This is a genomic window from Amycolatopsis oliviviridis (genome assembly GCF_014654365.1).
Classification (GTDB): Bacteria; Actinomycetota; Actinomycetes; order Mycobacteriales; family Pseudonocardiaceae; genus Amycolatopsis; species Amycolatopsis oliviviridis.
Genome location: NZ_BNAY01000001.1, coordinates 1,311,236 through 1,425,015 on the forward strand (window position 1 = coordinate 1,311,236; position 113,780 = coordinate 1,425,015).

Here is a 113,780-nt window from a genome sequence, read left to right on the forward strand (position 1 = left end):
CTCGTCGGTCAGGTAGTGCAGGTTCAGCCGTTCCCTGCCGGTCGTGCCCGGCGCGCCGTCGGGCAACGCGCGGACGAGTTCGCTCTCGTCCTCACGCAAGGGTTCTTCGGCGACGTAGCGACCGCTGGCGAACCCGCCGTGCAGTACTTCGAGGGTCACCCAGGCCGGGGTGTCGGCGACCGGGGTACGGGAACCGATGGTCAGCGTGCCGTCGGCCATCCCGTCGAGCACGGCACGCCAGCCCGCCGCCCGTGCCGAATCGGCGCCCGCGTGCCGCAGCGCGCGACGCAACTGGCCGTACGCGTAGCCGAACTGCCCCTCGTTCACCGGTCTCCCCCTGTCCATCGAGACCTGGAGGCGAGATTCGAACTCGCGCCTTCCCGGTCACGAGCCGGGTGTTCTACCGCTGAACCACTCCAGGATGAACATGGAGGCGGGACTCGAACCCGCGCCCTCCCGGTCCGAAGCCGGGCGATCTGCCGCTGATCCACTCCATGATCGCCCCCGATGTTAGCCAGCCCGCGCGCGCCGATCATCCCGATATCGGGCGCGAAGAGGACATCGCGCCTGCGAGCCGCCATCCAAGACCCGCCGCCGGAAACCGGCTGAACTCGGGCGGCGCGGGCCGGACCCCCAGAAACCGGCCCGCCCGCGTACCGCGGCGCTCCCCCTGCGACCGCCGCGCCACCCGACCATGGTCGGCCCGGGACCGGTCCCCGCGCATGGGTGCCGAGACCCCATATTCCGGTGACGCCCGACCCGGTCGTCACTCTCCGGGCATCTTCGTGCGTGCGCTGAATGTGGGGGTATCGCCCCCATGTGCGGGTCCCGCCGAAGTGGAACCATGGATTCCGTGACGCCCCAGACATCGGCGACGTCCCTGCTGCCGAAGTGGTGGGTGCACGGCCAGACCCCGCGCGAACAGAAGGTGGACAAGCCCGCATGGGCGGACTTCGCCGAACACGCTGTCACCACGCTCCTGCCGGAGCGCCCCCCAGTCGGTGACTGGCGTGTCGAGTTCGCCGGGGTCTTCAGGTCGTTCGTCCAGGCAGCAGCCCGGCAGGCGGTCCCCGACGACCTCGCCGACGCCGACGTCACAGCACTTCGCCGGGGTTTCGCGGCTCAACTCGACCAGCATCTGCTCAAGCTCTCGGTCCGCACGCTGGTCCTCGAACTCCACCGCGCCCGCAACGCCGGGACACTCCAGGGCGAGACCCCCGAGGAGCGCTTCTCCGACTTCGTGCGCCGGCAATCCACCCCGGCCGGACTAGTCCGGTTGTTCAGCGAATATCCGGTCCTGGCCCGGCTCCTCGCCCAAGCCTGCGTCCACGCCGCCGAAGCCCACTCCGAAATGCTGGCCCGCTTCTCCGCCGATGCCGGAGCGCTGCCCTGTTCGGTCGTGGACGGCGAACTCGGCACGCTCGTCGAGGTGGCGGGCGGGATCGGCGACTCGCACGCGCGAGGACGGTCGGTCAAGCTGCTCCGCTTCTCCAGCGGCGCCAAGGTGATCTACAAACCCCGCCCGCTGATCCTGCACGAACGGTTCACCGACGTCGTCGATCAGCTGAACAAACGGCTGCCCGGCCTCGAACTGCGGACCGCCGACGCCCTGCCGCGCGACGGCTACGGCTGGCTCCGGTTCGTCGAGCACCGGCCGTGCGCCGACCTCGCCGACGTCGACCGTTTCTACCGTCGCCAGGGCATCCTCCTGGCGCTCCTGCACGCGCTCGACGCCACCGACGTCCACTACGAGAACATCATCGCCTGCGGGGACCAGCCGGTGCTGATCGACATCGAGACACTGTTCCAGCCCTCGCCACCCGATCCGCCGGAAGGCGACCCCGCGGCGGCGATGCTCGCGCGCTCGGTCCAGCGCACCCTGCTGCTCCCCCAGCTCTTCGCCGGGGAACACGGCGCCGTCGACATCTCCGGGCTCGCCGGCCGCGGCGGCAAACTGCCCACCGACCGGGTCGACTGGGCCGATCCCGGTACCGACAAGATGCGACTGGTCCGAGTACCCGGGGAGCTCGCGGGCGGGAACAACCTCCCCCGCCTCGACGGCCGCGACGTCACCCCCGCCGAGCACAGCGCGGCGCTGCTGGCCGGGTTCCGGCTCGGCTACGACGCGATCTCCAGCGCGCGGGACGAACTCACCGAACACCTCCGGCGCTGCGCCGAGGACCCCATCCGCGTGCTCATCCGGCCGACGAACTTCTACTTCCGCCTGCTGGACGAGACCACCCATCCCGACCTCCTGCGCGACGCCGCCGACCGTGAACACGCTTTCGACCTGCTCGAAGAGGACTCCGCGGGCGAGGACAAGCTGCTGCGGCTCGTACCGCACGAGCGAGCCGACCTGTGGACGGGCGACGTGCCGATGTTCACCTCGAATCCCGGCTCGACCTCGCTGCTGGACTCGCGCGGTGACAGCGTCGAAGGCGTCGTCGACCGGCCGTCGCTGGACACCGTGCTGGCGAAGGTCGCCGACATGGACCCGCTCGACCAGCGCGACCAGGAATGGCTGATCTCGGCCACCCTCGCCATCAGCACGGCGACCGCCGGGCATCACGGCGGCAGCGAAACCGCGGAGACCGCGGTGCCGAACCAGGCGCCCGACGCGGAACGGCTGCTGGTCACCGCGTGCGGGATCGCCGATCACATCGTCGCCAACGCCTTCTCCGACGAGCACCGCTCCAACTGGCTCGGGATCGAGCTCGTCGACGACCGCTACTGGACCGTGCTGCCGATGGGCGCGGGACTCGGCGAGGGCTACTGCGGCGTCGCCCTGTTCCTCGCCCAGCTCGCCGAGCTGACCGGGATCGCGCGCTACCGCGATCTGGCCGCGTACGCGATCAGCCCGCTCCCGAGCCTCTTCGCCACCCTCCGCGCCGACCCCGAGCTGGCCGCCACCGCCGGCTGCGGCGGACTGCTCGGACTCGGCGGCGTCGCGTACACGATCGCCCGGCTCAGCACGCTGGTCAGCCTTCCCGCGGGCGACCTGATCGAACAGGCCGTCGACCTGATGCCCGACGCCACCTCCGCGACGCCGTCCGGATTCACCACCGGACTGGCGGGCGGCGTCGCCTCGATGCGCTCGGTGTACGTCCAAACAGGACTAGAGACGGCACTGGCGAAGGCGGACCGCTACACCTGGCAGCTGCTCGACCGCGAACGTCCACAGGGGAAGGGATTCGCGCGCGGTTCGGCCGGGATCGACTGGGTCCTGCGGGCGCACGGCCGGACCGGCGAAGATCCGCCCGGAAAGGCGGACGATCGGGCGGAAAGCACCGGCGGCTGGTGCGACGGCCTCTCGGGGGCCGCTCTCGGCCAAGCCGCCCACCTGCACGACCCCGGTCACGCCCGCCGGCTGGACCGGACGATCAAACAGCTGACCGACGGGGCACCGCTGAAGGATCTCAGTCTCTGCCACGGCGAGTCCGGAGTGCTGGAAGTGTTGTGCGTGCTGGCGGAGAACGGGCACACTGGCGCCGCCGCCGCGGTGCGTCGCCGGACCGGGCACCTGCTCGCCGCCATCGACCAGCGCGGCGCCCGCTGCGGAACTCCCGGCGCGATCCCCGCGCCGGGCCTGCTGAGCGGTCTGGCGGGCATCGGCTACGGCCTGCTGCGGCTGGGCTTCGGCGACCGGGTCCCGTCCGCGCTCCTGCTCCGCCCCGACCGGCCGCATCCCGCGGCCACCGTCATCCCGCCGGTAAACCGAGTATGAGGAGAAGAAACCGAATGTACGAAAGAGATCTGCCCGCCACCGAAGACGCCCTCGGCGCCGTGAACCTGCCGCGCGCCCTCGAGGTCGGCTCGCGCAACCACGCGCTGGCGGGCAGCAAGCCGCGGCTGAGCGCCAACCCGCTCGCCACTCTCTCCGGCGACCCCGGATCGCCGTCCGTCGTCAGCGTCTTCACCGGCGGCTGGATCTGAGAAACGATCACGAGGGCGGGCTCGCGCCGCCCGCCTTCGTGATCAGCTTTTCGCCGTGACACGCCGATTCCGCTCGCTATAGTCACGGCGGTGGGAATCCGTTCGTCGCGGGTGATCGGCCGCGACGCCGAACTGGCCGAGCTCTCGGGAGCTCTCGATCGCGCCACCGCGGGTCGCGGCGGCGCGATCTTCCTCGTGGGCGAAGGCGGCATCGGCAAGTCCCGGCTCGCCGTCGAGGCCGCCTCACGAGCGGTCACCGCGGACATCCCGGTCCTGCAGGGCCGCGCGAGCTCGATCGGCCCGCTCGTCCCGTTCCGGCCGCTGACCCAGGCCCTGCTGTCCCACTTCCGCGGCGGCGGCCCGCCCGAAGCGGCCGAACTCGACCCGTTCATCCCCGTGCTCGCCCAGCTCGTCCCCGACTGGAGCCACGGCGACCGGCCGCGGGAATCCGGCTCCCTGATGGTGCTGGCCGAAGCGGTGTTCCGGCTGCTTGCCGTCACCAGCCGCGACCGCGGCGCGCTCCTGGTCCTCGACGACCTCCAGGACGCCGACGCCGAGACGCTGTTCATCCTCGAATACCTCGTCGACAACCTGGCCGCGGCACAAGCCCTGTTCGTCGGCACCCTCCGCAACGAACCCTCGGACGCTCTCCGGCTGGCGACCTCCGGCGCCCAGCGGATGAGCTGCGCCGTCCTCGAACTCGGCAGGCTCGGCCTCGCCGACACCCGCGCCCTCGCCGCGGCCTGCCTGGAGACCGAGCCGGAGCATCTGCCTGCCCCCGCGGCGGAACTGTTGTGGCGCAACAGCGCCGGCCTCCCGTTCATCGTCGAGGAACTGCTCCACGGCATGGTGAACGACGGGCTGCTGGTCGAGAGCCGGGACGGCTGGCGCGTCATCGGCGAACTCCGCGCCCGGGTACCCGCCGCGCTGGTCACCAGTATCGGCGTCCGGATGGAGCAGCTCGGCGAACAGGCCGGCGAACTGCTGTCGGTCGCCGCGATCATCGGCCGCCGCTTCCCGCTGTCGGTGGTGCAGACGGTCACCGGAACCAACGACCGGACCCTCCACAACCACCTGAGCGCCGCGGTCGCGGCGAACCTGGTGACCACCGACGAGACGACACCCGGCTGGTACGCCTTCCGGCATCCGCTGACCGCGGAAGCGCTGCTGGCCCGGCAGTCACCCGCGCGGAAAGCGGCACTCGCCCGGCAAGCCGCCGACGCCGTCGAGAAGCTGTATCCGGGGCTGCCGGGTGATCTGTGCGCGCTCGTCGCGTCCCTCCGTCTGACCGCGCTGGACGAGCGGGCGGCCGGCCACCTGTTCGCGGAGACCGGTCGCCGCGCGCTCGACGCCGGTGCCGCGGACTCCGCGGTCACGATGCTCACCAAGGCCGTCGACCTGCTCTCCGGGGCCGACGCGGGTGATCGGGCCGAGGTGCTGGAGACACTGCTGTACGCCCTCGGGCAGACCGGGCAATTCGACCGCGCCGTCGAGCTTTCCGCCGGATTCGGCGAGATCGGCACGCTCGAACGGGCCGCCAAACTGCACACGCAGCTGGCCTGGGCCGCCTACATCGCCGGACGGCACGACGAATGCCTCGGCCAGATCGAACGCGCCCGCGCTCCTCTCGGCTCCGCGATCTCACCCGCCCAGCAGGCCGCGCTGGACGCCGTCGAAGCGAACCTCTGGCTCGACGTCCCCGGCCGGACCGGCACGGCGGAACGGCTCGCGCGCCAGGCATGGAAAGTGGCCGAGGAGACCGAGCAGCCGTTCGTCGTCTGCCAGGCGCTGCAGGTACTCGGCATGCTCGCGCTGTCGCGGGACCTCACCGAGTCGGAGCGCTACATGCAACTGGCGCGGCGGACCGCCGAGGACAACCACCTGCATCACCTCCGCACCCAGGCACTGGTGCGGCTCGGCGGGCATCGCGTGCTGATGAACGGCGACGAGCAGACCCTGCTGCTCGCCCGCGCCGACGCCCAGCGGACCGGGTCCATCACGCTGCACTGCGCGGTCGATTCCGTGCGCACCATGCACGCGATCCTGCGCTGCGAGTTCGGGACCGCGCACGCGCTGCTGGAGGAGAACCTCGCCGTCCTCGGCAGGCTCCGGTTGACCGCGCTGCTGCAGTACGCGCATATGACCAGGGCGATGTCGGCCGGGCACCGGGCGGACCGCCCGGCGATGGAACGGGCGCTCGAGGACTTCCGGGAGAGCGGCGGCGAGAACGCGCAGGAGATGGTGCTGAGCATCGGGCTCGCGCGGGTCTTCTGTTCCCTGCTGGAGGAGGACCTCGACCGGGCGCGCCGCGAGCTCGGCCAGGTGATCGAACTGGAGGACCGGAGGCCGAGCCGCTTCCACCTCGCCGGCCAGCACGGGCTCCGGACGCTCCTCGACACGCTCGGCGGGGCAGGCTGTCCCGAGGACGGGTCCGCCGTGAGCGGGATGCGGTGGAACCGGCAGTTCGTCGAGTTCGCGCACGCCGTCGAGCACGGCAGGCGAGGCGACACGGCGGAAGCCGAGCGGGCGGTCGGCGCCGCGCTGGAGACGTCGGCGCCCTATCCCCTGGCCCGTCACCTCGGGCTGCGGCTGATCGCCGAACCGGCCGCCGCCGACGGCTGGGGCGATCCGGCAGGCTGGCTCAAAGAGGCCGAAGAGTACTTCCACGGCAGGGACATCCAAGCGGTCGCGGGTGCCTGCCGGAGCCTGTTGCGGAAGCTCGGCGCACCCGTCCGCCAGCGCCGCGCCGGGGTCGACCGGGTCCCCGGCGACCTGCGCGCGGCCGGCGTCACCGTGCGCGAGTACGAGGTCCTGGTGCTGCTCGCCGAGCGCATGGGCAACAAGGACATCGGCGCCCGCCTGCACATCTCGCCCAGGACCGTCGAGAAGCACGTCGCGAGCCTGCTCGCCAAGACCGGGCTCGCCGACCGTTCGGCCCTCGCCGAACGCGCCGCCGGACCGCGACCTGGCATGCTGTGATCCATGAGCGACCTCACCGTGTACGGCGCCGGCTGGTGCCCCGACGTCAAACGCAGCCGTGCCTTGCTGGACGCGAAGGGCGTCGAATACGCCTATGTCGACGTCGAAGCGGACAACGGCGCCGAAGAGATCGTGCGAGCGCTGCAGAACGGTGAACGGCGGATCCCGACCATCGTCTGGCCGGACGGCACCCACCTGGTCGAACCGAGCGACGACGAACTCACCGCGCACCTGAACCGGTGACCCTGCCGGACGTCCCGGTCGGCACGAGGGTCGTTGTGCGGTACCGGATCGAGGGCGGGTTCACCGACGCGCTCGGCTACCTGCGCTCCCGTGACGACGCGGAATGCACGGTGGAGACCAAACGCGGTCTCGCGACGATCCGGCTGGCGGACATCGTCCTGGCGAAGACGGTGCCACCTCCTCCTGCTCCGCGTGGCTCTCGCGGGTCGTGAGTGGCGATTCGGGTTAGAACCCACCAGCATTCACCGACCTATGCCTGACCTGCGCGAGGGTTGCGGTTCAGCGCCCGGTCTCGGACCTTGATCAACGGAGGATCGGGGACACTCAACGTCCCCGATCCTCCGTTGATCAAGGTCGTGCCGGTTTTGGGCCCGTTCATGCCTGTACCGACTCGGTCCCGGCGCCCTCGCTCGCCTGCTGTACATGAAGGCCCCCTTGCTTGCGCCTATCGCAAGGAAGGGGGCCTTCATGTACTTGGGAAGGCGTGAAGGTCGAGTTTCCTCGGCTGAGCCGCGTGAAGGGGGCCTTCACGCGCGCCCGCTGTGACTGCTGGTGCCTGTGGGGCGAACGTGGCGATCGACGGTCCGTGAAGGCTTCCTTGAGGGACCCAGAGTCCCTCAAGGAGGCCTTTACGGACCGGGCCACCCCGACCGACGCGGTGCCCGCGCCGTTCGTTGATCAGGCGAGCGGCTTGTCCAGGACCGCCTTCACGTGGCTGAAGTTGTCGATCGAATAGCGCCCGTGATACCGGCCCATGCCGCTCTCCCCCACCCCGCCGAACGGCAGGTCAGGGGCAGCGAGGTGGATGATCGCCGCCCCGAACACGAGTCCACCGGACGACGTCTCCGTCTCGATCCTGCGCTTCGTCTCGTCCGACTCGGTGAAGGCGTACAACGCCAGCGGCTTGTCGCGCTCGTTGACGAACGCCAGCGCCGCGTCGAGGTCGGACACCTCGATGATCGGCAGGATCGGGCCGAAGATCTCGTCCTGCATCACCGGGGCGTCCGGCGACACGCCGGTGAGCACGGTGGGCGCGATGTACCTCTCGTCGCGGTCGGCCTCGCCGCCGACGACCGCGGTTCCGTTGTCCAGCAGGGCGGCGAGCCGGTCGTGGTGGCGGGTCGAGATGATCCGGCCGTAGGAGTCGCTGGTCGCCGGATCCGCGCCGAACATCGCTCCGACGGTCTCGGCCAGGTGTTCCGCCAGCTTCGGGCCGGTGTCACCGATCGCGAGGACGTAGTCGGGCGCGACGCAGGTCTGGCCCGCGTTGGCGAACTTGCCGTAGGCGAGCCGCTGCGCGGTCACCGCGAGATCCGCGCCCGGCTCGACGATCGCCGGGCTCTTCCCACCCAGTTCGAGCGTGACCGGCGTGAGGTGCTTCGCCGCCGCGGTCATGACGATCCGGCCGACGGTCCCGTTCCCGGTGTAGAAGATCGTGTCGAACTTCTGCTCCAGCAATGCCGTCGTCTCCGGGATCGCCCCCTCGACGACGCGGACGCCTTCGACGTAGTTCGGCAGATGCTCGGCGATCGCGGCCGACGTGTTCGGGGACAGCTCGCTCGGCTTCACGACCGCGCAGTTCCCCGCCGCCAGGGCCCCGACCAGCGGCGCGAGCACGAGCTGCAGCGGGTAGTTCCACGGTCCGATGATCAACGCGACGCCGAGCGGCTCGCGCACCACGCGACCGTCACCCGGCCGCAGGGGTCGCGGGATGTCGGCGGACTCCGGAGTCAGCCAGGAGTCGAGGTTCTCCAGCGTGTGGTCGATCTCGTTGCGCACGAGCGCGATCTCCGCGCGCTTGGCCTCGACGGCGTTTTTGCGCAGGTCGGCGTAGAGCGCCTTGAGGAAGACGTCCTCCTGTTCGGCGAGAAGCGTGCGCAAGCCGGTGAGCTGCGTCCGCCGCCAGGCCACCGGTTTCGTGACGCCGGAGCGGAAGAGTTCGCGCAGTTCGTCGACGACCGCGGCGGCATCTGTGCTGATCATGAACCCGAGCCTAATCGCGCCACTCTTGAACTGCTCGACGCCGTGCAGTATAGGGCGTTATACACAAGTAGCCGAAGGGCGCTTTCCCCGCATGCCATGCGGAGAAAGCGCCCTTCACTGCATCAGATGCGGGGAAAGTCCCCTTCAGCCCCGAGCGTCACGGGTAGCTCACCAGGTTGCTCGGCCGCGTGTCCGGCGGCGTCACCGCCCCCGCGTCGTTGATCACGTGGGTGATGGTCCCCTTGTAGTTCAGCGAGACCGTCACCATGTTGTGGAACCGGACGCCGGAGCGGTTCGGCACCTCGAACGCGTGATACAGGTTCACCGCCGGGTTGTCGTTGAAGAAGCAGTAACTGCCCAGGCCCCACGCTTCGTGCGTGTTCACGTTGTCCCCCACCTTGTAGGCGGCGTATCCGTTGAGGCCGTTGGGACTCTTCCAGCCCGCCTGATCCGGGACGTCGTACGGGATCTCGTTCTGGAAGAAGATCGTCCTGCCGTTCTGCCCGTTCCAGATCACCTGGTATTTCTGGTAATGCTCGACGAACAGACCGGTCGCCAGCACGTTGTCGCCGTTGACGACCACTCCGGTGTCGCCGGTGTTGACCGTCCAGCCGTAGGTGCCCGCGTTGCCGTGGTCGGCCCGCCAGGCCCAGATGTGGTCGATGATCGTGTCACGGCTGTTGACGATGAGACTGTTCGTCGCCTTCCCGGCGATCTGGCCGCCGATCCGGAAGAACACGTCCTGCACCGTCGTCGGGTTGGCCGAGTGGTTCGCCGCCGAACCCGCCTGGCCGACGGTGAGCAGCGACTGCGAGTTGGTCGTCCCGGCGTCGAACAGCAGGCCCTTGAGCCGGACCCCGTCGACGTCGGCGACCTTCATCGCGTCGACACCGTTGTCCGGCACCAACGTCGGGTATCCGACACCGAGGACGACCGTGTTCGCCTTGGTCACGTTCAGCGTCTGGTTGAGGTGATAGACACCCGGCGTGAAGAACAGGTTGCAGCCCTGGGAAAGGGCGTTATTGATCGACGACGCCGTGTCCCCCGCCTTGACGACGTAGAACTGGCTCATCGGCAGCGAGCTGCCCTGAGTGCCGCCGTTGGCCCAGCTCGGCCCGGAAGCGTTGGTACGCAACGAAGGCAGGAACACGCGATACTTGCCACCCCCGTCCACGTAGAGATACGGGACGTCTCGGGAGACCGGCGTGGTGCCGAGCGTGGTCTCCGGCGGGTTCGGGAAGGTGTTCGCCGGGGCCCCGCTCGTCCCGGAGAACACCATGTTCCAGACGCCGCCCTCCCAGCTGCCGTAGCTGCTGTCGCGGGTGTACCACTGCTGCTGCGAGATCGACGCGGTCTTGCCCGAGACCTTGCTGTCGGCGGTGTACCCGCCGCTGGCGAAGCCGTAGCTGGCCGGGAAGAGGTCCAGCCCGCCGCGGATGTCCATCCGCCGGAACGGCGCGGCCTGCGCGACGGCCCAGCGGGTCGCGCCGCTGCTCGGGACCACGGCCAGGTTCTCGGCCGAGCGCCAGAAGTTCTGCAGCGCCACGCCCTTGTCCGACTCGTTGAAGGCGTCGACCGTCACGTCTCCGTTGATCACGACGTCACCCGGGTTCTGCCCCAGGCCCGCGACAGAGGTGTAGTAGCCGACGTTGTCGTGGATCCCGTTGTACACACCGGGCTTGAACAGGTGCGCATACCGGCGCTCGGTGAACTGCGCGGTCAGGGTGTCCTTCTGCGCGTTGAAGTCGGCGTCGAGCTTGGCCTGGATCGACGACGCCGACATACCCGGGTCGAAGATCCGAACGTTGGGGCCGAAGTCCGGGACCTCGGCCTGGGCCGGACAGGTGGCCTGCGTCGATCCGATCGTGTAGCTCGCCGACGCCACCGGGGAGTTCGCGGAGCCCGATTTCAGCGCGATCGCGGAAACCGTCGAGGACGCGGAGACCGTGATCGGCCCGGTGTACACAGTGGACGACGCGGTCGGCGTCGAACCGTCCACCGTGTACCGGATGGTCGCACCGGCGGTAGCGGACGACAGTGTCACCGAACGGGCGCTCGGATAACTGCCGCCCGGCGGGTCGAACGTCGGCGAGGCGACGGTCGTCCCGCTGCCGCCGTGGGTGTAGCCGAAGTGCGGGGTGTCGTACTGCGGCCCGTTCTTCTCGTAGGTGAACCAGTAGTCGAGCACCGTGCCGGCGGCGAGCGAACCGACGGTGTGCCGCCACGTGCCCCCGTTGTCGGTCATGCGGACGTTCTGCTGCCCCACTCCCGGGACGCCGGTGTAGTGGATGTCGACGTACCGCGCGGGCGTCGCGGGCGTGAAGGAGAACTGCGCCTGGGTCGCGTTCAGGGACGTCGCGTTCTGGCTGTAGTCCACCGCGGCGGCGGCGGTGGCGCCGCCGAGACCCGCGGCGATCAGGAGCGCGGAAAGGCCGAGGGCGAGCGCGCCCCGGACCCCTTTCCGCCGTTTGGGCTGCACAAAGATCCGGTCCACGTCGTGACACCTCCGGCGTTGGAAATCCACGGGCGAAGCAATTCGTTGCGCGCCACAACAAAGTAGCGGTCCGCGAGATATGTCCAGATCACGCTTCGGTAACAGTGGTGGTCCAAACCACTGACTGCGCCTATCAGCCCACAGCGACACCGCCGTTCGGCGGTCATCGAACGGCGCGAACGGGGGCGGTCAGCAGTCCGGGACGACGTACAGCGTCGAAGCTTCCCCGCCGTGCATGGCTCTCAGACTGGTCCGGCAGGCCAGGAGCACCTCGCGGTTCGCGGTCGTGTCCGGTGGGACACCGCAGCCGTCGCAGGAGAGCTCGACCGATCCCGGGAAGGTCTCGTCGACCTCGACGTCGACCGTGCGATCGCAGCGGCGGCACCACCGGTGCCCGGTGACGATCAGGACGTGCATCGGATCGGAGACGCACTGGTGCACCCAGCAGCGGTGGACGTAACAGGTCGTCCGGACGTGCGCGCTCAGCCCGTGTTCCTCGGCCACGTCTTCGGCGGCGAGGATCGCGGCCAGCCGCCGGTCGGCGATTCCGGCGTACAAATCCCGGCGCCGGGCAGGCGGGGCCGAGTCGGCCTCCGCGAGCAGTCTGAGATGAGCCCTCGAGGGTGGCGAAGTACGAAGCACCATGGGATCCAGACCTTTCGGCGTCCACGGGAAGTCTTATCAGGTCACCCCCGGTTTCGCCGGAGCGACACCCGACCGGGCGAATCCGCGTATCCGGGAAAAGTTCGTTTGTATGGCCCTTGTATTCGTCCTGCCCATGCTGGCCGCACTACGGGTCGAGTTCGTTCAGGAGGCAGGAATTGTTGACCAAGGTTGCCGTGGTCGCGACAGCGACCGCGCTCTCCTTCGGCGTGGCCGCACCGGCCGGTGCCGAAGTGACCGCGGCCGCGTTGCCCGCGGCCAGCATGGAAGCGGTGCTCAAGGCCGCGCAGATCGACCCGCGCCGGGCCGACAGCGCCTTGACTCCGGGCGCCAAGGACAGTGTGCTGCTCGTGGAGCAGGCGCTGGCCGCCAAGGGACTGCTCGACCAGCAGTACGTCGACGGCCATTTCGGCACGTCGACGATCACCGCGTATTCGAGCTACCAGAAATCGCTGGGCTACACCGGGATCGACGCCTCCGGCCTGCCGGGCAAGACGTCGCTCGAGAAGCTGGGTGACGGCCGGTACACGGTGACCGCGACGGTCGCGGCGGGCAGCCGGCTGACCTACCACGGCAAGACGATGAACACCCGCACCAAGGCGATGCTGGTGAAGGCGGAGGGCCTGCTCGGCAGGCAGCTCACCATCACGCAGGGCTCGTACAACCCCGGCGGCGTCGGCGCTTCGGCCGGTACGCACGACGGTGGCGGCGCACTGGACATCGGCGTCGAGGGCATGTCCTCGGCCACGCGGACCGACGTCGCGAAGAAGCTCCGTCAGGTGGGCTTCGCGGCTTGGGTCCGGACTCCGGCCCAGGGCTTCGCCTACCACATCCACGCCATCGCGCTGTCCGATCCGGACCTCTCGTCCGGCGCGCAGCACCAGGCCGGTGACTACTACCTCGGCTACAACGGCCTCGCCGGCCGCGGTTCCGACGACGGCCCCTCCGTCTCGCCGAAGCTCACCTGGGAGGAGTACCAGCGGTCCTGACCCCGCTGCCTCAGGGCCACCTTCACCGGCGTTGATCGTCGTGAAGGTGGCCTTCGGGCTGTCCGGGAACCCCCGGGTAGGCTTCGGCGCGACGGCGAAACCAGTGGGAAGGGAACAACGCGTGGAGGCTCAACCGGTCGGTCAGTGGCTCGACGAGCTGGCTTCGAAGGCCTCGACGCCCGGCGGTGGCGCGGGTGCCGCGATGAACGCCGCGGTCGGTGCCGCCCTGGTCTCCATGGTGTGCAACCTGACCATCGGCAAGCCGAAGTACGCCGAGCACGAAGCCACCATGACCGAGGCTCTCGGCAAGGCCGAGGACCTCCGCGGCCGCGCGCTCGGCCTCGCCGCCGACGACGCCGCCGCGTTCGACGCGGTGGTCGCCGCGTACAAGCTCCCGAAGGCCACCGACGAGGAGAAGAAGGCCCGTACGGCCGCGATCCAGGCCGCCCTCGTCGGCGCCGCCGAGGTCCCGCTGCGCACGGCCGCCCTCGCCGCCGAGGTCATCGACGTCGCCGCCTCGATCCTCGAAGGCGCCAACACCAACGTCATCTCCGACATCGCGGTCGCGGCCTCTTCCGCCAAGTCGGCGCTCGAGTCGGGCGTCGTCAACGTCGAGGTCAACCTCGCGTCGATGGCGGACGAGCAGCTCCGCAAGGAGACCGAGGCCCGCCTCGCCGAGTACCTCCCCGCCGCCGGACGCGCCGACGTCCTCATCACCCAGGTCCGCGAAAGGCTCGCCCGATGACCCTGATCGACGGGCGCGCGATCGCCGCCGCCATCACCGCCGAGGTCACCGAGACCGCCGCCAAGCTGCGTGAGTCGGGCACCGCTCCGACGCTGGCCGTGCTCGTGCCGACCGACGACGACGCCACCGCCTGGTACGTGCGCTCGATCGAGCGCGCCGCGAAGAAGGTCGGCGTCGACTGCCGGGTGGTCCAGCTCGAGAAGCCGACCGGCGAGGACGTCACCCGCGAACTCGACAAGCTGTCGGCGGACCCGTCGGTCCACGGCATCATCTGCCAGACCCCGTTGCCCGAAGGCGTGACGCTCGACGACGTCGGCGCGCACATCGACCCGCGCAAGGACGTCGACGGCGCGAACCCGGTCAGCCTCGGCCGGCTCACCGCGGGTCTCCCGACCTACGCGCCGGCCACCGCCGCCGCGGTCCTGGAGATCCTGAAGCGCGAGCAGGTCGCCCTGTCCGGTGCCCAGGTCGCCGTCGTCGGCCGCTCGACCGTCGTCGGCAAGCCCGCCGCGCTGCTGCTGCTCGGCGAGAACGCGACCGTCACCGTCTGCCACTCCCGCACCAAGGACCTCTCGTCGGTCACCAAGACGGCGGACGTCCTGGTCGTGGCCGTCGGGCGCGCCCACTTCGTCGGCGCGGACCACGTCAAGCCCGGCGCCGTGGTGATCGACGTCGGCACCAACCCGACACCCGAAGGCGGGCTCGTCGGCGACGTCGACCAGGCCGCGGTCGAGGGCATCGCTGGTTCGATCACGCCGGTCCCCGGCGGCGTCGGCCCGGTCACGACGTCGCTGCTGCTGCGGCACACGGTCACCGCCGCGCAGTCCTGACCGTCCGAAAGAGGCGGCGAGTCCACTGAGGACTCGCCGCCTTTTTCATGCCCCGACCACCGTTTCCACCACCTTCCGCACCTGCGCGACCTCGGGCGCGGGTGCGGTGCGGTCGGCGAAGAGCAGATGCGTGGCGCCGATGAGCGTGGCCGCGAGCGTCTCGACGTCGGCGTCCTCGGCGATCCTGCCCTGGTCGCGTTCCTCCTTGAGGTAGGCGCCGATCATCTCCGCGGCCTGGGTCAGCACCGGGATCCCGGCGGGCCACTCGCGGCGCAACCGGGCGCGAAGCTCGTCGCGGAAGATCACGAGCGGGACGATCGCGACCGCGACCGACGCGAACACCGCCGTGAGCGCCGACGTGAGGTTGTCCACGACCGTTCCGGTGCCGACGGCCTCGCGGAGGCCTGTTCCCTCCAGTTTCTCGATCCGGTCGAGGACGAACTCGGCGAGGAAGCCGTCGAAATCGTCGAAATGCCGGTGCAGCACGCCTTTCGCGCAGTCCGCCTCCGTGGTCACGGCTCGGCTGGTGAGGCCGCTCGGCCCGTCGCGGAGCAGGACCCGCTCGGCGGCGTCGAACAACTGCGCGCGGACGGCGCGCAAGGCTACCCCGGTCGGCATACGGCTCCCTTGCGTTGACGAGTGGGCACGTGCCCACTTAAGGTGGGCGCATGCCCACTCTACCTTCGGGGCAAGAGCCTCACCGCTATCGACAGGCCGCGGAATCCTTCGGCGTGGACGCCGAACGCTACGACCGGACCCGGCCCGCCTATCCCCCGGAACTCATCCAACACCTCGTCACCACCGCACCCGGTGCCGACACCCTCGACGTCGGCGTCGGCACCGGGATCGAAGCACGCCAGTTCCGAGCGGCGGGCTGTCACGTCCTCGGCGTCGAACCGGACCAGCGGATGGCCGAGTTCGCCCGCCGGAGCGGGATCGACGTCGAGGACGCGAAGTTCGAGACCTGGGAACCCGCCGGACGCCGGTTCGACCTGCTCGTCTCAGGACAGGCCTGGCATTGGGTCGACCCGCTGGCGGGCGCCGCCAAGGCCGCCGAAGTGCTGCGGCCGCGCGGAGTCTGGTCAGCGTTCTGGCACGTGCCCGAACCACCGGAAGAGGTCAGCGACGCCTTGGCGGACGCGTACCGGCGGCACGTGCCGGACGCCCCGATCGACCTCAGGAACGTGCCGAAACAGTCCGCCGATCCGTACGGACCACTGCTGGAGAAGGCCGCCGACGGCCTGCGTGAAGCGGGCGGATTCGGCGAGCCGGAGCGAAGCCGTCACGACTGGGAGCGGATCCACACCCGCGGTGAATGGCTGGACCAGCTCCCCACGTTCGGCTCGCTCACCTGGGTCGAACCCGTTGTCCAGCAGAGGATCCTCGCCGAGGTCGGCGCGGTGATCGATGGGATGGGCGGCCGGTTCACCACCCGCTACGCGACCGTCGCGATCACCGCGATCCGGGACTGACTCGCCGGTGGCGGGAGCCGCGCCGCTCCCGCCACCGGCGTCCGTCAAAGCGTCACGGGGACGTTCGTCAGCCCGTTCACCGCCCTCGACACGGTGTTGGACGCGTAGACGACGTTGGGCCGTTCCGAACATTTCGACGTCGACGTGATCTTGATGGCGTACTGGCCGACGCCGCCGAGATCGGACTTGTTGTCCCGCCAGACGTTCCCGCAGCCGTTCTGGAACGACGGGGTGGTCCCGGGGTTGTGCGTCTCGTAGCCGTTCGCGAACGTCCCCGGCGAGGCGAAGGTGCCGGTGTTGCCCTCGATGAGATACCCGAATCCCTTCACGTCGACCCAGGAATCGGCCGAGTTCTGCCCGGACACCCCTTGCCCGTCGAAGGTGTTGCCCCGGATGACGCCGTCCGCGGTGCCTTCCTTGACGTCGATGCCCTCCGCCGCGACGTACGGTCCGATGTGGTTGTTCAGGACCTGGATCCGGTCGCTCCGGTCGACTCCGCCGGAGTTGCCGTGGCACGCCCAATTCGAGTTCGCCGAGCCGAGGTAGACGCCTTCGCCGTAACCCGCCTGCACGAGACCGGTGTGGCTGATCGTCGAGTCGCGGATGACGCTGTCGGCCGAGGAACGGCGGAAGTGGACGGCCTCCTCGTCGATCCGATGGACCCGCACGCCTTCGATCACGGTGTGGTGCGAGTTGTCGGCGACGATGCCCTTCTTGGATTCCTGCACGGTGAAGCCTTGCAGGTGCCAGTACGGTGCGCCGTAGAGCCAGAATCCATACCCGGAGTCCCAGCCTGCCGTCGGCGCCGGGCAGGACGGTGCCTCACCCGACGGGCCGTCGTTGATCAGGACCGCCGTGGACGGTCCCGTCACCGTGATCGGCGCGCCGGCCGTCCCGGGTTTCGTGGCGACGAACGAACCTCGATAGGTCCCGGCGGCCAGGCGGATCGTCTGCCCCGGGCTCGCGGCGGCCAGCGCGGCCTGCAGCTGCGTCGCGGTGCTCACGTCGACGACGTCCCCCGCGGGCACGCTGGTGGTCGTCGGCGGATTGCTCGTGGTCGTGGTCGTGGTGGTGGTCGGTGACGTCGGGGTGGTGGTCGGTGCCCCTCCCCCGCACGGACTGCCGTTGACCGTGCACCCGGTCGGCAGGCCCAGCCCGGTGGTGTTGAAGCCGAACGTCGCCGACCCGCCGGGTTTGATCGTGCCGTTGAAGCCGGCGTTGGTGACCTTGTAGTGCTGTCCGGTCCTGGTCAGGACCGAGCTCCACGAGGTGGTGATCGCGGTACCGGCGGGAAGATCGAACTCGATCGTCCACTGTGTACTGGTCGCATCCCCGGCGTTGGACAGCGTGTACTTCCCGCCGTATCCGCTGTCCCAGACCGATCCCTGGGCGAATGTGGCGGACAGGCTGGGCGCGGCGGCCTCGGCGGTGACGACGGCGCCGAACAGGCCCGCCGCCGACGCCATGGCCGCGAACGCGGCGAGCAGTCGTTTCCTCGTCATTCCGTGCCTCCGCATTTCGTTCCGGTGATGGTGCACGCGACCGGGAGTGCCTGACCGGCGGCGTTGAAGCCGAACGTCGCCGTCCCGCCGGGTTTGACGCTTCCGTTGTGGGTCGCGTTCCCGAAGCGGTAGTGCTGGCCGGTCTTGGTCAGCACCGAACTCCACGAACTGGTGACCGCCGTCCCGGCGGGCAGGTCGAACTCGACCGTCCACGAACCCACCGCGGCCGAACAGGTGTTGGTGACGGTGAACCCGCCGCCGTAACCGTTGTCCCACACCGACTTACGGGCGAACGCCGCCGTCAGGCAGGCGCCGGGATTCGAGGAGGTCGTAGTGGTCGGTGTCGTCGAAGTGGGTGTCGTCGGGGTGGAGGTCCGGCCCGTCGACGAGGACGGCGGAGTCCCGTCGACGGACTTCAGGAACAGCGAAGCCGCGGCGTCGGTCTTGGACGCGTCGACCCCGTGTCCGCCGGTGTAGTCCCGCTGCTCGTTCTTCGCCCAGTCGGCGATCGGTGTGCCGCCGACGTCGAGGTGCTTGTACGCGCTGCCGTCCCACCCGAAGGAGTAGACGCGGTGCCGGTCGGCGTAGAAGTCGTCATACGGTCCGTTGTCCGCGAGCTGTTTGGTCATCGCGTTGTTGAAGAACACGTTGCGGTAGCCGGAAGCGCCTGACCACTTGACGGCCTTCTTCCCCGCGCCCCACCAGATCGGGAACCAGTTCGAGTCGTCGGGACCGCCGCCACCCTCCTCGCCGCAATTGGCCCGGCAGTTTCCGGAGCGATGCGCGTACGGAACCTTGACCGTGTTGAGTTCGAACAGGTTGTTGCGCTCCCAGCCGCCGTGCAGGTTCAGATCGGAGTCGAACGAGTTGCCGATCACCACGTTGCCCGAGGCGGACCACTGGAAGGTGAAGTGCCGCAACAGGGTCGAGGTGTTGCCGGCGTAGACCGAATCCCAGACCCGGGAGCCGCGGAAGTAGCCGTTGCCGCCCTTGCCTTTGTTCCAGGAGCCGTTGAGTTCGTTGTCGACGATCTGGAGGTTCTTGGCCTCCTCGGTGACGATCGGATGCGAACCGGTCATGTCCGCGCGGATGCCGCGCACCCAGGAGTTCGCCGCCCATTTGAACACGATGCCGTGCATCTCCGCGGCGGGCGCCATGTTTCCGTAGTTGTTGTTCGCCTCCGCCGGGTTCAGGCCCGGCATGTCCTGGGTGAAGCCGAGGTTCTCGAAGCCGACGCCGAGCACCGGGTCGACCAGCGGCGCCGCTTTCGAGTCGTAGGTGGCGCCCTCGATCGGAGCCGAGCCGTCCGACGTGGAGTTCACCGGGACGTCGTATTCGAGCGGCTTGTCGAGGGTGATGGTGCGTGCGGAGGTGTCGAGTGCCGCGATCGTGAAGATCTGCTGGCGCATGTGCATGTTCAGCAACGGGAACGTGGTCGGCGTCGCCTGCTGCTGTTCGTAGAACTTCTGCGAGTTGGCCGCGCGGATGTTGACCAGATTCCCGGCGGCGAGCGAGGTCAGCGCGCCGCTGCTCGCCAGGTGGACCACCTTGTCCCCCATCCTGGCGGAGAACGCGGTGTCACCCGGCTTGCCGCGCAGCTTCACCCCGGCCTTCCAGTGGACGTTGACCGTGCCTTCGAAGATGTCCTTGCGGTTGGCGGGCGCCGAGGCGTAGTCGCTCGCGTAGGACGAATTCACTCCCCTGGACTGGACGCGGAAGAGCCCTCGGCCGGGCCAGAGCCAGCCGCCCTTGCCCGCGCCCGAGGTCATCCCGTCCTCGTCCCAGTCGGAACCATCCGGGGTGAGAGCGTCGTAGAGGGTGTTCGCGTCGGGCTTGTAGACGAACTTGGTGGCGTCCTTGCCCGCGCCGCGCAGGATCAGGTAGTCGGCGTCGACGTGGATCTCGTGTGTGACGTCGAACCGGCCGGACGGGAAGGTGATCGTGCTCAGTTTGGTGTAGCTCCCGGACGGCGAGCACGCGCTCTTGACGCCGTCGATCGCCGCCTGGATCCCGTTCGTGTCGTCGGCGCCGTCGTCGGGTTTGACGTTGTACTGGCTCGCCAGCTCCGCGGCGGTGACCTGGCAGGTCGCGTTCGGATTAACCTCACCGGAGCCGGGCAGCGCGGCGCCGCCCCGGTATCCGGCCTTGGACCAGTCGTAGAGCCCCGCGACCGGTGCGCGGCGATTGGCCGCGCCGAGGTCGAGACCAGGCAGCGCGCCAGGTCCCGGCGCTGCCTCCGCCACATCGGGCGGTACCTGCAGGAGTGCGGCGGTGGCGACCACGGCGGCGACCGCCGGTAGGACGGCACGACGAAGAGGACCTTTTCGGGACACCCGAAACCTCCGTGACGGACTGACGGAAGGTGTTGCGGCGTGTACACCCGGACTCAGCCTTTATAGTTCACGTGCCTGTCACCCGTCAACGAATGTGAATACCGTCCATGTATGTGAACGGTTCAGTGTTCTCCAGAACGGAAACGGTCGAGTACCCGGCGTTCCCGCTTGGTCGGGCGGCCCGCGCCCCGCTCCCGCCGCGCGACCGGCACGGCGGACTCGGGCGGCGGCGCGGGCGTCCGGTCGATGAAACAGGTCGCGGCGTCGGCGGCGCCGACCCGTTTCTGGATCACCCGCGTCACTTCCAGGATCCGCGTGGTGTCGTGGACCCGGGCACGCACCTCGTCGCCCGCCACGACCGTGGTCGCGGGTTTGGCGGGTTTGCCGTTCACGCGGACATGGCCGCCGCGGCAAGCGGCTGCGGCATCCGGACGCGTCTTGGTGAGCCGGACGGCCCACAGCCAGCGATCAACTCGAGTGGACTCCACAGCAGTACATAGTGGCCCATTCCTCGACACGGTGCCCGACTACCTGGTCCAAGCGCCCGGAAAGAACCGTCACCTTTATTGCCACCCGGCAAAGCCGCAGGTATAACTTGTTCTAAATCCCTCAACGGTGAGGAAGATCACGTGAGCGACGAAACCGTGTGGAGAAGCGCTTCCGGACAGTTATCCCGCCGCCTTTTCATTGCAGGAACTGGTTCTATCTTGGGCGCGGCGGCCCTGGGCGGAACCGTCTCCGCGAAAAGTTCGATCGCCGACGCGGCGCGGATCCCGGCGCTCGTCATCGGTTCCGGGTACGGCGGCTGCGTCGCGGCGCTCCGGCTCGCCGAGGCCGGTGTCGACGTCCATCTCGTCGAACTCGGGAAGGCGTGGGACACCCCCGGCACGGACGGCAAGATCTTCGCCAACACCACCACCCCCGACTACCGGTCCTTCTGGCTGCGCACGAGGACCAAGCAGCCGTTGAGCAACTTCCTCGGCTTCCCGCTGGACAAGGACGTCCCGCGTCACACCGGGATCCTCGACGCCGAGGAGTTCAGCGGCATCACCGTGTACCAGGGCCGCGGCCTCGGTGGCGGCTCACTGGTCAACGGCGGCATGGCCGTCACGCCGAAACGCGAGAACTTCGGCGCCGTCCTGCCCACGGTCAACGCCGACGAGATGTACGGCGTCTACTACCCGCGCGCCAACGCGGGCCTCGGCGTCGCCACCATCGACCCGAACTGGTTCGAGACCGCCGAGTGCTACCAGTACGCGCGAGTCGGCCGGAAACACGCGCAGCGGTCGGGTTTCCCGTTCCTGTTCGTCCCGGACGTGTACGACTGGGACTACATGAAGAAGGAGCAGGCGGGCACGGTCCCGCGGTCCGCGCTGGCCGGGGAGATCCTCTACGGCAACAACGCGGGCAAGAAGTCGTTGCAGCAGACCTACCTCCCGCGGATCAAGGCGACCGGGCGGGTGACGATCTCCGCGCTGCACCGCGTCACGTCGGTCACGCCGGCGTCCGGCGGCGGGTACACCGTGGTGATGGAACAGCTCGACACCGCCGGCACGGTGACCGGGACGAAATCCGTCACCGCGGACAAGGTGTTCTTCGCCGCCGGCAGTGTCGGCACGAGCAAGCTCCTGGTCAAGCTCAAGGCCACCGGAGCCCTGCCCAACCTCAACAACGAGGTCGGGAAAGGCTGGGGTGACAACGGGAACGTCATGTGCGGCCGGGCCAACCACATGTGGGACGCCACCGGGGCGCTGCAGTCGTCCATCCCCACCGCCGGCATCGACAACTGGGCCGCGGGCGGTGCGTTCGCCGAGGTCGCGCCGTTGCCGACCGGTATCGAGACCTACGCCTCGTTCTACCTGTCGATCACCAACAACCCCAACCGCGGGACGTTCTCGTGGAACGCGGGCGCGAACAAGGTCGACCTCGACTGGCAAACCGCGTGGAAACAGCCGTCGATCACCATGGCGAAGACGATCTTCGACAAGATCAATAGCAAGGAAGGCACGATCTACCGGACCGATCTCTTCGGTGTGTACAAGATCTGGGGCGACCATCTCACCTATCACCCGCTCGGCGGCGCGGTGCTCGGCAAGGCGACCGACAATTACGGCAGGCTCCACGGTTATCCGGGCCTTTACGTGATCGACGGCGCGCTGATTCCGGGTAATACGTCGGTCAACCCGTTCGTCACCATCACCGCGCTCGCGGAAAGGAACATCGACAAGATCGTCGCCACCGACCTGTGACGCCACCTGGGGCGGCGGGTGATTCTCGTCCGCCGCCCGGGTCTTCCTTTGGCCTCAGAACTTCGGCAGGACGCAGACCTTGTCGATTCCCAGAACGTGATTCAGCCGCCCGAAGGCGAGCCAGGAACCGATACTCATGCTCAGTTCCACGATTTCCTTCTGGCTGTAGTGCTCGGCCATTCGCTTCCAGAACTCGTCGTCGATGCCGTGGTGGTCGATCGCGTAGCGCTCGGCGTACTCGGCGGCCAGGCGGGTCCGCTCGTCGAACGCGTCGGTGGTGCGCCATTCGGTCACCGCGTCGGCGAACTCCTCTTCGACCTTCACGCCATCGCGTTCGGTCCGCCAGTCCAAGCAGAAGACACAACCGTTGATCTGCGCGATCCGCAGCCGCGCCGCCTCGAACTCACGTAGTCCCAGCGTGGTGTGCGAGTAGACCGCGAGCGAGAGATTCGACGCCGCGACACCGATCCCGGGCACCATCTCACCCCACACGTAGCCGATCGGGTCCTTGCCCTCGGGAATGTCGATGTTCATCGCGCGCTCCTTCCGAGCTTTCCGGTGGCGGGTCGCAAGGGGACGTCGAGTCCGTCGTAGAGGCCGGGTTTGGCGTCCACGAGCCAGTCGATGGCGCCGACCAGCCTGCCGACCGCGGTCGCGTTGCCGCCGGCGGACCGGTTCTCGCCCTCGTCGGTGGCCTCGACCGAGACCTCGATCCTGGGACGGCCTTCGATGATCACCTTGTGCGCGCCGTCGCCGCTGGGCGGTGACGGCCAGTCCGGGGCGCACGACGCGTGGATGCGGGTGACGTGCTCGATGACGATGCGGGGTTCGCCGTCCACGATCCCCTGCACTTCGAACCGGACCGCCCCCTGCGTACCCGCTTCGAAGTCTCCCATCGCCCGCGTGGTCACGGTTTCCTCGAGCGGGCGGCGGTCGAGCGTCTCGCGGATCTCGTCCAGTTCGACGCCGAGGCCGCGGGCGATCAGCCGAACCTGACCGCCCCACACCATGGTCGGGACCGAGGGGGCCAGCATCGGCGGCTGATAGTCCATCGGCTGGCCCATGCCGACCAGGTAGCGAACGGAGTCCGGCTGATTGTAGGTGGTGTAGTCGAAGATCTCCTGACAGCGGACCACGTCCACGGTGGTACCGAGCCCGCTGATCAGCAACGGCAGAATGTCGTTGCCCCAGCCCGGATCGACACCGGAGACGAACAGCGAGCCGCCGCCCTCGGCGATCGCCGCGAGTACCGGCTCCCGCAACTCCTCGGGTGCGTTTCGCTGGTCGTACAAGGCGTAGAGCGCGGGTGTCACCACCACCGCCCCCGCCCTGATCGCGCGGACGATGTCGGCCAGCGCTTCGGCGGGCCGGATGTCACCGGACGCCGCGTACACCACCGCCCGCGGACCCGCCGCCAGAACCGCTTCGACGTCATCGGTCGCCGCCACACCCAGTTCGCCGTCGACTCCCGCGAGCGCGGCCGCGTCGCGACCGACCTTCGCGGAGTCGTGCACGAGCACACCGGTGAGTTCCAGCGCCGGATGCGCGTCGACGGCCCGGATGGAGGCACGGCCGATGTTGCCTGTACCCCAGACAACTGTGGGAATCATGAAGTCGAGGTTAACCGAATCACCGATCGGTTCCCAGTCCCGAAACAATCACGAAAACCGCAGGTCAGAGCGCATTACTCGGGTTCATTCACGGCGGCAACGAAAGCGTTCCGGCACGCGGAACGAGCGCCGTTTTCCTCGGTGAGCGGTAATCGCGTTGAGGCTCGCCGACGGCACTGTGTACTGTTCGCTCTCGTGACGAGCCCCGAGTCGGACAGAACCACGCCGCCGGTCATCCGGCGGCGTGTCGTCGTGTCCTGCCGTTAGGCAGCGGCCCTCTCACTTCCTGACGACCCGCTTTCCGATGCCCGAGCGCTGTTCCGTGCGCCCGGCCGGGTTCCCCTTGTCCCGCGCACGGCTTCCTCCTGCTCGTCTTCTGCTTGGGAGTCGTCCGTTGCCCCTGTTCGTCTATGTCCTCGGCCTTGCCGTCTTCGCGCAAGGCACCTCCGAATTCATGGCCTCCGGTCTCGTGCCGGGAATCGCCGGTGACCTGTCCGTCCCCGTGGGCGCGGCCGCCGCGCTGACGTCGGCGTACGCCGTCGGAATGATCGTCGGCGCACCCGCCATGGCCGTGCTCAGCGCGCGCTGGCCTCGCCGCCGGGCCCTGGCCGGGTTCCTGACCGCCTTCGTCGTGGTGCACGTCATCGGCGCCGTGACCAAGAGTTTCCCGGTGTTGTTCGGCACGCGGATCATCGCCGCGATCGTCAACGCCGGGTTCCTCGCGGTCGCCATGCCCGTCGCGATCGCCCTGGCGTCAAAGGGAAAACAGGCGCGCGCGACCGCGGTGCTCTTGGCGGGCATCACGCTGTCGTGCGTCGCAGGCGTACCCGCCGGAGCCATCCTGGGTGATCTCGCGGGCTGGCGTTCCGCGTTCTGGGCGGTCGCCGCGTTGTGCCTTCCCGCACTGGTGCTGGTGTTCCGTTCGGCTCCCGCCGCCGCGGCGGACCCGCAGGAAATCTCCATCAGGCGCGAAGCACGCGAAGTGAAGACACCTCCCGTGCGGCACGCGATGATCCTCGGTGCCTTGGTCAACGGCGCGACCTTCGCGACGTTCGCGTTCCTCGCGGTCATCGCGACAGACGTCGCTCGCCTCCCTTCCGGCGCGGTCTCCGGCCTGCTCGCGGCATTCGGCGTCGGAGCGTTCCTCGGGGTCACCGTGGCAGGCCGCACCGGCGACGGCGAACTCAACCGTGGCCTGGTCCTCGCGTTGTGCGCCTTGCCGGTCGGCTGGGCGGTGCTCGCGGCGACCGGGGCACAACCGATCGCGCTGTTCGTCGTGGCGACCGTCCAAGGCGGACTGTCCTTCTTCTGCGGTTCCACACTCGTGGCGCGGGTCATGCACGTGGCTCCGGGCGCGCCCACGCTCGCCGGCTCGTTCGCGACGGTCGCGCTCAACGCGGGCGCGTTCCTGGGTCCGGTGCTCGCCGGTCTCGTCACCGGAGCGACGGGCGATTATCGCCACGCCGCCTGGGTCAGCGCGGCACTCACCGTCGTCCCGCTTCTGCTCGTCCGGCGGAGGGAGATGCCGCGGTCTGGGTAACATCGGCGGACCATGGAGATGATCACCGTGCCGGCGGGCGAGGTAACGCTTTCGGACCGCCGGACCCAGCGGAGCTGGACCGTCGGTGTCGAGTCCTTTCTGCTCGCACCCGGTCCGGTCACCCGCGAGACCGGCAAGCTCCCGCTCGTCGAGGTCTCCTGGGAGGACGCGCTCCAGTTCTGCAACACGGTGTCCGAACGCGAAGGGCTGACCCCGGCGTACCGGCTGGAGTCCGAAGTGGCGTGGGACCGGAGCGCGAACGGCTACCGCCTGCCCACCGAGGCGGAATGGGAGCACGCCTGCCGTGCCGGCACGACCGGTCCTCGCTACGGTCCGCTCGACGAGATCGCCTGGTACCGCGAGAACTCGGCGGAGTCCGTGCACGAGGTCGGCGGGAAGGCGCCCAACGCGTGGGGCTTCCACGACATGCTGGGCAACGTCTGGGAATGGTGCTGGGACGTGTACGACGCCGAGGTGTACGGCGAGTACCGGGTCCTGCGGGGCGGTGGCTGGTTCGACGAGCACTGGAGCTGCCGGGCTTCGGTTCGGCGCCGCAGTCACCCGACCTTCCGCGTCGACGACGTCGGCTTCCGTCTCGCCAGGTCACGGTGACCCCGGCGGGAGTCCGTGATGATCACACGATTGAATGACGTCACGGACGCCCCGCCGGGGGTGCCGGACCTGGAGGAAACCGTGACCGGAACCGCTCCCCGAGACGTCGAACGCGTCTACTCCACCGCCGACGTCGTCGCGAAACTGCGCCGGCTCGCCGACGCTCTCGAGTCCGAGACCTCGTTCCGCATCCAGATCGCCGGGGAACGGTTCCGCGTCCCCGCCCGCGCGCAGTTCTCGATCGAGCACGAGCGCGGTGACGGCGAGGAGGAGGTCGAGTTCCAGCTGAAGTGGAAGATCGAGGAGACCGACTCGGACGACGACTCCGAAGGCACCGTCGTCTGATCTTCGATCCACGAGGACTTGCCGGGCGGGCCCGTATCTCTTCGCGGGCCCGCCTTTTCTGAGGCTAGGTCTGCCTCGCGACCAGTTCCATCCAGAAGTCCGGCGCGTACTTGGCGATCTTCGAGAACTCCATCTTGCCCGCCGGGCAGGCCCGGTTCGACGAGTCGACGACGCCGTTGCTCCAGTGCACGATCGCCCAGACGCAGCGGCCGTCCTTCATATGGTCGGTCACCCAGATCTCCAGGTAGTCCTTGCACTCGCGATACCAGATCGACCCGACGGTGTCGTCGCGGTGATCGCGGACGTCCGTGCTCCGCTGCGGGCAGGTGCCCTGCGCGTCGGAGCCGTTCGGGCGTCCGACGTTCGCCTGGAGGTCGGCCTCGTAGGTGATGAGCGTCCACGGCCATACCCCGGCGACACCGGTCGCGATCAGCACACCCGCCATCGCGCCGGACAGCAGCAGCAAGAGCCGGTGACCGAAACCGATCCGGCGAGGTGCCGGGGGCGGCTGCCGCACGGGGTCGCCGAAAGCGAGTTCGACGACACTGTCTTCCGATGACTGAGCGGCCGTCCTGGCGAGGACGCCCTGCAACCTCTTCACCGTTTCTTCGGTTTGCCCCAGGCCGAGAAGAATGGCGCGCAACTCACTTTGACTCGGCGGTTCACGCCTGCCGTTCTCGATTTCCGAAATTCGTTCACGCCTGATCCGGAGTCCGTGTTGCGCCGCGCGGCCCGCGACGTTGTCCTGAGTGAGGCCCCGCTTGTCCCGGAGACGTTTGATCAGTGCTCCGAGCTCTTCGACGTCGGTGATGTCACCGGAATCGCCGCCCCGGGCTTCCATGGCGCTCCCCTGTCCCTCAGCGCTTGCGCGACCGCGCAGAGGTAGGTTAGCGACACCGCGGACGCTGGGCACTCGCGGCCGGGTTTCCGCTGGTGAACACGTTGTGCGGATGTCGCGACGAAATTCCCCGACGTCGCGACGACGTGCCATTCCACGATCTTTCCTCATCCGGCGAAACAAATGAGGAAGGAACTCCTGTGACGCACGATCTCACCGGCGCGGCATGGTTCAAGAGCAGTCGTTGCGGAGGCGGCCCGACCTGTGTGGAAGTCGCCTTCCTGGAAACGGGGGTCGGCGTCCGGGACGCGAAGGACCCCGGCCCCGCTTTCGTGGTCTCCCCGGGCAGCTGGTCGTCTTTCGTCCGCCATTGTTCCGCGACGGCGGACGGTCAGGGATGCGACTCCGCCACCTCGTGAAGCAGGTCGACCGAATCCGCGGGCGCCAGCGCCAGCTCCTGGACCCGCTCGAACGCGGCGAGGTACTGCTTCACGCGCTCGGGCTCTTGGGTGAGCCGTCCCTCGGTCAGGTCGTCGGTGTAGACGACGTCCGGATCCTCGGGGCGCGGGAAGCCCAGGATGATGAACCCGCCCGCCTGGGCGGGATGCATGCCGGCGGACGACGGCAGGACCCGCACGGTGACGTGCGGGTCCCCCGCCGCGTCGGCCAGGTGCCGCAGTTGCGCGGCCATCAGGCCCGGCTCGGGCACCGGTCGGCGAAGCGCCGCTTCGTCGACGACGACCGACAGGTGCGGCGGCTTCTCCCGGAGCAGAAGTGCCTGCCGATCCATCCGCAGCGCGACCCGGCGTTCGGCGACCTCGGGCGTCGAGCCGGCGGCGAGCGACAGCGCGTGCGCGTACTCGCGCGTCTGGAGCAGGCCGGGCACCCACTGCGGCTGATACTCGCGGATGTCACCGGCCTCTTCTTCGTACCCGAGATAGAGGTTGTAGCCGTCGTAGATGACACCTTCGAGGTCCGGCCGCTTGCCCCGCTGCCGCGACACCGCGAGCATCGCCGCTCGGCGGGCACCGGCCACCGCGTAGAAGTCCAAGAGTTCACGCAGGTCCAGCGGGCGGACCGCGACCTGTCCGGTCTCGATCCGGCTGATCTTGGCGGCCGAGCACTCCAGGCGCGCGGCGGCCTCGTCCAGCGTCCGGCCCGCTTGCTCCCGCAGACGCCTGAGTTCGCCACCGAACCGGCGACGGTCTTCCACCGCGTCAGACGCCTCTGCCACCCGAACTCCCATCGAAGCAAAAACTACACAATGCAAATCTTGCACTACTGGCCGCCGCTCGCTAGCGTCCATGCAGAATGCAATATTTGCACGAGGGGACAGATCATGGCCGATGGGCTGCACAAACTGGTCGAGGAAGGCGTTCCGGAGGTGGTCGAACGCCTCGGCAGATGGCTCTTGTACGCCGTCTTCTGGCTGACGACGGCGATCCTCGCCCTCTGGTTCCTCAGGACGGGTCTCGTCTACGGCACCTTGGTCATCGTTCCCCCCTTGGTCCTGCTCTTCAGCGCCAAGTTCCGCGGCCTGGGCAGGGTCTCGACCACGTTGCTGGTGATCGCCGGACTGGCGGCGATGGTGCCCACGTTCTTCCTCGGGAAGTACAAGGCGGTCGAGGACGGCCACACCGGCTTGATCTTCGTCGGCTTCCTCGTCTTCCTGATCTGGGGCGCCGCCTATCCGGCGATGCTCGACAAGTTCGACGAGCGGTTCCAGCTTTCCCGACATGACGACCCGCGGCGCAAGCTTCCGAAGGAGGAGCGAAACCAGCTCGCCCTGCTCCGCGTACTCCTGGTCAAGATCGTCATGGCCACCGTGGCGATGCTGGTCGTCGACGCCACCGTCGTCGTGATCCTCAGTCTCGTCGCGCTCCTCCTCCGTAATCACTGGTCCGCGGCCGTCGTCGGCGTGGCCTGCCTGATCGAATCCGTCGCCGAGCTCGACGGCCTGAACCTCGTCTTCCGCTTCGACCCGATGGAGATCGCGGCCGGACTGCTCGCCGCGATGATGTGGTGGGACGCGGTCAAGAACCCGTTGTGGGACAGGCGAGTCCGGCCGGGGGTGGGACGATGATCCAGCCGCCGGGGACACCGCTCCCGCCACATCCGACGTCGGCCCGCCGGTGGGGAGCCCGCTGGATCGACTGGCTCGTACCGTGGCTGGTCACCTCGCCACTCTGGTTCCTGACCGCCGAGAAGATCCAAAGCGAGGCGGCGAAACACGGCTTTACGTTGGCGGGTAAGGGGATCTTCAAGTCCGTGTTCGGTGAATGGGGCGCGCTCGGTGACGCCGCCGGCGACGAAGCGGGCGAGTTGTGGAGCGACATCGTCTTCTACATCGCCCTGACCCTGGCGGTGCAGGTCCTGCTGATCATGGCGTACGAAGTGCTCCTCGTCCGCCTTTGGGGACGCACCCTGGGCAAGGCGGCCTTCGCGCTGACAGTGCGCCGCGACGACGGCGGGCGGCTGAGCTTCGGCCAGGTCTGCGCGCGGACAGCCATCACGGTCCTCGTCCCCGGCCTCGGCTGGGTGCTGCTCATCGCGGCGGTCCTCCAGTTGAGCGCGCTGCTCATGCTGGCGGGCGTCGCGCTCCTGATCTTCTCGGCCGTCGAATGTTCCCTCCTGCGGATGTCACCGGCGGGCAAGACGTCCTGGCACGATCGGCGGACCGGTTCGGTCGTGGTGCCCAAGACCTGGACGGAACAGCTGCGGCAAGCGCGCGAGTTCCAGCAGCGTGCCTTGGACACTGGCGTGGCGCGCGCTCGCCAAGCCTGGCAGGCTCCTCAGGTCCAGCAGCTCTCCCAGCAGGCTCAGGCGACCTTCCAGCAGGTACGGGAGCGCGGACGTCAGGCGATACGGCGCGACGACGGACCGTCATGAACCGGCGGGCCGCACCAGGTCCTCAAGCCCGATCCGCTTCAGGAACCGCTCGCGGATCCGGTCCGCCACGGCACTGACTTCTTCGGAACCGTCGTTCGACGGATCGATGTGCACCCGGAACGGGCGTTCGCTCTCGGACGCCTGGACGACGTCGACGATCGCGTCCGCCACGGCCGCGACGTCGGCGTCCGGCGGCGTGAGGGAGGCGAGCCGGGAGCCGACCTGGTCCATCAGGCCCGCGTACCGCTCTTCGTAGGCGGCGACGGTGGCAGCATCGGCCGGGTGCCCACCGTTGGCGAAGTGGTTGGTACCGGAGGTGAACGCTCCCGGGACGACGATCGTCGTGCCGATGCCGAATCGGGCCAGTTCGGCCGCGTAGCTGACGGCGAGCGCGTCCATGGCGGCCTTCGCGGCGAAGTACGGCGCCAGGTACGGCGGGGTACCGCCTCGGGTGCTCGAACTGCCGACCCAGACCACCAAACCTCGCCCTCGCGCCCGTAGCACGGGCAGCGCGGCCCGGTTGACCCGTTGCGCGCCAAGGACATTCGTATCGTAGACCGCAGCGAGCTCGTCCGGCGTGAACGCCTCGGCCGGCCCGATGACCATGTGCCCGGCGTTGTGCACGACGACGTCCACCCTGCCCTGCTCGTCCACGATTCCGGCGATCGCGGCGTCCGCCGACTCCTGGGACGCGACGTCCAGTTCGATCGTACGGAGGCCGACACCATACTCTTTCGCGTAGTCCTCGGCCGCCGAGACGGCCTGCGCGTTGCGACCGGAGGTCTGACGCATCCCCGCGTAGACGGTGTGCCCGGCGCGGGCCAGCGCCCGCGCGGCGAGCGCGCCGAAGCCACTGGACGCGCCGGTGATGACGATGATCTTTTCGTTCATGGCGAGAACCCTTCTCAGACGATGCCACCGTTGGCGCGGAGAACCTGGCCGTTGACCCAGCGGGCCGGGCCGGCGAGGAACGAGACGACCTCGGCGATGTCGGCCGGGGTGCCGAGGCGTTCGAGCGGGGGCTGCGCCGCCATCCGCGCGACGGTCTCCTCGTCCTTGCCGTCAAGGAACAGCGTCGTGGCCGTCGGGCCAGGGGCGACCGCGTTCACCGTGATGTCACGGCCGCGCAATTCGCGGGCGAGGACCAGGGTGATCGCCTCGACCGCGCCCTTCGTGGCCGCGTAGGCGGCGTACCCGGGCAGGGCGAGTCCGAGCACAGAGGTGGAGAAGTTGATGATCGCGCCGCCGTCGCGCACGCGGCGGGCGGCCTGCTGATCGACCACGAAGGTGCCGCGGATGTTGGTGCGGTGCATCCGGTCCATCCGGTCGAGATCCACTTCGGCCACCGGCGCGAGGTACATGGTCCCGGCGGCGTGGACGACGACGTCGATCCCGCCGAAGGTCTTCTCGGCGGTGTCGAACAAGGCCGAGACGGCGTTCTCGTCGGCGACGTCGGCCTGGGCCGCGATCGCCCGGCCGCCCGCGGCGGTGATCGACTCGACCGCCGCCTGTGCCTCGTCCTTGTTGCCGCCGTATACGACGACGACCGCGAATCCGTCGGCGGCCAGCCGATCGGCGGCCTCCCTGCCGATGCCCCGCGACCCGCCGGTGACGATCGCCACGCGTGTCATGATGCGCTCCCATCAGGTGTTTCCGTTGATAACACCATCACCGTAGCACCGATATCGAACCAGTGCTACCCGGATCGTGTTATCGTCGATACATGACGTTGACGACGAAAGACCGGATGGTCCGCGCCGCGGCGGAACTCCTGCTGGACGGCGGGCGCGACGCGTTGTCGACGCGGGCGGTCAGCGCCGCCGCGGGCGTGCAGGCACCGACCCTCTATCGCACCTTCGGCGACAAGGACGGACTCCTCGACGCGGTCGCCACTTATGGCTTCCAGAGCTACCTGTGCGAGAAGCACCACCTCGGCGAGACCGAGGACCCGGTGGGCGATCTCCGGCGCGGCTGGGATCTGCATGTCGAGTTCGGCCTGTCCCAGCCCGCCTTCTACATGCTCATGTACGGCGAGCCCCGCGTCCGTGAAGCGCGCAGGGAAGCGGACGCGATGCTCCGCGGGATCGTGGAGCGCATCGCCGAGGCGGGCAGGCTGCGCGTACCGGTCGAACGTGCCGCGCAACTGGTGCACGCGACCGGGATGGGCGTGATCCTCTCGCTCATCGCGAGCCCGCCCGAAGACCGCGATCTCGACCTGATCACCGCCGCGCGCGAACACGTCATCGCGACGATCACCACCGACAGCAAGGACGACACCTCGGACATCCCCAGCCGTGCGATCGCGCTCAAAGCCGCTCTGGAGAAGGATCCCGGGGACGCATTGACCCCGGCCGAGCACACGATGCTCGCCGAATGGCTCGACCGCCTCGCGCGGTGAACTACCGGCCGACCGCCCTCGCCGCCGCGACCGCCTGCCCGGCGTAGGACCGTCCGAAAAGGACGGTGTGCACCAGAAGCGGGAACAGCTGATGCGCGCCGATCCGGTCGGTCCAGCCCTCGGCGAGCGGGGCGACCTCCTGGTAGGCGGCCAGTACCCGGTCGAGCAGCGGGCAGCCGAACAACTGCAGCATCGCCAGATCCGTCTCGCGATGACCGCCGTGCGCGGCCGGATCGATCAGAGCGGCCTCGACGGCTCCCCACAGGACGTTGCCGTTCCACAGATCGCCGTGCAGACGGGCGGGAGGTTCGGCGGGCCCGGTCATCTCCGGAAGTCGCTTGCACGCTTGCTCGATCACCGCGGCTTCGTCGGCGTCCAGCGTGCCCTCGTCGACGGCACGGCGGACATAAGGCAGGACCCGGTGCTCGGCATACCACCGCGGCCAGTCCTCACCGGGCGCGTTCGCCATCGGAGCGAGACCGATCCACGCGTCGGCAGGCCCTTCCGGTGGAGCCGCGCCGAACGCGGGCGCTCCGGCCGCGTGCAACGCCGCGAGTCCCCGTCCCAGCCGTTCCGCCGCGTGATGCGTCGGCCGCCCGCCGCCCACCAATTCGGTGACCAGCCATTCCTCGTCGTGGCCACGGACCTCGGGCACCCGGACGGCATCGGCGTCACTCAGCCACCGCAGTCCCGCCGCCTCCGCCGGCGTCGCGTTCCGGGCGTGACCTCGTTTGACGACCACCGTGTCGCCGCTGTCGAGCACCACTTCGGTCACCGCGCCCGAGAGCCCCCTCTGCTCGGCGACCGCTCGTCCGGTGATCCTCGTGGCCGCCTCGGCAGGTGTCGAAACCTGGGTCATGCCCAGCAACCTACCTCCGCCGATCGGGTGAACGCTCGTTGTCTAGAGTGCTCTCCGGGGGAAATCCACGCACTTTCACTTTCGAGGGAGATCGGTCGTGCCCAAACGTCCGAGAGTTCGTCACGCCGTCATCGCCGCGATGGCCGGTATCGCGCTGGTCGGCTGCACTCCGCCGGCCAACACCGGCCAGGCCAGGAGCGCCGCCGCCACCCCGTCCGGGGAGACGTCCGCCAGCCCGTCCCCGACGACGACGGAGATGCCGTACCTGACCACCACGCCCACGCTGGAGGTCAGCGGGGACGCGGTCAAACCGGGGACGAAACTGAAGTTCGGCGAACAGGCGATCATCCCCTTCTACAGCCGGTACGCGAAAGGCGTCGTCGGGCTCACGGTCACCGTCGAATCGGTCAAAGCGCCCGACGCCGACATCGACGGCCTGCCGCTCAAGGACGAAGACAAGGCCAAGCTGCGGGGCAAAAACTTCTTCTTCGTCCACGAAAAGCTGACGAACGTCGACGGCACCAACCTCGCCGAAGTGACCGCGCCGCTCCTGACCGCCAAAACCAAGAGCGGCGGCTGGCCGGGCTCGCTCCTGGGCATGGGGAAGATCGACGTCACCGGGTGCGAGGACCAGAACTTCGCGCCGAAGGACTTCTCGGTCAAGGGAGCCGTTTTCGAATCCTGCCGTCTGCACTTCGGCGTCGCGTCGGACCCGATCGCTTCGCTTGCGTACACGACCCAGCCTTACGAGAGCGCCGATTCACGCTCCGTGACCTGGCGGAACAAATAGTCCGGCCGGCTTCCCGACCTCGGTCGGGCTGCATCCGGTCAAGGCCCGGAACTCGCGGACGAGGTGCGCCTGGTCGCTGTAACCGCCCAGGTGCGCCACCTCCGCCCAAGACAGGGACGCCGCCCGGTTCAGCAGCGCCAGCACGCGGTTGAGCCGGGCGATCCGTCCGATCGTGCGGGGATTCAGCCCGATCTGTTCGCGGAAACGGGCGTTGAGATGCTGTCTGCTCCAGCCGATCTCCTCCGCGAGGGCGTCGACGCGGACCCGGCCCGCCGAAAGCCTGTCCCACGCGTACCGGACCGCCGGCGCGAGTTCGGGACCGCGAGCGAGCCTCGACATCAGGTATTCGTCCAGCAGCCGGAATCTCTCCGGCCAGTCCGCCGCCTCCGCGAGCCGTTCGGTCAGCGGCCCGGACGGCATCAGGTCGACCGCCGCGATCGCCGAATTCGTCAACTCCCGCAACGGAATTCCGAACAACGCGTAGGAGCCGAGCGGAGTCAGGGTGACGACGATCCCCCGCCAAGCCCCGGCCTGCTCGACACGCAGCGGCCGGTCCCGCAACCCCAGCACCGGCGATTCCGGGATCTCGCCGTCCCGCTTCGGGACTTCGAAGTCGATCACCCAGGTGAGCACGGACAAGGGGGTGACCTGCCACGAAGTGGGCCCGGCGTCGGGCAGGTCGTGCGCGACGTAGCTCGCGACATGGGCCGCGAGGCCGGGATGCGGCGACCGGAGAACCCGCTCGCCGGGTGCGCGGACGATGTCCCGTCGCGGTACCACGAGTCCCCACCCACCCATTCCGCCATCTTACTTTCGTTCAAGACCGGGAACGTGGCTCTGCCTAGCGTCCTTCCCATGAAGAAAATCGGGGGTTTCAGAGACGCGGCGGCCGAGAATCGCTACTTCGCCGCTTATGACCGCGCCATGGCCGAGTGCCCGGAGCCGGGCGCGGTGTTCGACATCAGGACACACCACGGCATCACTCGCGTCTACCGCTACGGCAGCGAAGGCGCGCCGCTCGTCCTGCTTCCGGGGCTCATGGCGACCTCCGCCTGTTACGCGGCACTGATCCCCGCTCTGGCCGACAGGTGCGCGGTCTATGCGATCGACACTCTCGGCGAGGCGGGCGGAAGTGTTCACAAGGTGCCGTTCAAAGACATCCGCGACCGCGCGAGCGCTCTCGAAGACGTCCTGGACCACCTGGGTCTGACCGCGGTGCACCTCGTAGGCGGGTCGACCGGCGGCTGGCACGCGATCAACCAGGCGATCCACTTCCCCGGCAGGCTCGCGTCCATCGGGCTGCTGGATCCGACGACGGTCTCCGCGCCGTTCGCGCGGAAAGTGTTCTGGTACGGCCTGCCCGCTACGGTCTTCGACAGCGAACGCCTGTGGCGGCGGTTTGTGACATGGTCCGCGGGGGAAGACATCCTCGACCAGCCCGCCGCCCGGCTGGTACTCGCCGGAATCCGCTGCTATCGAGCGCGGATGCCGTTCCAGGTGTGCCCGAGCGACGAGGCGCTGCGGTCCATCGAAGTCCCCACACTCGCCCTGTTCGGCGGGCGGAGCGCCGTGCACGATTCGGCCGACGCCGCGGCACGACTGGAAAGCCTGCTCCCCCAGGCCGACATCGAGATCCTGCCCGACGCGGGCCACTACCTCTACCTGCGCCCGGAGGATCGAGAGCTGATCATCGACCGGCTCCTCAAGTGGGTTGCCTAGGCGACCTGTGCGGCAGCCTGGGCGCGAGCGGCGGCCAGGCTGGCCTGGCAGGCGACGATCAGCCGGGCCGAAGCGGCGCTTTCGCCGTGGCCGCACCGAGGACAGGACATCGTGACGGCGCCGGACAGTTCGTCGACCGAAACAGTCAGCGCGGTCGCGCACGAGCGGCACCAGCGATGTCGCGTGATCGGGTTGACGTGCACCGGGGACGCGACGCACTGGTGGATCCAGCGCCCGTGCACGTGGCAGGTCAGGCGGTCGTCCGGGGCCAGGCGGCCCACGTCTTCCGCGTCGTCTTCCATCGCCAGCAGAACCGGCAGGGTGCGGCTCACCGGGTTCAGCCGCGTGATCGAGGCCAGTGTCGTGGTGTTCATCGCTTTCTCCTTCCGGCTCTTATCAGGACGTCGAACGGCGACCGCCAGATACGACACGGCCGGGCAGCCTTTCACGAAAAACCTCCCCCCGCCGGGTGAGTCGATCTTGGTCGATTCCAAACCGTTACCCCATTCGGGTTAACCGCGCGTATCTTTCGGATCATGACGGCCACCCTCACCACACTGTCCACATCGGACGGTCACGGCCGCGGCTACCTGCTGCTTCCGCCCGCCGGCGGGACACTCCGGGCGTTCGGACCGCTCGCCGACGCGGCCGGCGCGGACGTCTGGGGCGTCGAATATCCCGCACACGGGGAACGACTCGCCGAGGCACCGGCGGCGTCGATCGAAGAACTCGCCACGCTCGTGGCCGAGGCGATGCCGAAGGAGTGGTTTTCCCGCACGGTGACGATCGGTTTCGGGATGGGCGCCTTCGTCGCACTGGAAACGGCACAGCGGCTGGGCGTCGCCCCGGGCGCGCTGATCGTCGTGGACGCGTGCGCCCCACAACGACGCACGCCCGACAAGAACGCCAAAGCGGGCGCGTCGGCCATGGGGCGGGTGTTCGGCCGCACCGGGCTCACTCCGGTCGCGGGCTATCGCGACTCGCCCGAGCGCTGGGAATACGCTCTCGACCTGCTGCTCGGCGACCTCCAATTGCTGAACGCCTACCGCGGGCCCGTCAGGACACGGCTCTCGTGCCCGCTGGCGGCGATGCGCGGGACCGATGATCCCGCGTCCGCTTCGGGGGACGACGCCACGGGAGGCTGGCGGGTGTGGACCTCCGGTCCGTTCGTAGGCCGGGTCGTCCCGGGCGGGTACCTCGGCGTGCTCGAGTCCGGCCGGGAGGCCGGGTTCTGGAGCCGGATCCACCGGCTCGAAGCGGCCTTCCTCGACGTCGAACCGGACGTCGCTTAGCCGGGTGACGTACACCGGTGACGTCGTCCGACGGTCGCCGCACCCCGCGCCGCACCCTTAATTTCGTCCCGTACCAGGCGTTTCGCGGGAGGAATCAGGATGCTCAGCAGGAGAAGGTTCGCACAGGCCGTCGCCGCCGCGGCGGCGGGAGCCACCGTGGCGGGTTGCTCGGCCCAGCCCGCGGCCGCACCGGCGGCGGCACCGGCCACCACCGGCGGGAACACCTCGTTCGGCCCGCTCAAGCAGATCGACGCCGGGGAACTGAGCATCGGGTACGCCGAGGCCGGCCCCGCCGACGGTCCGGTGGTGGTCCTCCTGCACGGCTGGCCCTACGACATCCACAGCTACGTCGACGTCACCCCGCGCCTGGTCGCGGCCGGGTACCGGGTGATCGTGCCGTTCCTGCGGGGCTACGGGTCGACCCGGTTCCTGTCGAAGGACACCTTCCGCAACGGCCAGCAGTCCGCGATAGCCGCCGACATCGTCGCGCTGCTGGACGCCCTCAAGATCGAGAAGGCCGTCTTCGGTGGCTACGACTGGGGCGCCCGCACGGCCGTGATCATCGCCGCGCTGTGGCCCGAGCGGTGCAAGGCGCTCGTGTCGGTGAGCGGCTACCTGGTCACCAACCGGGAGACCAACAAGCAGCCGCTCTCCCCTGCCGCCGAGCTCGGGTGGTGGTACCAGTACTACTTCGCCACCGAGCGCGGCATCCTCGGCTACACGAAGAACCGCCACGACTTCAACAAGCTGATCTGGAAGATCGCGTCGCCGAAGTGGACCTTCGACGACGCGACCTACGACCGTTCGGCTGCCTGTTTCGACAATCCGGACCACGTCGCCATCGTGATCCACAACTACCGCTGGCGGCTCAGCCTCGCCGAGGGCGACCCGAAACTCGACGCCCTCGAACAGAAACTCGCGCAGGGCCCGGCGGTTTCGGTGCCCACCATCACGATCGGCAGCGACTTCGACGGCCCGAACACCGACGGCAAGGCCTACCGGTCGAAGTTCTCCGGCAAGTACGAGCACCGGATCCTGAACGGGATCGGCCACAACGTGCCGCAGGAGGCGCCCGAGGAGTTCGCCAAAGCGGTCATCGACGTCGACCGGTTCTAGGCGCTGTCCGGCAAGTCTGTTCGATGGGCTTCGTGATCCAGGTGGTTCCTGGCGGTGCGGGCGGATCGGCCTCGTACCGGGTTGTACTCGGGCGCATCCGCCCGTGCCGTCAGGGACCGCCTGGGCGCGGAGACCGCGAACACGACTTGCCGGACAGTGCCTAGCGGCCGCCGGTGAGGTGTTCGAGGGCGAGCTGGGACAGGCGGATGAAGCCGTAACCGCGTTCCGCCGCCTTGTCCGGATCGAAGTCCTCGAACGCCGACCGGTCCGCCAGCAGATCCGCGGCCGTCTCGCCCTCGCCGAGCGTCGGCGTCGCCAGTTCCGGGACGAGGGCGGCGTCCAGCGCGGCCCGCACGTCGGGATCGGCGCGGAAGGCCCGCGAGCGTTCGGCGAACAGCAGGTAACTGGCCATGTTGGCCTCGGCGCTGGCCCAGACGCCGTCCATGTTCTCCGTGCGCAGCGGCTTGTAGTCGAAGTGGCGTGGTCCGTCGTAGCCGCCGTGCTCCAGCAGGTCGACCAGGAAGAAGGACGAGAGCACGTCGCCGTGCCCGAACACCAGGTCCTGGTCGAACCGCGGGCCACGCTGGCCGTTGAGGTCGATGTGGAACAGCTTGCCCTGCCACAGGGCCTGCCCGATGCCGTGGACGATGTTGAGTCCGGCCATCTGCTCGTGCCCGACCTCCGGGTTCACCCCGACGATCTCGTGGTTGTCCAGTGTGGAGATGAACGCGAGCGCGTGCCCGACGGTCGGCAGCAGGATGTCGCCGCGCGGTTCGTTCGGCTTCGGTTCGAGCGCGAGCCGAAGGCCGTAGCCCTGGTCGATGACGTACTGGGCGAGGAAGTCGATGCCCTCGCGGTAGCGGTCCATCGCCGCGCGGACGTCCTTCGCGGCGTCGGTCTCGCTGCCTTCGCGACCACCCCAGAGCACGAACGTCGACGCGCCGAGCTCGGCGGCGAGATCGAGGTTCCGCAGCACCTTCCGCAGCGCGTAGCGGCGGACGTCGCGGTCGTTGCTGGTCAGGCCGCCGTCCTTGAAAACGGGGTGGCTGAACAGGTTCGTGGTCACCATCGGCACGACGAGACCGGTCTCGTCGAGCGCGCCCTGGAAGCGCTTCAGGTGCCGGGCGCGTTCGGCGTCGGCCGAGCCGAACGGGACGAGGTCGTCGTCGTGGAAGGTGATGCCCCAGGCGCCGAGGTCCGAGAGGCGGTGCACGGCTTCGACCGGGTCGAGCGGACCCCGGCTCGCCGGACCGAACATGTCGTTCGCCTGCCAGCCCACGGTCCACAGCCCGAAGCTGAACTTGTCCTCACGCGTCGGTGCCTGAGCCATCTCGCCTCCACCAATTAGTTTGATGCCTGAACTTATCGACGCGTCCCGCAGCGGGTCAAGCCTTTCGTTCAGGCATCGAACGAATACAATCGCGCGATGATCGGCACGCGTCCGGCGGGACAGCACACCGTGCGACAGCACAACGCCGCCCTCGTCCTCCGCGCGATCACGGACGGCCCGGGCACTTCGCGGGCAGGCCTCGCCGCCGCCACCGGGCTCACGAAGGCCACCGTGTCGAGCGTGGTCGACCGCTTGATCGCGGCCGACCTCGTGGCCGAAGGCGAACCCGAACAGCGCGTCGGACCCGGACGGCGCGGCACCGTCGTCTCCCTCTCCCCCACCGGTCCGCACGGGCTCGGCATCGAGATCGGCGTCGACTATCTGGCGTCCTGCCTGGTCGATTTGACCGGCACCGTCCGGGCCGAAGAGGTCCGATACGCGGACAACCGGACCCCTCGCGTCTTCCAGCGCGTGTCGGCGTTCTTGCGCCGCGCACGGAAGCAGGCGGAGGCGATGGGCGTGCCCATCGGCGGTGTCGGGATCGCGGTTCCGGGCCTGGTCGAATCCGGCCTCGTGCGGCTCGCCCCGAACCTGGGCTGGCGCGACGTCGATCTCGCGGACCGGCTCGGCGAGACGTTCACCGTCGCCAACGAGGCCAACTTCGCCGCGCTCGCCGAACTCTGGCACGGCTCGGCGCTGCCCGATTTCGTCCACGTGTCCGGGGAGATCGGGATCGGGGCGGGAATCGTGCTGGGCCGCACGCTGTTCGAGGGCGTCCGGGGCGCGGGCGGCGAGATCGGTCACCTGCCGGTGGCGCCCGACGGTCCGCCGTGTTCCTGTGGCGCGAACGGCTGCCTGGAACGGATGGCAGGCCAGGAGGAGATCCTGCGGCTGGCGGGCGCCGAGACCGTGGACGCCCTGATCTCCGCGCTCGAATCGGGCGACGAGGCGGCACTTTCGGCGGTCACCACCGTCGCCGGGCACCTCGGCGTCGGACTGTCCACTGTGGTCAATCTGATGGACGTGCCCGCCGTGGTGCTAGGCGGGACCTACGCGCGGCTCGAGCCGTGGCTGCGGGAGCCGCTCCTCGCCGAACTCGGGCGCCGTGTGCCCAGCACCGCGTGGTCGCCGGTGCGGATCATCCGATCGGCCCTCGGTACGGGAGCCGCCGTGCGCGGCGCGGCGGGCTCGGTGATCCGCGGCGTCCTCGCGGATCCCGAGCACTATCTCACGACTCACTGGCCATCCGATCCGGACTCTCGGGATCGCTGACGTCCGGCAGCAACGGCGCGATCGCCCGCGCCCGCTGTTCGATGTCGGGACGCTGGACCCGCCGCGCGTAATCGATGAGGGCTTCCCGGTCATCCCGCGGAAGCCACCCCTGTTCGCTCCCGGTCTCCAGCCGCACGAGGTGCTGCACTAGTTCCACCGACTCGGCGCCGAAGTCCCGCATGCGGCGGGTCAGCACCTCCGCCGCGGCGAGGTAGCCGTTGTTCCACGCGTGGACGGCCAGCAGATGCGCCGTCGCGGCGAGGATGTCGCCGAGGTGGAACCCGCCCTCCGCGGCGAGATGCCCGGCGAGCCGGAAACTGCGTCTGCCCTCCCCGACCGGCCCCTCCTCGCGAATCGCTGCGAGCAGTGCCCCGATCTGCCGCGTCAGGTAGTCCTGACCCGCGCCCTCCACCGTCACCGCATTCCTCCACCCAGTCGCCGCGATCGTAGGAAGGTGTCAATGGGGAGCAGCTCAGATACAGCGAATGCCGAACCGTTATCACCCGAATGGGGTGTCCGGCGATAGCTCTCGGTCAACGCTGCCACCCGTCTGGCATTCGGTGTCCGTCGGCTACGGCCGTGACAGGTCCGGCGGTGAAGACAGCGGCCGCTATCAGGAGCAGGACACGCGCCACGATTCCTCCGCCTCCGCCGTGGGACCCGCCTGTATTCGGCGAGCGGACGGAAAGTGTTACAGGAGTCCCGGACGACGTCTCACCGGCGTCGCCCGGGACTCCCTGGCGCGGCCAGGGGTCAGCTGGTGGTGGCGGTGTTGATCGCCCGCGCGTAGTCGGCGGCCGTGCCTTGCGCCGAGCACTTCTTGATGTCGTCGAACAGCCACATGAAGCCACCGGGGATCCCCGCGGAGGACTTCCAGGACGGCATCTTGCTCTCCACCTGCGCGGGCGAGTCTCCCGAGGAACAGCCGGAGCCGTTCTTGCTCCACAGTCCCGGGTCGACCGGCATGCCGAGCGACTGCGACCACGTCGCCGGGTTGTTGCCGCTCCCGCCCGCGTAGGCCTGCAGGTAGACACGATCGATCAGGGCGCCGAGACCGTTCTTCACGCCCTGCCAGTACGAAACCGCGGTGTAGGGCGCGAGAGTGAAGTTCCGGTAGCCCATGGCGTTCGCCATCCGCGCGAAGGTGACGGTGGAGTCGACGTCGTAGTGCGCCTCGTCGTCGTTGTTGATCGCGTCCGCGCCGGTGGCGTTCTTCAGCGCCAGGAAGTTGCGGTACAGGATCGTCCCGCTGCCGGTGCCGTCGCGGGTGATCAGCTTGTCGATGGCTTCCCAGTCCGGCGTACCCCAGGCACCGACCGAGACCTCGATGCGGTCGACCGACGTCGGCGCCTGCTTCAGGGACCGCAGCCGCGCGGGCCAGCCGGCGTCGCCGACGTACTGGCCGCCGCTGACCACGAGGTGGTCGTTGTAGTACAGATCGCCGTTGTCGTGGACGTGGATGCTCCACAGGATGACCGTGGTGAAGCCGGACGATCGGAGGGTGTCCATGACGCCCTGCCCGTCCTGATAGAACGGTCCCCCGCCGTAGATCGCGGACCGGCCGGCCGCGGCGGGTGACACCGAGGCTTCGGCGGTGCTCGGCTGACTCGTCGGGACGATCGCGAGACTTGCCGCGGCGACCACCATGGCCACCGCCGCACGCACCCAGGTCCACCTCATCAGGTCAGCTCCCTTCGGCCTGACACGGAGGGTATGAGATTTTCCAACGGCAGAGCCAGGTTTGTTCAGTGACCTGTCCGGTGGAATAGACCATTCAGCTCACGCCATCAGGACGACCGTGGTGTAACGACCGCATTCAGAGGACTAAAGGAGGGCGCCGCCGCCCTGCTGTTCCTCGAAGATCAGCCAGGTCCGGGTCGACCGCACGCCGTCCAACTCCTGAAGTCGCACCAGGACGACGTCCCGCAGTGAAGCGTTGTCCGGCGTCCGCACCAGCAGCAGGATGTCGAAATCGCCGCCGACCAGCGACACGTGCTCGACGAACGGGATCTCCCGCAGTTCGGCCGACATCGTGCGCCAGGACGTCTGCTCGACGGTGATCAGGATGTACGCGCTCGTCCCGAGTCCGGCGCGCCTCGGGTCGATCCGGGCGTGGAAGCCGGTTATGACGCCTTCGGACATCAGCCGGTCGAGCCTCGCGTACGCGTTGGTGCGCGAGATGTGCAGTCGTTCCGCCAGCGCGCGGATCGCGAGCCTGCCGTCGGCGGACAGCTCGGCGAGGATCGCGCGGTCGATGTCGTCGAGGGCAAGGACCGTTCGTCCCGGATCCGTCCCGTGAACCACGCCACTATTGGACGTTTGGTGCGACTGAACCGATCCGCCGGACAGTTTGTCGCTCATTTCACCTGCCTCTTGAACACCAGGACTCCGGAAACCACCATCTCAGCATCATATGTCTGTGAAAGGTGGTGCTGCGCATGTCGCGGGAGACCCCTGCCGCCGCGTTGCTGCCGTCCGAGGTCCCGGTGCGGTTCCTCGCCGAGGACGGCACGCGTGTCGACGAGCACGGCGGCTACGCCGAGCCGCCGTCCGATCGGCTCGTCGAGGCCTACCGGCTGATGGTGCTCGGCCGCCGGTTCGACGCGCAAGCGACCGCGCTGACCAAACAGGGTCGTCTCGCGGTCTACCCGTCGAGCGCCGGCCAGGAGGCCTGCCAGGTCGCGAGCGCGCTGGCGCTCACCGAAGCCGACTGGCTCTTCCCCACCTACCGTGACTCGGTCGCGCTGGTCGCCCGCGGGCTCGAACCGGGCGAGATCCTGACGCTGCTCCGCGGCGACGCGCACTGCGGCTACGACCCCGCCGAGACCCGTGTCGCGCCGCAGTGCACTCCGCTGGCCACCCAGACCCTCCACGCCGCCGGGCTCGCGCACGCGATGCGGCGCCGTGGCGAAGACGCCGTCGCGTTCGCGCTCATCGGGGACGGCGCGACCAGCGAGGGTGACTTCCACGAGGCACTCAACTTCGCGGCCGTGTTCAAGGCACCTGTGGTGTTCTTCGTGCAGAACAACGGGTTCGCGATCTCGGTGCCGTTCGAGAAGCAGAGCGCCGCGCCCGCGCTGGCCTACAAGGGCGTCGGCTACGGCGTCCGCTCGGAGCAGGTCGACGGCAACGACGCCCTCGCGGTCCTCTCCGTGCTCGACGACGCCGTCGCGCACGCGCGTTCCGGTCGCGGACCGGTCCTGGTCGAGGCGCACACCTACCGCATCGACGCGCACACCAACGCCGACGACGCCACCCGGTACCGCGACCAGGCCGAGGTCGACAAGTGGCGCGCGGCGGACCCGGTCCGGCGCCTCGAAACGTACTTGACCAGCAAGAACCTGTTGTCCGACAACGACATCGAGCGGTTCCGGGCCGAGGCGGAGACGTTCGCGGCCGGGGTGCGCGACACCCTGAACGCCGATGTGGAACCGGATCCGCTGTCGCTGTTCGAGCACGTATACGCCGTTCCGACCCGTCAGCTGGCCGCTCAGCGCGCGCTGGTCGCGGCCGAACTGGAAGCCGTGGAGGGCTGATGACCGAGATCTCGATGGCACAAGCGCTCAACGCGGCCCTGCGTGACGCGGTCAAGGACGACGACCGCGTGCTGATCTTCGGCGAGGACGTCGGTCCGCTCGGCGGCGTGTTCCGGGTGACCGACGGCATCACCGCCGACTTCGGCGAGGAACGCTGTTTCGACACGCCGCTGGCGGAGTCCGGCATCGTGGGCTTCGCGGTCGGGATGGCGATGGGCGGGTTCCGCCCGGTGGTCGAAATGCAGTTCGACGCCTTCGCCTACCCCGCCTTCGAGCAGATCACCTCGCATGTCGCGAAACTGCGGAACCGCACCCGCGGCGCGCTGTCACTGCCGATGGTCATCCGGATCCCGTACGCGGGCGGGATCGGCGGCGTCGAGCACCACTGCGATTCGAGCGAGGCCTACTACACCCACACGCCCGGGCTGCAGGTCGTCACGCCCGGCACTCCCCAGGACGCCTACGACCTCCTGCGTGATTCGATCGACTCACCGGATCCGGTGATCTTCCTCGAACCCAAATGCCGCTACTGGTCGAAGGAGACCGTGTCCTTCACCCGGGACGGCGCGGCGATGGATCGCGCGGTCGTGCGCCGCGAGGGCAAGGACGTCACGCTGATCGCGTACGGCCCGATGGTCGCCACCGCGTTGGAGAGCGCGGAGGCCGCGAAGGCCGAGGGCTGGGACGTCGAGGTGGTCGATCTCCGGTCCCTGAACCCGTTCGACGACGAGACCGTCACCGCTTCGGTGCGCCGCACCGGACGCGCGGTCGTCGTCCACGAGGCCGCCGGTTTCGGCGGCTACGGCGCCGAGGTGGTCGCGCGGGTCACCGAGCAGTGCTTCCACCAGCTGCACGCGCCCGTCCTGCGCGTCACCGGGCTCGACATCCCTTATCCGCCGCCGAAACTGGAGCGCCACCAGCTGCCGGACGTCGACCGGATCCTGGACACCGTCGCCCGGCTGCAGTGGAACGACGAACCGGTGGTGGCCGGTGCCTGACTTCCTGCTCCCGGACCTCGGCGAGGGCTTGACCGAGGGCACCATCGTCACCTGGCTCGTCGCGGAAGGCGACACCGTGGGTGTCGACCAGCCCGTCGTCGAGGTGGAGACGGCGAAAGCGGCCGTCGAGGTGCCGGTGCCGTTCGCCGGCGTCGTCACCCGCCTCCACGGCGAACCCGGTCAAGCGCTGCGGGTCGGCGCTCCCCTGCTCACCATCGGCCCCGGCTTCGCCGAACCCGGCGTGACCACGGCGAGTGAAGGCAGCGGCAACGTCCTCATCGGCTACGGGACGACCACCACGACGAGACGCCGCCGGACGCGCACCGTCGTCACCACCGCTCCGGAGAAGCCGTCGAAAGCGCCGGGCGTGATCTCGCCGTTCGTCCGGAAGATGGCCTCGGACAACAAGATCGATCTGACGAAACTGACCGGCAGCGGGCCTGGTGGCATCATCCGCCGCGCCGACGTCGAAGCGGCGCTCACCGTTCCCGAGCAGAAGGACGGCGAGACGCGGATCCCGCTGACGGGAGTCCGGAAGGCGGTCGCCGACAAGCTGACGGCCTCGCGACGCCAGATCCCGGAGGCGACGGTCTGGGTCGACGTCGACGCGACCGAACTCGTCGCCGCGCGCAAGGCACTGAACGCGTCGGCGCCGGATCGCCCGGTGAGCTTCCTCGGTCTCGTCGCCCGGTTCGCCGTCGCGGGCCTGCGGAAATACCCAGAGCTGAACTCACGCGTCGAAGGCGACGAAATCGTCCAGCTGCGAGACATCAACCTCGGCTTCGCCGCGCAGACCGAGCGCGGACTGGTCGTCCCTGTCGTCCGCGACGCGGGTTCACTGTCCACAAGGGAGCTTTCGGCCGCGATCGGCGAGCGCACCGCGCAAGCCAGGGAGGGAAAACTCGGCCCGGCGGGCCTCACCGGCGGGACGTTCACGGTGAACAACTACGGAGTGTTCGGGGTGGACGGCTCCGCCGCGATCATCAATCACCCGGAGGCGGCGATCCTCGGCATCGGCCGGATCATCGACCGGGCCTGGGTGGTCGACGGCGCGCTGGTGGCGCGGAAGATCTGTGAGCTGACGCTGGCGTTCGACCATCGGGTGTGCGACGGCGGGACCGCCGGCGGGTTCCTGCGGTTCGTCGCGGACTGCGTCGAATCGCCGGTCACCGCGCTCGGGGATCTCTGAGCGGGTCGCACAACTCCCGGTTGTGACCCGCCAACGACCCGTTGTTCGACAGGCGCGTCCCGGCTTGCTTTGATCTCGCGGGTGCGTGGGAGATCACTGGGACGACGGTTCGGCTGGCTCTGGGCGGCATACGCGGCGAGCGCGTTCGGTACGCGGTTCGCGTTCGACGCGTTCAGCCTGATCGCCATCGTGGCGCTGGGCGCGGGCACCACCGAGGTCTCGCTGCTGGCGTCCGCCGGTCTCGTGGTGGGCGCGGTGGTCGCGCTGCCGCTCGGCCCCTGGGTCGAGTTCCGCCGCAAGCGGCCGGTGATGATCGCGATGGACCTCGTCCGCTGCCTGGCGCTGCTGACCGTTCCGGTGGCGTACACGCTCGGATTGCTCGGTTTCTGGCAGCTTCTCGCGGTGTCGGTCGTCGTCGCGGCGGCCGACATCACGTTCCTGGCCGCCAGCGGGGCGTTCCTGAAAACGCTGCTGCCGCGGGAGGATCTGCTCGTCGCGAACGCCCGGTTCGAGTCGACGACCTGGACCGCGACGGTGCTCGGCCCGCCGCTCGGCGGGTTCGCCGTCGGTCTCTTCGGGCCGGTGATCACGATCGCGGCCGACGCGGTCAGCTATCTGCTGTCGGCGGCCGGGATCCGCGCCGTCGGCGGTGCGGAGCCGCCACCCGCGAAGCCCGACGGCCCTCGGCTGACCAGCCGCGACCTGCGGGAAGGCTGGCGATTCATCCTCACCCATCCGGTGTTGCGCCCGCTGTTCGTCAACACGATCGTGGTCAACGGCCTGATCATGGCGACCGCGCCGCTGATGGCCGTCCTGATGCTCGGGCAGCTCGGTTTCGCCCCGTGGGAGTACGCGGTGACCTTCGCCGTGCCTTGTCTCGGCGGGCTGATCGGATCGAGGATCTCCCAGAACGTGGTCGCCCGGTACGGCCGGGATCGGGTCCTCTTCGTCGCCGGATGGCTGCGCGTCTGCTGGCCCGTCGGGCTGGTCTTCATCCAGCCGGGTGTTCCCGGTCTGGTCCTGGTCATCGTCGTCGAATTCGCGCTGATCACCTGTATCGGCGTGTTCAACCCGGTGCTCGCCACCAGCAGGCTCGAACTGGTGCCCCTCGACCGCGCGGCGCGCACGCTGTCGGCCTGGTCGATCGCCGGCAAGCTCACCACCGCGGCCCTGACCGCACTGTGGGGTCTGCTCGCCGCGTTCACCGGCCCGCGCGCCGCCGTCGGCATCGCCGGGGCGCTCATGCTCGCGACGCCGCTCCTGCTCCCCCGAAAGCGTCGGACCCCTGTGCCAGTATCGGCGCATGTCGATCAAGAGAGTGTTCACCGACCTCGAAACCCGGACGCTGGAGCAGACGAAGGCCTTCTACGTACAGGTTCTCGGCTTCCAGGTGGTGATGGACCACGGCTGGATCGTGACGCTGGCGGATCCGGACCGGCCGGAGGTCCAGCTGAGCCTCATGACCCATGACGAGACGGCGCCCGTCGTGCCGGTCGCCTCGATCGAAGTCGACGATGTCGACAAGGCGTACGCGGCGGCCAAGGCGTCGGGAGCGGAGATCGTGCACGAACTGACCGACGAGCAGTGGGGTGTCCGGCGGTTCTTCGTCCGCGATCCCAGTGGTCACGTGGTCAACGTGCTTTCCCATTGACGCCATCTGGTCGCACCCGTTGGGCCTGACGGCGGGTTTCATCAAAATTTCATGACGCATCCCTAACGTTCGGACACGCACCGTAGTCGAACGGAAGGGACGATGAATGTGAAGAAATTCAGGGGGGTCCTGGCGGCGGCCGCACTGGCCACCGGGCTGATCGGCGCCATCGCGCCGTCGGCCCAGGCCGAGACGGCCGACCAGGCGCACTACTACATCCTCATCGGCGGCACCTGCGACGGAGCCGCGACCGTCTACAACGACGCCTGGTTGCGAGGCGGCATCAAGAAGGTCGTCCACTACCCGGCAGGGGCTGCCGGGTTGCCCAACTGCGACCAGACACCGATGGACCAGAGCGTCGCGCGCGGGCACGAGGAAGCCCGTCGTGTCGTCCAGAGCTCCTTCGACGAGAACCCCGGCGCGGACTTCACCGTCGTCGGGTACTCGCAGGGCGCGCTGGTCGCGAACAAGGTGCTGAACGACATCGCCGACGGGAACCTTGCCGTCGACAAGTCGCGGTTCAGCGCGAAGATCTTCGCCGACCCGATGCAACCCGTCGGTCCGCCCGGACGCGGGATCAGCGCGGTGCTCCCGGCGGGCACCGGGGCGCCGTCGCCGTTCGGCGGCTACGTCTCGTTCGGGCCCGGCCGTACCGATTTCGGCGGTATCCCGTTCATCCGCTATTGCATCGAGACCGACGGCGTCTGCCACTTCGACACCCTCGAAGCGCCTGGCGGGTACTTCGCCCAGCACCTTTGCTACCAGTGGGCCCGCCCCACCGATCACCGCTCGATCATGGAGGACACGATCGCGGACGGCGTGTACACCAACGGTTCGCACGCGTTGCCGCGGCAGAACTGCCGTCCGCCACACCCCGTGCCGTGACCGGGTGAAGACTGCTGTCACCCGGCGCCCGATCGCCGGGTGACAGCGGATCGAGCGCCTGTTCGCCCACGGTGTTCCGTGGGCGAACAGGCGTCGATCACTGGGCAGCCACGGCCTGTGACGCCTCTCTTCCCGATCGGACCAGCGATCGCGGACCGCGCCGATCGATTCGGCCCGATATGCCGCTCTCGCTCACACCTCGTGGCCCCGGCATACCGCAGTTGACGGGATGTTGGTCTGTCAGCAGGACTATGGTTGCGCGGCCCATCCGCCCGTGACACCGTTTTTCCATCGCCCCGCGAGGCATGCGACCCCGGAATCGTCACCCTGATCGTTCGGGTGGATTGTCGGAGGTGGCGATGACGGACCTCGTTCCGTGGCTGGTCGGGACCGGTGCCCTCACCGCGTCCATCGCACTCCTTCGCGTCTTGCTCGTCGCGATCATTTCCCTGTGGTCCCTCAAAGCCGATCGCGCGGGACGCGCTCACGCACTCGCGCTCATCAAGGCGTTGCGCCTCTCCATCCCGCCCCGGAAAGGGTCCGGGGATCGGCTGCTTTCCCAGGACGACAAGCAGGCCTGGCCGGTTCCGTCACTTGCAGAAGGCAGTGTCCACAGTGGCCATGACGGCCTTCGAGCCCTTCTCCGCGTCGCCGAAGGTCCCCGGCATCGCGGTCACCGCGAGCCCGACGGTGCGACCGTCTTCCGTTGCCCCGCCACGGGTTTCGAAGCCGTGGATGTCGCCGCCGTGTCCCCAGTACACCCCGCCGCAGCTGAGCGGATTGCTCATCAGGCCCAGGCCGTACTTCGCCCCGGGGAACACGGACACGTCGACCGTCTTCCTCATCTCGGCCAGCTGCGCGGCAGGCAGCAGTCTGCCTTCGAGCAGCACCTTGAAGAACTCGCCGAGGTCACCCGGCGTCGAGATCAGCTGGCCGGCGGCACCACCCCAGGACGGGTCCAGCTCGGTCGCGTCGACCACCTTGCCGGTGGCCGAGTCGCCGATGGCGTAACCGTGCGGGTGCGGTCCCTGGATGGTCTGGTCGCCGATCAGCGGCCAGTAGGTGTGCTTCAGGCCAGCCTTCTTGATCACGCGTTCGGTGATCTGCTCGTGGATCGGGCGTCCGGTCACCTTCTCGACCACCATGCCCGCCAGCAGGTAGCCGGTGTTGCTGTACTCCCATTTGGTGCCCGGCGCGAACTTCGCCGGATGACTCAGGGCCGCGGCGAGCAGTTCGTGGTTCGGGACGTACCGGTGCTGCACCTTCTCGAAGTCCTGCAGCCCGAGGTACTCGGTGTAGTTCGGCAGCCCGCTGGTGTGCTGAAGGAGGTGCCGGATGGTGATCTTCCCGGCGTCGATGCCTTCACCACGCACGATTCCGGGAAGGTATTTCTCGATCGGCGCGTCCAGTTCCACCTTGCCCTCGGCCACCAGTTGCAGGACCACGACCGCGGTGAAGGTCTTGGTGTTGCTGCCGGCCCGGACCGAGCCGACCCGCGGAACGGGAACCTGGCGCTCGATCCGCGAGGAACCCGCGACCAGCGACGTCCTGCGCCCCCGTTCGGTCACGGTGGCCAGCGCGGCCGGGAACTTCTCCTGACGCACCAACGAGTCGAGACTCTTCCGCAGGTCCTGCCCCTTCGCCGGGGCGGCATCCGCCGTGGTGGCCCCCACGGTGCCCAGCAGCCCCGCCACCGTCAGGACCACGACCCCCTTGCGTACTGTCATGCGCACTCCTCACTCGATCGGATCGACACCGACAACACTGGCCGAACCGGCCTCGCGGATCAGGAGTGCAGGCTGCCGAATCCCGGGTAGCGCTGGCGCTACCCCCGCCGTCGCCACAAAACATTTTCGGACCAGAATTCGTCCCACCATTGTCCGCACGGGACACGGCTGACTAAGGTCAGTTCGGTAAGTGGACTAGACCACCCGAGGCCGGGAGGCGACGATGCCCCTCGACGAACAGCAGACCTGGGCGATGCTGCGCGAGCTGGACGAACCCGGCCAGTGGGAAGTGCCGCACGACTTCGACGGACCGGCGGCGCGGGCACGCTTCGAACGGCTGGCCGAGCGGCTGGAGCGGCGATTCGACTGCTCGTGCGAAGTCGATCGCCACGTGCAGGACGCCAGCCACCTCGGCAGGATCGTGATCCCGGCGAGCGCCACCTCCGCACAGGACCAGGTGACCGTCACGGTCAGCAATTTCGGCGGCCTCGTCGCGGTGACACTGGGGAATCCGGGCAGCTACGACGAGGACGAGGAACGGGAGCTCTTCCCGGCACGGGACCGAAGACGGGTCGAAGACGAGCTGGAAGCACTCGGCTACCTGCCCGTCTCCGAACACCCGCTGTGGACCAAGTACACCGGGATCAGCGGCTTCGACTCCCTCTATCCGCCGGACCGGCCACCGTCGTGGTGGGACCGGTTCTTCGACTACCTCTGAACGGTCGCCGGCGCGAGCGCGCCGGCGAGTTCCGCCGCGTTCCGCACGCTGACGAGCACCTCGTCGAAGGGCAGCCCGGCGGCCTCACGATCGATCGCGATCCGCAGCGCCGGGACTCCCCTGCGGACCGAAACCAGCTGCCGGACCCCGGTCCCCAACCCCCAGTAACCCACCTTCAGCACTCCGCTGACCAGCACTCCGGCCCGCCCCCCGCGCGCCCGCCCCACCGGCGCGCCGACGAGTTCGACGACCCTGATCGCCGCCCGCGGCACGACCACTTCCCCGCGCCACACGGCCGGCCTCTCCCAGGCCGAGAACCTCACCCGCACGCCGCCATCGGCGATGTCGATCGTCGCCATCCTGACCACCTTCCCCTGAGCGATAGCTGATGTAGTTGTTATAGCAAGTGTATAGCAGATATCCTTGACGGGTGTTGCTGACTCTCGACCTCGACAGCGAGGTTCCGATCTACCAGCAGATCCGCGACCGGATCGTCGAAGCCGTGGCCGACGGCGCGCTGGCCGAGGGCACCGCCCTGCCCTCCACCCGGCAACTCGGCGCCGATCTCGGGATCAACTTCCACACCGTCAACAAGGCCTACGACCTTCTGCGGACACAGGGGTTCATCCGGATCAACCGCAAGACCGGGGCCGTCGTCCGGCGGGACGCGTCGTCCGGACCGGCGGAGGACGGCTACGCGGACGAGTGGCAGGAACGCCTCCGCACCCTGCTCGCGGAAGCCGTCGCGCTCGGTCTGGGCCCGCGCGAGGTGACGAGCCGGTGCGAGACCGTGCTGGACTCCTTCGCGGTGAGCACCCGGCCATGACCGGACCGGTTTGGCTGAACCTGGCCCTGATCGCGTTCGTCGCGGCCGCCTTCGGCTCGGGGCCCGCGCTGGCCCGGCCCACGCTGCCCTTCGGCGTCCGGATCCCCGCCAGGCGCACCGGCGACCCCGCCATCGCCTTCGCGCGCCGTCGCTACAACCGGGGCATCGCGGTGGGCGCGGTCGTCGCGAGCGCCGTGGTTCTCTCCGGCTGGACGACGCGAATCGACCTCGTCATCGTCGGCCTCGTCGCGCTTTACGCGGTGCTGGGCAGCCTGGCGCATCGTTCGATCATCGCCGCGAAACGCGACGGCGGCTGGTACGCCGGGACACGGCAGGCGGTCGCCGCCGATACCTCGCTGCGATCGGACCCCGTTCGTCCACAGTGGATTCTTTTGACGCCGTCGGTGTTGCTCGCCGTCGTAACGGCCGTCGTCGGCCTTGCCGAGGACGCGAAGAGCTTTTCCACGGTCTTCGCGCAGGTTCTGGTCGTCGTCCTGATCTCGCTTCTGACCGTCGCGATCTCACGGGCCCGCCCCGAGATCGACGCCGCACAACCGTCGGCATCGGCTTCGAGATACCGGGAGTACCTGCACGGCGTGCTCAGCCTGCTGCTGGTCTCCGCCGGCTGCGCCAACGCGACGCTGCTCGTCGTTTCGCTCCAGCTGTGGGGCGTCGCCGACACGACCGTGCCGGTCACGATCGTGGCGTACCTGCCGCTTCTGGCCGCCTTCATCGCGTGGATCGGTTTTTCCCTCCGTTCCGGCGACGCCGGACACCGACTGTCCCCCACCGCGGGCGAATCCGAAACCCGCTACGAACAACGCGACGACGACCGCTACTGGTTCGCGGCCGGGATGGTCTACCTGAATCGGAACGACCCGGCGCTGCTGGTGCATCGGCGGGTCGGCACCTACTGGACGCTCAACCTCGGGCATCCGGTCGCGTGGCTGCTTCTCGTCATCGTCGCCGTCGCCGGGGTGCTCGCCGGTCTGGGGGTGTTTCCTCTCCCGATCAAGGGCGCCTGACGGTATTTTGGTCGTGGGTGAGGAAGCATGATCCTGGTGCCGGACTTCGTGGGGAGGCAGGCGCTCGACACCTGGCTGTCGGGTACGAGAGCCCGATCACCGGGTGTGATCAGGGGTGCCCGGGCCGCTCGTTACCCTGATGCAATGACGTCGCAGAAAACCCCTCAAACGATGAAGCCCGCGACAGCGGCGAAGAAGCTGGGTGTGTACCTCGAAGCCACCCCGGCGGAGTTCCAGGAGGGTGTCGTCTCCCGCGACGAGCTGAACGCGCTGCAGGCCGAACCGCCCGAGTGGTTGCGCGAGCTGCGCCGGAACGGGCCGCACCCGCGGCCGGTCATCGCGGCGAAGCTGGGCATCTCGATCAGCGGCCTGGCGCGGGGCGGGATCACCGACGCCCTCACCACCGAGCAGATCGACGCGGTCAAGACCGAAGACCCCGACTGGCTGAAGCGGGAGCGCGAAACCCAGGCCGAGGTCCGCAAGGAAGAAGCGCGGCTGAAGGCCGCCCGTACCGAGAGCTAGCCGCGGCGGCGGCGCTTCCCGCCCTTGGGAGCGCCGCGCTGCCCGGACTGCGGTTTCCGGCCGCCGGCCTGGGGCCGCTTGTTCTTCGGCGGCGGTTTCTTCTCCGATGTCTTCTTTTCGGGCTTTTCCTGGACCTGTGGCCGGCCCCGCGTGCTGTTGACGGTCCGGCCACGGACGATCCCGATGAACTGCTCCATCAGGTCGCTGGTCTCCTCGTCCGGCCAGGACAACGCGACGCCGGACTCCGGCGTGCCGGAGATCGGGCGGTAGGTCAGGTCACGCCGGTGGTGCAGCCGCGCGAGTGACTGCGGGACGACCAGGAGCCCGACACCGGCGGCGACCAGTTCGATGGCGTCCGCCGTGGTGGCGGGGCGCTCCAGCGCGGGCTTCCCGGGCGGCCGGTCCCAGTCCAGCGTGTCGTCGAGCGGGTGCAGCACGACGTCGTCGGCGATGTCGTCGACGGAGACCTCGTCCGCGGCGGCGACCAGGTGCTCCTTGGGGACGACCACCACGGTCGTCTCGGTGTAGAGCGGGATCGCGTGCAGGCCCTCGCGGTCGATCGGCAGGCGCAGCAGGACGGCGTCCACCTCACGGTCCCGGACGAGCGCGGCGGCGTCGGCGGCGGTCGTCTGGACGAGGTCGAGCGGGACGTCGGGCGAGCGCTCGGCCCAGATCCGGACCCACTTCGAGGGCGTCACGCCGGGGACGTACGCGAGCTTGAAGGAGGCGGGTGTGTCCGGGCCGGTCATGAGGGCAAGGTTACCGGGCGTGATCTAGATGCCCGCGGGGGTCGATCTGGCGAGTACATGATGGCCCCCTTCCTTGCGCCTGGCGCAAGGAAGGGGGCCATCATGTACTTCGGCCACTCACGAACTCGTTACGGAGTCCAGGCCGCGGAGACCGCCCAGGTGACGTCCTGCTCATACGAAGCCGGGTTGTCGAACGGGTGACCGCCGCCGCTGGTGGCGACGAAGACCTCCTCGGCGTAGTGCCGCATGTTCGTGCCCAGTTCGTTCACCGACGCGAGCCGCACGCCACCGGCACCCGGCTGGGCGCAGAACGTCGCGTCCCGCCGGAACAGGTCGGTGTTGTCGTTCGCCCCCAGCCGTACCCGGAAGTCCGCGTGCCGCAGGAATTGCCCCGGATAGTTACGCGCCTCCAGCGAGTAGCACGACGGATCGGCGAGACCGCGCCGGACGACGAACGTCGCGTCAGCCTTGAGCAACGCCGCGCTCGACGCGTTCACCACGTCCGTCCGGGCGAGGCCGTCACGGTGCCGCAGGAATCGGTCGGTGAAGCCGGGTGTGGTCACCTTGAACGACCGCGCCTGGTCCAGCGGCAGGTCCGCGCCGCTGCGCCAGAGCGGGACCGAAGCCGCCCACGTCGTGTCCTCGGCGAAGCTCGACGGCGTGTCCCAGGGGTTCGACCCGCCGCTGCGCGCGAGATAGACGGTCTCGGCGTAGTGGCGGATGTAGGCGCCACGCTGGTTGAACGACTCCAGTGCCGTTCCGCCGGCGCCTTCTCTCGCGCAGAAGGTCGCGTCACCGGCGAACAGGGCCGAGCCGTCGTTCGCGTCCTTGCGGATCCTCGACGACGCGTGCCGCAGAAACTGCCCGGGGTAGTTCCGCGACTCGAACGACAGGCACGACGCGTCGGCCAGCCCTTGCCGGGCCCAGAACGTCGCGTCCTTCTTCGCGAGGTCCGTGCTGCCTTCGCCCAGGACGTCGGTCCTGACGAAGTCGTCCTGGTGCCGCAGATAGCGATCCGTGTACCCGGAGGTGGTGACCCGCAGCGAGATCGGCTCACCCCGGCCCACCTCGGTGCCCTTGGCGATGGCGAGCACCTTCTGGTTGATCTCGCGCACCCGCGCCTCGGTCATCTTCAGCACGCGCCGGTCGTAGGTGTAGAAGCCGTTGACCTCGTTCTCGACGTCGTACGGCTCGGTGTAAACCGACGCGGAAAGCCCCCGGCCGTGCACCATCCGCCCGACCTGCTTGGTGATCTCCACGTACCGGTTCGTCAGCGACGTCTCGTCCGGGTACAGCGCGCCGTAGGCGAAACCCTTGCCGGGTTCCCATTCGTGCCCGGTGACGCGTCGGCCGAGGCCGCCGTACTCCCCCAGCACCGCGACCCGTTTCGCGTCGGGTTGCCTGGTGCCGGTGGAGATCTGGTAGGCGTGGTCGTCGATCACGTCGCCGTTGCCCGGGTCCGGGTCGGACACGCAGCAGTTGGACCCCGAGTTGTGGTTGATCAGCCGGGTGTCGTCGATCGAGCGGACCAGATCGACGATCCGTCCGGCGTCGTACTCGCCCCAGCCCTCGTTGAACGGCACCCACTGCACGATCGACGTGATGCCCTTGTGCTGATCGATCATCCGCCGCAGTTCGGATTCGTAGTTCGCGTGCCCGTTCGGGACCTCGTCGATCGCGTCGAGCGCGGGCATGTCCTGCCAGACCATCAGCCCGAGCTTGTCGGCGTGGTAGAACCACCGCGCCGGTTCGACCTTGATGTGCTTGCGGACCATGTTGAAGCCCAGCGCCTTCTGGCGTTCGAGGTCGAACCGCAGGGCCTCGTCGGTCGGCGCGGTGTAGATGCCGTCCGGCCAGTATCCCTGGTCCAGCGTGCCGAGCTGGAAGACGAACTTGCCGTTGAGCAGCGGCCGCATCACGCCGCCGACCATCGCCTTGCCCAGGGAGCGCATCCCGAAGTACCCGGTGACGACGTCGCCGCCCGGCAGGCGCACCCGCAGGTCGTAGAGGAAGGGGTCGTCCGGTGACCACAGCCGCGCGTTCGGCACTGGGACCCGCAGGTGAGACCCGACGGCGCCGGTGGCGGTGCCGACGACTTGACCGCCGGAAAGCACCTCGGCGGTCGCCTGCTGCCCGGCCGTGCCCTGGACGACGAGGTCGAGCGCGCCGCCCGGGACATCGGGTGTGGTGTCGAGCCGGGTGATGTGCTCGGCCCGGACCGGTTCCAGCCACACGGTCTGCCAGATCCCGGACGCCGCGGTGTAGAAGATGCCGCTGGGTGTCTTGCGCTGTTTCCCGACCGGGTACCGGCTGCCGTCGACAGGCGACGCGACGCCGACGACGATCTCGTTCTCCCCCGCCTTGAGCGCCGGGGTGATGTCGAACGAGAAGGCGTCGAAACCGCCGGTGTGGCTCCCGATCGACGTCCCGTTGACCCAGACCCTGGTCTCCCAGGTGACGGCGCCGAAGTTGAGCTTCACCCGGCGGCCGTCCCAAGCGGACGGAACGGTGAACGTCCGGCGGTAGAACATGTTGTCCTCATGCCGTTTGATCCCCGAAAGCATCGACTCGATCGGGTAAGGCACGAGAACGTTCTCGCTCAGCGGCCTGCCGATCGGCGGCGAGTTCAGGTTGGGCGCGCCGGTGAACCCCCAGGTCCCGTTCAGGTTGAGCCATTCCGAGCGCACCAGCTGGGGGCGCGGATACTCGGGCAGGGCGTTCGACGGCGAGACCTGGTCCGTCCACGGGGTCGGCAGCGGGACCGGGGCGGCTTGGGCGACGGGGACGAGTGTCGTCGCGGCGGCCAGCAGACCGGCGACGACGCTCAGGGCGCGCGCGGTTCTTCGGTGCATGCGATCTCCCTATCTCCGGGCGGTCGTGCGGGCCAATGACCGTTGCAGCACAACGACCACCAAGAGGAACGCGCCGCTGACCACCGACTGGTAGTTGCTGTCGAGAGTTCCTATCTGGTTGATGACGTTCTGGATGACCGTTCGGATGCCCACGCCGATGACCGTTCCGAGAATCGTGCCCATCCCGCCGGTCAGCAGGGTGCCGCCGATGACGACGACGGAGATGGCGTCCAGTTCGAGGCCGACCCCGATCACCGTGACGCCAGACTGGAGATAGGCCGCGGTGAGCGCGCCCGCGAGTCCGGAAAGGACGCCGCTCATCACGTAGACGGTGACCTTGGTGCGCGCCACCGGCAGTCCCATCAGCTTCGCGGACTGCTCCGAGCCGCCGGTGGCGAACACCGACTGCCCGAACCGGGTCCGCCGCAGCAGGAGCCCGCCGATCAGGCAGAGCGCCGCCGCGATGAACACCGGGTAGCCGAACCCGAACAGCGTGCCGCGACCGAGTTCGACGAACGCCTCGCCCTCGGGGATCTTGTACGTCGTCGCGCCTTCGCTGGTGATCGCGAGCAGCAGCCCGCGAGCGAACAGCAGCGACGCCAGCGTGACGATGAACGGCGCCATCCCGGTCTTCGCGACCAGCAGCCCGTTGATCAGGCCGATCAGCCCGCACACCGCCAACGGCAGCAGCAGCGCGACGAGGAAACCCCATTGCGACCCGTAGGCGGCGAGGACCCCGCCGAGCGCGTAGACCGAACCCACCGAGAGGTCGATCCCACCGGTGATGATCACGAACGTCATCCCGAGCGCGATGATCGCGAGGAACGAGCTCTGCAGGGCGATGTCGCGCAGGTTGTCCAGGCTGCCGAAGCGCGGGAACAGCAGCCACGCGACGGCGACCATGAGCACCAGCGCGATCGCCGCGCCTTGTTTCTGCAGGACCCCGGTCATCAGCTCGCGCCGGGTGGAGTCCTGGGCGGCCATCGTGGGCGCCGCGGTCATCGGCTGCTCCGTTCCCGTGCGACGTACACCGCGCCGACGATGATCGCGGCCTGGATCATCTGCGCGGTCGAATCCGGCAGGTTGTGCTTGATGAGCGTGGCGCGGACGAGCTGCATGAGCAGGACGCCCATCACCGTGCCGAGGATGCGGACGCGCCCACCGGTCAACGGGGTACCGCCGACCACGACCGCGGTGATCGCGGACAGTTCCATCAGCAGCCCGGCGTCCGCGGGGTCGCCGGCGCCGAGCCGGGCGGTGGAGAGCACCCCGGCCAGGGCCGCGAGCAGACCGCAGATGGCGTAGACGCCGATGAGGACGCGGTTGACCGGCAGTCCGGCGAGCACGCTGGCCCGGCGGTTGCCGCCGATCGCGACCAGCCGCCTGCCGAACGCCGTCTTCCCGACCAGCGCGGCCATGAGCACGGCCAGCACGCCCGCGATGAGCACACTCACCGGGATCCCGAGCACCTCGCCGGTGCCCAGTGCCAGGAAAGCCGGATCGTGCAGCTGGACGAGCTGGCCGTCGGCGAGCACCAGCGCGAGCCCTCGCCCGCCGACGAGCAAGGCCAGTGTCGCCACGATCGGCTGGATCCCGATCCTGGCCACGAGGACACCGTTCAATGTCCCGGCGGCCAGCCCGGCGACGAGCGCGATGGCGACCGCGGGCAGCGTCCCGGCACCGAGGTACAGCGGGATGATCGCCGCCGACAGCGCCATCACCGCGCCCACCGACAGGTCGACGCCCTCGGTGCCGATGACGAGCGCCATCCCGAGCGCGACCACCAGTACCGGCGCGGCCTGGATGAGCTGGGTCCGGAAGTTGCCGACGGTCAGGAAGTTCGCGGTGAACGCGATGTTGAACAGGACGAGCGCGACGACGGCGACGTACACGCCGTACTCCTGCAGCCACCGCGCCACTCTGGTCCGGTCCACCGTTTTCGCCGTGTCCGTCATGGTGGTTCCCGAGTCCTCAGTTCTCTGCTGGGTGCTAGTCATCCGTTTCCCCGCCCGAGGCGATCGCCGCCAGCACGTGGTCCTGGGTCAGCTGGTCCCCCGCCAGTTCGCCGACCACCGAACCGTCCTTGAGCACGACCAGCCGGTCGGCGCCGTCGAGGAGCTCCTCCATCTCGGACGAGATGAGCAGGACCGCGAGTCCGTCCTTGGCGAGTTCGTCGATCAGCGCCTGCACCTCCGCCTTGGCGCCGACGTCGATGCCCCGGGTCGGCTCGTCGAGCAGCAGCACCTTCGGTTCCGTGCACAGCCAGCGGGCCAGCAGCACCTTCTGCTGATTGCCGCCGGAGAGTTCGGCGACCTTCTGATCCGGACCGGACACCTTGATCCGCAGGCGTTTCACGAACGTGTCGACGATCCTGTCCTGCCGGGCCCGGCTGACCAGCCCGAACCGGGACAGCTTCGGCAACGCGGCGAGCACGATGTTCTCGCGGACCGAAAGATGCGGGATGATCCCCTCGGTTTTGCGGTCCTCGGCGAGCATGCTGACGCCCACGCGCATCGCGGCGGCCACATTCCCTTGCGGGACTTGCTTTCCGCCGACGAGGACGGTGCCACCGGACAAGGGCAGGTCGCCGACGATCGCCCGTGCGGTCTCGGTCCGGCCGGAGCCGAGCAGCCCGGCCAGCCCGACGATCTCGCCGGGCCTGATGTCGACCGAGACACCACCCAACCGGTTGCCGCTGGTGAGATTCTCCGCGCGCAGCACCGGTTCCCGGCCCGCTTCGTGGTCGCCCTCGAACGCCGTCGCGCCGTGCGACCGGATGTCGCCGACACTGCGGCCGAGCATCATCGACACCAGCTCCAGGCGCGGCAGGTCGGCGAGCGGTCCGGTGTGGACTCGCTTGCCGTCCCGCAGCACCGTCACCCGTTCGCAGATCCGGTACAGCTCGTCCATCCGGTGGCTGACGTACACGATCGCGATCCCGCGTTCGTGCAGCCTGCCGATGACCTCGAACAGCGTCTCGACCTCACGTGGCTCCAGCGAGGACGTCGGCTCGTCCATGATCACGACATCGGCGTCGACCGAAACGGCGCGGGCCAGCGCGACCATCTGCTGCGCGCCGACGCCGAGTGTCCCGAGTGGACGGCGGACGTCGGCTTCGATGCCGTAGTCCGCCAGCAGGGCCGCCGCGTCGGAGTTCATCCGCGCCCAGTCGACCAGCCCGAACCTCTTCCTCGGCTCGCGGCCGAGGTACACGTTGCTCGCCACGCTCATCAGCGGGATGAGGTTGACCTCCTGGTAGATCGTGGAGATCGCGCCCCGCGCGTGGATCGTGCCGGAGTCCGGCTTGTGCACGCCGGTGAGCACCTTGATCAGCGTCGACTTGCCGGCGCCGTTCTCGCCCACCAGCGCGTGCACCTCGCCCGGCCGCAGCGCGAACGACACGTCGTCGAGCGCGCGCACCCCGGCGAACGTCTTCGTCACGCCTTCGACCTCGAGAACCGGTTCCATCGTCAGTACGCGTTCCCGAGTTTCTGCGCGGCGTTCGCCGAGTCGTACTGGTCGTCGGAGATCACCACGGTCGGCGGGATCTCCTTGCCGGCGGCGAAGTCCTGCAGGGTGGAGAAGGCGAGCGGGCCGAAGCGCGGGTTCGATTCGATGACCGCGTTGTAGCTGCCGTCGGCGATGAGCTGGACGGCGTTGCGGGTGCCGTCGATCGAGACGATCTTGACGTCCTTGCCCGGCGTCTTGCCCGCGGCCTTGAGCGCGGTGACCGCGCCGATGCCCATCTCGTCGTTCTCGGCGTAGACGGCGGTGATCTCCGGGTTGCTCTGGATGAGCTGCTCCATGACCGCCTGGCCCTTGGACCGGTCGAACTCACCGGTCTGCTCGGCGACGATCTGGATACCCGGCGTGGCGGCGATCTCGTCCTTGAAACCCTTGGTGCGGTCGGTGGTCACGTTGTTGCCGGACGCGCCGAGCAGGATCGCGACCTTGCCGGTGCCGCCGGTCGCCTTCACCATCTCCTGCGCCGCGCGCTTGCCCTGCTCGACGAAGTTGGAGCCGATGAAGGTCAGGTAGTCGGCGCACGGCTGCGAGGTCACCTTGCGGTCGATCGTGATGACCGGGACCTTCTTGGCCTTCGCCGCGTCGAGGGCGGGCTGGAGACCGTCGGAGTTCAGCGGCGCCACGATGAGCAGCTGCGCGCCCCGGTCCAGCAACGACTTGATGTCGCTGACCTGCTTGTTGAGATCGCTCTGCGCGTTGGTGACCAGGAGCTTGTCCGCCGGGACACCGAGTTTCGCCGCTTCGTCCTTGATGGACTGCGTCTCGGCGATCCGGAACGGGTTCGCCTCCTTCTCCGACTGGGAGAAGCCGATGACCGCGTTCTTCACGTCCACCTGCGGATAGCCGGTCTTCTCGCGGGCACAGCCCGGCCCGGTCGCGGCCTGGCTCGGCGCCGCCGAAGCGGCCGGTCCCGCACCCGACGGGGCGGATTGCTGGGTCTCACGGCTGGTGCAGGCCGTCAGCGCGAGCGCGAGGCCGGTCACCAGGAGCAGGGTGCGGCGGATGGGCAGGGACATCGATCGCTCCTCGGGGAAGTCGAGCACACGGGTCGGCGGTGACCCATGTCACTCATAGGGACGATGCCAGATTTACATCGTTGGTACAACGTTGTAAATCCGCCGTTCGCGCGGCTAGGCTGTGCCGGATCTGTGCCGGACCATGCAGAGGGGAGCGAGGGTGGCCACGCTCAAGGATGTCGCCAAGCTTGCGGGCGTCTCCGTCAAGACCGTGTCGAACGTGGTCAACGGCTACGACTTCGTCAAGCCGGAGAACCGCAAGCGTGTCGAGGAGGCGTTGGCGTCGACCGGTTACCGGCCCAATCTCGGCGCCCGCAATCTCCGCCGCGGCCGCACGGGGTTCCTCGGGCTGATGCTGCCCGAACTGAGCATCCCGTACTTCGGCGAGCTGGCGGGCCTGGTGCTGCAGGCGGCGCAGGAGCACGAGTGGAACGTCCTCATCGAGCAGACCCTCGGCACCAGGGAGCGCGAGCGCAACACGCTGTCCGCGCTCGGCCCGCATCTGATCGACGGCGCGATCATCAGCCCGGAAGCGTTGCACACCAACGACTTCGAAGACCTCGCACCGGGTGTGCCGCTGGTGATGCTCGGCGAGCACGTCGTCGACGTCCCGATAGACCACGTCGGCATCGACAACGTCCAGGCCGCCCGGATCGCGGTGCGGCACCTGCTCTCGCTCGGCAGGCGCCGGATCGCCGCGATCGGCGCGCATCCGCAGCGTCACACCGCCGCGCAACGACTCGACGGCTACCACTCGGCGCTCGACGAGGCGGGGCTCGCGCCCATCCCGGAACTGGTCCTGCCCGCGCTGCGCTACCACCGCGCCAACGGCGCCGAGGCGATGGCGCATCTTCTCGCGCTGCCGGAGCCGCCCGACGCGGTCTTCTGCTTCAACGACCTCCTCGCCATCGGCGCCCTTCGCGCCGCGGCCGAACGCGGCGTCCAGGTGCCGTCGGACATGGCGATCGTCGGCTTCGACAACAACGAGGAGAGCGCGTACAGCCTTCCTTCGCTGACGACGATCGCGCCGGACAAGGCGGCGATCGCGCGGACCGCGGTCGACCTGCTGCGGCGGCGCATCGCGGGCGGGAGCGACCTCGAACCCGAGGACGTCCAGACGCCGTTCTCCCTCGAAATCCGGAACAGCACCGTCGCCTGACTCCCGCGTTTAGTCCTCTGGATGCGGTGGTTGCCCGCGCAAGTACCGCATTCAGAGGACGAAATGCGTTTATTGTGTGTCCGTGAACCGGGCCCTGGCCGCGCTGACCGTCGTCGCGTACGTGACGCTGCCCCTCGGCTCGGCCAAATACGAGACGCTGGTGCTGCCGACGCTCCTCGCCGGGCTGGTCTACGCCGTGATCGCGATCGCCGGCTTCCCCTGGGTCCAGAAACAGGGACGCGCGTGGGCGATCGCCTACATCTGCGTTCAGTTACCGCTCGGCTTCACCCTGTTCTCCCTTTCGGGCGCCGCTGTCGGAGCCGTCCTGCTGCTCGTCGTCCTCGTCTGCCACACCGTGTTGCTGCTGCCGCCGCGCGTGGCGTTCGGCGTCGCGGTGCTGATCCCGCTGATCCATCTGCCGATGGCGCCGATGGACGGGCTTCGCGAGGGGCTCGGGACGCTCGCGGTCATGGTGTTCGCCGCCGTGGTGACCGAACTGGTCCTGCGGGAGAAGCGGGCGCGGGAGGAACTGGCCGAGGCGCACGAACGACTTCGCGATCACGCGGCGCAGGCCGAACAGCTCGCGACGATCCAGGAGCGCAACCGGCTCGCGCGCGACATCCACGACGGGCTCGGCCATCACCTCACGGTCGTGCAGATGATGCTGCAGGCCGCCCGCGCGGTGATCGGCACCGGCGACACGGAACGCGCCGACGGGATGCTCGCCAAGGCACAGGACCAGTCGCGCGAGGCCCTCAACGAGGTCCGCCGGTCGGTGTCGGCACTGCGGGAGCCACGCTCCGAACCGCTCGCGGACGCGTTGCGCGCCTTGACGGAGGAGGCGTCCGCGGCGGGGGTGCCGACCGGGCTGGAGGTCAAGGGCACGGCGCGAGACACGCGCGCCGAGGTGGAGGAGTCGCTTTTCCGGGCGGCCCAGGAGGGATTGACCAACGTGCGCAAGCACGCGCGCGCCCAGGCCGCGACCGTGGTGCTCGACTACGCCGGAGCCGATCGCGTCCGGCTCGAAGTCCGCGACGACGGCCTCGGACTCACCGGGCAACCTTTACCGGACAGGGGTTTCGGGCTCCTCGGGCTCCGTGAGCGGGTCGCCGGGCTCGGCGGGCAGGTCTCGGTCGACTCGGTCGAAGGGCACGGTCTGACGCTCACCGTGGAGGTGCCGGGGTGAGCGTCCGTGTCCTGATCGTCGACGACCAGGCCCTGTTCCGCGAGGCGTTGGCGACCCTGCTGGAGGTCCAGCCGGAGATCGAGGTCGTCGGTGAGGCGGCCGACGGCGAGCAGGCCGTCCGGCTCTGCGCCGAGCTCACTCCCGACGTCGCCCTGATGGACCTGCGGATGCCGGTGCTGGACGGGATCGCGGCCACCACCCGGCTCCGGGCCGAGCAGCCCGGCGTACGGGTTCTCGCGCTGACCACGTTCGACGACGACGAGGACGTCTTCGCGGCGCTGCGGGCCGGCGCCGTCGGGTATCTGCTCAAGGACGTCTCGTCGACACGGCTGGTGGAAGCGCTGGTCGCGGCCAAGCGGGGCGAGTCGGTACTGCAGCCGTCGGTGGCCGCGAAGCTCGTCGCGAGGGTGGCGCGGCTGCCCGCCGAGACACCCCGGGCCCAGCCGTTGGCGACCCCGCTTTCGGAGCGGGAACTGGAGGTCGTCCGGCTCCTCGCGGACGGCCGCAGCAACCGGGAGATCGCCAAGACCCTGTTCCTCGCCGAAGGCACGGTGAAGAACCTCGTGACCAGTGTCCTGTCCAAGCTCCAGGTGCGGGACCGGACGCAGGCCGCCTTGCGCGCGAAGGAACTCGGCCTGTTCTGACCGTGGGCGTCGTGAGTGTTTCGGGTCGTTCCAACGACACTTGCCACTCACGACCAGTTCAAGATAGTCGTGAGTGGCGCTTCGGGTCATTGAGAGGTGCGGCAAGGTGGCGCCGTGGCCGAGCCCAAGGTGAGCGAAGGCGTAACTCGTGTGATCAGGAACGGATCTCGCGTGATCGGACGCCGAACTCGGTGAACGTCGTCTGATCACGCGAGATCCGTCTCTGATCACGCGTGATCGCCACCTGATCACGCGAGATCGCCTGTCTCCCCGGACACGACGCCAAGCCCCGGGGTGAAGGGGACTCTCCGCGCGTGCGATGAGGGGAAAGTCCCCTTCACCGCGCGGACCGCCGCCGAGCACCGGTCCCCCGCCCCGAAACGTGACGGCCTGACCGCGGTCACATGACCCCGCGCATGACTTCCGGCACCTGCCCGCGTGCCCCTCCCCGGCCGAACATTGCTCCCGTCGCACCGAACGAGGGAGCCGGGAATGAACCACACGACAGAACCGAAGACCCGCAACCGGGCCGTCCTGCACTTCATCCGCCACGCGGTGGAAATGCTCATCGCGATGGTGGCCGGGATGATCGTGCTCGAACCGGTCTGGTCGTTCCTGTGGCCCGGCCTGGCCGGGAACGTGACCGCGAGCGCGCTGGTGATGGCGACGAACATGTCGCTCGGCATGGCGCTGTGGATGCGGATCCGGCGCCACGGCTGGGCTTCGATCGCGGAGATGTCGGCCGCGATGTACCTGCCCTACGTCCTCTTCCTTCCGTTCTTCTGGACCGGCCTGGTCTCCGGGACGACCTTGATGACCGCCGGGCACGTGCTGATGGTGCCCGCGATGCTCGCCGCCATGGTCCGCCGTCGCGCCGAGTACGGAGCCTGACATGCGCACCTTCGTCCGCGTCACGCTGACCGTGCTGGCGTTCACCGTCGCCGCGCTGGCCCTGCCGCTCACCTTGGGCGGCCTCACGCTCAGTGCCAGCTTCGAAAACCGTTACACGGCGAGAACCGACGGGATGTCGCCGCAACCGGCACGGAGAGCGCACGATCCCGCCAAGCCCACCGCCGTGATCGTCGTCGGCAACCAGGGCGCCGTCGTCTCCGACGCGCTCGCCCCGTACGAGATCCTGGCGGCGAGCGGCGCGTTCAACGTCTACACCGTCGCGCCGGAGGCCCGCCCGGTCACCCTGACCGGCGGCCTCGACCTGATCCCCGACCTGGGTTTCGCCGATCTCGACAGGCTGCTTTCCTCCGCCGCCCCCGACGTCGTGGTGGTGCCCGCGCTGCCGGACCTCGGTGAGCCGACCACGCGTCCGGTGACCGACTGGCTGAAGCGGCAGTCCTCGAAAGGCGCGCTGCTCATGAGCGTCTGCAACGGTTCGGGCGTCCTCGCCTCGGCCGGGCTGCTCGACGGGCGGAAGGCCACCGCGCACTGGATCCGCATCGGCGGCTTCGACGACGAATTCCCCGCTGTGGACTGGGTTCGCGGCACGCGCTACGTCGATGACGGGAACATCGTGACCACGGCCGGGATCCTGTCCGGGATCGACGGTGCGCTGCGGGTGACCGAGCGGATCGCCGGCACCGAAACCGCGCGGAAGACCGCCGAGGCGATCGGCTGGACCCGCTATTCCGCGAACTCCAGCCCGCCGATGACGCAGAACACCTTCGGGGCGGCCGACACCGTCGTCGGCTTCAACACCGCCTTCAGATGGGACAAGCCGAGGCTCGGTGTCCTGCTGACCAGCGGGATCCGGGAGCTGGAACTCGCCGCCGTGTTCGACACCTACGGTCAGTCGCTGGCGGTCGAAACGACCGCGCTCGGTCTCGACGGCACGCCGATCCAGTCCCGGCACGGACTAACCTTCGCCCCACGCGGCACGCCGGTCGCCGGAGACCTCGACAGGCTGATCGTGCCCGGCGCCGACGCGGCCGCGAAGCACGCGGCCGATCGGTACTCCGCGCTCTCGCCGGTGTACCTGCACGCCACGCCGGGGTTCCCGTTCGACGCCGTACTCGAAGACCTCGTGCGCACCACGGACACCGCGACCACCCGGTGGACGGCCAGGACACTCGAGTACCAGACGGGGCACCTCGCGCTCGACGGCCCGGCCTGGCCGTGGACGGTGACGCTCCGGCCGTTCGGTCTCGCCGTCCTCGGGCTGCTCGCGGCTTTCGGGATCCGCGCGCTCTATCGCCGTCGCGCGTGATGGACGCCGACCGCCAGTTGCGGAATACCCGGCAGTCCGGTGAGCCCGAACAGCGAGACCCGGACCTTCGGTGGATCGAACGGCTCGGTGACGGTCGAACACCGCAGGCCGGACTCGGTGGCGAGCAGCCGGAGCCGCTGCGCCACCTGGCCCGCCCGCAGCAGGTGGTGGCGTGCCTCGGAGACGCTGGTGACCAGGAAGGCCGACCACGTGTCCTCCGGGTCGTCGCCGGGTGGCGCGATCGTCCGGGCGACGGCGCCGCCGATCCTCGGCAACGACCGGATCTGCCGCGGCGAAAGCGACTTCACGCGGACGCCGTCGGCGGGTTCCTCATCGAGGCTCAGGATCGGCGCACCGTGGCTCGGACAGGACGCGCGCCCGGACATCGCCCCGAACAGGGCGAGATCGCCGGCGCCGGGACGTTTCCTCCCGGCGGCGGTGATCCGCGCGATCCGCCGTGGATCGGCGTCGCCGGGCGAGAACTCGATCTCCGGGAGCCAGCCCAGCGCCCGCATCGCGACGTCGAGATGGACGAGCAGGGCGCCGCACGCGAGGTGTCTTCCCCGGTGGTCGTCCCCGGGCCGTTCGACCAGGTCGACGCCGTCGCCGCGGATCTCCAGCGGCCATTCCCCGGCTAGCCAGCGCCTGGGTGCCCAGTGCGCCGCCCGAACCAGGATCCGGGTCTCCTCGGCCGTCCACCGGTGCGCGCCGAGTACGGCGGCCGCGCTCACCGGCGGTCCTCCCCCGGCATGATCCGGATGACCGCGCCGAGCGGACGGCGCGGCGTCGTGGAGCCCGGGAAGCCATAGCCCAGACGGAAAACGGCCTGGGGATGGTCGTGTTCACCGAGCAGGGACCGCAGGACTGCGCGCGCGGACGGGATTTCCATGGGCTGTGAATAGAACGACGCGCTGAGGCCGAGCGAAGTCGCCGTCAGCAACGCCCGCTGCATCGCCCGCCCGGCGCGAAGCTGCGTGAGCGGCCCGTCGGTCGGCGTCGTCAGCACGGCGACGACCGGGTCACGTTCGAACTCCCTGGTCTGGTCGCCGTTCCCGTAGTGCCGGACCGGCAACAGCCCGCCTGAGGGGCGTGGTCCGCCCGCGTAGGCCGGGACACCGTCGCGACTCCCGTTCTCCTTGGTCCACGCGCGGAGTTCCGCCTGGAAGCGTTCGTCGAGCATCTGCACGTGATCCGCCCGCCGGATGAGCCCCGCGACGGCCTCCAGCAGGCCCACCTCGTCGAGCAGGATCAGTTTCGCGCCCTCGTCGCGGGCCGCCTGGCGCACCGCGTGCCGGAACCCCGCCGGGACCGGGGTCGAGGCGAACGGCCGCCGGTTGCTGTAGCGCGCCCGGATCGACGCCGCCAGGCGCTGCACCGCGGCGGCCGCCCGGTGCCGGGACCCGATGGTGACCCTGGCCAGCAGTTCCGGCCGGTCTTTCCGAGGCAGGAACTCCACGTCGCAGCATCGCCCGGCGACGGCGATGGCGAGTTCGAGGTTCAGCAACGCCGCGCCGCAGGACAACCTCGCCTCGCGGCCGTCCGGGTCGCACACCGCGAGCACGCGGTTCTCGTCGAGGACGAGGTCGATGGTGTCCGGCCCGAGCTCGAAGAGCCAGGGCTGGCTGTTGTGGGGCGAGGGCGCCCGGACAGCGGCCTCCAGCGCCGCGGTGACGACCGGTGCTTCAGTGAGGATCATCGCGGCTCCTAGCCGGAAGGGTCCTCACAGCCTGTCGCGCGGGAGCCGGGACCGGGAGTGGCCGTAGTCCTTTTCGGACGAGGACTTTCGGCCTCTCCCACCGGTGATTCTCCGACGTCCGGCGCCCGCGATCAGTCACCGGCTCGCGGGCCGGGGCCGGTCTCCCGCACCACGCGGTAACACGGGTTGGGGCTCACCAGCGACTCCACCTTGCCCGGCAGGCCGTCGAGCGCCGCCTGGATGGCCGCGACCCGGCCCGCCGTGTCCGACGTCTCCTCGAAACGCCGGTAGTCCGCCTCGCTCGCCCAGCTGACGACGTTGACGACCCGCGTCCCGTCCACGCTCGCGTGGAAACGTGCCGAGACATAGCCCGGGTGGAACCGGACCCAGCGGTCCTGGATGCCGGCGAAGGCGTCCACCAACGCCGCCTGCGTCTCCGGGCCGTCGACCGCGTACTCGATGATCGAGTAGAAACCCTTGTCCTCACTCATGCGCACTCCTCGAAGCAGATCGGTGAGCCCAGGATCGACCCTCGACCTCGGTGGAGATCAAGAGTGATCTGGCCGACAAAGCGGACACATTGCTCCGGGCGGGTCTGGCGGAACGCCGCTCACCCGGCGAGGATCGCCCGATGCGCGAGAGCAGGACGTTCGGCCTGATCGCCCGGGGCGGGCTCATCTGCTACGCGCTCGTGCACCTGCTGGTCGCGTGGCTCGCGGCTCAGGTCGCCCTCGGTGACCAGGCGAAGGCGGACAAGGCCGGCGCGCTCCAGATGGTGGTCGCCGAAGGGGGCGCGTGGCTGCTGTGGCTCATCGCCGCCGGTCTCGCCGTACTGGCGTTGTGGCAGCTCGGCGAGGCGATCACCGGGCATCGGCACGTGAAGCCCCGGCGCCGCGCCGTGCGCAGGATCGTGAGCGGGATCGAGGTCGTGCTTTACGGGCTCGTCTCCTACAGCGCGGTGAAGATCGCCATCGCGGGCGCCGACGACGGCCAGACCTCGTTGGTCGCCGAGCTCCTCGCGGAGTCGTACGGACCGGCGTTCGTGACCGTCGCCGGGATCGCCGTCGTCGCGGTGGCGGTGTTCCTCGCGCAGCGCGGAATCCGGAAGACCTTCGTGCGGGAACTCGATTTCGGCGGCGCCTCCGGGGCGACCCGCGCCACGACGATCCGGCTCGGGCAGGTCGGCTGGATCGCGCTCTCCGCCGCGTACGGCACCGTCGGCGCGTTGACGGTCATCGCCGCGGTCACCTTCGATCCGGTGAAGGCGAGCGGGCTCGACGCCGCCCTCAAGACGCTCTCCGCCCAGCCTTACGGCGGTCCGATGCTTCTCACGCTCGCTGCCGGGATCGCGGCTTTCGGCGCCTTCGCCCTGTTGGACGCGCGATTCCGCAGAATCTGATCTGCCCGGCGAACCGACCTGTGGCACCGTGAAGGCCGTCTGGAGGTCGTGATGACAGGTGTGGTCGAGCGGATCCGCGAGCGGGGCGAGGGCGACCGGCAAGCGCGGATCGTCGAGGTGCTGGTGGAGGCCTTCGACGACCTCATGCGCGCGGACGCCGACGCGTTCCGCCGCAAGTTCCGCAAGATGGCCGCCGCCCCGTTCGCCTTCTACCGGGGTTCGGCGTGCCTGTTCTACGCGGACATGGCGGACGAGGACGATCCGTGGGCGAACGACGAGACCAGCCGGGTGTGGATCCAGGGTGATCTCCACGCGGAGAACTTCGGCAGCTACATGGACTCCTCCGGGACGCTCGTGTTCGACGTCAACGATTTCGACGAGGCCTACCTCGGCTGCTTCACCTGGGACCTCAAGCGGCTGGCGGCCAGTGTCGCGCTGCTGGCGTGGAGCAAGGCGATCTCGGACGACGACATCGAGACGCTGATCGGCACCTACCTGCGCGCGTACGTCAAGCAGGTCCGCGAGTACGCCGAGCGCCCCGGCGACGAGCTCGTCCGGCTCCAGCTGGACAGCACCGAAGGCGTCCTGCACGACGTCCTGCTCCGGGCCCGGCTCAAGACGCGGATCGACCTGCTCGACGAACTGACCACCGTGGTGGATTACGACCGCCGGTTCCGGCACGGTCCCGGCGTCCGGGTCCTGGAGAAGGCCGAACGGGAGACCGTGATCGCCGCCTTCCAGTCCTATTTGGACACCATTCCGGAGAACAAGCGGTTCGGCAGCATCACCTACCGGGTCAAGGACATCGTCGGCCGGTCCGGGTTCGGCATCGGCTCGGCCGGGCTGCCCGCGTACAACATCCTCGTCGAGGGCCGGACCCAGGCGCTGGAGAACGACGTCGTCCTGTCGATGAAACAAGGGAACGTCGCGGCGCCGAGCCGGATCGTCGCCGAGGAGAGCATTCGCGGCTACTTCACCAACGAGGGTCATCGCACCGCGGTCTCCCAGCGCGCGTTGCAGGCGCACGCGGATCCTTGGCTCGGGTACACCGAGATCGACGGGACCGGGTTCGTCGTGTCGGAGTTGTCACCCTACGTCGACGATCTGGACTGGTCGGAGCTGACCGAGCCCGCGGAGATGCGGCCGGTCCTCGACTATCTCGGCCGGGCCACCGCGAAGATGCACTGTGTGTCCGATTCGGACTCCGAGCAGACGCTGGTGGACTTCCAGAGCGAGGAGGCCATCGCCGACGTCATCGGCGACCGCGAGGACGAGTTCGTCCGCACGCTGACCGAGTTCGGGATGGCCTACGCCGAGCAGTCGCGGGAGGACCACCGGTTGTTCGTGGACGCCTTCCGCGGCGGGAAGATCCCCGCCGTCCGGCCCGCCGCGGAGGGCTGACCGGACGACGGGGAACGCACTACTCGCGGAGGCCGATCGCCTCGATCGGCTTCGACCGCAGCGCCACCCGGGTGGCGAGCCCGAGCGAGAGCAGGCCGAGCAGGATCGCCCCGGCGACGACCCCGCCGAAGACGGCGACGGTGCCCGCCGGCAGCGGCGTCCCGCGCAGACCGAGGTTCAGCAGCGTCAGGGGAATCCCCGCCACCACGGTCCCCAGCAGCGCCGCGACTCCCACCGTCGCCAGCGCTTCGAACCGCATCATCCGCACCACCTGGCGTTTCGTGGTCCCGATCAGGCGCAGCAGGGCGAACTCCCTTGCCCGCTGCGCGGTGCTCATCACCAGCGTGTTGGCCACCGAGATCACGACGTAGCCGAGGATCACGCCGACCGCGACCAGGTTCACGTAGAACTGGGCCTGCTGCTGACCGCCCGCGGGCGCCGCGATCGCCGATCCCGGCGTCACGACCAGCCCCGGGTAGCGGACGGCGAGGTCGCGCAGGGCGGCGGTCACGGCCGCGGGGTCCGCGTCGGGTTGCTGCCGCACCAGCACCGAATCGTCCATCTGGTCACCGGTGTGCGCCCTGGCCAGGTCCGCGGGCAGCACGTAGCGGCCGAAAGCCTGGTCGCGGGTGTAGGTGGCGACCAGCCGCAGCTTCGCCGGAACGCCGTCACCGAAGTAGAACTCGACCTCGTCGCCGATCTTCTTCTCGTACCAGTCGGCTTCCGATTCGCTCATCGCCACGGTGTTCCCGGTGAGGTCGGCGATCCTGCCCGACACGACGTCGAGATCGAGGTTCCCGCGGATCTGGGCGGCGTCCAGACCCTGCGCCCCGTATTGCTCGACGCGCACCGTGTCCTGCTCCTGGACCGTGTTCAGCACCTGGGTGCGCACGACCGGGGTCGCGGCGGCGACGCCGGGGATCCGCCGCGCCGCCTCGGCGACCTCCGGGGACACGCCGCCGGTGGTGCTCGCCAGCACGTGGTCCGCGGTGGTCGACTCCACGGTCTCCTCTTGCCGGGCGGCGGCCGCGGAGGTCTGGCTGTAGAACATCGTCAGCGCGAAGGAGACGGCCAGCATCACCGGCGTCACCGCGGCGGCCAGGCGCCGCGAGTTGGCCTGGCTGTTGGCGGCGGCCAGGTAGCCGCTGATCCGGGAGGTCCGGTTGAGCACCGGGGCGATCAGCCGCGTCATGAACGCGACCACCTTCGGGCTCAGCACGGCGAGACCGATCACGATGATCAGCGCCGACATCGACGAGACCGCCAGGCCGGGTTCACCGCGCAGGAAGATCGGGACCAGCGAACCACCGAGGCCGATCGCCACCAGCGCGAAGCCGACGAGGACACGGACCCTGCCGAGTTCCTTGCGTTCCACCGCCGCCTCGCCGAGTGCTTCGACCGGCCGGATCGACGACGGACGCCGGGAAGCCGACCAAGCGGCCAGCCGGGCGGTGCCCAGCCCGAGTGCCAGCGCGGCGACGAGCGGGATCGGGCTCAGCGCCAGTTCGAAGTCCGGCGGGATCACCCCGATGGCCCCGAAAGCGTTCCTCAACCCGAAGCCGACCGCCACGCCGAAGCCGCTGCCCAGCACACCGGCGACCACCGCGACCAGCATCGTCTCGGCTCCGATGAGCTTGCGGATCTGCTGGGGTGTCGCCGCGATCGCCCGCAGCAGGGCGAACTCCCGGCGACGCTGGTTGATGACCAGCGCCAGCGTGCTGGCCACGACGAACACCGCGATGAGGAGCGCGAAGCCGCCGAACGAGCCCGCGAGCGCCATCAGGAGCATCCGCGTCTGGCTGACGTCGAGGAACTCGACCGTGCTGCGCTCGACACCGGTCGTCACGGTCACCTTGTCGGAGCCCACCGCGTCGCGGATCCGGTCGGCGAGGTCGTCCGGCGTGACGCCGGGGTCCGCCAGCACACCGATCGCGTGCACCTGGCCAGGTGTCCCGGCGAGCTCGACCGCCTTCTCCGGCGAGAAGAACACGGCGGACTGCCGGGTGAGGCCGTCGCCCGACTTCGGCGCGGCGATCCCGGAGACCACGAAGTCCACCGGCGTCGACCGGACGGCCACCTTCACGTGCCCGCCGACGACGGCCCCGCTCCGCGACGCCAGGTCCGCGTCGAGGACGACCTCGCCGGCACCGGCGGGCGCCTGTCCGTCACGCAGCGAGAACGGCGCCAGCGCGGCGGCGTCCCAGTTGTGACCCAGCGACTCACCGCCCTCCGGCCCGGTCAGCGCCCGGCCGTCGGCGGTCACCACAGTGGCGGGGAAGCTCTGCTCCGCCACCACACCGCGCACCCCGGGCACCGCGGCGATCGCGCCGGTGAGCGACACCGGGACCGAAGCCTGTTCCGTGACCTGCTTGCTTTCCATCGGCCCGGCGCCGGGCGGGTCGACCGTCTGCTGCCCGCCGACGACCACCGCCGCGTCGGCGTAGCGCTGGGTCGGGACGCCCGCCCGCAGCCCGGATTCCATCAGGATGCCGCAGCCGGCGACCAGCGCCGTACCGCAGAGGATCGCGACGAACGCGCCCACGAAACCGCTCAAGCGGGTCTTCGTCGTCTGCCATGCCAGATCCCACATGACGTCACCACTCCCCGAGGTGGGTCATGCGCTCGGCGACCCGCTCCGGCGTCGGCTGCGGCAGATGCCCGGCCAGCTTGCCGTCGGCGAGGAACAGCACGCCGTGCGCGGCCGACGCCGCGACCGGGTCGTGAGTGACCATCAACACGGTCTGCCCCATGTCGTCCACAATGGAGCGAAGCAGATCGAGCACCTGGCGCGCGGTGCGCGTGTCGAGTGCCCCGGTCGGCTCGTCGGCGAGGACGACCTCCGGCCGGGTGACCAGCGCGCGGGCGATCGCGACCCGCTGCTGCTGGCCGCCGGAGAGTTCCGACGGACGGTGTTCGAGCCGCTTCGCGATGCCGACACCCTCGACGATCTCGCGCAGCCAGTGCGGGTCGGGCTTCGTCCCGGCCAGCCGCGTCGGCAAGGTGATGTTCTGCAGAACGTTCAGTGACGGCAACAGATTGTAGGCCTGGAAGACGAACCCGATGCGGGTCCTCCGCAGCTCGGTGAGCGCTTTCTCCCGCAGCCCGCTGAGCTCGGTGTCCCCCAGCAGCACCCGGCCCGAGCTCGGCTTGTCCAGCCCCGCCGCACAGTGCAGGAAAGTGCTCTTGCCCGATCCCGACGGTCCCATCACCGCGGTGAACGTGCCCCTGCGCACCCCGACGGTCACCCCGTTCAACGCCGTGACCGCGCCGTCACCGGATCCGTAGACCTTGCTCACGGATTCCAGCGCCAAGGCGCACGCGCCCCCTGAATTCATCGTTTCCCCTTATGCGGTGGTGATCTCTCTCGAGAAAATCTACGGTCGCCAAGGGCTCGGAACGATCCTGCGAGAGGGAAGATCCGGGGTAGTGCTGGCACCACCATGACAGCGGATCCGTGATCCGGGAGAGGTGCGCCGTCGCCGGGACGCGATCCGTCAGAGCCAGCCGGCCCGCGCGGCGTTCAGGGCGAGTTCGAAGCGGCTGGTCGAGCCGGTGGCGACCATCAGTCGTTCGACACTGCGAGTCACGCTGCGCCTGCTGATGCCGAGGTTCCGGGCGGCGACTTCGTCGGTGGCGCCACCGGCCAGCAGGCCGAGCAGCCGCCGATCCTCGTGGCGCAGGCCGTCGGCGTTCTCGCCGCGTTCGGAAAGCAGGCTCGCACGGTCCCAGACGGAGGCGAACAGCGCGCACAGCGCGGGGAGCAGGCCGCATTCCCGGACGAGGATCGCGTTGCGGTGCTGGTCGGCGCTCGCGGCGGTCAGTGAGACCAGGGCGGCGCGGTCGTCGACGATCATCATCTTCGCCGGAATCGTGCTCACCACGCGCGCCTGTTCACCCGCCGCCGTGCAGGGGGCGATATTGTCGCGAAAATACCGGGCGTCCTGCACGGATGCTCGTGCGTACACGACCTGGTACCGGACGCCACGCCGGAGGTTGGCCAGCTCGATCGGGTTGTCGATCGTCGGCGCGCCGTAGGGCGGGGTGTCCAGGAGACGGATCCGCTCCGCGGCGCTGCGTTCCAGTTCGCATACCCTGCCCTGCAGGACCTCGTCGGAGACGAACTCGATGGCGTCCGGTCCCGCCGGGGCCGGGGAGTTCCTGAGGTAGCGCTGGTAGGTCCGCAGGGTGTCCCGCCCGGCCACCGTCAGTTCGGCTTCACGTCGCGCAGTCAGGATCTTGACCGCGGCGGCCGGGTCGAGAGGCATGACGGTTCCGGGCCCCTCGCCGTCAGAGCGGGTCGTCATGCCGAGTTCGGTCAGCGAGACGAGCGCGGCTTCGATCTTGGCCTGGCTCAAGTCCACCTGGGACGCCAGATCGGCGACTGTGGACGGACCGCGCCGCAGCAGCGTGCCGTAGATCCGCGCCTGAGCCTTGCGTAGTCCGAGACCGCGCAAGCGGTCATAGAGCGGGTCGGCGTGCGGCATCTTCGGCCTCCTCGGACAAGGGTGCCATGCACCGTAACCCAGCGCAGGCGCTCTTGCGCCAGTGGCGCACACACGCCGATCCGATTCGACTTTAGTCGGTTGTTCGCCGGAAACGGGCGGCCGAAACTAAGCGGACCGCGGTGCCCATTCCTCGAAATCCCCCTTGGAGAAAAGAATGAAGGCAATTCGTCGTGCCGTCACCGGCGCGTTCCTGATGGCACCCGCCCTCGCCTCGGTTCTCGTCCTCACTCCCGCCGCGCAGGCGCAGGATGCCGAGCGCCCCGGTGGCGTCGAAAGTTCCAAGGTCGCGGACAACACCCACTTGAAACTCGCGGGCGGCGCGGCAAAGGACGCGATCACAGCCAAACGAGTCCTGCCTTACACCCAGCTGGAACAGAAATACGACATGTGGTGCTGGGCGGCGGACGGCGCCGGCATCGAACAGGCCCTCGGCGCCTCGATCAGCCAAGACGAGTTCTGCGCCGAGACCAAGGGAACCGCGGTCGGAAACTGTCCGAACGAGACGGCTTACATGACCGAAATCGCCCAGGGCTTCCACAACACCGGGTTCCGGGCGACCTATGTGGACAGCGCGTTGTCGTGGGACGAGCTCCGGCGCCAGATCGACGCGGGACAGCCGATCATGGCGGACATCAACTGGTCGAACGGCGGCTATCACGCGCAGACGATCTACGGTTACGACACCGGGAACTCCACGATCAACTACGGCGACCCCTGGCCGTCGTACCAGCGCTACCAAACCCGTACCTACAACAGCTACCTGAGCAACAACTCGTTCAGCTGGGCCGACACCATCAGCGGCATCAGGAAGGGCTGACCCGCCATGGCCCGTCCTGTTCGAGCCGTCCTCCTGCTGACGGCGGTCTTGCTCACCTCCGTGGCGTTCCCGCCCGCCGCCGACGCCCGACGCGACGAGGTGCCGCGTCTCGACGCGGCTCGGCTCTCGGCAGCCGTCCGCGCGGCACACACGCCGGCGGCGGCGAGCATCGCCAGAACGAATCTCGAACAGGGCGGGCCTCCCGCGCCGGGAGCGCTGGAAGTCGCGGAAACGGGAACGCCCGCGTACACGATCGATCCGGATTTCGTCCGCGGACTTCCAGGAGCACCCGTAGGAAGACTCGCCTATGTCGCCGTCGTGGTCACAGCGGCCGATGGCCGGAAGGCCACACTGCAGGTCACGCCACAAGGTGCCGACGATTGGACGGTGGAGGCGGCGTTGTCGGGTGAAGACGAACACAGGCTCGCGGAGACGCTCGCGCCGGGAGCCGTGCTGCTCAGTGAACCCCAGATCAACGGCTGGTACGCCCTGGAACCGGGCAAGGTCACGTTGTTGAGGGCGAGTCTGCCGCAGAATCCCGTCGGCGAGTCCCTCCCCCTCGCCGGGTATCAGCGGCAGCTCGCGAACCGGTACGGCGACCGGCTGCCAGGTGGTCCGGCCGATCGCAAGGGCGAAATCGGGTTCGACCAGGACCGACCGGAACAAGGTGTCGTTCCGGGTGCTGTCTGGCCGAGTGCGGGTCTGCTCCTGCTCTGCGTGGTCGCCGTGATCTTGGTGGTAAGGCGGCGTGGCCGCGCGAAGCCACATCGGGAGCCAGGTGCTCGCAAGTGTTCCGGAAGCGGGCTTCACCGCGGCTGACGTGGCGAAGCACACCCGCGCCCCTGGTTGTGGCGGGCCGAGGTGGATACCGAGCACAAGCGGCCGGATCCGGATGCGAGACTGGTGGCGTGATCACCCGGCTCCGGTCCTGTTGGTCCGCGATCCGGTACCTGGCGGTCGGCGCGGCCTCTTCGATGGTCTCCTGGTTCGTGCTCGTCGGCATGCTGTTCGTGCTGCTGATGTGCCCGTTCGGCGTCGGGATCCCGGCGTTGCCGGTCGCGCTCCAGCTGATCCGCCGTCCGGTCGACTTCGAACGCCGCCGGGCCTCCCGCCTGCTGGACGAGCCGATCCCCGAGCCGTACCGCGCCGGGAATCCGGTGACCGACCCGGCCTCGCGGCGGGACCTGGGATGGCTTCTCTTCCACGGCGCCACCGGTTTCGTCATCGGGATCTTCGCCATCGCGCTGCCGCTCGGCGGCCTCCGGCAGGTCGTCACGGCGTTCGTCTGGCAGACGGTGCCCGGCGGGATGGAAAGCTCGCTCGGGTTCGTGGTGACGTCCTGGCCGCTGGCGGGGCTCAGCCTGATCAGCGGCGTCGGCATGATCGCGATCACGTTCCTGGCGCCCAAGGTGGCACGGTGGCAGGCTTCCGTCGCGCGCAAGCTGCTCTCGCCCGCGCCCGGTGTCGTGCTGACCGACCGCGTCGTCGAACTGGCCGCGTCCCGTGCCGCCGCGCTGGAGGCGCACGGCGCCGAACTCCGCCGTCTCGAACGGGATCTGCACGACGGGACCCAGGCGAGGATCGCCGCGGTGGTGCTGCAGCTCGGGATCGCCGACTCGATCTTCGAGAAGAATCCGGAGAAGGCCCGGGAGTTGCTGGGCAGGGCGCAGGACACCGCGACAGGCGCGCTGGCCGAACTGCGGACCGTCGTCCGCAGCATCTACCCGCCACTGCTGACCGACCGCGGCCTCGACGGCGCCGTCACCGCGCTGGCCGATCGCTGCCCGGTTCCGTGCACTGTGGACATTCGCAGCGACAGCCGCCGGCCCGCCGCCGTCGAGGCGGCCGCCTACTTCGTCGTCGCCGAGATGCTGACCAACATCACCAAGCACTCCGGCGCCGAGCGCGCCTGGGTCACCCTCGACGGCGCGGCCGACGCCCTGCTCATCGAGATTCGCGACGACGGCCATGGCGGCGCCGACGAAACCGGCGGCAGCGGCCTGTCCGGCATCCGCAAACGCGCCGAGGCGTTCGACGGCACCTTGAAACTGTCCAGCCCCGTGGGTGGGCCGACCGTAGTGAAAGTGGAGTTGCCATGCGGGTCGTGATCGTCGAGGACGACGCGCTGCTGCGCGAAGGCCTGGTGCTGCTGCTGAACACCTCGGGCATCGACGTCGTCGCGGCGGTGGACGATGTCGACGCCTTCCTCGAACTGGTCGCCGAAGACCGGCCCGACGCGGTCATCACCGACGTCCGGCTGCCGCCGACCCACACCGACGAAGGCCTCCGCGCCGCCGTCAAGGCGCGGAAGATGCATCCCGGCCTGCCCGTGCTCGTGCTGTCGGCCCACGTCGAGACCGGCTACGCGGCGGAACTCCTGGCCGACGGCAAGGGCGCCGTCGGGTACCTGCTCAAGGAGCGGGTCGGAAAGGTCGAGAAGTTCCTCGACGCGCTGGACCGGGTCGTCAAGGGCGGGACAGCCATGGACCCTGAGGTCATCACCCAGCTGATGGCGCACCGCAGGGCCACCGATCCGCTCGAAGGACTGACCGCGCGGGAGCGCGAAGTGCTCGGGCTGATGGCGGAGGGCTACAACAACGCGACCATCGCCGAGCTCCTGGTGGTGAGCGACGGCGCGGTGCACAAGCACATCCGGAACATCTTCGCGAAGCTCGGGCTGCCGGAGGACAGCGGGCATCGGCGGGTTCTGGCGGTTCTCGCCTACCTGAGCGGGAAGAACTGAGACCGGGCCTGCCTCAGGTGGTCGTGAGCGACGATTCGGATTGTTGAGGCGTAGGGCGAAGACGTCCTGTCGCGTGCCAAGTCCGTGAAGGCCTCCTTCCCTACCTTGAGAGTAGGGAAGGAGGCCTTCACGGCCAGGTCAACGTCTCGGCGTTGATCAGCATCGGCGACGGGAGCGTGGCCTCGTAGGAGGTGTTGCGAAAGCCACTTTCGCAACGTTGAAGGTTGCGAAAGTGGCTTTCGCAACACCTTCGAGCCCCCATTGCCCATGAGGACGGCGCACCCCGGGGTGAAGGAGGCCTTCACGGACCGGCGACCAGGCAGGGACACCGTTGCCTTACCCCTCAAGCCACTCACGACCACCTCAGCGCGCCCGGTTCGCGGCGCGCTTGACGGTCTTGATCACCGGCGCCGTCTCGATATGCGTGATGGCGGGCAGCGCGGCCACCCGCGTGGTCAGGTACCGGTACAGCTCCCGCTGGTCCGCGCACACCGCGGTCGCGCACAGGTTCGTCGGCCCGGTCGTGGCCGCGGCGAACGCGATTTCGGGATGCCCGGCCAGGGCCGTACCGGCCTCCTCCAGGTAAGCGGGGGCGACCGAGAGCCAGAGCACGGTCCGGGTGGTGATGTCGAACAGGCTTCCGTCGACGTCGATGTCGAGGTACAGCACTCCTCGCTCGCGCAGTTCGGTCATCCGCCGCCGGACGGTCGTCGGCGACCAGCCGGTCACCGCGGCCAACCGCGCGAGCTCGGCCCGGCCGTCGGTGGCGAGCGTGGCCAGGAGCTTCCGGTCACCGTCGTCGAGCCGCACCGGTCCCGGCCGGTACGGCACGGGAGGCGGGCGCAGCCGCGCGATCGCCTCGTCGTCGAGCGAGCCGATCTTGGCGACGAAACTGTCCGCGCCGCCGTAGAAGGCATGCAGGACGGAGTGCGCGGTCACCCCTTCCACGCGCGGGGTGCGCGGGAGTTTGGCCAGGAGCAACGTCTCGCTGTCGGACTCGTTCTCCGTACGGACCGTGCAGGTGATCTCGGTGCCGCCTGAGGTGAGGCTCACCCAGGACGTGTCCGGACGTCCGGCCAGTGCTTCGGCGACCGCGCCCGACGCGGTGGGCGCGCAGCGCACCCGCAGGAACCACAGCACCGCACCCAGCGCGGCCGGATCGACGCCGCCGAGCACCCGCACCGCGCCGGTCGACCGCAATCGGGCGTACCGGCGGGCGATGGTGCGATCCGACACGCCGAGGACCTCGGCGATCAAGCTGAACGGCGCCCTCCCGTTGATTTGGAGAGCGTGCACGAGCCGGCGATCAAGCTCGTCGTAGTCGGATTCCACGCTTCGAAGCCTAGCGAGTGTCGGATATCGGCACAGTCACGCCCGTTTCTGGCCTGGTCCGGTCCCGGCGCGCGAACGTTGCTCTCGTCCCGATCGACACGACCAGAGGGAGAATCCATGGACACCGACGTGCTCGTCGTCGGCGCCGGTCCGACCGGTATGACGCTGGCCAACGAACTGCTTCTCGCGGGGGTTTCGACGGTGGTGGCCGACAGGCTGTCGCGGCGAAGTGAACTGTCCAAAGCAGGCGGCGTGCAGTCGCGCACACTGGAGGCCTTCGATCAGCGCGGCCTGCTGGAACCCTTGCTGGAAACCGGAAATTATCCGACCAGCATCGGCCACTTCGCCGGCGTCCCGTTCTCGCCCGAGTACGCTCGGCACCGCCTGCCGTGGCGTTCGGTGCCCCAGGTGGCCATCGAAGGATTTCTGGAGCGACACCTTGCCACGCAAGGCATCCACGTCCGGCGTGACCACGAACTGACCGGCCTCGACCAGGACGGGGAAGGGGTCACCGCGACGTTCGCGGGCGGCACCACCCTTCGCTGCCGGTATCTCGTCGCCGCCGACGGCGCCCACAGCACGGTGCGTTCCCTGCTGCGGGCCGGGTTTCCCGGTCAGGCGGGTAAGGCCACCGTGCTCTCGGCCGACGTCCGGTTGAGCGGCGCCGATCAGGTGGCGTCACACACCTGGACCGACGACGGGGACTGGGTGGCGCTGTTCCCGCTCGGCACCGATCCGCAGGGCCGCGAACTGCGCAGGCTGGTCGTCGGCGGGCCGGGCCGTTCGGTGTCCCGCGAAGTCCCGATCACCGAGGAGGAGATCCGCGACGGCCTGCGCCGGGTGTTCGGGTCACGGGTCCAACTGCTCGAACTGTGCTACTCCCGCCGCCTCACCAACGCGGCCCGGCAGGTCGAGCACTACCGGCACGGACGGGTGTTCCTGGCAGGCGACGCCGCGCACATCCACCTTCCGCTCGGTGCACAGGGCATGAACACCGGGATCCAGGACGCGCTCAACCTCGGGTGGAAGCTCGGCGCGGCCGTGCGCGGCTGGGCGCCGGAGGACCTGCTGGACACGTATCACGCGGAACGGCACCAGGTCGGCGCCGCCGTGCTGCGCAACGTCCAGGCGCAGAGCCTGTTGATGGACTGGGTGGGCACCCGCGATCCGGACGTGCTGGCCGCCAAGGAACTTTTCGCGGACCTGACGCGGCTTCCGGAGGTGCAGCGGCATCTCGGCGACCTGCTGTCCGGCATGGCCATCCGCTATCCGATGCCGGGCACCGACACACATCCGCTCGTCGGCCGTTCCGCGCCGGATCTGGACCTCGGCCCGGTCCGCGCGTATGAACTGCTGCGATCCGGGCGCGGCGTCCTGATCGACCCGGCCGACCGGTTCGCCAAGGTCACCGATCTCTGGTCGGACCGGGTGGATCGCGCCGGTCAGGGCGCCGGCACCGAGCCGATGCTCATCCGGCCGGACGGCTACGTGTGCTGGGCCGGTGACCCGGACGACCTCGAAGCCGCGCTCGGTCACTGGTTCGGCGCGCCCCGCTGAGCACCTCTGCCCGCGCTAGTTCGGCGGCTGCTGCGGATTCGGCGGCTGCTGAGCAGGCGGCTGTGGTTGACCGGGCTGAGCGGTGCCGGGCTGCGGAGCCGGGAAACCCGGTGGCTGCGCGGCCATCGGGTAACCGGCCTGTCCCGGATACGGCACGGGGGCGGGTTGCCGGAGCGAACGGCCGCTCTTGACCACCCCGATCGCGACCAGGAGCCAGGACAGCACCGTCAGGGCCTCAAGCGGGATGCCGACCCCCATGAGGATCATGCGGATCTCACTGGCGTCGAGGCCGCCGGCCCACGAGGAAATGTTCGACAGCACGAACTGCCAGACGATGCTCGCCAAGGTGGTGACGATCATGATGGCGAAAGCCCCCACCAGCAGGCCGGAGACTCCCCTGGAGCGGCCTTTGATCGAGAAGATCAGGCCGAGCAAACCCACCACGAGCAGCAACACTCGCGGGATGGTTTCGATGACCGTGTACGAAAGGGATTCCATGCCTGCCTTCCACGAACTCTCCGCCGGACACCCGGCGACGCCAGGCAGATCCTAGGCGGTGAGGACTCCCCGCGTGGCGTGTTCGGCAAGGTCCAGGGAGTCGGGCACGGGTCGCCATCGCGCGGAATCACTTGCCGAGCGCGTCGATCCGCTGTCGCAGCCGCTCTGCCTCGGCGTCACGGCGCTGGTCCTCGTAAAGGCTCAGCGCCGCTCGCCATACCGTGCGGGCGTCGTCGTCCTCGCCGAGGGCGGCGTGCGGATGACCGAGTTTCTCGAGATTCTCGGCCACCACGAACATGTCACCGAGCTCGCGGTACCTGGCGAGGCTCTCGCGGTAGTTGCGGATGGCACGACGATGGTGGCCGGTGCGGTGGTCGAGGTAGCCCAAGGTGTCGAGGACCGAGGCCTCGCCTTCCCGGAGGTTGTGTTCGCGGCATCGGTCGAGTGCCAGCCTGCAGTCTTCGTACGCCCGATCGTGCTCTCCGAGTTGCGCGGCGTAGCACGCGACGATGCACAGCGCGTAGGTCTCCTCGATCGGGTCCTGCAGTTCGCGGTGGAGGTCGAGGGCGCGGGTCGCGTGTTCCAGCGCTTTCCGGTCGTCCCCGCTCCTCCCCCACGCCCACGCCAGCGTCCGGTGACTCCGCACCTGGTTGACGTGGTCGTGATGGAGTTCGGCCAAGGCGAGTGCCTGGTGCACGGATTCGATCGCCTCGTCGAACCGGCCGACACCGGCGAGAGCCCCACCGAGCAGCCGCCGGGTGAGGGTGTGCACGGCGGGCGAGTCGAGGCGTTCCCCTGCGGCGAGACCGGCCTGCCACACCATGACCTCGTCGTGGCTGTGGCCCCGCCGGGCGTGGAAGGTGCTCAGCGTCCATGCCAGCTGCCACACCGTCTGGTGCCTGCCGTGCTGCATTGCGGCGTGCTGCGCCGCCAGCAAGTTGGGGTGCTCGGTGTCGAACCAGGCGAACGCACTTTCCGCGTCCGGCAGATCCTGGGGCCGGACACCGGGTTCGGGATCCGACAGCTGGATCGCGGGCCGATGAGGACCGATGAGACGCTCGCCGGCATAGGCGGTGTGCAGGTAGAAATCGGCGAGCCGGCGCAACGCGGCGTCGAGGGCACCACCGGGTAGTCCCTTGGCGGTGTCCGCGGCGTAACGGCGGATCAGGTCGTGCATCCGCAACCGCCCGCGGGAGTCCTGTTTGACCAGTGATGCCTGTTCCAAGGCCAGTACGGCTTTCCTGGTCTCGTGCGGGGAAAGGCCGGTGAGGGCGGCCGCCGCCGACAGGCCGATGTCGGGGCCCGGCGCGACGCCGAGCAACGAGAACACGGTGGCTTGCCCCGGCTTGAGCGCCCGATACGACCACGACAACACGGCGGACAGACCCGCGGTGTCGTCGTCCAGCATGCCCAGATCGAGTTCCCGGAGTTCGGCGGCGATGGCGGCGAGCGGGAGATCGGGACGGGTGTGGGCGTGGCCGGCGACGAGGCTCAGCGCCAGAGGGAATCCCGCACACTGTGCGATCACCTCGTCGGTCACCGCGGGATCGGCGTCGAGACGGGCGGAGCCGAGCCGCCGGGCCAGCACCGCGTGCGCCTCGTCGGCGGTGAGCACGTCCAGCCGTACGTTCCGGGCCCCGTGGCCAGTGATCAGCCCGGTGAGCTGGTTGCGGCTGGTCACGATCACGGCGCACTCCGCGCCGCCGGGCAGCAACGGGCCTGCCTGGTCGGCGTCGGCGGCGTTGTCCAGGATGACCAGCATCCGTTTGTCCGCCACCAGGCTGCGGAACAATGCGGCTTGAGCATGCGTATCTGCGGGAAGGCGACTCGCGTCCACGCCCAGCGCGTCGAGGAAACCGCGCACCGCCACCGCCGGTGGCATCGGCTGCTCGTCCGGGCTGAAGCCGCGCAGGTCGACGAAAAGCTGTCCGTCCGGGAACTCGCCGGCGTGCCGATGCGCCCAGTGCAGTGCCAGCCACGTCTTGCCGAAGCCACCGGCGCCGGAAAGCGCGCCGATGGCCAGCGTCGCTTCGCCCGCTTGGCGGAGGATGGCGTCGAGGCGGTCGAGTTCCTCGCCTCGGCCGACGAACGGTGTCGGTGGCGCGGGCAGCTGCCGAGGCACCACCGACGGCACCGACGGAGCGGTCGCGGGTGCCGCGGCGAGGGCGGGGTCCGCGGTCAGGATGCGCTGGTGCAGTTCCTGGAGCGGAGCGCCCGGGTCGGTACCCAGTTCCCGGACGAGCCGTTGCCGAAGCCGCTGGTAGTAGGCCAGCGCGTCGGCGGACTGACCGGCGCGGTGGAGAGCCAGCAAGTACTGACCTGCCACCCGTTCGTCCAGCGGCTGCGCGGTGACCCGTGCCGACAGCCGCGCGACCAGGTCCTCATCGCCCGTCGAGTCCAGGAGGCGGTCGGTCAGGTCGCATTCGGTGTTCCAGCGCTCCCGCCTCAGCCGCTCGCGTTCGGTTTCCACCCAGTCGCCGGTCAGTCCGGTCAGCGCCTCGCCGCGCCACAGCGCCAGCGCCTCGGTGAGCAACGCCGCCGCTTGCGCGTCGTCGGCCCGCGCACGGCCGCGCAGTTCGTGGAACTGGTGCAGGTCCACCACCTGGCCGGGCTGGGCCGACAGCAACGCGTAGCCACCGGATCGGCTGACGACCTCCAGCGCTCCTACGCCCGACAAAGCCTGCCGTAGCCGTGAGATGTAGCTGTGGAGCGTCTCGCGTCCGCGACGCGGGGTCCGGGCGCCCCAGACCCGCTCGACCAGCGAGTCCACCGGAACCAGCCGGGGAGCGTCCACCGCCAGGGCGGCCAGCACACAGCGCTGTCTGGCAGGCCCGAGCTCCACGGCCTGGCCGTCGACGTGCACGGTCACCTCACCGAGGAGCCCCACCTGGACAACCATGACCATCCCCCACGCCGTCCGCCCTTGCCAGGCACTCAGAGATAGCACCCTGACCAGCGCATTGCAGAGGTTTCGCAAGCAAAGCACACGGTCGGCCGTCAAGGCTGGCTTCGAGGCGGGACGGAAACCCACCTCACGTCACTGTCCATTCCGACCGGACGAGGCAGTTGCCCGGCCTTGTCTCCGAACCGCGAAAGGTAACGCAATGAACCGCACATCGTCGAGGCTCGCCGTGCTCGTGTTCGGCGGGGTCGCGCTCGCCGGCTCGTTCGTGGCACCGGCCATGGCCGCCCCTTCGTCGCCGATCTCGGTGCAGTCCTGGGGAGACTGCCCGGCGAACAACGTCTGTGTCTGGACCGAAGGCAACTTCGCCTACGCGCCGACTGCGTACGGTTCCCCGGCCTTCCGGACGCTGAACGCCGGGGATCACGACCGCGTCAGCAGCTGGGGAAACAAGACCAGGTACCAGTACTGCCTGTGGGACAACGGGAACAAGGTGCTTCTCGACACGCTTCCGCCGAACCGCGGCAGGCACACGATGCCGGACGGGACGAACGACCGCGCGGACGCGATCGGCCGCTGCTAAGGAGAGATCATCGTGGATGTGAACACGGCGGAACTGGAGAAGGCCGCTGATCTGGTGGAGACCGCGGCCGGGCATTTCAAGGCGAGAAACGCCGAGTTGCACGACGTGGTTCACGAGGCGAGCGGGCGGTGCCTCGACGGCGGCTACGGCAAGACCGGTGGGTACCAGCGAGGCTTGGCGAACTTCGGCGAAATGTTCGTCAAGATCTTCAACGAGTTCCTTGTCGACGAGGACGCATTTTGCAGTTTTCTCGACGGCTTCGGCGTCCGGCTCAGGCAAGCGGCCGGCTCCTATCAGAAGACCGAACTGCGAGCCACGGATTCCATGAATCAGATCGCTGCCAAGCTCGACACGCTCGAGGGACCCAAGGCATGAAGTGGACTTACGATGACCACTACGACGGCATTTCCCATCTGGACGCGGTATTCCTGGAGGGTAACGCGCCCCGGCTGAGCGGGATGCTGCGCAGCCTGGCGGAGTTCAAGTACACCGGTGACGCCTGGCCACCCAAGTACATCGACATGGGCAAGGTCGAAATCGCCGGAATGAACGACGGTGAACTGCGGTCAGGTGTCACGCCCGGCGATGCGACGTTCTACGACGAATATTCCATTCTGCAGGGGTCGGCCAGGGGTGACGGCAAGCCCGACCTGTCCATCGAGCAATTCTTCTATCACGCGGACATCCTCTCAGGACAGGACGTCGGCGACGTGCCGGAACACGCCAACCTGATCCGGGAAAGCCTGAAAGTCGTCTCCGGCGGCTGGATCGAACGGGCGCTCGACCGCGTCGAGGCGGCCCGGATGGGCCAGTCTCACCCCCTGTGGGTCCAGTTGGTCGAGAACTTCACGAAAGACGGCGGCTATCTCTGGCAGTACTGGAAGGGCGAAGCCGCCACGGCGGCAATGGAGAACTTCGCGGAGCTTCACTTGTGGTACGGCGACCGCGATCCCGGTGGCCCCTACCGCGGCCAGGGCCTCGGAATACTGGCTCAGTGCCTGCTCGGTTTCGCCGCGGTGATTCACGGTGCCCGTCTCGACATCGACAACCTCATGGGCGCTTGTGTACGTAACGTGCACGCCTGGGACGACGAGACCGAGTCTCTTTCCAGCATCGGCTGGAGTCTGCTCAGCGGGATCACCGGTGTGATCACCGGTGTCGGCCTGGAAAAGGCCATCGAGGCGATCAGTGCGATCAACGAGATCGCCGAGGACATAAAACACCAGAAATCGCTGCAGGCAGGCGGCTGCTACGACATCCTCGAGCAGTACCTGCGCGAAGCGGATGACGTGCTGGACAAGGCAGTGGCCGGTGTCGAGGCCCTGACCGAAAAGATGAGGCACATCAGGGACGAGTTCGAAAACGCAGCCGTCCCCAAGTGGTGACTTGGGGACGGAGCCGGACGCGGGTCAGTGCGCTTCGGGGGACCGGCCGAGCCGGATCGCCGAGACGAGGAAGAACAAGCCACCGAGGGCGGCGTATCCGGCCAGATTGACCAGTGACGCGCCCGGCTGCGCGGCTTGCAGGACGAAGGTCGTCCCGGCGACGGCGGAGATGGCCCCGCTGGCGATCATCGCCCCTTGGCCGCCCATCTTGCGGCGGCCGATGCCGACGGCGAGCTGGACGAGCCCCGAGACGATCGCCCACGCTCCCCACACGCGCAGTACCGCCGGGATGCCGGAAGTGACGGCCACCGCGAGGCCGATGCCCGCGATTCCGCTGATCGCGATGTTCACATACAAACCCAGAGGGGGCTTCGCGCCCTGCGACGAGCGAAGGTCGACGAGCGCGGCGGCGACGTCGAACAACGGATACAGCACGAGCAGCGCGACACTGACCGGCCCGAGCTTCGACGCGCTGGTGAACAGCAGGCCCGCCCACACGAGGGCGAAGCCGAAACGAACGAAGTACAGGCGTCGCAGGGCGGGCGCGATGGTGGACGCGGCGACGGCATGGCTACTCACGAGAGCTCCTTGGGGTGTGCGTAAGACCTGAGAAGAAGGCCGAATTCCAGAAGAGGAGAACGTTCGGTCTACCTTGACCTTGACAGCCGACCGCGACCCCGTCAAGACCGAACGTTCTACCCCGTAAGATGTCGGTAATGACGAACACCTCCGGAGCGCGGTCCAAGCTGCTCACCACGGCGACCAGGCTCTTCTACACGGAGGGCATCCGCTCGGTCGGTATCGACCGGATCGTGGTCGAGGCGAAGGTGACCCGAGCGACCCTGTACCGGCACTTCCCCGGCAAGGACGACCTGATCGTCTACTACCTGCAGGAGGCCGACCAGGCCCTCCGCGGCCAGGCGGACGCCATCCTGGCGCGCGGGTTACCGGCGCCCGACACTCTCCGGGCCATCGCCGAATCCATCGCGGAGGGCATCCGGTCCCCCGGCTTCCGCGGCTGTGCCTTCCTCAACGCCGCCGCGGAGTACCCGGATCCGGTCCACCCGGTGCACCAAGCCGTCCTCGCCCACCGCGAATGGTTCTCGGGCGTGATCACCGAGGTACTGGCCAGCGCGGGGGACGCGCCGGTCGAACGCGCCGCCCGGCGCTTCGTCCTGTTGCGCGACGGGGCGATGGCCACCGGTTGCCTGTCCGACCCGGACCCGATCTGCGAGACCTTCCTCCAAGGGGTCGAGGATCTGCTACGGCTTCACTTCGCTGCAGTCGACTAGGGCCTGGGTGATTTGACGGGTGGTCTGCGCGGCGACGCGGGAATCGACAGCGGCATAGTTGACGTAGGCGTTCAGACCGGTCGCCAACGCCCAGCCGCGCCCGCGGGTCCAGGTGGCATCGTCCACTTCGAGCGCGGCGCGGAAGGTGGCTCGCGTCTCGGCCGACATGAGCGTGAACGCGATGATCAGGTCGCAGGCCGGATCACCCATTCCCAGCTCGCCGAAGTCGATGACAGCGCTGAGGCGCCCGCCGCTCGTCAGCAGGTTGCCGGTGTGGAAATCGCCGTGGAACCAGACCGGTGGACGGTCCCAGCCGGGGACGGCGAGCGCGGCGTCCCACAGTTCCTCCATCGCGGCGGCGTCGAACGCGTCGCTCACCTTCGCGATTGCTGATCGCGTCGCCGTGTCCCGTGCGGCCAGTGGCCGCCCCGGGAGATCTTCGGTCGTTTCGGCGTCGAACCGATGGAGCGCGGTCAGGAACCCGGCCAGGACGTCGGCCGCCTCGTGCGAGCCGGCGAGCGCGTCGGTGGTCGCGACCTCGCCGTCCAGCCAGCGCGAGACCGACCATGACCACGGATAGCCGAAATCCGGTTCTCCCACCTCCACCGGCACGGGAACGGCCAAAGGCAGGTGCGGGGCGAGCCGGGGTAACCACTCGGCTTCCTTCCTCGCCTGGTCGATCGCGCCCGCATGGCGAGGGAGCCGGACGGACAGCTCCTCCCCCAGCCGGTAGATCACATGGTCCGAACCGGCCGGAGCGTGCGGAAGCAACGGCAACCCGGCCCACCGCGGGAACTGCGTGTCGATCAGCCGCCTTGCCAGCGCGGCATCGATGATCGGGGCTGGTTCGACGGTCAAGTACGGCTCCTGTGGGGTACGCCTTGGTGGCTCCAGGCTCCCGGCACAGTGTCATGGCCGTGTTGTTCGATCAATCGGTTTTGCCAGGGAGCGCAGGTGAGTAAGCCACTCGCAACACCGGAAGCCGCGCCGGGAAACTGTCAGTTCGTGTCGGTGACGCACAGAACGGTGATCTCCGCGTTGGCGGTGTCGGTGAGGACGTACGTCCGATCCCATGTCGCACCCTCGAACCACGGGGTCCACGGCATGAGGCTGGCGTGCACACGAAAGTCCTCGTAGCGGTTCTGGGTCAACGCCTCGACGGCGGCACCGGCGAGTGCCTTCGCGTCGCTCGCCGGACCGCGGTATCGACCGTACGCTCCCCCGCTGACGATCAGGTGGGCCAGGATCCCGTCCAGGCAAAGCAAACCGGTCCAGTCCTGCTGAAAGCCGCCGACGTCGGGATCGAGTGGGTCCGGGATCCGAAGTTCGCCGAGTCCTTCCCGGACCACTTCGCTGTCGAAGAAAACGCGGAGCAGTCCGAACTCCTCCGCGCGGTTGCGAGCGACGAACCAGGCCGCCGCGTCCGGGTAGTCGACCGCTCGCCAACGGCCGAGCAGGTACCCGCCGTTCGCGTAGGCCGCCGTCACGTGTTCGAGGTATCGGTCCAGCGCCGGGGCGGTCACGGGAACGGCCGCCCAGGCGATGCCGTTCTGTGCGGCGGCGACCTCCGACGGCCCGGGGCGCGGGTCGTCCCAGTCGATCTCGTTCCAGCGTTTCGGCACGCGACGAGTTTGACAGCCACCACGCGGACGGCGCACGCCGATTCCGGGGTAGCGCCAGCACCACCCGCGTCCGGGGGTCACTCCCCTGGTTCCCCCGCTCGCCGATCCCTAGCGTCTTTCCCATGAACGACAGCAAAAGCGCACTGGTCACCGTCTCCCTCTGGCTCGTCCTCCTCGCCAGCGCCGCCACCAACTCGGTCGGCCAGTTCGTGGGGATGGACTACCCGTTCCGGATGATCGCGGGCGCCGTCTCGGTCGTCTGCATCGTGCTTCTGGTCACCCGGTACCTCGCGCGGCGCAAAGCCTGAGCGCGCAGCCCGCCCGGAGCGACTTTCCGGGCGGGCCAGGCACTTCAGGACACCTTGGGCGTCGCACGCACGCCGTAATGCACGTACGGCTCACCTGTCGACAGCGTGTAGAAGGTGACCGGCGTCCAGGTCTGGGCACCCGGCTCACGGCAGACGTAGAGCGAGTCCGCCACCGGGACCAGGTCGAACTCCATCGTCTTCTCCGGCATGAGGTCGGCCAGCGGGCCCGTGACGGTCTGCCGGAGCCGGAGACCGTCCCCTTCGGACAGCACCTCCATCAGCACCCCCGCGCGTTCGTAGACGCCGACGTGCTTCGAACCGTCGACGGTGACCGGGGTCGCGGGTGGCTCCAACGGCTTCGGCATCGCCACATCGGCGATCTCGGCGAAGATCTCCCGGTACAACTCCTCGAACAGGTCGCGGGTGTTGCCGCCGTTGGTGAGCAGCGTGACCGCGAGCCCTTGATCGGGCAGCAGCCGCAGGAACGCCGACTGCCCGATCGTGTTGCCGTCGTGGCCGATGACCCGTCGTCCGCTCCAGTCGTCGCGGATCCAGCCGAGACCCCACGAGTCGCCGAGCGAGTGCTTGTCCGGGATCTCGGCCTGCTTCGAGGCCATCGCGGTCGCGGACGCCGTCGTCAGGATCCGCTCACCGGACGGGGTGAGGCCGCCGGTCAGGTGCAACCGGGCGAACCCGAGGACGTCCTTGGTCGTGGCGGTGATCAGCCCTGCCGGGCCCATGTTCCGGGGCAGGCCCCAGATCGGCGCGGGCCGCGGCTCTTCGTCCGCGCCGGCCACGTGACCGACGGCGGCGCGGAACATCAGTGCTTCCTCGGGCAGGGTCACGGTGTGGGTGAGGCCGAGCGGCGCGAACAGCTTCTCCCGCATCGCGACGTCCCAGGTCTGCCCGGTGAGTTTCTCGATCACCCGGCCCATGAGCACGAAACCCGAGTTGCAGTAAGAGAAAGTCTCGCCGAGAGGGTGGTTCTGCGCGGCCTGGTCGAGGATCTCGACGTAGCGCTCCAGCGTGTCGTCGCCGCGGCCGGTGTCGGTGAAGACGTCGCCGTCGATCCCGCTGGTGTGCGTCAGCAGGTGCCGCATGGTCACCTGCTTGGCGACGTCCGGATCGGCCAGCCGTAGTTCGGGGACGACGTCGGCGATCGGCGCGTCCAGATCGAGGAGCCCTTCGTCGACCAGCTGCATCACCACGGTCGACGTCCACACCTTGGAGATCGATCCGATCTGGAACACCGAGTCCTCGGTGACCTCGACGCCGGTCGCCGTGTTCAGCACGCCGTAGGAGGCGTGCACCTCGGTGTCTTCCCTGTCGTCGCCCACCCTAGTGATGCCCAGCGCGGCGCCGGGGACGCGGTGCTTGCGCGCGAGTTCGGCCAGGCGCCGCCGCCAGTGTGCCGCTTCGATCGGCACCCTCGGCACGCCGCCCGCCGGTGCGGCGTACTGCTCGACCCAGTCGACGATCCGCCGGTTGTAGTCGAGCCGGTGCGACGGCGGGCCGTCGAGGATGAACAGATGCGACGCGCCCGGGTACAGCACCATCCGGGCCGGGACGCCGCGCGTACGGAGAGCGCTGAACCACTGCTCCGCCTGACCGACCGGGCACCGCTCGTCGTCCGCGCCCTGGACGACCAGCGTCGGCGTCCGCACCCGCGCGACCTGGGAGAACGGCGAGAACCGCTCGTTGGCCTGGTCCCACGACGCGCCGCCGAGCTCGCCGACGGCCAGGTAGTGCCCGGCGTCGGAGGTACCGCCCATGCTGGTCAGATCGCTGACCACGCCACCGGCGACAGCGGCGGCGAACCGGTCGTCACGGCTGGTCAGGTAGCAGGTCATGAACCCGCCGTAGCTGTAGCCCGACACGGCGAGCCGGTCCGCGTCGGCGATCCCTTCGGCGACCAGCTGGTCCAGCGGTTCGAGGAAGTCGCGAGAATCGGCGGTGCCCCACGCGCCCACGGCGCCCGTGTAGAACGCCTCCCCGTAACCGTCGCTGCCACGCGGGTTGAGCAGCAGCACCGCCCAGCCCCGCGCGACGAGCGCCTGGTGATAGAGGTGGACCGAGTCGGCCGCGCCGTTCCAGGCGTTGTGCGGGCCGCCGTGGATGTCGAGCAGCAGCGGCGCGGCACCGGACCGGGACGGATCCCGCAGCAGCCAGCCGTGGACGACGGTGCCGTCGCCGATGGTGAATTCCCGCTCCTCGCGGGGGAAAAGCTCGATCTCGGCGACCGGGGCGCCGTGCCCGGTGCGCACGTCGACTTCGCCGGACTCCGGATCGACGACCGCGATCTCGCCGAACGACGTCCCCGTGGCCAGTGCGACCACCGCCCTGCCTCCCGCGCTGTCCATTCCGGACACCACCTGGCCGGCCCCGGCCAGGACAGCGCGCGCGTTTCCGCCGTCGAGGTCCACTCGGTACAGATGGGTGCAGCCGCGGTCGCGGAGGCCGAACAGTACCGAGCCACCGTCCGCGGTCAGGTTCGGGAGCGCGCCCGGGTACCCCGCGCCGCCTGCCATCACGTTGCGGTCCAAGGAAGCCGTCAGATCGACGGTCTCGCCGCCGTCGAGCGGGACCCGCAGCAGGGCGAGGTGACCGACTCGGGTGTCGGCCCGGCCGACCACCAGAAGCGCGTCACCGTCCGCGGTCCAGCCGACCGTGCCCGCCATGCCCTCGCCTGAGCCGACCAGCCGCGGCTCGGAGGTCTTCATGGTCACGTCGAGAACGTAGGCGCCGGAACGGAAAGTCAGATCCGCGTCCGCGTCCCGCCCGGCGGAGAAGGCCAGGTACTTGCCGTCCGGCGACCAGGCGGGATCGCCGGCGTGCCAATCGCCGAAGGTGACCTGCCGGACCTCCTTCGTGGCGACGTCGAGCACGTGCAGGTGCTTGCGGATGGTCTTGATCAGCCCGGCGCCGTCGGCCTTGAAGTCCAGCCGGTCCGCCACCACCGGGTCGTTCGGCGCGGATTCGCCCGCCAGGTCGACCGCCGCCGAGAACGCGATCTCGCCGCCGTCCGGGCTCCACACCGGCGCGCCCGCCCCGAGCGGCAGTTCGGTGATCTGTTCCGCTTCCCCGCCCGACGACGGCAGGAACCACACCTGCGGCGGCCCGTCCTGGGCGCGGAGGAACGCGATCCGCGTGCCGTCCGGGGCCCACTTCGGTGCCAGGTCGGCGGTTCCGCGGGTGAGCTGCCGGGCTTCGCCGGTGGTCGCGCCGACCTCCCAGAGCGTGTGCGCGTTCCGGTCCTCCTCGCGGTCCGTGGTGCGCAGGACGTAGACGATCCGTTCGCCGTCCGGTGAGAGCGAAGGCTGGCTGGGGACGGCGATTCCGTACAGGTCGTCGAGACCGAGACGTCGGGTCATGGTGCGCTTGCTCCTCTGGGGATCGCGAGCTGATGGCTCTCGTTTTCACTGAAGTGGCAGGCCGCCGCGTGACGTCGGTGTGCCGCGTCATGGGTGGGATCCGCTTGGAGGCAGAGTTCGCGGTCGGCGCGGACGAGCGGGCCGACCGGACAGCGTGTGTGGTAGCGGCACCCGGCCGGCGGATGGTGCGGGTCGGCGGGCTCGACGTCGGCGGTCGCCTCGTCCGCGCCGGTGTCGAGCAGGGAGGTGTGCGCGGACGGCGCCGCGGCGAGCAGATCGCGGGTGTAGGGATGCTGCGGATCCGTGAGCACCTGCTCCGCCGGGCCGACCTCGACGATCCGGCCGAGGTACATCACGGCGACGATGTCACTGAGATAGCGGATCACCGCGAGGTTGTGCGAGATGAACAACATCGACAGGCCCAGCCGTCGTTGCAAGGACCGGACGAGGTTGAGCACCGCGCCCTGCACGGACACGTCCAGCGCGGAGGTGATCTCGTCCGCGATCAGCACCTCGGGCCGCCCGGCCAGCGCGCGGGCGAGCGCGACCCGTTGCCGCTGGCCGCCGGAAAGCTGCCCCGGCAGATGCCCGGCGCGGTCCGGATCGAGGTTGACCAGCTCCAGCAGCCGGGCGACCTCGTCCCGGCGTGCGGCGCGACCGGAGAGGACACCGCGCGGGATCGCCTCGGCGATCGACTCCCCGATGCTCATCCGGGGGTCCAAAGAGGAATACGGATCCTGGAACACCATCTGCAACGGGGGGCGCCGGGGCAGCTTCCGGACGTCCACGCCGCCCAGCAGGACCCGTCCGGCGCTGACCGGCGACAGCCCGACGGCGGCCCGGGCCAGCGTCGATTTCCCCGAGCCCGATTCGCCGACGAGCCCGACGACCTGTCCGGAGGGGACGGTCAGCCCGACCCGGTCGACGGCGGTGAGACCGCGCCTTCCGCCGTACCGCACGCTCACCGCGTCGAAGACGAGATCACTCACTCCGCACCTCCGGCGGTCACGGTTTCCTTTGTGGACAGAGATGCCGAGGCCTCCCAGCACGCGACACGGTGGCTGGACCCCACGCTTTCCAGCACCGGGTCTTCGAGACGGCACCGGTCGGTCACCGCGGGGCACCGGTCGGCGAAGGCGCAGCCGGTGGGCACGCGATCCGGTTCCGGTGGGCGGCCGGGGATCACCGCGAGCGGCGTGTCACGATCGGTTTCCAGGTCGAGCGTCGCGGCCAGCAGCGCCCTGGTGTAGGGATGCCTCGGCGTCCCCGCCGACGGCATGTCCTCCACCACGCGGCCCGCGTACATGACCAACATCCGCTCACAGGTCTGCGACACGACCGCGATGTCATGGCTGATCAGGATGATCGCCGTGTCCCGTTCGGCCCTCGTCCGCGCCAGCAGCCGCAACAGCTGCCGCTGCACGGTGACGTCGAGCGCGGTGGTCGGTTCGTCGGCGATGATCAGCCGCGGGTCGCCCATCAGCCCCATGCCGATCATCGCGCGCTGCCGCATCCCGCCGGAGAACTCGTGCGGGTACTGCTTCGCCCGCCGTCCGGCGGCCGGGATCCGCACCGCGCGCAACCGGTCCACGGCCCGTTCGAACGCCTTGGCACGCGGCAGGCCCTGGTGCTGTTCGGCGACCTCGGCCAGCTGACGGCCGATCCGCCTGGTCGGATTGAACGAGGTCATCGGGTCCTGGAACACCATGGCCAGCGACGTGCCGAGCAACCCGCGCAACTCCCGTTCCGGAGTCGTCAGCAACGGCCTCCCGGCGAAATCGAGCCTGTCCGCGGTGACCACGGCCGGCGCTTCGACCAGCCGTGACACCGCGAGCCCGGTCAGGCTCTTCCCCGAACCCGACTCGCCGACGACGCCGATCGCCTCGCCCGCGTGAACGGTGAAGCTCACCCCGCGCACCGGGACGGTCCACCCAGCCGGACGCGGGAACGCCACCTGGAGGTTCTCGACCACCAGGACGGCGTCGTCGCGGTCTTCGGCGACGGCTTCCCTGGCAGGAACGACCGTCCGCGGCGCGAGCTTGCGCAACCCGGTGCGGACACCGATCACGCCCGCCACGGTCTCCCCCGCCAGGTTGAAGGCGAGACCGGCCAGGACCACCGCGACACCCGGCGCGAGCGCGGCCGCCGGATTGACGTAGATCCCGTTGAGCCCTTCGCCGAGCAGCCGTCCCCAGTCGTACTCCGGCGCCTGGACACCGATGCCGAGGAACGACAACCCGGCGAACGCCAGCAGCGAGGCGCCCGCGCCGAGGGTCGCGTTCACCACCAGCGGTTCGCCGATGTTGGGCAGGATGTGCCGCACCAGCAACCGGATCCGGCCGACTCCGGAGATCCGCGCGGCGGATACGAAGTCCTGGCCCGCGACGGAGGCGGACAGCGTCTGAGCCAGGCGTGCGAACGCCGGTGCCAGCGCGAAACCGACCGCCAGCACCGCGCCCTGGGCACCGACCCCGAAGATGACGGAGAAGAACAGCACCAGCAGCAGCCCGGGGAACGCGACCGCGATGTTCACCGCGGCGGTGACCAGCCGGGCGGCGGGCCGCGGCAGCAGCGACGGCAACGTGCCGAGGACGAGCCCGGTCACCACGCCGATCACCGTCGCGAACACCGCCAGCAGCACCGAAAGCCGGGTCGCGACCAGGACACGGAACAGGATGTCTCGGCCGAGGTCGTCGGTGCCCAGCCAATGCGCCGCCGACGGTCCTTGCGCGATGGCTTCGGTGTCGATCGCGAAGGCGTTGTCGTGCCACAGGATCGGGGCGAACACCGCGAGCGCGAACACCAGGAGCAGCAAGGTCGCCGAGAACGCGCCCACCGGGGTGCGCAAGGCCGCGAGCCATTTCGCCATCTCAGTTCTCCCGGATCGTCGAACGCGGATCGAGGACGGCCAGCAGCACGTCCACCGTCAGGTTCACCAGCAGCACGCCGATGCCGTAGACGAGCACGATCGCCTGCACCAGCGGGTAATCCTTCTGCAGGATCGACTGCGCGATGGTGGATCCGAGACCGGGCCAGGCGAACACGTTCTCCACCAGCACCGTCCCGGCGACCATCCCGGTGAGCATCAGCCCGCCCATGGTCAGCGTCGCGGTCAGCGCGTTCGGCAGCGCGTGCCGCAGGTAGACCAGCCTCGCTGGCAGCCGTTTCGCCCGCGCGGTGCGGATGAAGTCGTTGCCCAGCACGGAAAGCGTCTCCACCCGGACGATGCGGGACAGCACCGACGCCGGACCGAGCGCCAGCGCGATCACCGGCAGCACGAACGAACTCGCGTCCGCGTTCCCGGCGACCGGGAACCAGCCGAGCTGGACGGCGAAGAAAGCGACCAGTGCGACGGCGAGCAGGAACTCCGGGATGGCCGCGAGGAGCACGGTCGTCGACGTGAAGGCCAGTTCACCGCCTCGACGGCGCCCGCCCCGGGTCAGCACGGCGAACAGCAGGCCCAGCGGGATCGCCACCGCGATGACCACCGCGAAGGCGGGCAACGCCAGCTGGAGGGTGGCGGGCAGCCGGTCCCCGATCACTTCGGAGACCGGCTGCCCGCTCGTCATCGACGTCCCCAGGTCACCGGTGAACAGTCCGCCGAGGTAGTGGACGTACTGCAACCACAACGGATCGTCGAGTCCGAGCGCCGCCCGCCGCGCGTTCACCAGCTCCACCGGCGCGGTCAGCCCGAGCGCGGCCCGGACCGGGTCGCCGGGGATCAGCTGGATCATCAGGAACGCCATGGTGACCAGCACCCACAGCGAAACCGCGAACCGGCCGAGCCGGCGCGCCGCGAACGAGAGCCAGGGGCTGCCGCGCAGTCCCGCCGGCGCGAGCGCGACCGCCATCAGCTGTACATCCGGACGCTCGACGGTTCGATCGTGCCGAAGTTGACCTTGAACCGCGCGTTGCTGCCGAAGGTCGGGATGACCGAGTTGACGTACGGCACGACGTCCAGCCGCTCGATGAGCGCCGATTCCGCGGCGAGCCAGGTCGCGCAGCCTGATTCACCCGGCATCTGCGCGGCTTGGCGGGCCTGGGACGTGTACCGCTCGTTCTCGATGTGCGCGAAGTTCGTCCCGGCGGGCGGTTTCGGCCCGGACACGAACGACGTGACCTGACTGGGCAGCAACAGGGTCACCGGCGCGAGCGAGATGTCCCACTCACCGGTGTTGAAGAGCACCTGGCTGGTTCCCGGGCTGTCGAGGCCTTTGAGCGTGACGTCCGCGCCGGCGGCCTTCCACGACTGCTGCATCAGTTCGGCCGACGACGCCATCGTCGGCCCCAGCTGGGTGCCGTAGATCGCGGTCAGCGCGAGCCGTTTACCGTCCTTGACCCGCACGCCGTCCGCTCCCGGCTTCCAACCTGCCGCGTCGAGGGCCGACTTGGCCGCGGCGACGTCGAACGCGGGCAGCTTGCCGCTCACCGCATCGCCGGCGCACGCCCTGGGTTCGGTGGTGACCATTCCCTGGCTGGGCGCCCCGGCGCCGCTCGTGAGCACCTTGCCGATCTGAGCCAGGTCGAGTGCCTGTACCAGGGCACGGCGGACGGCCTGATCCGCACCGGCGCGGCCGGGTGCCTGGTTGAAGAACATCTCGCCCATCGGCACGACCTGGTCGCCGTGGAACAGCTTCTGGGCCCGGAGGCGTTGCTGATCCTGACCGGTGATCCGGGCGGCGTTGAGCTCACCCGACAACAGCAGGTTCGACGTGGTCGTCATGTTCTGGATGACCCGGAAGACGACCTTTTCCGGCAGGCCCGGCTGCTCGCGCTTCCAGTCCCCCGGTCCCCACGTGTAGTCCTTCCGCCGCGTGAGGGTGTAGTGGTCGTTCGGCACGATCTCGCTCATGGTGAACATGCCGGTGCCGTATTTCCCCTTGGCCAGGGCCTGCCGGTCGGTCACGCCCTTGCCGCAGACGATCGGCATCCCGCCGAGGTTGCGCAGCAGGAACGCGTCCGGCGCCCCGCTGGTGACGGTGATCGTCCGCGCCGCGTCGTCGGCGGTCGCCTTGGTTCCCGGCGCGACCGTGAGCCCGGACATCGGGGACTTGTTGGCGGGATCGCCGACGAAGTCGATGTTCGCGGCGACGCCGCTCGCGGTCAGCGGACTGCCGTCGTCGCAGGTGATCCCGTTCCGCAGGGTGAAGGAGGCCGTGGTCGTGGTGGCCTCGAACTTTTCGGCGAGCCCCGGGATCGGTTTGCCGGTCTCGTCGAGGTTGATCAGGCTGTCGTAGAGGTAGCGGCCGATCTCGAGGGCGACCGAGAGCACGGTCATCGCCGGGTCCAGCGCTCCCGGATCGGTCCCGATCGCCATGGTGAAGGTCTTGCCTTCGGTGAGTTTCTGGTTCGCGGTCCGGTCCTGCCCGGATTGCGACGTCCCCCCGCACGCGCTCACGGTCAAGGCCACCACGCTCGCGATCGCGGCGGTGAGCCGGGCTTTCTTCATGCGGTTCTCCTACTGGGTCACGGTCTGCGCACGGAGGTGTTCGACGGCGAGGCTGGCGGCCTCGCCGATGGCGGAATCGACCGCGGGCAGGCGATCGGCGAGGGAGCAGGCGCGGGTGAACACCGCGACGGCGTACCGGCGACCGTCCACATCGGTCACCACTCCCGCTTCGTTGCGGACGGCGGGAAGCGTCCCGGTCTTCGCCGCGATCTCGACTCCCGCGGGGAAGCCGGACGAGATCCGGTGCGGCCAGATCTGCTGGGCCATGATCGTCCGCACGCGTTCGCAGGCGGCCGGGTCGCCCGCGCGGTCGGTCCAGATCGCGTCCAGCAGTTCGGTGATCTCACGCGGGGTCGACGCCGTGGTGCGTTCCGGGTCGAGCACGGCGAGTTTCCACAGCTGTTCCTCGGTGGCCGCGGCGAGGATCGCCTCCAGATCGTCGTCCGGTTTCGCGCCGAGATCGGCGATCACCGAGGCGAAGAGGTCCTCGCAGCAGCCGATGAGCCGCGTCCTGGTCAGCCCGAGGTCGGCGAGGACCTTGTCGACGGCGTCCTGCCCGATCCGGTGGTAGATGACGTCGGTCGCGGCGTTGTCGCTCATCGTCAGCATGAAATGCGCCAGATCGCGCCAGCTCATCTCGACGTCGTCCGCGCAGCCGGCGGTGCCGATCCCGCCGATCCGGTAGCGCGCGGTGACGCGGGTCCGCTCGGTGTCGTCGAGCCGTCCGGCGGCCACCTCGCGGGCGAACGCGACCGCCACCGGGATCTTGAACACCGACGCCAGCACGACCGGGTCGTCCGCGCCGACCCCGACCTCGGGTCCGCCGGGGACGCCGACCTCGCGCGCGTGCACGAACCCGCGTGCCCCCGCGTTCGCGAAGACCGCTTCGATCTTCTCGGCGATCGAGGTCACCGGCTCACCCGCCGGTCGGCGCGTCCGGTGTGGACGAACAGCGCCCGGCCGCTGCCGTCGTCACCGACGAACGCGTGTGGCATGTGCAGGCCGAGCCCGTCGTGCTCGACGACCAGGGTGTCGCCCTTGTAGCCGAGGAGCTTGCTCTTCTCCGGTCCCGTCCCGAGATCGGCGAAGATCCCCTTCGGCGTGCGCTCCAGCCACAGGTCGCCGTCCTCGTCCTGAGTGACGACGATGTCCGCAACCTGCGACGAGTACTCGCCCACGAAGCGGGACGGATCGGCCGGGGCCTCCGCGGCGTTGGGCTCGGGCAGCGGCGGGACCTCGACGCCGGCCAGGTCGCCCAGCACCTTCCGGAAGATGTCCAGGTAGAGGTGCAGCGGCTTGCCGCCGTTGGTCAGCAACGCCACCGCGACGTTGCTGCCCGGCACGACCCGCAGGAACGCCGACTGGCCGATCGTGCCGCCGTCGTGCCCGATCACCGGGCCGCCGTCCCAGTCGAAGATCATCCAGCCGAGCCCCCACGCCCCGCCCATCAGGCCGAGGTAAGGCAGTTCGACCTGGCGTTCCCACATGGCGCGGGCGGTTTCCGGCCGCAGGACCTGGGTGCCGTCGTCCGCGCGGCCCTCGTTGAGGTGCATGCGGACGAAGGTGAGCAGGTCGCGCGGGCGCATCGCGAGATGTGAACCCGCCGGGGCGTTCGACCGCGTCAGCGCCCAGACCGGAGCGGCGACGGACTCGGCGTCCGGAGCAGGCTGGACGTGGCCGATCGCGGCGCGGTAGCGGATCGCGTCGTACGGTCCGGCGGCGGCGTGGGTCAGCCCGAGCGGCGCGAAGAGATGCTCGCGCAGGCACTCGTCGTAGGACTTGCCGCGCAGGACCTCGACGATCCTGCCGAGCACGCAGTACCCGGCGTTGTTGTAGGAGAACATCTCCCCCGGCTCGAACAGCTGGGGCACGTCGGCCAGGGTCGCCACGAGCTTCGCGACGCAGTCGTCGCCCTGCCCGGTGTCGGTGAAGATGTCGCCCTCGAAACCGGAGGTGTGGCAGGTCAGCTGCCGCACGGTGATCCGCCCCGCGGCGGCGTCGTCGGAGAGGGCGAACTCGGGAAGGTAGTCACGGACCGGCTTGTCGAGGTCCAGCCTGCCCTCGTCGACGAGTTGCATCGCCAAAGTGGTCGTCCACACCTTGGTGATGGAGCCGATCTGGAAGACGGAGTCCACTGTGGACTCGACGCCGGTGCTCTTGTTCACGACGCCGGCCGCGTGGTCGATCACCTCGCCGTTCGCGAAGACCGCGACGGCCGCGCCGGGCACCTGATGCTTCGCGAGGAGCTCGGCGAAGTTGTCCGCGAGCCAGGCATCGATTTCGGAAAGTTTCGACATGGGCATCCTTGTCCGTGGAAAGGGTGGACCGGCAGTTCCCGGAATGCTAGGACGGTGACGGGCGTCACCGGTTCGTGCGGACCGACGAGAGCGGCGGGAAAGTTCATCCGGGCGGACGAATCATTCGCCCCCGGCCTCGGGAAGCCTGAGCCATTCGACGGCCTGCGCCGCCGCGAAGCCGATGAACGCGTCCCGCTCCGGTACCCGTGACCGCCCGTCGACGGCGTCGGTGAAAATCCCTACCGCGTAACGGCCGCCATCCGGGTACTCGACCACGCCGACCTCGTTGCGCACCGACGGCAGCGTCCCGGTCTTGCCGCTGACGCGGATCCCATCGTCCGGGAACCCGGAACGCAGCCGATGCGGCCACACCTGCAGTTCCAGCCAGCGCCGGACATCGGCGCACGCCGTCGGCGAGGCTGCCTCGTCGCGCCAGATCAAGCCCAGCAACCGCGTGATCTCTTCGGCCGTCGTGGCGCAGCTGTGCTCCGGTTGCAGCGCGCGCAACGCCTGTATCCGCTCGATCGACAGCTCGGACAGCGCTTTCTCGTCGTCCTCGTAGGAGATCCCGAGGTCCTTGCCGATGCTGCCGAGCACCTCGCCACAGTCCTGCGGGACGGTGGTGTACTCGAAACCGAGACGCCGCAACGACTTCTCCGTCGAATCCTTGCCGACGCGGGCGAGGATCAGGTCGGTGGCGACGTTGTCGCTGATCCCGATCATCAGGATCGCGAGGTCGTACCAGGACATCGTGATCTCGTGCCGGAAAGTGGCCAGGCCGTACGGGCTCGGCGTGGGATGTCCCGGCGGGACGGTGACCGGCTCGCCGAGATCGAGCCCGCCGTCGGCGCCCTGCCTCGCCAGTTCCAGCGCGATCGGGACCTTGAAGACCGACGCCGTGACGACCGGGGTGTGCTCGTCGATCCCGATCCGGCGGGCGCCGTCGATCTCGGCCGCGTGCAGCCGGACGCGGACGCCGACCTCCTTCGCTCGCGCGTTGATCGTTTCGATGACTTCGGACGCGGTGGACATGAGGCTCCTGTCTGTACAAGGCGGGAAAAGACGGGAATCGCGTGATCAAACCCGTAACTCACGTGGCTGGACCCGTAACTCACGTGATCGGAGGCCGCACACGTGAGTTACGGACCTGATCACGCGAGTTACGGACCTGATCACGCGAGCCCGGCCTGTCTACTGAGGACTCGCCGGGGAGAACTTGAACTGCGCCGGGTTCTGCGGGACCCAGAACGCCATCACGGCGGTCAGGAACGTGGTCACGATGAGGAAACCGAACGCCGCGGTGTAGGAGAACGCGTCGGCGAGCCAACCCATCGCCACCGGGGCGACCGCGCCGGCCACCTGGCCGCCGAAGTTCATCACCCCCATGCCGATCCCGGTGACCGCCGTGGGCAGCACCCGCAGCGGCAGGCCGAAGACGGCCATCGTCGCCATCCCGAACACCGCGAGTGCGAGTGTCTCGTAGAGGGTGAACTCCGCCGTGCTGTCCGCGCTCACCATCAGGATCAGCAGCACCACGGTCACCAGCGCGATCGAACCGAGGTACCAGCGGCCGTGGTCGTGGAAGTACTTGTCGAACAGCCAGCCGCCGAGGATGGTCGTGCCGATGCTGACCAGCATCGGGATCGCCGCCAGGACACCGGTCTGGTTCAGCGTCAGTCCCCGCGCTTCGAGCAGGTAGCTGGGCACCCAGGTGATCAGGCCGTAGTTCAGCATGTTGGTGGCGCAGAACAGCAGCGTGAACTTCCAGACCACAAAGGACTTCAGCACTTGCTTGCGCGACACCTCGGGCACGCTCGTCTCGGTGCGGGGAAGGCTGCTCAACGACTTCGGCAGCGGCTTCGGCAGCAACGTCCAGACGACCACGCCGATGATCGCGCCGATCCCCGCCATCCAGAAGAACGTGTGCCGCCAGCCGAGGGCCATCAACAGCGGTCCGACGATCAGCGGCGCCAGCCCCGCGCCGATCCCGCCGGCGGACAGCATCACGCCGGTCACCGTCGCGCGGTTGCCGGGAGTGGTCCGTTCGGCGATCGCCTTGAACGAGGCCGCCGGGAAAAGTCCTTGGCACACGCCGAAAAGGCCGCGGACGAGCAGCAGCATCCCGAACGTGCCCGCCATCCCGGTCATCGCGGTGAACGCCGACCAGGCCAGCAGCGTCACCAGCATCGGCCCCCGCGAGCCATAGCGGTCCGCGAGGAAACCCGCCGGGATCTGGCACACCATGTAGACCAGCGCGAACACGGTCACGAGCCAGCCCTGCTGGGTCTTGCTGAGATCGAACTCGGCGCCGATCATCGGCAGCGCCATCCCGATGGAGAACCGGTCGATGTAGTCGACCGCCCAGGCGAAGACCATCACCACCATGGTGATGAGCGCCGTCCGGTTGATCCGCCGCGCTGTCCAGGTGTCCTCGTTGACCACTGCCGTCATGGCGCCTCCGCGGAAACGTTGGGAGAGAAGGAGAACGGCGAGCGTGGCGCCGATCACTCATTCTGAAACGCACTCGGCCGACGGAGTTCGTGCGATCTCACGAACATCCGGCGCCGTTTCGGGCCGGGCTGACCAACCTCAGTCTTCGGCGCCCGGTGGCCCTGTCCGCGTCTCGCGGGGCAACAGCCGTAGCTGCACCATGGCGGCGAACCGCTCCCCCGCGTCGTCGAGATCGATCTCGCCGACTTCGGCCAGGCGCCGCAGGCGATAGCGGAAGGTGTTCGGATGGACATAGGCCGCGGCGGACGCGGCACCGATGTCACCGAAGGCGTCCAGCCAGCACCGAAGGGTGTGCACCAGTTGTGACTGGTGTTGGGCGTCGTAGGCGAGCAATCGCGCGACAGGTCCTGTCGCGACGTCTCCCCTGGCCGCGGCGAGGTCGGCCAGTTCCAGCATGAGCGCGTCGACGTGGACGTCGTCCGCGGTGGCGACGCGTTTCGCGCCGGCGTTGGTGAGCAGCACGCGCAACGCCCTGTCCGCCCCGTCGCGCGAGGCACGCAGGCCGGAGCCGTCGAGCGCGAGCGGTCCGATGCCGATCGCGGCCGCCGCGCGACGGCCGGTGCGTTCCAGGAAGGTCGACGCGACCCGCACCGAACGCTCCTGGCAGTCGTCCTGGCTGCCGGGCATCGGGACGATGCCGTATGCGACGTCGCCCACGAGGGCGACGGCCGAACGCGGCTGCACCGCGCTGAGGTGCATGGCCAGCGCGTCGGCGACCCGCTGGCGGTCCGCGACCAGGCGGAGGTCGTCCTCGAGCGCGGGTGTGCCCAGCAGTCCCATGGCGAGCACGATCGACGGCTGGCCGAGCAGACCGAGCCGGGCGATGGCCTCCGGCGCCCCGGAACCGCCTTCGAGCGCCGTGCTCACCAAGTCCGCGCGCAGCCGCCGTTCGACATCGGCGCCCGCGCGCAACCGGAGCATGTGCAACGCGACGAGCTTGGCGGCGTCGATCAGCGCCTGAGTCCGCTCCTCGCTGAGCGGCTCTCGGACCGCCGCCCAGATCGACCCGAGTATCTCGTCGCCCGCGCGGACGGCGAGCGCCACCCGGGGAAGGACGAGCTCGACTTCGTCGTAGCGCTGCGGGTCGACGTAGACGGGCGCATGGTCGCGGTACAGCTTCTCGAAGACACCGTCCCGCTCCAGCCCGCGGGCGAACCGCTCCGGCACCTGCCTGCCCAGGATGGTCTCGACCCGGGAGGGATCCGCTTCGTCCTGGCGCCCGGAGAACGCGAGGATCCGGTTGCTGCGGTCCTCGATGGTCACCGGCGCGTCCAGCAGCGCGGCGATCGCGTTGGCCAGCGCGAAAAGGTCACCCGACGGCATCCCGCCGAGCGTCTGCGGCGAGACCTCGCCGACGTCACCCTCGGCGAGCAGGGTCCGGAGCATGGCGGCGAGCTGGGCCCAGGACGCGCCGCGGGCCAGCCCGAGCAGGGCGACACCGGACGAGTCCGCGGCGCGCCGGAGTTCCGGCGCCGGGGTGACGGGAGAACGGACGACGAGCGCCGCCGCGCCCCTCGCACCCACGTCGTGCAAGAGGCGGACGACCTCGTCCTGCTCCCGCACCCCGACGCCGAGCACGACGGCTCCGCCAGGGATGTCGGATTCGTCGTGCGGATCGTGGATGACCACCCCGCCGAGCTGCCTGCGGGTGGTCCGGCCGACCGCGACCGGCTCCAGGAGCACGTCCCCGAGGTCCTCCAGGACGCGCCCCAAGCTCATGTGCGGCTTGCTGGGCACCGGTGTCAGCACCCCCCGAAGGTAAACCCGGCCTCCGCGAACCGATTGGTTCGTTTCGACCAAATCTAACCCCGGAATTCGTAGCGCGCTACGAACCGATCCACACCTTTTCGGTGGTGACCTCGTCCAGGAGATCGGGAATCGGGGCCACACCGAGCCCCGGTCCCGTCGGCACCGGGAGGTGCCCGGCGTCCAGCACGAACGGCTCGGTGATGTCCGTGCGGTAGAACCGGCCGGAGGCCGAGGTGTCCCCCGGCAGTGTGAAGCCGGGCAGCGACGCCAGCGCGACGTTGGCCGCCCGGCCCAGCCCGGTCTCGATCATCCCGCCGCACCACACCGCGACCCCGTGCGCCGCGCAGACGTCGTGCACCCGGCGGGCTTCGAGGTAGCCGCCGACGCGACCCGGTTTGATGTTGACGATCTGGCAGGCGCCGAGCTTGATCGCGTCCGCCGCGGCCTTCGCGGAGACGATCGACTCGTCGAGGCAGATCGGGGTCCGGATCCGCTTGGCCAGTTCGGCGTGGCCGAGCACGTCCTCCTCTTCGAGCGGCTGCTCGATCAGCAGGAGCTCGAACGGATCGAGCTTGGACAGCAAGGGCGCGTCGCCCAGGGTGTACGCGGTGTTGGCGTCGACCTGCAGCAGCACGTCGTCGCCGAACCGTTCCCGCACCTGCCGCACCGGCTCGACGTCCCAGCCGGGTTCGATCTTCAGCTTGATCCGGACGTAGCCCTCGTCGAGGTAGCCGCCGACGACGTCGAGCAGCTGCGGGATCGAATCCATGATCCCGACCGAGACGCCGCACGCCACCGAGTCGCGTGTGGACCCCAGCTCGGCCGCGAAGGACCGTTCGTGCGCGCGGAGTTCGGCGTCGAGGACGGCCATCTCCAGCGCGCCCTTCGCCATCCGGTGTCCCTTGAACTTCGCCAGCAGCGGCGTCACCTTGTACGCGGTGACGTCGTCGGCGGCCAGCAAGGCGGGGATCAGATGGTTCCGCAGCACGTGTTCGGCGGCGTCGTTGTACTCCGACGAGTAGAGCGGCTCAGCCATCGTGACGCATTCGCCCCAGCCCTCACCCGCCGGGGTCACCGCGCGGACGAGCAGCAGTTCCCGTTCGGACTGGGTCCCGAACGACGTCCGGAACGGGGCCACGAGCGGCATCCTGACCCGGCGTAGTTCCACACCGCTGAGTTTCACGACTGCTCCTTCGAGATCACGTACCAGCCGGCACGATCGAAACCGGCGACCTTGGCGTTGTCCGCCATCAGCCCGCCGAGGACTTCGCGCAGGGCGACGCGCCACGCGTTGCCGCGACCGGGATCGGTGCGGCGCAACCGTTCGATGTCGGCGGGGACGGCGACGAGCACGGTCGGGGTGTCGGCGGCTCCGATGCTCGGACCGCCGTCAGGGGCGACCGACAGCGCCTTCGCCGCGCCCAGCGCTTCCCCGTCGATCAGGACGGGTTCGCCGAAAGCGGCGGAGCGGACGTTCGGGCTCTTCAGGTCCCAGCCGACCATCAGCCGGTCGGTGTCACCCGAACCGTTGATGCTGTCCTCCATCGGACCGTAGAAGTCGGGCAGGTAGCCGATCGGATGCGCGCCGAGTTTCCCCAGGTTGAAATAGGCGTTGCGGCGCACCAGCGGATCGAAGGTCCAGGTGATCACCGAGACGTCCTGGAGCAGCGCCCAACCGCGCTGGTGCAGTTTGAGCGCGTGCCCGATCCCCCGTCCCGCACCCGCGTGGGCGACCCCGGCGATATGGCTGTGCAGGCTTCCTTTTCCCGGGCGCCCGAAGAAACCGAAGCAGGCCCCCAGCAGTTCGCCGTGCTCGAACGCGCCCGCGACGTAGTTCCCGGCGGTGGACATGGCACGGAGCAACTCCGTGCTGACCGGCCGGGCACCGGGCGCGGACTGCCAGATCGACTCGAACAGGCCGACCACCGCGGCCAGATCGGCGATTTCGGTGAGTTCGCGGATTTCGACGCCCGAAGCCACGGCCGCGGCGCGCGCGGCGGCGACGGCTTCGTCGCGCACCTCCGCCGACACCAGGCTCTCCGTATTCGTCGCAAGATTCGTCACGGGACAATCCTTTCCCGGCCCGGTGGCCGAGTCACCGTCGTGCCGCACCAGATTCGCCCGCGCGATTCGTCGCACCGGACGGATCCCGTTTCGCGAGCACGTTTTCCACGAGCGCGGCCAGCAAAGCGGTACGTCGTGGCAATTCCGCGACGACGACGTGCTCGTGATCCGCGTGTGCCCCGCCACCAACCGCGCCGAGTCCGTCCAGGGTGGGAATTCCCATCCCGGCGGTGTAATTGCCGTCCGAAGCACCGCCGACCGACGCGGAGGTGAGGTCCCCGAGACCGAGTTCGCCCGACAGTTCCCGGGCCAGCTCGAACAAGCCCGCCGACGAGCCCTCTTCGAGCGGCGGCCGGTTGATCCCGCCGGTCACGCGGACCTCGGCGTCGTCCAGTACCGCCCGGAGGTCCCGCATGGCCCGGTCGACCCGGAGCTGTTCGGCCTCGTTCCACACGCGGACGTCGACGGCCACACTCGCGGCGGCGGGCACGGTGTTGACCGTCGTTCCCGCCGAGACGACGGTGGGGGTCACGCTGGTCCCGGCCTCCGGATCGGCCAGTGCGGCGACCGCGAGGATCTGGTGCGCGATCTCGATCCCCGCGTTGATCCCCTTCTCCGGTTCGAGCCCGGCGTGCGCGGCGCGGCCGATCACCTCGACGCGGTAATGGGAAACGCCTTTGCGGCGGCATTTCAGCGCGCCACCGTCGGCCGAGGCCTCCAGCACGAACGCCGCGTCGCAACCCGCCGCCGATGCCTCGATCAGGGCGCGGGACGACGGCGAGCCGATCTCCTCGTCGCCGGTGACCAGAATGGACAGGCCGTCCCGATCGGGCACGGTCGCGGCGGCGTGCAGCGCCATCACGACCCCGGCCTTCATGTCGAAGCAACCCGGGCCGCGCAACACACCGTCCTGAACGGAGAACGGATGCGTCTCCAGTGAACCGTGGGGCCACACCGTGTCGTGGTGGCCGAGCAGCAGGACACGCGGCGGCCCGTCACCGAATCGCCAGCGCAGATGCGTGACCCCGTCGACGACGATCCGCTCCGGCTCCGCGCCGAGCAGTCTCCGGCCCACTCCCGCCACCACTTCGGCGCTGCGGGCCACCGCCTCGTGATCCGAGGACGGGGACTCGCAGCGGACGAGCGTCTCGATGTCGTCCAGCAGTCCGCTCATCGCGGCTCACCCCGCAGCGGCTTGCCGGGGAAGGCGTCGGTGCGCAGGTTCCCGTCGGTGACGACCGGGACCCCCGAGACGAACAGATGCCGGACGCCGACCGAGGGCCGGGTCGGGTCGAAGTAGGTCGCCGCGTCGGTGATGGCGTTCGGGTCGAGGACGACGATGTCGGCGTCGGCGCCGACGTTGAGCCGCCCCTTGGCCAGCGCCCCGGGTGCGACCTCGTCGAGCACGCGCGCCGGCAGGTAGGAGCAGCGCCGGAACGCCTCCAGCCACGTCCAGGCCTTGCTCTCACGAACCATCAGGCGCAACGTCTTGGCATACGTGCCGGACGTGCGCGGATGCGTCGCACCGCCGGGCGGCAGCGGCCATTCGATGCTCTCGCTGGTTCCGTTCTTCCAGTACACGGGCAGCGCGTCGCTGGCGACGATGGCGTCCGGGAAAGCGAGCGCCTGATGCAGCAGGCCGAGATCGTGCGGGCTGCTCTCGTCGAGGAACTCCAGGATGCACGGCGCGCCCGGGTCCTCGACGCGCACCTGGAGCAGACGGCCTTCGTCGGCGATGCGCTCCCCCGACTCCAGCATGATCACGCTGGACGGCGAGAGCCCCTTCATCTTGAGGCGTTCGGGCGAAAGGAACGCCGCGCCGATCCCCGTGCTGCCCGCGCCGTACGGATAGGCCTCGACGGTCACCCGCGACCCGGCCGAACGTCCCGCTTCGAGCGCCGCGAGCACCCGTTCGATCTGGTGCCCGGACGTGCTGTTCACATGGCAGTGGTGCATCGCGGCGCCGGTCTCGGCGGCGACGATCGCGATCTCCGCCGAACCGTCGACGGGCGTCTCCGGGTTCACCTCGACCAGTTCACGGACGTGCGTGTAGGTCGGCGCCCCGGCCTCCTTCGCGAGGCGGGCCAGCGCGAGGAACTCACCGGGATCGGTGTCGGGCGCGTAACCGAGCAGCACGCCGACGCCGAGCGCGCCCGCGGCCAGCTCGCCGTCCACAAGGGACAGCCAGGCGGCGAGTTCCTTCGGCGACGAAGACCTTTGCCAGACCGGGTTTCCGAGCACCGCCAGCCCGCTGTCGATGTTCGCGTCCGGCTCGATCCCGGCGAGCACCTGCGCCCGCGCGGCGCCCCAGGACGCCGAGAACCCGTAGTGCAGCGGACGTCCCGCCGCGGCGGCCTCGGCGTAGGCCCGCTCGATCGGCATCAGCCCGGCTTCGAGGTCGAGCGCGGTCGTCACCCCGTCCATCGCCTGCAGCCGCTGGCCCGCGATGGTGTGCACGTGGCTGTGCAGGTCGATGAAGCCGGGTCCGACGACGAGCCCGGTGACGTCGATGTCCACGTCGCCGGGCTCCGCGGTCAGACCCGTCCCGACGGCGGTGACCACCCCGTCGGATACCAGCACGTCGGCCGGGCCGTCGAATCCCGTCGCCGGGTCGATGACACGACCGCCACGCAAGAGTGTCCGCATGCTTCGCCTCCTAGGATCGCCTCGTTCATGGCGACCCTAGGAGGTTTCGTCAGGCGTCCGTTCGTACCGCGCGACGAATCCGGGCCCCTCGGTCCATCCGCCCGCACGAACTGTTCCGCGCCCCTTCGCCCCGTGTCATGAAAGGGCCGTTCAAGACGAAAAACGTCCTGAACGGCCCTTTCATGACACTCGGGCCTGGCTAGCGGCCGTGGTGCTCCGCGATGATCTCCGCGTACCGGTGACCGCTCGCCTTCACCGTACGGACCTGCGTGTCGTAGTCGACCCGCACGAGCCCGAACCGCTTGCTCAGCCCGCTGTCCCATTCGAAGTTGTCGAGCAGCGACCAGGCGAAGTACCCCTTCACCGGAGCGCCCGCTTCGGCGGCCCCGGCCACCGCGCCCAGGTGTTCCTCCAGGTAGGCGATGCGGTCCGCGTCGTCGATCGTGCCGTCCTCGGCGACCTTGTCGTCGAAGGCGGCCCCGCTCTCGGTGACGTAGATGGCCCGGGCGCCGTATTCGTTGGCGAGCCGGTGGATCAGGTCCGCGAGGCCCTGCCCGTGGATCTCCCAGCCCATCGCGGTCGTGGCCGCCCCTTCGACCGGAACCTGCCGGGCGCGGGGCACGGGGCCGGTCGGGTCGTCCTCGACGATCTGGCGGAAGTAGTAGTTCAGCCCGTGGAAGCCGACCGGGGTCGAGATCACTTCGAGGTCGTCCCCGAGCACGGGCGGCTCGACGCCGTAGAACTCGATCATGTCCGCCGGGTAGCCGCGGCCGTTCGACGGGTCGAGCCACCAGCGGTTGACGTGCCCGTCCATCCTGGCCGCCGCCTCGACGTCCTCGGTGGCATCGGACGCGGGCTCGATCCCGCTGAGGTTGACCACCAGGCCGACGTTGGCGGGCTCGGCGGCGTTCGCGGTGATCGCCTGCACCCCCAGGCCGTGCGCGAGCAGGAGGTGGTGCGACGCGTGGATCGCCTGCTTGAGGTCCTTGACGCCAGGGGCGAAGCGGCCTTCGAGGTAGCCGAGCCAGGCCGAGCACAGCGGCTCGTTGACGGTGTTCCAGTCTTTGACCCGGTCACCGAGCTTCGCAGCGACCACGGCGGCGTAATCCGCGTACGCGTACGCAGTGTCGCGCTCGGGCCAGCCGCCCTTCAGCGCCGAGGGCAGGTCCCAATGGAACAACGTGGCGAACGGCCGGATCCCCGCTTCGAGCAAGGCGTCGACAAGCCGGTCGTAGAAGCCGAGGCCGAGCGCGTTCACTTCACCGCGGCCGGTCGGGATCACCCGCGGCCACGCGACCGAGAAGCGGTAGGCGTCGAGACCCAGCCGCTTCATGATCGCGAGATCCTCCGGCCAGCGCCGGTAGTGATCGCACGCGACGTCGGCGGTGTCGCCGTTCAGGACGGCACCCGGGACCCGGACGAAGTCGTCCCAGATGGACGGGAGCCGGCCGTCGGCGTCGACGGCGCCTTCGACCTGGTACGCGGCGGTGGCCGCACCCCACAGGAAATCGGCGGGCAGGTGCAGATTCAAGGCGGACCTCTCTGTACGGAGCGACGGGCGGGTCATTTCACGGCACCGGCGGTGAGCCCGGCGACGAGATAGCGCTGGAGCAGCAGGAATCCGGCGACGACCGGAACGGAGACGATCAGGGAGGCGGCCATGACCTGGTTCCAGTACACCTGGACCTGGGTGGAGTACTCCTGGAGACCGACGGCGAGGGTCCGCGTGCCCGAGTCGGTCATCACCGACGCGAACAGGACCTCGCCCCAGGCCGTCATGAACGAGTAGATGCCGACGGCGACGATGCCCGGCATGGCCGCCGGGATGACCACCCGGATCAGCGCGCCGAGCGGCCCGGTGCCGTCGACCATCGCGGCCTCGTCGAGCTCCTTGGGGATCGAGTCGATGTAGCCGGCGAGCATCCAGATGGCGAACGGCAGCGAGAAGGTCAGGTAGGTGACGATCAGCCCGAGCCGGGAGCCGTACAGGACGATGCCGGTGGTGTTGCCGATGTTGACGAAGATGAGGAACAGCGGCAGCAGGAACAGGATGCCGGGGAACATCTGGGTGGAGAGCACGGTCATCTTGAAGAAGTTCTTGCCGCGGAAGCGGAACCTGCTCAGCGCGTACGCCGCGAAGATCGCGATCACCACCGAGAGGATCGCCGCCGAACCCGAGATGACCAGGCTGTTCACGAAGTA

105 protein-coding genes, 2 tRNA genes and 1 pseudogene (2 of these 108 running past the window's edge) are annotated in these 113,780 nt (G+C 69.2%); 49 read left to right on the plus strand and 59 right to left on the minus strand.

Annotated elements, in window-relative coordinates; all coding sequences use genetic code 11:
• The 3 genes from IE302_RS05595 to IE302_RS05605 all read right to left on the minus strand — a co-directional run.
• Window positions 1–327 carry the 5' end (the start) of a hypothetical protein gene (locus tag IE302_RS05595; protein WP_191252367.1) on the minus strand. The gene continues 1,869 nt to the left of window position 1, outside the view, so the window shows 327 of its 2,196 coding nt (coding positions 1–327); it begins with the start codon at window positions 325–327; its stop codon lies beyond the left edge, outside the window.
• A 22-nt stretch (window positions 328–349) separates the two neighbouring features.
• Window positions 350–421 (minus strand) — tRNA-Thr (locus IE302_RS05600).
• Between the two features lie 4 nt (window positions 422–425).
• Window positions 426–497: transfer RNA gene (locus tag IE302_RS05605), tRNA-Arg, on the minus strand.
• 347 nt (window positions 498–844) lie between these two features.
• On the opposite strand from IE302_RS05605, the gene IE302_RS05610 reads away from it, so the two are divergent.
• The 5 genes from IE302_RS05610 (at window position 845) to IE302_RS05630 (ending at window position 7,367) form a co-directional block, all read left to right on the plus strand.
• Entirely contained in the window at window positions 845–3,724 is a 2,880-nt protein-coding gene (locus IE302_RS05610; RefSeq protein ID WP_229907612.1) for a type 2 lanthipeptide synthetase LanM family protein, read from the plus strand.
• Window positions 3,725–3,738: 14 nt separating this feature from the next.
• Window positions 3,739–3,933, plus strand: coding sequence for a hypothetical protein (locus IE302_RS05615; protein WP_093935228.1), 195 nt, complete (start codon window positions 3,739–3,741; stop codon window positions 3,931–3,933).
• Between the two features lie 90 nt (window positions 3,934–4,023).
• Entirely contained in the window at window positions 4,024–6,912 is a 2,889-nt protein-coding gene (locus IE302_RS05620) for an ATP-binding protein (protein WP_191252370.1), read from the plus strand.
• A gap of 3 nt (window positions 6,913–6,915) precedes the next feature.
• A complete protein-coding gene (locus IE302_RS05625; RefSeq protein WP_191252372.1) occupies window positions 6,916–7,155 on the plus strand; it encodes a glutaredoxin family protein in 240 nt (79 codons plus the stop codon).
• Complete coding sequence (locus tag IE302_RS05630; RefSeq protein ID WP_191252375.1) at window positions 7,152–7,367, plus strand: putative acetyltransferase; 216 nt, start codon at window positions 7,152–7,154, stop codon at window positions 7,365–7,367. Before IE302_RS05625 ends, IE302_RS05630 begins: the two co-directional genes overlap by 4 nt.
• 466 nt (window positions 7,368–7,833) lie before the next feature.
• On the opposite strand, the gene IE302_RS05635 is transcribed toward IE302_RS05630, so the two are convergent.
• From IE302_RS05635 to IE302_RS05645, 3 genes are all read right to left on the minus strand, one after another.
• The gene (locus IE302_RS05635; protein WP_191252377.1) at window positions 7,834–9,138 is read right to left on the minus strand and encodes an aldehyde dehydrogenase family protein; all 1,305 of its coding nucleotides are present in this window, start codon (window positions 9,136–9,138) and stop codon (window positions 7,834–7,836) included.
• Window positions 9,139–9,295: 157 nt separating this feature from the next.
• Complete coding sequence (locus IE302_RS05640) at window positions 9,296–11,632, minus strand: chitobiase/beta-hexosaminidase C-terminal domain-containing protein (protein ID WP_191252379.1); 2,337 nt, start codon at window positions 11,630–11,632, stop codon at window positions 9,296–9,298.
• A gap of 189 nt (window positions 11,633–11,821) precedes the next feature.
• Window positions 11,822–12,277, minus strand: coding sequence for a hypothetical protein (locus tag IE302_RS05645; protein WP_191252381.1), 456 nt, complete (start codon window positions 12,275–12,277; stop codon window positions 11,822–11,824).
• Window positions 12,278–12,453: 176 nt separating this feature from the next.
• On the opposite strand from IE302_RS05645, the gene IE302_RS05650 reads away from it, so the two are divergent.
• From IE302_RS05650 to IE302_RS05660, 3 genes are all read left to right on the plus strand, one after another.
• Window positions 12,454–13,284 carry a peptidoglycan-binding protein gene (locus tag IE302_RS05650; protein WP_191252382.1) on the plus strand — a complete coding sequence of 277 codons (831 nt, stop codon included), beginning with the start codon at window positions 12,454–12,456 and terminating at the stop codon, window positions 13,282–13,284.
• A 121-nt stretch (window positions 13,285–13,405) separates the two neighbouring features.
• A complete protein-coding gene (locus IE302_RS05655; RefSeq protein WP_191252384.1) occupies window positions 13,406–14,029 on the plus strand; it encodes a cyclodeaminase/cyclohydrolase family protein in 624 nt (207 codons plus the stop codon).
• Window positions 14,026–14,859 (plus strand): bifunctional 5,10-methylenetetrahydrofolate dehydrogenase/5,10-methenyltetrahydrofolate cyclohydrolase, encoded by an 834-nt coding sequence (locus IE302_RS05660; RefSeq protein WP_191252386.1) that lies wholly within the window; start codon window positions 14,026–14,028, stop codon window positions 14,857–14,859. Before IE302_RS05655 ends, IE302_RS05660 begins: the two co-directional genes overlap by 4 nt.
• A 45-nt stretch (window positions 14,860–14,904) precedes the next feature.
• On the opposite strand, the gene IE302_RS05665 is transcribed toward IE302_RS05660, so the two are convergent.
• Complete coding sequence (locus IE302_RS05665; protein WP_191252388.1) at window positions 14,905–15,477, minus strand: TetR/AcrR family transcriptional regulator; 573 nt, start codon at window positions 15,475–15,477, stop codon at window positions 14,905–14,907.
• A 113-nt stretch (window positions 15,478–15,590) separates the two neighbouring features.
• On the opposite strand from IE302_RS05665, the gene IE302_RS05670 reads away from it, so the two are divergent.
• Window positions 15,591–16,331: a class I SAM-dependent methyltransferase gene (locus tag IE302_RS05670; RefSeq protein WP_229907651.1), complete on the plus strand. Its 741-nt coding sequence runs from the start codon at window positions 15,591–15,593 to the stop codon at window positions 16,329–16,331.
• A gap of 44 nt (window positions 16,332–16,375) precedes the next feature.
• Here IE302_RS05670 and IE302_RS05675 read toward each other — a convergent pair whose 3' ends face one another.
• From IE302_RS05675 to IE302_RS05685, 3 genes are all read right to left on the minus strand, one after another.
• Window positions 16,376–17,833: a cellulose binding domain-containing protein gene (locus IE302_RS05675; protein ID WP_191252392.1), complete on the minus strand. Its 1,458-nt coding sequence runs from the start codon at window positions 17,831–17,833 to the stop codon at window positions 16,376–16,378.
• Window positions 17,830–20,166, minus strand: a complete 2,337-nt coding sequence (locus IE302_RS05680; protein WP_229907613.1) for a cellulose binding domain-containing protein — start codon at window positions 20,164–20,166, stop codon at window positions 17,830–17,832. Before IE302_RS05680 ends, IE302_RS05675 begins: the two co-directional genes overlap by 4 nt.
• 122 nt (window positions 20,167–20,288) lie before the next feature.
• Window positions 20,289–20,654 (minus strand): RNA-binding S4 domain-containing protein, encoded by a 366-nt coding sequence (locus IE302_RS05685; RefSeq protein WP_026467661.1) that lies wholly within the window; start codon window positions 20,652–20,654, stop codon window positions 20,289–20,291.
• Between the two features lie 219 nt (window positions 20,655–20,873).
• On the opposite strand from IE302_RS05685, the gene IE302_RS05690 reads away from it, so the two are divergent.
• Window positions 20,874–22,415, plus strand: coding sequence for a GMC oxidoreductase (locus IE302_RS05690; protein ID WP_191252394.1), 1,542 nt, complete (start codon window positions 20,874–20,876; stop codon window positions 22,413–22,415).
• A 54-nt stretch (window positions 22,416–22,469) separates the two neighbouring features.
• On the opposite strand, the gene IE302_RS05695 is transcribed toward IE302_RS05690, so the two are convergent.
• Together IE302_RS05695 and IE302_RS05700 are read right to left on the minus strand one after the other, a co-directional pair.
• Entirely contained in the window at window positions 22,470–22,949 is a 480-nt protein-coding gene (locus tag IE302_RS05695; protein WP_191252396.1) for a carboxymuconolactone decarboxylase family protein, read from the minus strand.
• Window positions 22,946–24,025, minus strand: a complete 1,080-nt coding sequence (locus tag IE302_RS05700) for an NAD(P)H-dependent amine dehydrogenase family protein (protein ID WP_191252398.1) — start codon at window positions 24,023–24,025, stop codon at window positions 22,946–22,948. Before IE302_RS05700 ends, IE302_RS05695 begins: the two co-directional genes overlap by 4 nt.
• Before the next feature lie 394 nt (window positions 24,026–24,419).
• On the opposite strand from IE302_RS05700, the gene IE302_RS05705 reads away from it, so the two are divergent.
• The 3 genes from IE302_RS05705 to IE302_RS05715 all read left to right on the plus strand — a co-directional run bounded on the left by IE302_RS05705 (window position 24,420) and on the right by IE302_RS05715 (window position 26,522).
• Window positions 24,420–25,565, plus strand: coding sequence for a Cmx/CmrA family chloramphenicol efflux MFS transporter (locus IE302_RS05705; RefSeq protein ID WP_191252399.1), 1,146 nt, complete (start codon window positions 24,420–24,422; stop codon window positions 25,563–25,565).
• A gap of 12 nt (window positions 25,566–25,577) precedes the next feature.
• On the plus strand, window positions 25,578–26,177 hold the full coding sequence (locus tag IE302_RS05710) for a formylglycine-generating enzyme family protein (RefSeq protein ID WP_191252407.1): 600 nt from the start codon (window positions 25,578–25,580) through the stop codon (window positions 26,175–26,177).
• A gap of 81 nt (window positions 26,178–26,258) precedes the next feature.
• Window positions 26,259–26,522 (plus strand): amphi-Trp domain-containing protein, encoded by a 264-nt coding sequence (locus IE302_RS05715; protein ID WP_125677397.1) that lies wholly within the window; start codon window positions 26,259–26,261, stop codon window positions 26,520–26,522.
• 64 nt (window positions 26,523–26,586) lie between these two features.
• Here the strand turns inward: IE302_RS05715 and IE302_RS05720 are convergent, their stop codons facing one another.
• Complete coding sequence (locus tag IE302_RS05720) at window positions 26,587–27,363, minus strand: helix-turn-helix domain-containing protein (protein ID WP_191252408.1); 777 nt, start codon at window positions 27,361–27,363, stop codon at window positions 26,587–26,589.
• Between the two features lie 197 nt (window positions 27,364–27,560).
• Here IE302_RS05720 and IE302_RS05725 point away from each other — a divergent pair, with 197 nt between their 5' ends.
• Entirely contained in the window at window positions 27,561–27,779 is a 219-nt protein-coding gene (locus IE302_RS05725; protein WP_191252409.1) for a DUF397 domain-containing protein, read from the plus strand.
• Here IE302_RS05725 and IE302_RS05730 read toward each other — a convergent pair.
• Window positions 27,752–28,594 carry a helix-turn-helix domain-containing protein gene (locus IE302_RS05730; RefSeq protein WP_229907614.1) on the minus strand — a complete coding sequence of 281 codons (843 nt, stop codon included), beginning with the start codon at window positions 28,592–28,594 and terminating at the stop codon, window positions 27,752–27,754. The two genes, IE302_RS05725 and IE302_RS05730, sit on opposite strands and share 28 nt — an antisense overlap.
• 105 nt (window positions 28,595–28,699) lie before the next feature.
• Between IE302_RS05730 and IE302_RS05735 the strand changes: the two genes are divergently transcribed.
• Together IE302_RS05735 and IE302_RS05740 are read left to right on the plus strand one after the other, a co-directional pair.
• A complete protein-coding gene (locus tag IE302_RS05735; RefSeq protein WP_191252410.1) occupies window positions 28,700–29,443 on the plus strand; it encodes a hypothetical protein in 744 nt (247 codons plus the stop codon).
• Window positions 29,440–30,249, plus strand: a complete 810-nt coding sequence (locus IE302_RS05740; RefSeq protein WP_191252411.1) for an RDD family protein — start codon at window positions 29,440–29,442, stop codon at window positions 30,247–30,249. Before IE302_RS05735 ends, IE302_RS05740 begins: the two co-directional genes overlap by 4 nt.
• Here the strand turns inward: IE302_RS05740 and IE302_RS05745 are convergent.
• Together IE302_RS05745 and IE302_RS05750 are read right to left on the minus strand one after the other, a co-directional pair.
• Window positions 30,244–31,140 (minus strand): SDR family NAD(P)-dependent oxidoreductase, encoded by an 897-nt coding sequence (locus IE302_RS05745; RefSeq protein WP_191252412.1) that lies wholly within the window; start codon window positions 31,138–31,140, stop codon window positions 30,244–30,246. The two genes, IE302_RS05740 and IE302_RS05745, sit on opposite strands and share 6 nt — an antisense overlap.
• A 14-nt stretch (window positions 31,141–31,154) precedes the next feature.
• Window positions 31,155–31,880, minus strand: a complete 726-nt coding sequence (locus tag IE302_RS05750; RefSeq protein WP_191252414.1) for an SDR family oxidoreductase — start codon at window positions 31,878–31,880, stop codon at window positions 31,155–31,157.
• A gap of 92 nt (window positions 31,881–31,972) precedes the next feature.
• Here IE302_RS05750 and IE302_RS05755 point away from each other — a divergent pair, with 92 nt between their 5' ends.
• On the plus strand, window positions 31,973–32,647 hold the full coding sequence (locus IE302_RS05755; protein ID WP_191252416.1) for a TetR/AcrR family transcriptional regulator: 675 nt from the start codon (window positions 31,973–31,975) through the stop codon (window positions 32,645–32,647).
• A gap of 1 nt (window position 32,648) precedes the next feature.
• On the opposite strand, the gene IE302_RS05760 is transcribed toward IE302_RS05755, so the two are convergent.
• Window positions 32,649–33,506 carry a fructosamine kinase family protein gene (locus IE302_RS05760; RefSeq protein ID WP_191252418.1) on the minus strand — a complete coding sequence of 286 codons (858 nt, stop codon included), beginning with the start codon at window positions 33,504–33,506 and terminating at the stop codon, window positions 32,649–32,651.
• A 97-nt stretch (window positions 33,507–33,603) separates the two neighbouring features.
• Here IE302_RS05760 and IE302_RS05765 point away from each other — a divergent pair, with 97 nt between their 5' ends.
• Entirely contained in the window at window positions 33,604–34,296 is a 693-nt protein-coding gene (locus IE302_RS05765) for a hypothetical protein (protein ID WP_191252420.1), read from the plus strand.
• Here IE302_RS05765 and IE302_RS05770 read toward each other — a convergent pair.
• Entirely contained in the window at window positions 34,267–35,094 is an 828-nt protein-coding gene (locus IE302_RS05770) for a helix-turn-helix domain-containing protein (protein ID WP_191252422.1), read from the minus strand. The genes IE302_RS05765 and IE302_RS05770 overlap by 30 nt on opposite strands.
• A 57-nt stretch (window positions 35,095–35,151) precedes the next feature.
• On the opposite strand from IE302_RS05770, the gene IE302_RS05775 reads away from it, so the two are divergent.
• Window positions 35,152–36,015 (plus strand): alpha/beta fold hydrolase, encoded by an 864-nt coding sequence (locus tag IE302_RS05775; protein WP_191252424.1) that lies wholly within the window; start codon window positions 35,152–35,154, stop codon window positions 36,013–36,015.
• Here the strand turns inward: IE302_RS05775 and IE302_RS05780 are convergent.
• A complete protein-coding gene (locus tag IE302_RS05780) occupies window positions 36,012–36,389 on the minus strand; it encodes a hypothetical protein (RefSeq protein WP_191252426.1) in 378 nt (125 codons plus the stop codon). The genes IE302_RS05775 and IE302_RS05780 overlap by 4 nt on opposite strands.
• A gap of 162 nt (window positions 36,390–36,551) precedes the next feature.
• On the opposite strand from IE302_RS05780, the gene IE302_RS05785 reads away from it, so the two are divergent.
• Both IE302_RS05785 and IE302_RS05790 read left to right on the plus strand, forming a co-directional pair.
• Window positions 36,552–37,307, plus strand: a complete 756-nt coding sequence (locus tag IE302_RS05785) for a thioesterase II family protein (protein WP_191252428.1) — start codon at window positions 36,552–36,554, stop codon at window positions 37,305–37,307.
• 99 nt (window positions 37,308–37,406) lie between these two features.
• The gene (locus IE302_RS05790; protein WP_191252430.1) at window positions 37,407–38,423 is read left to right on the plus strand and encodes an alpha/beta fold hydrolase; all 1,017 of its coding nucleotides are present in this window, start codon (window positions 37,407–37,409) and stop codon (window positions 38,421–38,423) included.
• A 160-nt stretch (window positions 38,424–38,583) separates the two neighbouring features.
• Here IE302_RS05790 and xylA read toward each other — a convergent pair whose 3' ends face one another.
• Window positions 38,584–39,753, minus strand: coding sequence for a xylose isomerase (xylA, locus tag IE302_RS05795; protein ID WP_191252432.1), 1,170 nt, complete (start codon window positions 39,751–39,753; stop codon window positions 38,584–38,586).
• Between the two features lie 96 nt (window positions 39,754–39,849).
• On the opposite strand from xylA, the gene IE302_RS05800 reads away from it, so the two are divergent.
• Window positions 39,850–41,025, plus strand: a complete 1,176-nt coding sequence (locus tag IE302_RS05800; protein ID WP_191252434.1) for an ROK family transcriptional regulator — start codon at window positions 39,850–39,852, stop codon at window positions 41,023–41,025.
• On the opposite strand, the gene IE302_RS05805 is transcribed toward IE302_RS05800, so the two are convergent.
• From IE302_RS05805 to IE302_RS05815, 3 genes are all read right to left on the minus strand, one after another.
• Entirely contained in the window at window positions 40,982–41,443 is a 462-nt protein-coding gene (locus IE302_RS05805) for a hypothetical protein (RefSeq protein ID WP_191252436.1), read from the minus strand. The genes IE302_RS05800 and IE302_RS05805 overlap by 44 nt on opposite strands.
• A gap of 335 nt (window positions 41,444–41,778) precedes the next feature.
• The gene (locus tag IE302_RS05810) at window positions 41,779–42,705 is read right to left on the minus strand and encodes a lysyl endopeptidase (protein ID WP_191252438.1); all 927 of its coding nucleotides are present in this window, start codon (window positions 42,703–42,705) and stop codon (window positions 41,779–41,781) included.
• Window positions 42,706–42,849: 144 nt separating this feature from the next.
• Entirely contained in the window at window positions 42,850–43,329 is a 480-nt protein-coding gene (locus tag IE302_RS05815; RefSeq protein WP_191252440.1) for an Lrp/AsnC family transcriptional regulator, read from the minus strand.
• Between the two features lie 134 nt (window positions 43,330–43,463).
• Here IE302_RS05815 and pdhA point away from each other — a divergent pair, with 134 nt between their 5' ends.
• The 6 genes and pseudogenes from pdhA (at window position 43,464) to IE302_RS05845 (ending at window position 49,284) form a co-directional block, all read left to right on the plus strand.
• On the plus strand, window positions 43,464–44,561 hold the full coding sequence (gene pdhA / locus IE302_RS05820; RefSeq protein ID WP_191252442.1) for a pyruvate dehydrogenase (acetyl-transferring) E1 component subunit alpha: 1,098 nt from the start codon (window positions 43,464–43,466) through the stop codon (window positions 44,559–44,561).
• The gene (locus IE302_RS05825) at window positions 44,561–45,559 is read left to right on the plus strand and encodes an alpha-ketoacid dehydrogenase subunit beta (protein WP_191252443.1); all 999 of its coding nucleotides are present in this window, start codon (window positions 44,561–44,563) and stop codon (window positions 45,557–45,559) included. The genes pdhA and IE302_RS05825 overlap by 1 nt, the downstream gene beginning before the upstream one ends.
• A complete protein-coding gene (locus tag IE302_RS05830; RefSeq protein ID WP_191252445.1) occupies window positions 45,552–46,748 on the plus strand; it encodes a dihydrolipoamide acetyltransferase family protein in 1,197 nt (398 codons plus the stop codon). The genes IE302_RS05825 and IE302_RS05830 overlap by 8 nt, the downstream gene beginning before the upstream one ends.
• Before the next feature lie 81 nt (window positions 46,749–46,829).
• Window positions 46,830–48,218, plus strand: coding sequence for an MFS transporter (locus tag IE302_RS05835; RefSeq protein ID WP_191252447.1), 1,389 nt, complete (start codon window positions 46,830–46,832; stop codon window positions 48,216–48,218).
• Window positions 48,136–48,399 (plus strand): annotated as a pseudogene (locus IE302_RS05840) (VOC family protein); the annotation flags it as partial. The gene IE302_RS05835 and the pseudogene IE302_RS05840, both read left to right, overlap by 83 nt.
• 102 nt (window positions 48,400–48,501) lie before the next feature.
• Window positions 48,502–49,284, plus strand: a complete 783-nt coding sequence (locus IE302_RS05845) for a PE-PPE domain-containing protein (RefSeq protein ID WP_191252451.1) — start codon at window positions 48,502–48,504, stop codon at window positions 49,282–49,284.
• 590 nt (window positions 49,285–49,874) lie between these two features.
• Here IE302_RS05845 and IE302_RS05850 read toward each other — a convergent pair.
• Entirely contained in the window at window positions 49,875–51,011 is a 1,137-nt protein-coding gene (locus IE302_RS05850) for a serine hydrolase domain-containing protein (RefSeq protein WP_191252453.1), read from the minus strand.
• Window positions 51,012–51,234: 223 nt separating this feature from the next.
• Between IE302_RS05850 and IE302_RS05855 the strand changes: the two genes are divergently transcribed.
• Window positions 51,235–51,729, plus strand: coding sequence for a polyhydroxyalkanoic acid system family protein (locus tag IE302_RS05855; RefSeq protein ID WP_191252455.1), 495 nt, complete (start codon window positions 51,235–51,237; stop codon window positions 51,727–51,729).
• On the opposite strand, the gene IE302_RS05860 is transcribed toward IE302_RS05855, so the two are convergent.
• Window positions 51,720–52,088, minus strand: a complete 369-nt coding sequence (locus IE302_RS05860; protein WP_191252457.1) for a hypothetical protein — start codon at window positions 52,086–52,088, stop codon at window positions 51,720–51,722. The genes IE302_RS05855 and IE302_RS05860 overlap by 10 nt on opposite strands.
• A 71-nt stretch (window positions 52,089–52,159) precedes the next feature.
• Here IE302_RS05860 and IE302_RS05865 point away from each other — a divergent pair, with 71 nt between their 5' ends.
• From IE302_RS05865 to IE302_RS05875, 3 genes are all read left to right on the plus strand, one after another.
• Window positions 52,160–52,555 (plus strand): GntR family transcriptional regulator, encoded by a 396-nt coding sequence (locus IE302_RS05865; protein WP_191252459.1) that lies wholly within the window; start codon window positions 52,160–52,162, stop codon window positions 52,553–52,555.
• Window positions 52,552–53,580 (plus strand): DUF1648 domain-containing protein, encoded by a 1,029-nt coding sequence (locus IE302_RS05870; RefSeq protein ID WP_191252460.1) that lies wholly within the window; start codon window positions 52,552–52,554, stop codon window positions 53,578–53,580. Before IE302_RS05865 ends, IE302_RS05870 begins: the two co-directional genes overlap by 4 nt.
• Before the next feature lie 171 nt (window positions 53,581–53,751).
• Window positions 53,752–54,102, plus strand: a complete 351-nt coding sequence (locus IE302_RS05875) for a DUF5997 family protein (protein ID WP_229907652.1) — start codon at window positions 53,752–53,754, stop codon at window positions 54,100–54,102.
• Here the strand turns inward: IE302_RS05875 and IE302_RS05880 are convergent.
• The 6 genes from IE302_RS05880 to IE302_RS05905 form a co-directional block, all read right to left on the minus strand.
• Entirely contained in the window at window positions 54,099–54,851 is a 753-nt protein-coding gene (locus IE302_RS05880) for a LysR family substrate-binding domain-containing protein (protein WP_191252465.1), read from the minus strand. The two genes, IE302_RS05875 and IE302_RS05880, sit on opposite strands and share 4 nt — an antisense overlap.
• 128 nt (window positions 54,852–54,979) lie before the next feature.
• A complete protein-coding gene (locus tag IE302_RS05885) occupies window positions 54,980–57,703 on the minus strand; it encodes an AbfB domain-containing protein (protein WP_191252467.1) in 2,724 nt (907 codons plus the stop codon).
• Window positions 57,704–57,712: 9 nt separating this feature from the next.
• Complete coding sequence (locus tag IE302_RS05890) at window positions 57,713–58,705, minus strand: ABC transporter permease (RefSeq protein ID WP_191252469.1); 993 nt, start codon at window positions 58,703–58,705, stop codon at window positions 57,713–57,715.
• Complete coding sequence (locus IE302_RS05895) at window positions 58,702–59,658, minus strand: ABC transporter permease (RefSeq protein WP_191252471.1); 957 nt, start codon at window positions 59,656–59,658, stop codon at window positions 58,702–58,704. The genes IE302_RS05890 and IE302_RS05895 overlap by 4 nt, the downstream gene beginning before the upstream one ends.
• Window positions 59,659–59,692: 34 nt before the next feature.
• Window positions 59,693–61,171, minus strand: coding sequence for a sugar ABC transporter ATP-binding protein (locus IE302_RS05900; RefSeq protein WP_191252473.1), 1,479 nt, complete (start codon window positions 61,169–61,171; stop codon window positions 59,693–59,695).
• Between the two features lie 2 nt (window positions 61,172–61,173).
• Window positions 61,174–62,244 carry an ABC transporter substrate-binding protein gene (locus IE302_RS05905; RefSeq protein WP_191252475.1) on the minus strand — a complete coding sequence of 357 codons (1,071 nt, stop codon included), beginning with the start codon at window positions 62,242–62,244 and terminating at the stop codon, window positions 61,174–61,176.
• 160 nt (window positions 62,245–62,404) lie between these two features.
• Here IE302_RS05905 and IE302_RS05910 point away from each other — a divergent pair, with 160 nt between their 5' ends.
• The 5 genes from IE302_RS05910 to IE302_RS05930 all read left to right on the plus strand — a co-directional run bounded on the left by IE302_RS05910 (window position 62,405) and on the right by IE302_RS05930 (window position 67,451).
• On the plus strand, window positions 62,405–63,403 hold the full coding sequence (locus IE302_RS05910; RefSeq protein WP_191252477.1) for a LacI family DNA-binding transcriptional regulator: 999 nt from the start codon (window positions 62,405–62,407) through the stop codon (window positions 63,401–63,403).
• An 82-nt stretch (window positions 63,404–63,485) separates the two neighbouring features.
• Window positions 63,486–64,589, plus strand: coding sequence for a sensor histidine kinase (locus tag IE302_RS05915; RefSeq protein ID WP_191252479.1), 1,104 nt, complete (start codon window positions 63,486–63,488; stop codon window positions 64,587–64,589).
• Window positions 64,586–65,233 (plus strand): response regulator, encoded by a 648-nt coding sequence (locus tag IE302_RS05920; RefSeq protein ID WP_191252481.1) that lies wholly within the window; start codon window positions 64,586–64,588, stop codon window positions 65,231–65,233. The genes IE302_RS05915 and IE302_RS05920 overlap by 4 nt, the downstream gene beginning before the upstream one ends.
• A gap of 492 nt (window positions 65,234–65,725) precedes the next feature.
• Window positions 65,726–66,124, plus strand: coding sequence for a hypothetical protein (locus IE302_RS05925; RefSeq protein WP_191252482.1), 399 nt, complete (start codon window positions 65,726–65,728; stop codon window positions 66,122–66,124).
• A 1-nt stretch (window position 66,125) separates the two neighbouring features.
• Entirely contained in the window at window positions 66,126–67,451 is a 1,326-nt protein-coding gene (locus IE302_RS05930; RefSeq protein WP_191252483.1) for a DJ-1/PfpI family protein, read from the plus strand.
• Here the strand turns inward: IE302_RS05930 and IE302_RS05935 are convergent.
• The 3 genes from IE302_RS05935 to IE302_RS05945 form a co-directional block, all read right to left on the minus strand.
• A complete protein-coding gene (locus tag IE302_RS05935) occupies window positions 67,433–68,182 on the minus strand; it encodes a hypothetical protein (protein ID WP_191252484.1) in 750 nt (249 codons plus the stop codon). The two genes, IE302_RS05930 and IE302_RS05935, sit on opposite strands and share 19 nt — an antisense overlap.
• On the minus strand, window positions 68,179–69,147 hold the full coding sequence (locus IE302_RS05940; protein WP_191252485.1) for an Acg family FMN-binding oxidoreductase: 969 nt from the start codon (window positions 69,145–69,147) through the stop codon (window positions 68,179–68,181). The genes IE302_RS05935 and IE302_RS05940 overlap by 4 nt, the downstream gene beginning before the upstream one ends.
• Before the next feature lie 131 nt (window positions 69,148–69,278).
• Window positions 69,279–69,638 carry an antibiotic biosynthesis monooxygenase family protein gene (locus IE302_RS05945; RefSeq protein WP_191252486.1) on the minus strand — a complete coding sequence of 120 codons (360 nt, stop codon included), beginning with the start codon at window positions 69,636–69,638 and terminating at the stop codon, window positions 69,279–69,281.
• Window positions 69,639–69,688: 50 nt separating this feature from the next.
• On the opposite strand from IE302_RS05945, the gene IE302_RS05950 reads away from it, so the two are divergent.
• Window positions 69,689–70,546 (plus strand): DUF1206 domain-containing protein, encoded by an 858-nt coding sequence (locus tag IE302_RS05950; RefSeq protein WP_191252487.1) that lies wholly within the window; start codon window positions 69,689–69,691, stop codon window positions 70,544–70,546.
• A 51-nt stretch (window positions 70,547–70,597) separates the two neighbouring features.
• Window positions 70,598–71,947 (plus strand): DUF2252 domain-containing protein, encoded by a 1,350-nt coding sequence (locus IE302_RS05955; protein ID WP_191252488.1) that lies wholly within the window; start codon window positions 70,598–70,600, stop codon window positions 71,945–71,947.
• A 19-nt stretch (window positions 71,948–71,966) separates the two neighbouring features.
• Here the strand turns inward: IE302_RS05955 and IE302_RS05960 are convergent, their stop codons facing one another.
• From IE302_RS05960 to IE302_RS05970, 3 genes are all read right to left on the minus strand, one after another.
• Window positions 71,967–74,537 (minus strand): FtsX-like permease family protein, encoded by a 2,571-nt coding sequence (locus tag IE302_RS05960; protein ID WP_191252490.1) that lies wholly within the window; start codon window positions 74,535–74,537, stop codon window positions 71,967–71,969.
• A 4-nt stretch (window positions 74,538–74,541) separates the two neighbouring features.
• Entirely contained in the window at window positions 74,542–75,282 is a 741-nt protein-coding gene (locus IE302_RS05965; RefSeq protein ID WP_191252491.1) for an ABC transporter ATP-binding protein, read from the minus strand.
• Window positions 75,283–75,441: 159 nt separating this feature from the next.
• The gene (locus IE302_RS05970) at window positions 75,442–76,431 is read right to left on the minus strand and encodes a helix-turn-helix domain-containing protein (RefSeq protein ID WP_191252493.1); all 990 of its coding nucleotides are present in this window, start codon (window positions 76,429–76,431) and stop codon (window positions 75,442–75,444) included.
• Between the two features lie 175 nt (window positions 76,432–76,606).
• Between IE302_RS05970 and IE302_RS05975 the strand changes: the two genes are divergently transcribed.
• The 4 genes from IE302_RS05975 to IE302_RS05990 all read left to right on the plus strand — a co-directional run bounded on the left by IE302_RS05975 (window position 76,607) and on the right by IE302_RS05990 (window position 80,012).
• Window positions 76,607–77,269 (plus strand): papain-like cysteine protease family protein, encoded by a 663-nt coding sequence (locus IE302_RS05975; RefSeq protein WP_191252495.1) that lies wholly within the window; start codon window positions 76,607–76,609, stop codon window positions 77,267–77,269.
• Between the two features lie 6 nt (window positions 77,270–77,275).
• Window positions 77,276–78,088, plus strand: coding sequence for a hypothetical protein (locus IE302_RS05980; protein ID WP_191252497.1), 813 nt, complete (start codon window positions 77,276–77,278; stop codon window positions 78,086–78,088).
• Between the two features lie 89 nt (window positions 78,089–78,177).
• Complete coding sequence (locus IE302_RS05985; protein ID WP_191252499.1) at window positions 78,178–79,377, plus strand: sensor histidine kinase; 1,200 nt, start codon at window positions 78,178–78,180, stop codon at window positions 79,375–79,377.
• On the plus strand, window positions 79,365–80,012 hold the full coding sequence (locus IE302_RS05990; protein WP_191252501.1) for a response regulator transcription factor: 648 nt from the start codon (window positions 79,365–79,367) through the stop codon (window positions 80,010–80,012). Before IE302_RS05985 ends, IE302_RS05990 begins: the two co-directional genes overlap by 13 nt.
• Before the next feature lie 363 nt (window positions 80,013–80,375).
• On the opposite strand, the gene IE302_RS05995 is transcribed toward IE302_RS05990, so the two are convergent.
• Window positions 80,376–81,344, minus strand: a complete 969-nt coding sequence (locus IE302_RS05995; RefSeq protein WP_191252503.1) for an Lrp/AsnC family transcriptional regulator — start codon at window positions 81,342–81,344, stop codon at window positions 80,376–80,378.
• Between the two features lie 117 nt (window positions 81,345–81,461).
• Between IE302_RS05995 and IE302_RS06000 the strand changes: the two genes are divergently transcribed.
• Window positions 81,462–82,901, plus strand: a complete 1,440-nt coding sequence (locus tag IE302_RS06000) for an FAD-dependent monooxygenase (RefSeq protein ID WP_191252505.1) — start codon at window positions 81,462–81,464, stop codon at window positions 82,899–82,901.
• A 15-nt stretch (window positions 82,902–82,916) separates the two neighbouring features.
• On the opposite strand, the gene IE302_RS06005 is transcribed toward IE302_RS06000, so the two are convergent.
• Window positions 82,917–83,399, minus strand: a complete 483-nt coding sequence (locus IE302_RS06005) for a hypothetical protein (protein WP_191252506.1) — start codon at window positions 83,397–83,399, stop codon at window positions 82,917–82,919.
• A 127-nt stretch (window positions 83,400–83,526) separates the two neighbouring features.
• Window positions 83,527–86,298: an AfsR/SARP family transcriptional regulator gene (locus IE302_RS06010; protein WP_191252508.1), complete on the minus strand. Its 2,772-nt coding sequence runs from the start codon at window positions 86,296–86,298 to the stop codon at window positions 83,527–83,529.
• Window positions 86,299–86,503: 205 nt separating this feature from the next.
• Between IE302_RS06010 and IE302_RS06015 the strand changes: the two genes are divergently transcribed.
• Genes IE302_RS06015 through IE302_RS06025 form a run of 3 tightly spaced genes read left to right on the plus strand, consistent with a single transcriptional unit; the run spans window position 86,504 to window position 88,269 of the window.
• Window positions 86,504–86,884, plus strand: a complete 381-nt coding sequence (locus IE302_RS06015; RefSeq protein ID WP_191252510.1) for a peptidase inhibitor family I36 protein — start codon at window positions 86,504–86,506, stop codon at window positions 86,882–86,884.
• Window positions 86,885–86,896: 12 nt separating this feature from the next.
• On the plus strand, window positions 86,897–87,259 hold the full coding sequence (locus IE302_RS06020; protein WP_191252512.1) for a hypothetical protein: 363 nt from the start codon (window positions 86,897–86,899) through the stop codon (window positions 87,257–87,259).
• The gene (locus IE302_RS06025) at window positions 87,256–88,269 is read left to right on the plus strand and encodes a hypothetical protein (protein WP_191252514.1); all 1,014 of its coding nucleotides are present in this window, start codon (window positions 87,256–87,258) and stop codon (window positions 88,267–88,269) included. The genes IE302_RS06020 and IE302_RS06025 overlap by 4 nt, the downstream gene beginning before the upstream one ends.
• 24 nt (window positions 88,270–88,293) lie before the next feature.
• Here the strand turns inward: IE302_RS06025 and IE302_RS06030 are convergent, their stop codons facing one another.
• Window positions 88,294–88,848, minus strand: coding sequence for a hypothetical protein (locus IE302_RS06030; protein WP_191252516.1), 555 nt, complete (start codon window positions 88,846–88,848; stop codon window positions 88,294–88,296).
• A gap of 137 nt (window positions 88,849–88,985) precedes the next feature.
• Between IE302_RS06030 and IE302_RS06035 the strand changes: the two genes are divergently transcribed.
• On the plus strand, window positions 88,986–89,561 hold the full coding sequence (locus IE302_RS06035; protein WP_229907616.1) for a TetR/AcrR family transcriptional regulator: 576 nt from the start codon (window positions 88,986–88,988) through the stop codon (window positions 89,559–89,561).
• Here the strand turns inward: IE302_RS06035 and IE302_RS06040 are convergent.
• Both IE302_RS06040 and IE302_RS06045 read right to left on the minus strand, forming a co-directional pair.
• A complete protein-coding gene (locus IE302_RS06040) occupies window positions 89,532–90,419 on the minus strand; it encodes an aminoglycoside phosphotransferase family protein (protein WP_191252520.1) in 888 nt (295 codons plus the stop codon). The genes IE302_RS06035 and IE302_RS06040 overlap by 30 nt on opposite strands.
• A gap of 140 nt (window positions 90,420–90,559) precedes the next feature.
• Window positions 90,560–91,183 (minus strand): hypothetical protein, encoded by a 624-nt coding sequence (locus IE302_RS06045; RefSeq protein ID WP_191252521.1) that lies wholly within the window; start codon window positions 91,181–91,183, stop codon window positions 90,560–90,562.
• A gap of 122 nt (window positions 91,184–91,305) precedes the next feature.
• Between IE302_RS06045 and IE302_RS06050 the strand changes: the two genes are divergently transcribed.
• Window positions 91,306–91,491: a hypothetical protein gene (locus IE302_RS06050; RefSeq protein ID WP_191252523.1), complete on the plus strand. Its 186-nt coding sequence runs from the start codon at window positions 91,306–91,308 to the stop codon at window positions 91,489–91,491.
• Window positions 91,492–91,535: 44 nt separating this feature from the next.
• Here the strand turns inward: IE302_RS06050 and IE302_RS06055 are convergent, their stop codons facing one another.
• The 16 genes from IE302_RS06055 to IE302_RS06130 all read right to left on the minus strand — a co-directional run.
• Window positions 91,536–94,862, minus strand: coding sequence for a serine hydrolase (locus tag IE302_RS06055; protein WP_191252525.1), 3,327 nt, complete (start codon window positions 94,860–94,862; stop codon window positions 91,536–91,538).
• Window positions 94,859–95,851 (minus strand): ABC transporter ATP-binding protein, encoded by a 993-nt coding sequence (locus IE302_RS06060; RefSeq protein ID WP_191252527.1) that lies wholly within the window; start codon window positions 95,849–95,851, stop codon window positions 94,859–94,861. The genes IE302_RS06055 and IE302_RS06060 overlap by 4 nt, the downstream gene beginning before the upstream one ends.
• The gene (locus IE302_RS06065) at window positions 95,848–97,731 is read right to left on the minus strand and encodes a dipeptide/oligopeptide/nickel ABC transporter permease/ATP-binding protein (protein ID WP_191252529.1); all 1,884 of its coding nucleotides are present in this window, start codon (window positions 97,729–97,731) and stop codon (window positions 95,848–95,850) included. The genes IE302_RS06060 and IE302_RS06065 overlap by 4 nt, the downstream gene beginning before the upstream one ends.
• 1 nt (window position 97,732) lies before the next feature.
• Window positions 97,733–98,713 (minus strand): ABC transporter permease, encoded by a 981-nt coding sequence (locus tag IE302_RS06070; protein WP_191252531.1) that lies wholly within the window; start codon window positions 98,711–98,713, stop codon window positions 97,733–97,735.
• Entirely contained in the window at window positions 98,713–100,311 is a 1,599-nt protein-coding gene (locus IE302_RS06075) for an ABC transporter substrate-binding protein (RefSeq protein WP_191252533.1), read from the minus strand. The genes IE302_RS06070 and IE302_RS06075 overlap by 1 nt, the downstream gene beginning before the upstream one ends.
• A 9-nt stretch (window positions 100,312–100,320) precedes the next feature.
• The gene (locus tag IE302_RS06080; protein ID WP_191252535.1) at window positions 100,321–101,223 is read right to left on the minus strand and encodes a serine hydrolase; all 903 of its coding nucleotides are present in this window, start codon (window positions 101,221–101,223) and stop codon (window positions 100,321–100,323) included.
• Complete coding sequence (locus IE302_RS06085) at window positions 101,220–102,608, minus strand: serine hydrolase domain-containing protein (RefSeq protein ID WP_191252537.1); 1,389 nt, start codon at window positions 102,606–102,608, stop codon at window positions 101,220–101,222. Before IE302_RS06085 ends, IE302_RS06080 begins: the two co-directional genes overlap by 4 nt.
• A gap of 120 nt (window positions 102,609–102,728) precedes the next feature.
• Window positions 102,729–103,640, minus strand: a complete 912-nt coding sequence (locus IE302_RS06090; protein WP_191252539.1) for a serine hydrolase — start codon at window positions 103,638–103,640, stop codon at window positions 102,729–102,731.
• Between the two features lie 159 nt (window positions 103,641–103,799).
• Entirely contained in the window at window positions 103,800–105,059 is a 1,260-nt protein-coding gene (locus tag IE302_RS06095; protein ID WP_191252541.1) for an MFS transporter, read from the minus strand.
• A 138-nt stretch (window positions 105,060–105,197) separates the two neighbouring features.
• Window positions 105,198–106,868 carry a PucR family transcriptional regulator gene (locus IE302_RS06100; protein WP_191252543.1) on the minus strand — a complete coding sequence of 557 codons (1,671 nt, stop codon included), beginning with the start codon at window positions 106,866–106,868 and terminating at the stop codon, window positions 105,198–105,200.
• Between the two features lie 76 nt (window positions 106,869–106,944).
• On the minus strand, window positions 106,945–108,051 hold the full coding sequence (menC, locus tag IE302_RS06105; protein ID WP_191252544.1) for an o-succinylbenzoate synthase: 1,107 nt from the start codon (window positions 108,049–108,051) through the stop codon (window positions 106,945–106,947).
• Complete coding sequence (locus IE302_RS06110) at window positions 108,048–108,932, minus strand: GNAT family N-acetyltransferase (RefSeq protein ID WP_191252545.1); 885 nt, start codon at window positions 108,930–108,932, stop codon at window positions 108,048–108,050. Before IE302_RS06110 ends, menC begins: the two co-directional genes overlap by 4 nt.
• A 31-nt stretch (window positions 108,933–108,963) precedes the next feature.
• Window positions 108,964–110,106, minus strand: coding sequence for a M20 family metallopeptidase (locus tag IE302_RS06115; protein WP_191252546.1), 1,143 nt, complete (start codon window positions 110,104–110,106; stop codon window positions 108,964–108,966).
• On the minus strand, window positions 110,103–111,578 hold the full coding sequence (locus IE302_RS06120; RefSeq protein ID WP_191252547.1) for an amidohydrolase family protein: 1,476 nt from the start codon (window positions 111,576–111,578) through the stop codon (window positions 110,103–110,105). Before IE302_RS06120 ends, IE302_RS06115 begins: the two co-directional genes overlap by 4 nt.
• 199 nt (window positions 111,579–111,777) lie before the next feature.
• Window positions 111,778–113,109, minus strand: a complete 1,332-nt coding sequence (locus IE302_RS06125; RefSeq protein WP_191252548.1) for a GH1 family beta-glucosidase — start codon at window positions 113,107–113,109, stop codon at window positions 111,778–111,780.
• A 32-nt stretch (window positions 113,110–113,141) separates the two neighbouring features.
• Window positions 113,142–113,780 carry the 3' portion of a carbohydrate ABC transporter permease gene (locus IE302_RS06130; protein WP_191252549.1) on the minus strand. Its footprint extends 201 nt past the window's final position, so only the last 639 of its 840 coding nucleotides appear in the window; the start codon falls outside the window, past its right edge; it ends in the stop codon at window positions 113,142–113,144.

What these genes read in the sequence shown, in the direction of transcription:
- IE302_RS05610 (WP_229907612.1), top strand. Translation starts at nt 845, where the DNA reads ATGGATTCCGTGACGCCCCAGACATCGGCGACGTCCCTGCTGCCGAAG.
- IE302_RS05615 (WP_093935228.1), top strand. Translation starts at nt 3,739, where the DNA reads ATGTACGAAAGAGATCTGCCCGCCACCGAAGACGCCCTCGGCGCCGTG.
- IE302_RS05625 (WP_191252372.1), top strand. Translation starts at nt 6,916, where the DNA reads ATGAGCGACCTCACCGTGTACGGCGCCGGCTGGTGCCCCGACGTCAAA.
- IE302_RS05635 (WP_191252377.1), bottom strand. Translation starts at nt 9,138, where the DNA reads ATGATCAGCACAGATGCCGCCGCGGTCGTCGACGAACTGCGCGAACTC.
- IE302_RS05645 (WP_191252381.1), bottom strand. Translation starts at nt 12,277, where the DNA reads ATGGTGCTTCGTACTTCGCCACCCTCGAGGGCTCATCTCAGACTGCTC.
- IE302_RS05660 (WP_191252386.1), top strand. Translation starts at nt 14,026, where the DNA reads ATGACCCTGATCGACGGGCGCGCGATCGCCGCCGCCATCACCGCCGAG.
- IE302_RS05665 (WP_191252388.1), bottom strand. Translation starts at nt 15,477, where the DNA reads ATGCCGACCGGGGTAGCCTTGCGCGCCGTCCGCGCGCAGTTGTTCGAC.
- IE302_RS05675 (WP_191252392.1), bottom strand. Translation starts at nt 17,833, where the DNA reads ATGACGAGGAAACGACTGCTCGCCGCGTTCGCGGCCATGGCGTCGGCG.
- IE302_RS05695 (WP_191252396.1), bottom strand. Translation starts at nt 22,949, where the DNA reads ATGAACATCGACATTCCCGAGGGCAAGGACCCGATCGGCTACGTGTGG.
- IE302_RS05700 (WP_191252398.1), bottom strand. Translation starts at nt 24,025, where the DNA reads ATGATTCCCACAGTTGTCTGGGGTACAGGCAACATCGGCCGTGCCTCC.
- IE302_RS05710 (WP_191252407.1), top strand. Translation starts at nt 25,578, where the DNA reads ATGGAGATGATCACCGTGCCGGCGGGCGAGGTAACGCTTTCGGACCGC.
- IE302_RS05720 (WP_191252408.1), bottom strand. Translation starts at nt 27,363, where the DNA reads ATGGAAGCCCGGGGCGGCGATTCCGGTGACATCACCGACGTCGAAGAG.
- IE302_RS05735 (WP_191252410.1), top strand. Translation starts at nt 28,700, where the DNA reads ATGGCCGATGGGCTGCACAAACTGGTCGAGGAAGGCGTTCCGGAGGTG.
- IE302_RS05740 (WP_191252411.1), top strand. Translation starts at nt 29,440, where the DNA reads ATGATCCAGCCGCCGGGGACACCGCTCCCGCCACATCCGACGTCGGCC.
- IE302_RS05745 (WP_191252412.1), bottom strand. Translation starts at nt 31,140, where the DNA reads ATGAACGAAAAGATCATCGTCATCACCGGCGCGTCCAGTGGCTTCGGC.
- IE302_RS05750 (WP_191252414.1), bottom strand. Translation starts at nt 31,880, where the DNA reads ATGACACGCGTGGCGATCGTCACCGGCGGGTCGCGGGGCATCGGCAGG.
- IE302_RS05755 (WP_191252416.1), top strand. Translation starts at nt 31,973, where the DNA reads ATGACGTTGACGACGAAAGACCGGATGGTCCGCGCCGCGGCGGAACTC.
- IE302_RS05760 (WP_191252418.1), bottom strand. Translation starts at nt 33,506, where the DNA reads ATGACCCAGGTTTCGACACCTGCCGAGGCGGCCACGAGGATCACCGGA.
- IE302_RS05770 (WP_191252422.1), bottom strand. Translation starts at nt 35,094, where the DNA reads ATGGGTGGGTGGGGACTCGTGGTACCGCGACGGGACATCGTCCGCGCA.
- IE302_RS05775 (WP_191252424.1), top strand. Translation starts at nt 35,152, where the DNA reads ATGAAGAAAATCGGGGGTTTCAGAGACGCGGCGGCCGAGAATCGCTAC.
- IE302_RS05780 (WP_191252426.1), bottom strand. Translation starts at nt 36,389, where the DNA reads ATGAACACCACGACACTGGCCTCGATCACGCGGCTGAACCCGGTGAGC.
- IE302_RS05785 (WP_191252428.1), top strand. Translation starts at nt 36,552, where the DNA reads ATGACGGCCACCCTCACCACACTGTCCACATCGGACGGTCACGGCCGC.
- IE302_RS05790 (WP_191252430.1), top strand. Translation starts at nt 37,407, where the DNA reads ATGCTCAGCAGGAGAAGGTTCGCACAGGCCGTCGCCGCCGCGGCGGCG.
- xylA (WP_191252432.1), bottom strand. Translation starts at nt 39,753, where the DNA reads ATGGCTCAGGCACCGACGCGTGAGGACAAGTTCAGCTTCGGGCTGTGG.
- IE302_RS05800 (WP_191252434.1), top strand. Translation starts at nt 39,850, where the DNA reads ATGATCGGCACGCGTCCGGCGGGACAGCACACCGTGCGACAGCACAAC.
- IE302_RS05810 (WP_191252438.1), bottom strand. Translation starts at nt 42,705, where the DNA reads ATGAGGTGGACCTGGGTGCGTGCGGCGGTGGCCATGGTGGTCGCCGCG.
- pdhA (WP_191252442.1), top strand. Translation starts at nt 43,464, where the DNA reads ATGTCGCGGGAGACCCCTGCCGCCGCGTTGCTGCCGTCCGAGGTCCCG.
- IE302_RS05825 (WP_191252443.1), top strand. Translation starts at nt 44,561, where the DNA reads ATGACCGAGATCTCGATGGCACAAGCGCTCAACGCGGCCCTGCGTGAC.
- IE302_RS05845 (WP_191252451.1), top strand. Translation starts at nt 48,502, where the DNA reads ATGAATGTGAAGAAATTCAGGGGGGTCCTGGCGGCGGCCGCACTGGCC.
- IE302_RS05850 (WP_191252453.1), bottom strand. Translation starts at nt 51,011, where the DNA reads ATGACAGTACGCAAGGGGGTCGTGGTCCTGACGGTGGCGGGGCTGCTG.
- IE302_RS05855 (WP_191252455.1), top strand. Translation starts at nt 51,235, where the DNA reads ATGCCCCTCGACGAACAGCAGACCTGGGCGATGCTGCGCGAGCTGGAC.
- IE302_RS05860 (WP_191252457.1), bottom strand. Translation starts at nt 52,088, where the DNA reads ATGGCGACGATCGACATCGCCGATGGCGGCGTGCGGGTGAGGTTCTCG.
- IE302_RS05870 (WP_191252460.1), top strand. Translation starts at nt 52,552, where the DNA reads ATGACCGGACCGGTTTGGCTGAACCTGGCCCTGATCGCGTTCGTCGCG.
- IE302_RS05875 (WP_229907652.1), top strand. Translation starts at nt 53,752, where the DNA reads ATGAAGCCCGCGACAGCGGCGAAGAAGCTGGGTGTGTACCTCGAAGCC.
- IE302_RS05880 (WP_191252465.1), bottom strand. Translation starts at nt 54,851, where the DNA reads ATGACCGGCCCGGACACACCCGCCTCCTTCAAGCTCGCGTACGTCCCC.
- IE302_RS05885 (WP_191252467.1), bottom strand. Translation starts at nt 57,703, where the DNA reads ATGCACCGAAGAACCGCGCGCGCCCTGAGCGTCGTCGCCGGTCTGCTG.
- IE302_RS05890 (WP_191252469.1), bottom strand. Translation starts at nt 58,705, where the DNA reads ATGACCGCGGCGCCCACGATGGCCGCCCAGGACTCCACCCGGCGCGAG.
- IE302_RS05895 (WP_191252471.1), bottom strand. Translation starts at nt 59,658, where the DNA reads ATGACGGACACGGCGAAAACGGTGGACCGGACCAGAGTGGCGCGGTGG.
- IE302_RS05900 (WP_191252473.1), bottom strand. Translation starts at nt 61,171, where the DNA reads ATGGAACCGGTTCTCGAGGTCGAAGGCGTGACGAAGACGTTCGCCGGG.
- IE302_RS05905 (WP_191252475.1), bottom strand. Translation starts at nt 62,244, where the DNA reads ATGTCCCTGCCCATCCGCCGCACCCTGCTCCTGGTGACCGGCCTCGCG.
- IE302_RS05925 (WP_191252482.1), top strand. Translation starts at nt 65,726, where the DNA reads ATGAACCACACGACAGAACCGAAGACCCGCAACCGGGCCGTCCTGCAC.
- IE302_RS05930 (WP_191252483.1), top strand. Translation starts at nt 66,126, where the DNA reads ATGCGCACCTTCGTCCGCGTCACGCTGACCGTGCTGGCGTTCACCGTC.
- IE302_RS05940 (WP_191252485.1), bottom strand. Translation starts at nt 69,147, where the DNA reads ATGATCCTCACTGAAGCACCGGTCGTCACCGCGGCGCTGGAGGCCGCT.
- IE302_RS05945 (WP_191252486.1), bottom strand. Translation starts at nt 69,638, where the DNA reads ATGAGTGAGGACAAGGGTTTCTACTCGATCATCGAGTACGCGGTCGAC.
- IE302_RS05955 (WP_191252488.1), top strand. Translation starts at nt 70,598, where the DNA reads ATGACAGGTGTGGTCGAGCGGATCCGCGAGCGGGGCGAGGGCGACCGG.
- IE302_RS05960 (WP_191252490.1), bottom strand. Translation starts at nt 74,537, where the DNA reads ATGTGGGATCTGGCATGGCAGACGACGAAGACCCGCTTGAGCGGTTTC.
- IE302_RS05965 (WP_191252491.1), bottom strand. Translation starts at nt 75,282, where the DNA reads ATGAATTCAGGGGGCGCGTGCGCCTTGGCGCTGGAATCCGTGAGCAAG.
- IE302_RS05970 (WP_191252493.1), bottom strand. Translation starts at nt 76,431, where the DNA reads ATGCCGCACGCCGACCCGCTCTATGACCGCTTGCGCGGTCTCGGACTA.
- IE302_RS05975 (WP_191252495.1), top strand. Translation starts at nt 76,607, where the DNA reads ATGAAGGCAATTCGTCGTGCCGTCACCGGCGCGTTCCTGATGGCACCC.
- IE302_RS05980 (WP_191252497.1), top strand. Translation starts at nt 77,276, where the DNA reads ATGGCCCGTCCTGTTCGAGCCGTCCTCCTGCTGACGGCGGTCTTGCTC.
- IE302_RS05990 (WP_191252501.1), top strand. Translation starts at nt 79,365, where the DNA reads ATGCGGGTCGTGATCGTCGAGGACGACGCGCTGCTGCGCGAAGGCCTG.
- IE302_RS06000 (WP_191252505.1), top strand. Translation starts at nt 81,462, where the DNA reads ATGGACACCGACGTGCTCGTCGTCGGCGCCGGTCCGACCGGTATGACG.
- IE302_RS06005 (WP_191252506.1), bottom strand. Translation starts at nt 83,399, where the DNA reads ATGGAATCCCTTTCGTACACGGTCATCGAAACCATCCCGCGAGTGTTG.
- IE302_RS06010 (WP_191252508.1), bottom strand. Translation starts at nt 86,298, where the DNA reads ATGGTTGTCCAGGTGGGGCTCCTCGGTGAGGTGACCGTGCACGTCGAC.
- IE302_RS06015 (WP_191252510.1), top strand. Translation starts at nt 86,504, where the DNA reads ATGAACCGCACATCGTCGAGGCTCGCCGTGCTCGTGTTCGGCGGGGTC.
- IE302_RS06025 (WP_191252514.1), top strand. Translation starts at nt 87,256, where the DNA reads ATGAAGTGGACTTACGATGACCACTACGACGGCATTTCCCATCTGGAC.
- IE302_RS06035 (WP_229907616.1), top strand. Translation starts at nt 88,986, where the DNA reads ATGACGAACACCTCCGGAGCGCGGTCCAAGCTGCTCACCACGGCGACC.
- IE302_RS06050 (WP_191252523.1), top strand. Translation starts at nt 91,306, where the DNA reads ATGAACGACAGCAAAAGCGCACTGGTCACCGTCTCCCTCTGGCTCGTC.
- IE302_RS06055 (WP_191252525.1), bottom strand. Translation starts at nt 94,862, where the DNA reads ATGACCCGACGTCTCGGTCTCGACGACCTGTACGGAATCGCCGTCCCC.
- IE302_RS06065 (WP_191252529.1), bottom strand. Translation starts at nt 97,731, where the DNA reads ATGGCGAAATGGCTCGCGGCCTTGCGCACCCCGGTGGGCGCGTTCTCG.
- IE302_RS06070 (WP_191252531.1), bottom strand. Translation starts at nt 98,713, where the DNA reads ATGGCGGTCGCGCTCGCGCCGGCGGGACTGCGCGGCAGCCCCTGGCTC.
- IE302_RS06075 (WP_191252533.1), bottom strand. Translation starts at nt 100,311, where the DNA reads ATGAAGAAAGCCCGGCTCACCGCCGCGATCGCGAGCGTGGTGGCCTTG.
- IE302_RS06085 (WP_191252537.1), bottom strand. Translation starts at nt 102,608, where the DNA reads ATGTCGAAACTTTCCGAAATCGATGCCTGGCTCGCGGACAACTTCGCC.
- IE302_RS06090 (WP_191252539.1), bottom strand. Translation starts at nt 103,640, where the DNA reads ATGTCCACCGCGTCCGAAGTCATCGAAACGATCAACGCGCGAGCGAAG.
- IE302_RS06095 (WP_191252541.1), bottom strand. Translation starts at nt 105,059, where the DNA reads ATGACGGCAGTGGTCAACGAGGACACCTGGACAGCGCGGCGGATCAAC.
- IE302_RS06115 (WP_191252546.1), bottom strand. Translation starts at nt 110,106, where the DNA reads ATGAGCGGACTGCTGGACGACATCGAGACGCTCGTCCGCTGCGAGTCC.
- IE302_RS06120 (WP_191252547.1), bottom strand. Translation starts at nt 111,578, where the DNA reads ATGCGGACACTCTTGCGTGGCGGTCGTGTCATCGACCCGGCGACGGGA.